General features: G+C 57.0%; 88 protein-coding genes and 2 pseudogenes (2 of these 90 cut by a window edge). 48 read left to right on the forward strand and 42 right to left on the reverse strand.

Going from position 1 to position 115,343, the window contains the following annotated elements; genetic code table 11:
* From ACMGEE_RS13355 to ACMGEE_RS13405, 11 genes are all read right to left on the reverse strand, one after another.
* Positions 1–249 carry the 5' end (the start) of an RNase A-like domain-containing protein gene (locus ACMGEE_RS13355; RefSeq protein WP_253456530.1) on the reverse strand. Its footprint begins 594 nt before the window's first position, so the window shows 249 of its 843 coding nt (coding positions 1–249); it begins with the start codon at positions 247–249; its stop codon lies off the left edge, out of view.
* Between the two features lie 384 nt (positions 250–633).
* Entirely contained in the window at positions 634–894 is a 261-nt protein-coding gene (locus tag ACMGEE_RS13360) for a hypothetical protein (protein ID WP_369895380.1), read from the reverse strand.
* A gap of 551 nt (positions 895–1,445) precedes the next feature.
* The gene (dppF, locus tag ACMGEE_RS13365) at positions 1,446–2,471 is read right to left on the reverse strand and encodes a dipeptide ABC transporter ATP-binding subunit DppF (protein WP_253456536.1); all 1,026 of its coding nucleotides are present in this window, start codon (positions 2,469–2,471) and stop codon (positions 1,446–1,448) included.
* Positions 2,458–3,447, reverse strand: a complete 990-nt coding sequence (gene dppD / locus ACMGEE_RS13370; RefSeq protein WP_125289282.1) for a dipeptide ABC transporter ATP-binding protein — start codon at positions 3,445–3,447, stop codon at positions 2,458–2,460. The genes dppF and dppD overlap by 14 nt, the downstream gene beginning before the upstream one ends.
* Positions 3,448–3,456: 9 nt before the next feature.
* Complete coding sequence (gene dppC, locus ACMGEE_RS13375; RefSeq protein ID WP_253456542.1) at positions 3,457–4,359, reverse strand: dipeptide ABC transporter permease DppC; 903 nt, start codon at positions 4,357–4,359, stop codon at positions 3,457–3,459.
* Positions 4,360–4,369: 10 nt separating this feature from the next.
* Positions 4,370–5,389: a dipeptide ABC transporter permease DppB gene (dppB, locus tag ACMGEE_RS13380; protein WP_253456545.1), complete on the reverse strand. Its 1,020-nt coding sequence runs from the start codon at positions 5,387–5,389 to the stop codon at positions 4,370–4,372.
* Positions 5,390–5,578: 189 nt separating this feature from the next.
* Positions 5,579–7,189, reverse strand: coding sequence for a dipeptide ABC transporter periplasmic-binding protein DppA (gene dppA / locus ACMGEE_RS13385; RefSeq protein WP_301730598.1), 1,611 nt, complete (start codon positions 7,187–7,189; stop codon positions 5,579–5,581).
* Positions 7,190–7,802: 613 nt separating this feature from the next.
* Positions 7,803–8,132, reverse strand: a complete 330-nt coding sequence (locus tag ACMGEE_RS13390; RefSeq protein ID WP_301251515.1) for an SMR family transporter — start codon at positions 8,130–8,132, stop codon at positions 7,803–7,805.
* A gap of 199 nt (positions 8,133–8,331) precedes the next feature.
* Positions 8,332–10,029 carry a kdo(2)-lipid A phosphoethanolamine 7''-transferase gene (gene eptB, locus ACMGEE_RS13395; protein ID WP_301730597.1) on the reverse strand — a complete coding sequence of 566 codons (1,698 nt, stop codon included), beginning with the start codon at positions 10,027–10,029 and terminating at the stop codon, positions 8,332–8,334.
* A 267-nt stretch (positions 10,030–10,296) separates the two neighbouring features.
* Positions 10,297–10,725: an organic hydroperoxide resistance protein gene (locus ACMGEE_RS13400; protein ID WP_125289275.1), complete on the reverse strand. Its 429-nt coding sequence runs from the start codon at positions 10,723–10,725 to the stop codon at positions 10,297–10,299.
* A gap of 101 nt (positions 10,726–10,826) precedes the next feature.
* Entirely contained in the window at positions 10,827–11,285 is a 459-nt protein-coding gene (locus ACMGEE_RS13405) for a MarR family winged helix-turn-helix transcriptional regulator (RefSeq protein WP_301251517.1), read from the reverse strand.
* 66 nt (positions 11,286–11,351) lie between these two features.
* Here ACMGEE_RS13405 and ACMGEE_RS13410 point away from each other — a divergent pair, with 66 nt between their 5' ends.
* The gene (locus ACMGEE_RS13410) at positions 11,352–11,942 is read left to right on the forward strand and encodes an HD domain-containing protein (protein ID WP_253456552.1); all 591 of its coding nucleotides are present in this window, start codon (positions 11,352–11,354) and stop codon (positions 11,940–11,942) included.
* 135 nt (positions 11,943–12,077) lie between these two features.
* On the forward strand, positions 12,078–12,692 hold the full coding sequence (locus tag ACMGEE_RS13415) for a hypothetical protein (protein ID WP_253456554.1): 615 nt from the start codon (positions 12,078–12,080) through the stop codon (positions 12,690–12,692).
* Between the two features lie 60 nt (positions 12,693–12,752).
* Here the strand turns inward: ACMGEE_RS13415 and ACMGEE_RS13420 are convergent, their stop codons facing one another.
* From ACMGEE_RS13420 to ACMGEE_RS13450, 7 genes and pseudogenes are all read right to left on the reverse strand, one after another.
* Positions 12,753–13,286 (reverse strand): RcnB family protein, encoded by a 534-nt coding sequence (locus tag ACMGEE_RS13420; RefSeq protein ID WP_436830193.1) that lies wholly within the window; start codon positions 13,284–13,286, stop codon positions 12,753–12,755.
* Between the two features lie 135 nt (positions 13,287–13,421).
* Positions 13,422–14,588 (reverse strand): beta-barrel domain-containing protein, encoded by a 1,167-nt coding sequence (locus ACMGEE_RS13425; RefSeq protein ID WP_436830194.1) that lies wholly within the window; start codon positions 14,586–14,588, stop codon positions 13,422–13,424.
* A complete protein-coding gene (locus ACMGEE_RS13430) occupies positions 14,585–16,759 on the reverse strand; it encodes a type I secretion system permease/ATPase (RefSeq protein WP_436830195.1) in 2,175 nt (724 codons plus the stop codon). The genes ACMGEE_RS13425 and ACMGEE_RS13430 overlap by 4 nt, the downstream gene beginning before the upstream one ends.
* On the reverse strand, positions 16,737–18,179 hold the full coding sequence (locus tag ACMGEE_RS13435) for a TolC family outer membrane protein (protein WP_436830196.1): 1,443 nt from the start codon (positions 18,177–18,179) through the stop codon (positions 16,737–16,739). The genes ACMGEE_RS13430 and ACMGEE_RS13435 overlap by 23 nt, the downstream gene beginning before the upstream one ends.
* A gap of 59 nt (positions 18,180–18,238) precedes the next feature.
* Positions 18,239–25,636 carry a BapA/Bap/LapF family large adhesin gene (locus ACMGEE_RS13440; protein ID WP_436830197.1) on the reverse strand — a complete coding sequence of 2,466 codons (7,398 nt, stop codon included), beginning with the start codon at positions 25,634–25,636 and terminating at the stop codon, positions 18,239–18,241.
* Between the two features lie 206 nt (positions 25,637–25,842).
* Positions 25,843–26,250, reverse strand: coding sequence for a winged helix-turn-helix domain-containing protein (locus ACMGEE_RS13445; RefSeq protein WP_436830198.1), 408 nt, complete (start codon positions 26,248–26,250; stop codon positions 25,843–25,845).
* A 554-nt stretch (positions 26,251–26,804) separates the two neighbouring features.
* Positions 26,805–26,966, reverse strand: a pseudogene (locus ACMGEE_RS13450) (LysR family transcriptional regulator); the annotation flags it as partial.
* 165 nt (positions 26,967–27,131) lie between these two features.
* Between ACMGEE_RS13450 and ACMGEE_RS13455 the strand changes: the two are divergent.
* The 3 genes and pseudogenes from ACMGEE_RS13455 (at position 27,132) to ACMGEE_RS13465 (ending at position 30,087) form a co-directional block, all read left to right on the forward strand.
* Positions 27,132–28,334 (forward strand): multidrug effflux MFS transporter, encoded by a 1,203-nt coding sequence (locus tag ACMGEE_RS13455; RefSeq protein ID WP_301730593.1) that lies wholly within the window; start codon positions 27,132–27,134, stop codon positions 28,332–28,334.
* 160 nt (positions 28,335–28,494) lie between these two features.
* Positions 28,495–29,050: pseudogene (locus ACMGEE_RS13460) on the forward strand (aldo/keto reductase).
* 47 nt (positions 29,051–29,097) lie between these two features.
* Complete coding sequence (locus tag ACMGEE_RS13465; protein ID WP_253456583.1) at positions 29,098–30,087, forward strand: aldo/keto reductase; 990 nt, start codon at positions 29,098–29,100, stop codon at positions 30,085–30,087.
* A gap of 102 nt (positions 30,088–30,189) precedes the next feature.
* Here ACMGEE_RS13465 and ACMGEE_RS13470 read toward each other — a convergent pair whose 3' ends face one another.
* Together ACMGEE_RS13470 and ACMGEE_RS13475 are read right to left on the reverse strand one after the other, a co-directional pair.
* Complete coding sequence (locus ACMGEE_RS13470; RefSeq protein WP_436830199.1) at positions 30,190–30,477, reverse strand: type II toxin-antitoxin system RelE family toxin; 288 nt, start codon at positions 30,475–30,477, stop codon at positions 30,190–30,192.
* Between the two features lie 5 nt (positions 30,478–30,482).
* Entirely contained in the window at positions 30,483–30,725 is a 243-nt protein-coding gene (locus ACMGEE_RS13475) for a type II toxin-antitoxin system Phd/YefM family antitoxin (protein WP_253456587.1), read from the reverse strand.
* 241 nt (positions 30,726–30,966) lie between these two features.
* On the opposite strand from ACMGEE_RS13475, the gene ACMGEE_RS13480 reads away from it, so the two are divergent.
* Both ACMGEE_RS13480 and ACMGEE_RS13485 read left to right on the forward strand, forming a co-directional pair.
* The gene (locus tag ACMGEE_RS13480) at positions 30,967–31,509 is read left to right on the forward strand and encodes an isochorismatase family protein (protein ID WP_253456588.1); all 543 of its coding nucleotides are present in this window, start codon (positions 30,967–30,969) and stop codon (positions 31,507–31,509) included.
* A gap of 26 nt (positions 31,510–31,535) precedes the next feature.
* Positions 31,536–32,456 (forward strand): GlxA family transcriptional regulator, encoded by a 921-nt coding sequence (locus tag ACMGEE_RS13485; protein ID WP_436830200.1) that lies wholly within the window; start codon positions 31,536–31,538, stop codon positions 32,454–32,456.
* Positions 32,457–32,496: 40 nt separating this feature from the next.
* Here the strand turns inward: ACMGEE_RS13485 and malM are convergent, their stop codons facing one another.
* From malM to malK, 3 genes are read right to left on the reverse strand one after another with little or no spacing between them, the layout of a single operon-like run.
* A complete protein-coding gene (gene malM, locus ACMGEE_RS13490; RefSeq protein ID WP_253456592.1) occupies positions 32,497–33,378 on the reverse strand; it encodes a maltose operon protein MalM in 882 nt (293 codons plus the stop codon).
* A 19-nt stretch (positions 33,379–33,397) separates the two neighbouring features.
* On the reverse strand, positions 33,398–34,693 hold the full coding sequence (locus tag ACMGEE_RS13495) for a maltoporin (RefSeq protein WP_199746425.1): 1,296 nt from the start codon (positions 34,691–34,693) through the stop codon (positions 33,398–33,400).
* A gap of 23 nt (positions 34,694–34,716) precedes the next feature.
* Positions 34,717–35,826 (reverse strand): maltose/maltodextrin ABC transporter ATP-binding protein MalK, encoded by a 1,110-nt coding sequence (malK, locus tag ACMGEE_RS13500; protein ID WP_253456594.1) that lies wholly within the window; start codon positions 35,824–35,826, stop codon positions 34,717–34,719.
* 365 nt (positions 35,827–36,191) lie between these two features.
* Between malK and malE the strand changes: the two genes are divergently transcribed.
* The 3 genes from malE to malG are packed head-to-tail and all read left to right on the forward strand — an operon-like array spanning position 36,192 to position 39,888.
* A complete protein-coding gene (gene malE, locus ACMGEE_RS13505) occupies positions 36,192–37,388 on the forward strand; it encodes a maltose/maltodextrin ABC transporter substrate-binding protein MalE (RefSeq protein ID WP_253456596.1) in 1,197 nt (398 codons plus the stop codon).
* Positions 37,389–37,443: 55 nt separating this feature from the next.
* A complete protein-coding gene (gene malF / locus ACMGEE_RS13510; RefSeq protein ID WP_253456598.1) occupies positions 37,444–38,988 on the forward strand; it encodes a maltose ABC transporter permease MalF in 1,545 nt (514 codons plus the stop codon).
* Between the two features lie 9 nt (positions 38,989–38,997).
* Positions 38,998–39,888: a maltose ABC transporter permease MalG gene (gene malG, locus ACMGEE_RS13515; protein WP_253456600.1), complete on the forward strand. Its 891-nt coding sequence runs from the start codon at positions 38,998–39,000 to the stop codon at positions 39,886–39,888.
* Between the two features lie 294 nt (positions 39,889–40,182).
* Here the strand turns inward: malG and ACMGEE_RS13520 are convergent, their stop codons facing one another.
* The 3 genes from ACMGEE_RS13520 to malP all read right to left on the reverse strand — a co-directional run bounded on the left by ACMGEE_RS13520 (position 40,183) and on the right by malP (position 45,487).
* Complete coding sequence (locus ACMGEE_RS13520; RefSeq protein WP_436830201.1) at positions 40,183–40,563, reverse strand: PBECR2 nuclease fold domain-containing protein; 381 nt, start codon at positions 40,561–40,563, stop codon at positions 40,183–40,185.
* Positions 40,564–41,011: 448 nt separating this feature from the next.
* Positions 41,012–43,087, reverse strand: a complete 2,076-nt coding sequence (gene malQ, locus ACMGEE_RS13525) for a 4-alpha-glucanotransferase (RefSeq protein WP_436830202.1) — start codon at positions 43,085–43,087, stop codon at positions 41,012–41,014.
* Positions 43,088–43,096: 9 nt separating this feature from the next.
* A complete protein-coding gene (gene malP / locus ACMGEE_RS13530; RefSeq protein ID WP_436830203.1) occupies positions 43,097–45,487 on the reverse strand; it encodes a maltodextrin phosphorylase in 2,391 nt (796 codons plus the stop codon).
* Between the two features lie 298 nt (positions 45,488–45,785).
* On the opposite strand from malP, the gene malT reads away from it, so the two are divergent.
* Positions 45,786–48,539 carry an HTH-type transcriptional regulator MalT gene (gene malT / locus ACMGEE_RS13535; RefSeq protein ID WP_253456610.1) on the forward strand — a complete coding sequence of 918 codons (2,754 nt, stop codon included), beginning with the start codon at positions 45,786–45,788 and terminating at the stop codon, positions 48,537–48,539.
* Here malT and ACMGEE_RS13540 read toward each other — a convergent pair.
* The 3 genes from ACMGEE_RS13540 to ACMGEE_RS13550 all read right to left on the reverse strand — a co-directional run bounded on the left by ACMGEE_RS13540 (position 48,536) and on the right by ACMGEE_RS13550 (position 53,506).
* Positions 48,536–49,531 (reverse strand): acyltransferase, encoded by a 996-nt coding sequence (locus tag ACMGEE_RS13540; protein ID WP_436830204.1) that lies wholly within the window; start codon positions 49,529–49,531, stop codon positions 48,536–48,538. The genes malT and ACMGEE_RS13540 overlap by 4 nt on opposite strands.
* A gap of 283 nt (positions 49,532–49,814) precedes the next feature.
* Positions 49,815–50,369: a CaiF/GrlA family transcriptional regulator gene (locus tag ACMGEE_RS13545; protein ID WP_436830205.1), complete on the reverse strand. Its 555-nt coding sequence runs from the start codon at positions 50,367–50,369 to the stop codon at positions 49,815–49,817.
* Positions 50,333–53,506: an autotransporter outer membrane beta-barrel domain-containing protein gene (locus ACMGEE_RS13550; protein WP_436830206.1), complete on the reverse strand. Its 3,174-nt coding sequence runs from the start codon at positions 53,504–53,506 to the stop codon at positions 50,333–50,335. The genes ACMGEE_RS13545 and ACMGEE_RS13550 overlap by 37 nt, the downstream gene beginning before the upstream one ends.
* A gap of 969 nt (positions 53,507–54,475) precedes the next feature.
* On the opposite strand from ACMGEE_RS13550, the gene glyQ reads away from it, so the two are divergent.
* Together glyQ and glyS are read left to right on the forward strand one after the other, a co-directional pair.
* Positions 54,476–55,384: a glycine--tRNA ligase subunit alpha gene (gene glyQ, locus ACMGEE_RS13555; RefSeq protein WP_253456618.1), complete on the forward strand. Its 909-nt coding sequence runs from the start codon at positions 54,476–54,478 to the stop codon at positions 55,382–55,384.
* Positions 55,385–55,393: 9 nt separating this feature from the next.
* Positions 55,394–57,463, forward strand: coding sequence for a glycine--tRNA ligase subunit beta (gene glyS / locus ACMGEE_RS13560; RefSeq protein WP_301730589.1), 2,070 nt, complete (start codon positions 55,394–55,396; stop codon positions 57,461–57,463).
* Positions 57,464–57,533: 70 nt separating this feature from the next.
* Here glyS and ACMGEE_RS13565 read toward each other — a convergent pair whose 3' ends face one another.
* A complete protein-coding gene (locus ACMGEE_RS13565; protein WP_301251537.1) occupies positions 57,534–58,580 on the reverse strand; it encodes an NAD(P)-dependent alcohol dehydrogenase in 1,047 nt (348 codons plus the stop codon).
* Between the two features lie 130 nt (positions 58,581–58,710).
* Between ACMGEE_RS13565 and ACMGEE_RS13570 the strand changes: the two genes are divergently transcribed.
* A complete protein-coding gene (locus tag ACMGEE_RS13570; protein ID WP_253456628.1) occupies positions 58,711–60,186 on the forward strand; it encodes a glucosyltransferase domain-containing protein in 1,476 nt (491 codons plus the stop codon).
* Positions 60,187–60,261: 75 nt separating this feature from the next.
* Here ACMGEE_RS13570 and ACMGEE_RS13575 read toward each other — a convergent pair whose 3' ends face one another.
* Complete coding sequence (locus ACMGEE_RS13575) at positions 60,262–60,555, reverse strand: HTH-type transcriptional regulator (RefSeq protein WP_125289253.1); 294 nt, start codon at positions 60,553–60,555, stop codon at positions 60,262–60,264.
* Between the two features lie 131 nt (positions 60,556–60,686).
* Between ACMGEE_RS13575 and ACMGEE_RS13580 the strand changes: the two genes are divergently transcribed.
* The 9 genes from ACMGEE_RS13580 (at position 60,687) to ACMGEE_RS13620 (ending at position 69,916) form a co-directional block, all read left to right on the forward strand.
* Positions 60,687–60,923, forward strand: coding sequence for a hypothetical protein (locus tag ACMGEE_RS13580; RefSeq protein ID WP_253456631.1), 237 nt, complete (start codon positions 60,687–60,689; stop codon positions 60,921–60,923).
* A gap of 567 nt (positions 60,924–61,490) precedes the next feature.
* The gene (locus ACMGEE_RS13585) at positions 61,491–62,207 is read left to right on the forward strand and encodes a FadR/GntR family transcriptional regulator (RefSeq protein WP_253456634.1); all 717 of its coding nucleotides are present in this window, start codon (positions 61,491–61,493) and stop codon (positions 62,205–62,207) included.
* On the forward strand, positions 62,204–63,202 hold the full coding sequence (locus tag ACMGEE_RS13590) for an ABC transporter ATP-binding protein (RefSeq protein ID WP_253456636.1): 999 nt from the start codon (positions 62,204–62,206) through the stop codon (positions 63,200–63,202). Before ACMGEE_RS13585 ends, ACMGEE_RS13590 begins: the two co-directional genes overlap by 4 nt.
* A complete protein-coding gene (locus ACMGEE_RS13595; RefSeq protein WP_253456639.1) occupies positions 63,199–64,290 on the forward strand; it encodes an ABC transporter ATP-binding protein in 1,092 nt (363 codons plus the stop codon). Before ACMGEE_RS13590 ends, ACMGEE_RS13595 begins: the two co-directional genes overlap by 4 nt.
* Positions 64,287–65,801 (forward strand): ABC transporter substrate-binding protein, encoded by a 1,515-nt coding sequence (locus tag ACMGEE_RS13600; RefSeq protein WP_436830207.1) that lies wholly within the window; start codon positions 64,287–64,289, stop codon positions 65,799–65,801. The genes ACMGEE_RS13595 and ACMGEE_RS13600 overlap by 4 nt, the downstream gene beginning before the upstream one ends.
* A gap of 15 nt (positions 65,802–65,816) precedes the next feature.
* The gene (locus ACMGEE_RS13605) at positions 65,817–66,758 is read left to right on the forward strand and encodes an ABC transporter permease (RefSeq protein WP_301730585.1); all 942 of its coding nucleotides are present in this window, start codon (positions 65,817–65,819) and stop codon (positions 66,756–66,758) included.
* Positions 66,759–66,760: 2 nt separating this feature from the next.
* Complete coding sequence (locus ACMGEE_RS13610; RefSeq protein ID WP_370734869.1) at positions 66,761–67,636, forward strand: ABC transporter permease; 876 nt, start codon at positions 66,761–66,763, stop codon at positions 67,634–67,636.
* Between the two features lie 15 nt (positions 67,637–67,651).
* Positions 67,652–69,253 carry a gamma-glutamyltransferase family protein gene (locus ACMGEE_RS13615; RefSeq protein WP_436830208.1) on the forward strand — a complete coding sequence of 534 codons (1,602 nt, stop codon included), beginning with the start codon at positions 67,652–67,654 and terminating at the stop codon, positions 69,251–69,253.
* A 369-nt stretch (positions 69,254–69,622) separates the two neighbouring features.
* Positions 69,623–69,916 (forward strand): hypothetical protein, encoded by a 294-nt coding sequence (locus tag ACMGEE_RS13620; RefSeq protein ID WP_253456654.1) that lies wholly within the window; start codon positions 69,623–69,625, stop codon positions 69,914–69,916.
* A 3-nt stretch (positions 69,917–69,919) separates the two neighbouring features.
* Here ACMGEE_RS13620 and ACMGEE_RS13625 read toward each other — a convergent pair whose 3' ends face one another.
* Complete coding sequence (locus ACMGEE_RS13625) at positions 69,920–70,708, reverse strand: DUF4225 domain-containing protein (protein ID WP_436830209.1); 789 nt, start codon at positions 70,706–70,708, stop codon at positions 69,920–69,922.
* A 648-nt stretch (positions 70,709–71,356) separates the two neighbouring features.
* On the opposite strand from ACMGEE_RS13625, the gene ACMGEE_RS13630 reads away from it, so the two are divergent.
* The 5 genes from ACMGEE_RS13630 to ACMGEE_RS13650 all read left to right on the forward strand — a co-directional run bounded on the left by ACMGEE_RS13630 (position 71,357) and on the right by ACMGEE_RS13650 (position 76,848).
* Entirely contained in the window at positions 71,357–72,067 is a 711-nt protein-coding gene (locus ACMGEE_RS13630) for a DUF3053 domain-containing protein (RefSeq protein WP_253456659.1), read from the forward strand.
* A 575-nt stretch (positions 72,068–72,642) separates the two neighbouring features.
* Positions 72,643–74,574, forward strand: a complete 1,932-nt coding sequence (locus ACMGEE_RS13635) for a PTS mannitol transporter subunit IICBA (protein WP_253456662.1) — start codon at positions 72,643–72,645, stop codon at positions 74,572–74,574.
* Positions 74,575–74,661: 87 nt separating this feature from the next.
* Complete coding sequence (gene mtlD / locus ACMGEE_RS13640) at positions 74,662–75,810, forward strand: mannitol-1-phosphate 5-dehydrogenase (RefSeq protein WP_301251543.1); 1,149 nt, start codon at positions 74,662–74,664, stop codon at positions 75,808–75,810.
* A 65-nt stretch (positions 75,811–75,875) separates the two neighbouring features.
* Entirely contained in the window at positions 75,876–76,415 is a 540-nt protein-coding gene (locus ACMGEE_RS13645; RefSeq protein WP_253456667.1) for an MltR family transcriptional regulator, read from the forward strand.
* A gap of 70 nt (positions 76,416–76,485) precedes the next feature.
* Complete coding sequence (locus ACMGEE_RS13650; protein WP_253456670.1) at positions 76,486–76,848, forward strand: YibL family ribosome-associated protein; 363 nt, start codon at positions 76,486–76,488, stop codon at positions 76,846–76,848.
* 32 nt (positions 76,849–76,880) lie between these two features.
* On the opposite strand, the gene ACMGEE_RS13655 is transcribed toward ACMGEE_RS13650, so the two are convergent.
* From ACMGEE_RS13655 to sodA, 5 genes are all read right to left on the reverse strand, one after another.
* Positions 76,881–79,265, reverse strand: a complete 2,385-nt coding sequence (locus ACMGEE_RS13655) for an autotransporter outer membrane beta-barrel domain-containing protein (protein ID WP_436830210.1) — start codon at positions 79,263–79,265, stop codon at positions 76,881–76,883.
* 438 nt (positions 79,266–79,703) lie between these two features.
* Positions 79,704–80,765, reverse strand: coding sequence for a sugar ABC transporter substrate-binding protein (locus tag ACMGEE_RS13660; RefSeq protein WP_436830211.1), 1,062 nt, complete (start codon positions 80,763–80,765; stop codon positions 79,704–79,706).
* Between the two features lie 8 nt (positions 80,766–80,773).
* Positions 80,774–81,778: an ABC transporter permease gene (locus ACMGEE_RS13665; RefSeq protein ID WP_436830212.1), complete on the reverse strand. Its 1,005-nt coding sequence runs from the start codon at positions 81,776–81,778 to the stop codon at positions 80,774–80,776.
* Positions 81,775–83,280 (reverse strand): sugar ABC transporter ATP-binding protein, encoded by a 1,506-nt coding sequence (locus ACMGEE_RS13670; RefSeq protein WP_369895342.1) that lies wholly within the window; start codon positions 83,278–83,280, stop codon positions 81,775–81,777. The genes ACMGEE_RS13665 and ACMGEE_RS13670 overlap by 4 nt, the downstream gene beginning before the upstream one ends.
* Positions 83,281–84,783: 1,503 nt before the next feature.
* Entirely contained in the window at positions 84,784–85,401 is a 618-nt protein-coding gene (sodA, locus tag ACMGEE_RS13675) for a superoxide dismutase [Mn] (protein ID WP_253456685.1), read from the reverse strand.
* A 304-nt stretch (positions 85,402–85,705) separates the two neighbouring features.
* On the opposite strand from sodA, the gene ACMGEE_RS13680 reads away from it, so the two are divergent.
* The gene (locus ACMGEE_RS13680; RefSeq protein ID WP_436830213.1) at positions 85,706–86,242 is read left to right on the forward strand and encodes a YjaZ family protein; all 537 of its coding nucleotides are present in this window, start codon (positions 85,706–85,708) and stop codon (positions 86,240–86,242) included.
* Positions 86,243–86,652: 410 nt separating this feature from the next.
* Here the strand turns inward: ACMGEE_RS13680 and ACMGEE_RS13685 are convergent, their stop codons facing one another.
* A complete protein-coding gene (locus ACMGEE_RS13685) occupies positions 86,653–87,678 on the reverse strand; it encodes a LacI family DNA-binding transcriptional regulator (protein WP_369895341.1) in 1,026 nt (341 codons plus the stop codon).
* A 313-nt stretch (positions 87,679–87,991) separates the two neighbouring features.
* Between ACMGEE_RS13685 and ACMGEE_RS13690 the strand changes: the two genes are divergently transcribed.
* From ACMGEE_RS13690 to alsE, 4 genes are read left to right on the forward strand one after another with little or no spacing between them, the layout of a single operon-like run.
* Complete coding sequence (locus ACMGEE_RS13690; RefSeq protein WP_301730577.1) at positions 87,992–88,453, forward strand: PTS sugar transporter subunit IIA; 462 nt, start codon at positions 87,992–87,994, stop codon at positions 88,451–88,453.
* Positions 88,450–88,716: a PTS sugar transporter subunit IIB gene (locus ACMGEE_RS13695; RefSeq protein WP_253456698.1), complete on the forward strand. Its 267-nt coding sequence runs from the start codon at positions 88,450–88,452 to the stop codon at positions 88,714–88,716. Before ACMGEE_RS13690 ends, ACMGEE_RS13695 begins: the two co-directional genes overlap by 4 nt.
* Positions 88,717–88,748: 32 nt before the next feature.
* Positions 88,749–90,011 (forward strand): PTS ascorbate transporter subunit IIC, encoded by a 1,263-nt coding sequence (gene ulaA, locus ACMGEE_RS13700; protein ID WP_253456701.1) that lies wholly within the window; start codon positions 88,749–88,751, stop codon positions 90,009–90,011.
* 23 nt (positions 90,012–90,034) lie between these two features.
* Positions 90,035–90,715 (forward strand): D-allulose 6-phosphate 3-epimerase, encoded by a 681-nt coding sequence (gene alsE, locus ACMGEE_RS13705; RefSeq protein ID WP_253456703.1) that lies wholly within the window; start codon positions 90,035–90,037, stop codon positions 90,713–90,715.
* Positions 90,716–90,821: 106 nt separating this feature from the next.
* Here the strand turns inward: alsE and ACMGEE_RS13710 are convergent, their stop codons facing one another.
* Positions 90,822–92,162: an aspartate aminotransferase family protein gene (locus ACMGEE_RS13710; protein ID WP_436830214.1), complete on the reverse strand. Its 1,341-nt coding sequence runs from the start codon at positions 92,160–92,162 to the stop codon at positions 90,822–90,824.
* Between the two features lie 160 nt (positions 92,163–92,322).
* Here ACMGEE_RS13710 and ACMGEE_RS13715 point away from each other — a divergent pair, with 160 nt between their 5' ends.
* Together ACMGEE_RS13715 and ACMGEE_RS13720 are read left to right on the forward strand one after the other, a co-directional pair.
* On the forward strand, positions 92,323–93,099 hold the full coding sequence (locus tag ACMGEE_RS13715; RefSeq protein WP_436830215.1) for a DeoR/GlpR family DNA-binding transcription regulator: 777 nt from the start codon (positions 92,323–92,325) through the stop codon (positions 93,097–93,099).
* A gap of 58 nt (positions 93,100–93,157) precedes the next feature.
* Positions 93,158–93,820 (forward strand): hypothetical protein, encoded by a 663-nt coding sequence (locus ACMGEE_RS13720; protein ID WP_436830216.1) that lies wholly within the window; start codon positions 93,158–93,160, stop codon positions 93,818–93,820.
* Position 93,821: 1 nt separating this feature from the next.
* On the opposite strand, the gene fdhD is transcribed toward ACMGEE_RS13720, so the two are convergent.
* Positions 93,822–94,637 carry a formate dehydrogenase accessory sulfurtransferase FdhD gene (gene fdhD, locus ACMGEE_RS13725; RefSeq protein WP_301730573.1) on the reverse strand — a complete coding sequence of 272 codons (816 nt, stop codon included), beginning with the start codon at positions 94,635–94,637 and terminating at the stop codon, positions 93,822–93,824.
* Positions 94,638–95,192: 555 nt separating this feature from the next.
* Here fdhD and fdhE point away from each other — a divergent pair.
* The 5 genes from fdhE (at position 95,193) to torA (ending at position 102,416) form a co-directional block, all read left to right on the forward strand.
* Positions 95,193–96,119, forward strand: coding sequence for a formate dehydrogenase accessory protein FdhE (fdhE, locus tag ACMGEE_RS13730; RefSeq protein ID WP_253456717.1), 927 nt, complete (start codon positions 95,193–95,195; stop codon positions 96,117–96,119).
* A 42-nt stretch (positions 96,120–96,161) separates the two neighbouring features.
* Positions 96,162–96,770: a glutathione S-transferase gene (locus ACMGEE_RS13735; protein WP_301251558.1), complete on the forward strand. Its 609-nt coding sequence runs from the start codon at positions 96,162–96,164 to the stop codon at positions 96,768–96,770.
* 70 nt (positions 96,771–96,840) lie between these two features.
* A complete protein-coding gene (gene selB / locus ACMGEE_RS13740; RefSeq protein WP_301730572.1) occupies positions 96,841–98,679 on the forward strand; it encodes a selenocysteine-specific translation elongation factor in 1,839 nt (612 codons plus the stop codon).
* A 106-nt stretch (positions 98,680–98,785) separates the two neighbouring features.
* Positions 98,786–99,931, forward strand: coding sequence for a NapC/NirT family cytochrome c (locus tag ACMGEE_RS13745; RefSeq protein WP_436830217.1), 1,146 nt, complete (start codon positions 98,786–98,788; stop codon positions 99,929–99,931).
* Positions 99,921–102,416 (forward strand): trimethylamine-N-oxide reductase TorA, encoded by a 2,496-nt coding sequence (gene torA, locus ACMGEE_RS13750; protein WP_436830218.1) that lies wholly within the window; start codon positions 99,921–99,923, stop codon positions 102,414–102,416. The genes ACMGEE_RS13745 and torA overlap by 11 nt, the downstream gene beginning before the upstream one ends.
* Here torA and ACMGEE_RS13755 read toward each other — a convergent pair.
* A complete protein-coding gene (locus ACMGEE_RS13755; protein ID WP_369895334.1) occupies positions 102,400–104,385 on the reverse strand; it encodes an autotransporter outer membrane beta-barrel domain-containing protein in 1,986 nt (661 codons plus the stop codon). The two genes, torA and ACMGEE_RS13755, sit on opposite strands and share 17 nt — an antisense overlap.
* A 154-nt stretch (positions 104,386–104,539) precedes the next feature.
* Between ACMGEE_RS13755 and ACMGEE_RS13760 the strand changes: the two genes are divergently transcribed.
* The 8 genes from ACMGEE_RS13760 (at position 104,540) to ACMGEE_RS13795 (ending at position 114,689) form a co-directional block, all read left to right on the forward strand.
* The gene (locus tag ACMGEE_RS13760) at positions 104,540–105,103 is read left to right on the forward strand and encodes a DNA-3-methyladenine glycosylase I (RefSeq protein WP_370734856.1); all 564 of its coding nucleotides are present in this window, start codon (positions 104,540–104,542) and stop codon (positions 105,101–105,103) included.
* A gap of 110 nt (positions 105,104–105,213) precedes the next feature.
* Positions 105,214–105,876 carry an OmpA family lipoprotein gene (locus ACMGEE_RS13765; RefSeq protein ID WP_253456740.1) on the forward strand — a complete coding sequence of 221 codons (663 nt, stop codon included), beginning with the start codon at positions 105,214–105,216 and terminating at the stop codon, positions 105,874–105,876.
* 171 nt (positions 105,877–106,047) lie between these two features.
* Complete coding sequence (locus ACMGEE_RS13770; RefSeq protein WP_253456743.1) at positions 106,048–107,070, forward strand: LacI family DNA-binding transcriptional regulator; 1,023 nt, start codon at positions 106,048–106,050, stop codon at positions 107,068–107,070.
* A 189-nt stretch (positions 107,071–107,259) separates the two neighbouring features.
* Positions 107,260–107,988: a sugar phosphate isomerase/epimerase family protein gene (locus ACMGEE_RS13775; protein ID WP_301251566.1), complete on the forward strand. Its 729-nt coding sequence runs from the start codon at positions 107,260–107,262 to the stop codon at positions 107,986–107,988.
* A gap of 3 nt (positions 107,989–107,991) precedes the next feature.
* Positions 107,992–108,945 (forward strand): sugar kinase, encoded by a 954-nt coding sequence (locus ACMGEE_RS13780; protein ID WP_301251568.1) that lies wholly within the window; start codon positions 107,992–107,994, stop codon positions 108,943–108,945.
* A 103-nt stretch (positions 108,946–109,048) separates the two neighbouring features.
* The gene (locus ACMGEE_RS13785) at positions 109,049–110,332 is read left to right on the forward strand and encodes an MFS transporter (protein WP_253456753.1); all 1,284 of its coding nucleotides are present in this window, start codon (positions 109,049–109,051) and stop codon (positions 110,330–110,332) included.
* A gap of 47 nt (positions 110,333–110,379) precedes the next feature.
* On the forward strand, positions 110,380–111,354 hold the full coding sequence (ghrB, locus tag ACMGEE_RS13790; RefSeq protein ID WP_301251571.1) for a glyoxylate/hydroxypyruvate reductase GhrB: 975 nt from the start codon (positions 110,380–110,382) through the stop codon (positions 111,352–111,354).
* Positions 111,355–111,947: 593 nt separating this feature from the next.
* Positions 111,948–114,689 carry an inverse autotransporter beta domain-containing protein gene (locus ACMGEE_RS13795; protein ID WP_436830219.1) on the forward strand — a complete coding sequence of 914 codons (2,742 nt, stop codon included), beginning with the start codon at positions 111,948–111,950 and terminating at the stop codon, positions 114,687–114,689.
* 139 nt (positions 114,690–114,828) lie between these two features.
* Here the strand turns inward: ACMGEE_RS13795 and kduD are convergent, their stop codons facing one another.
* Positions 114,829–115,343: the 3' portion of a 2-dehydro-3-deoxy-D-gluconate 5-dehydrogenase KduD gene (kduD, locus tag ACMGEE_RS13800; protein ID WP_436830220.1), read on the reverse strand. The gene runs 247 nt beyond the window's last position; only the last 515 of its 762 coding nucleotides appear in the window; the start codon falls outside the window, past its right edge; the stop codon is at positions 114,829–114,831.

Below are 115,343 nucleotides of genomic sequence, written 5' to 3' on the forward strand. Positions count from 1 at the left end.
GATCTGGTAGGCTGATGAACTAATACCATCGAGGCTATGTGCGCCAACAATGATGCAGCCTGCTTTAGTTAAACCGGTTGGCTCTGGCACCAAACAGAGGGCTGTCGCGCTCGCCAGTTCAAGAATACTTCCGAGAAAGCCCACTCCGCCCCAGATGCGGTTACTGATTGAGTCACCCGTTGCCGTTTCATCTTCCATTACTGCGGCAAGCTGAACCGGCGTCATCGCAATACTGAAACCGTTTTCCATAACGTTTCCTTGTCCGATAATTTGCAGAGCAAATAGTAAGGCTCTGAGCAACAGTGAGAAAGCTAATCCCGCCACTGATTTTATCTTTTAAGAAAAAAGCCCGCTTTTGCATAACCCTGATATATTATTTCTTCTGGTAAATCCGCTGTTGATAAATTATAAATATCGACATATCACCAGACGTTTTCCAATATTTTAGTCCAATCCTATGCTGATGTAAGAAACGTTCTAATTGTAGCTTATTCACTAACAGAAGCTATTTACCGTAAAGCTATGGCCGCAGCTCAACAGCGGCCTGTAGACACCTTGTCAGATACAATGACATTAAAAATCCACGGGAGAATATTAAATACCCATTAAATCGGACGTAACATCCGTCATTATTTAACAAGCTGGAGGAAATATAGGCATTTTTTGCACCTTTAGCATTGACGAGGTGTATTTCACCGTTAAATTCATGACACCATTTTCGTGGTAAATACCGTAGTAATCTTTGAGCGAGAGACTATTACCATTTTTCGCGTCTTTTCGAGAAAACTGACGTGCCAGAGCCTCGAAAACGGGAGAGATGTTAAGCACTTCGACCGTTTTTTTATCCCGTTCAATACCTTTAACGCCTTCTTTAGTTATAGCAGATAAGAGCATCTCTTCAGCATAATGACCACGTGCGGCACATTTGCTGCCGGGTATACAGGGTAATGATTAGCGGGGCTTTGCTCGTTCCGGCACTGCCGATTTTCCACGTTCCTCGCGGGATTGGCCCCATACCGCGAACCTGCTCCCGATCAGGGTTATTTTTGTTTGTCAGTATGCCGGAATAACCTCTTTCGATTAATTTTCCATCGAGATACAATTCACCGGTAATTTGTTTATAAATTCATTTGGCCATTGTGATTTCCTGATGCTTTTTTCCGGTCTTTCCAACTATCGGCGTGCTTAATTTCTTTGCCTTTATAATTATAACGCAGCCCGACAAGTGCTATATGTCCGTACTTTTCAACTTCAGGATATTTGGTGTCAAAAATATACCTTCTTTCTTTTAATTTATTGAGAAGTAGCCCATAAAAATGAAAGCCAGTGGCAGAAAACGCAGCCGTTTTCTGAGACAACGTCCGGAAGCAGACGGCACCGAAAAGCCGCGCCGCTGTAACATAAAAGGCCGCCAGTTTTACCCTGGCGGCCTTTGGTCGGTAAGCTTAAGGCTGCGCCACCGCCTGCTGGCCGCCCGGCACCGGCTGTCCCTCATCCTGATCGACAGCGAAGCAGGCGATCTGCTGCTCGCCATACTGTTTCAGCTGCGGCTGGATCTGCGGACAGGGCGCAAAGCGACGGCGGCAGCGCGCGTTAAACGCGCAGCCCGGCGGCGGATTCAGCGGGCTTGGCAGCTCGCCGGTCAGCTTGATACGCTCGCGGCGCTCGTCCGGGTTCAGGCGCGGCGTGGCGGAAAGCAGCGCCTGGGTGTACGGATGGCGCGGATTGGCAAAAATCGCCTCTTTGCTGCCCCGCTCCACGCAGCGTCCCAGATACATCACCATCACCTCGTCCGCGATATGTTCGACCACCGACAGATCGTGCGAAATAAAAACGTACGAGAGGCCCAGCTCCTGCTGCAAATCCATCATCAGGTTCAGCACCTGCGCGCGTACCGACACGTCGAGCGCGGAAACCGGCTCGTCGGCGATCAGCACGTCGGGATCGAGCATCAGCCCGCGCGCGATGGCGATACGCTGACGCTGACCGCCGGAAAACATATGCGGATAGCGATCGTAATGCTCCGTTTTCAGCCCCACTTTCGCCATCATCGCCAGCGTTTTTTCGCGGCGCTCTGCCTTGCTCAGGCTGGTGTTAATCAGCAACGGTTCTTCCAGGATCTGACTGACCTTTTTGCGCGGGTTCAGCGAGCCGTAGGGGTTCTGAAACACAATCTGGATCTTTTGCCGGCGCAGCTTTTGCGCCGCCGGGTCATGCTTTAACAGATCCTGGCCCTGATAAAACAGCTGCCCTTCCGTTGGCGTTTCGATCATGGTCAGCAGGCGGCCCAGCGTCGATTTGCCGCAGCCCGACTCGCCTACCACCGCCAGCGTTTTGCCGCGCTCCAGGTTAAACGAGACGCCGTCCAGCGCCTTCACCAGGCGCTCCTGACCAAACAGTCCTTTCTTCACCGGGTAGTGCTTTTTCAGGTCGATCGCCTGCATCAGCAGGGTGGAATCAGATGGCTTCATAGGTTGGTCTCCCGGCATCATCCAGAGGGTAATGACATTTGGACTGGCGTCCCGGAATATCACGGAGTTCAGGTTCTTCAATCCGACAGCGATCGGTGGCGTACGGGCAGCGCGGGTTCAGCAGACAGCCGTTTGGCCGATCGTACTTGCCCGGCACCACGCCCGGCAGCGAGGCCAGCCGCGCCTTGTCGGCCGCAAACTCCGGCAGCGCGCGCAGCAGCGCCTGGGTGTACGGATGGCGCGGCGCCTTAAAGATATCGACCGCCTTACCGGTTTCCACCACCTGGCCCGCATACATCACGATGATGTGCTGGGCCGCTTCGGCTACCAGCGCCAGATCGTGCGTGATCAGGATCAGCGCCATGTTTTCCTGCCGCTGAAGATCCAGCAGCAGCTCGATGATCTGCGCCTGGATAGTCACGTCCAGCGCCGTGGTCGGCTCATCGGCAATCAGCAGCTTTGGCCGACAGGCGATAGCCATGGCGATCATCACGCGCTGGCTCATCCCGCCGGAAAGCTGATGCGGATACACGTCCAGCCGCGAGGCCGGATCGGGAATGCCGACCTGGTTCAGCAGATCGATAGCCCGCTGACGACGCGTGCTTTTGTTGCCGCCCTGATGCACCTTGATCGCTTCCATAATCTGGTAGCCCACGGTGTAGCAGGGGTTCAGGCTGGTCATCGGATCCTGGAAAATCATCGCCACTTCCGATCCCACCAGCTGACGGCGCTCTTTTTCAGAAATGCGCCTCAGATCGCGCTGGTTAAAAAGCAGGTTGTCGGCCATTACTTTGCCGGGGAAATCGATCAGCCCCATAATCGCCAGCGAACTTACCGATTTGCCGGAGCCGGATTCGCCGACGATGCCGACCACCTGGCCCTGCTCAACCTGATAGCTGATGCGGTCTACCGCACGGAACGGCGCTTTTTCGTCGCCGAAATGCACCGACAGTTTGTCTACAGTTAATAACGCCATCGCTGCCTCTTACTGCTTGAGTTTCGGGTCAAGGGCATCGCGTAAGCCATCGCCCATCAGGTTAAACGCCAGCACGGTCAGCAGGATCGCCAACCCCGGGAAGGTCACGACCCACCAGGCGCTCTGCGCATACTGCAACACGTCGGAGAGCATGGTGCCCCACTCCGGCGTCGGCGGTTGCGCCCCCATTCCCAGAAAACCCAGCGCGGCCATATCAAGGATGGCGTTGGAGAAGCCCAGCGAAGCCTGCACGATCAGCGGCGCCAGACAGTTGGGCAGGATATTGACGAACATCTGCCGAATAGCGCCCGCGCCCGCCACGTTGGAAGCGGTGACGTAGTCGCGGCTGACCTCGACCAGCACCGCCGCGCGCGTCAGGCGGATATAGTGCGGCAGCGCCACAAAGGTCAGCGCGATAGAGGCGTTGACGATCGACGGCCCGAAAATCGCCACCAGCACCAGCGCCAGCAGCAGGCTCGGCAGCGCCAGCATGATATCGACCAGCCGCATAATGACGGCGTCGGTGGTGCCGCCGACGTAGCCGGCGATCAGCCCGAAAATCACGCCCAGGATCAGCGACAGCACCACCACCAGGCAGCCGACCAGCAGCGACAGGCGCGCGCCGTACATCAGACGCGACAACACGTCGCGACCGACATCGTCGGTACCAAGGATATAGTGCCAGCTGCCGCCTTCCTGCCAGACCGGCGGATGCAGCAGCGCGTCGCGGAACTGCTCGGCCGGCGCATGCGGCGCGATAAAATTGGCGAAAATAGCGATAAAAAACACGATGACCACGTAAGCCAGACCGACAACGGCGCCTTTGTTACGCTTAAAGTAGTGCCAGAACTCCTGTAAAGGGGTCATCGGCTTGGGTGCGGCGGGCACGCTGCCCGGATCGACTAAAGACATACGAAGCCCCCTATTTCTTGTGGCGAATGCGCGGGTTAACCACGCCGTAAAGCACGTCAACCAGCAGGTTGACCAGAATGATCAGGATGGCCACCATCAGCACGCCGCCCTGCACTACCGGGTAGTCGCGACGCTGGAGGGCATCGATCAGCCAGCGGCCCAGGCCGGGCCAGGAGAAAATCGTTTCGGTCAGGATCGCGCCGGCCAGCATGGTGCCAACCTGGAGACCGATAACCGTGACCACCGGCAGCATCGCGTTACGCAGCGCGTGCACCACGATCACGCGCATCCGCGTCAGCCCTTTAGCGCGCGCGGTGCGGATATAGTCCTCACCCAACACTTCCAGCATGGCCGAGCGCGTCATACGCACAATCACCGCCAGTGGGATAGTACCGAGCACGATAGCGGGCAGGATCATATGCATCACGGCGTCTTTAAAGTCGCCCTCTTCGCCCCAGAACAGGGTATCGATCAGCATAAAACCGGTCAGCGGCTGGCTGTCGTCCAGAAACACCGTGTCGCCGATACGTCCAGCGACGGGCGTCAGGTTGAGCTGCACTGAAACCAGCATGATCAGCATCATGCCCCACCAGAAAATCGGCATGGAGTAGCCGGTCAGCGAGATGCCGACGGCGGTGTGATCGAAAATGGAACCGCGCTTTACCGCAGCCAGCACGCCGACCGGGATACCTACCGCGACGGCAAAAATCATCGCGCAGATGCCCAGCTCCAGCGTCGCCTTAAAGCGCGGCACGAACTCCTGCCAGACAGGAATACGGCTTTTCAGGGAGATGCCCAGATCGCCGTGCAGCACGCCCCAGACGTAGGAGGCATACTGTTGCCACAGCGGCTTATCCAGCCCCATCTGCGCCAGCAGCTGGGCGTGACGTTCGGCGGACATGCCGCGCTCGCCCGCCATAATCAGTACCGGATCGCCTGGGATCATATGGACAAAAGCAAAGGTTAACAGGGTGATACCAATAAACGTCGGGATAACAAGCCCCAGACGTCGGAGTATGAACTGCAGCATAATCCGGATTCTCTTTAAGTTCCCGCAGACCGTAGCCTGGGGGATTATAATTGCTCACATCTTACGGTCGGGCAGCCCGTCCGCGACGCCGTTAACGGCGCCTTGACCAGATTGACTTAAGCCTTGCGACGGGCCGTCGAACACGACCCACAGGGATGGGTAAAGCAGCCGGCGAACCGGCCGCTCTCTTTACTCCTGGATATCGACGTTTTCGAAGTGATGCTTACCTAACGGATCGACCACGTAGCCGGAGACTTTTTTGCTGACCGGCTCAAACACGGTGGAGTGAGCGATAATCAGCGCAGGCGCCTGGTCGTGCATCATGACCTGAGCCTGCTTGTAGTACTCGATACGCTTGTTGTGGTCGGCTTCACCGCGCGCAGGCTGGATCAGATCCTCGAATGGCTTGTAGCACCAGCGAGAGTAGTTAGAGCCATCCTTCGCCGCGGTGCAGCTGAACAGCGTGGCGAAGAAGTTATCCGGGTCGCCATTGTCGCCCGTCCAGCCCATCATCACGGTCTGGTGCTCGCCAGCTTTCGCGCGTTTCAGGTATTCGCCCCACTCGTAGGTGACGATTTTGGCCTTCACGCCAATTTTCGCCCAGTCGGCCTGGATCATCTCTGCCATACGGCGAGCGTTCGGGTTATAAGGACGCTGTACCGGCATCGCCCACAGATCGATAGCGAAGCCGTCCGCCATGCCCGCTTCCTTCAGCAGTGCTTTGGCTTTGGCCGGATCGTAGGCGTCATCCTGCACCGCGTCGTTGTAGCTCCACATGGTCGGCGGGATCAGGTTTTTCGCCGCCTGGCCCGCGCCCTGGTAAACCGCGTCGATAATCGCTTTCTTGTTCACCGCCATGGTCAGCGCCTGGCGAACCTTGACGTTATCCAGCGGCTTTTTCTCGGTGTTATAGGAGAGATAGCCGACGTTCAGGCCCGGCATCTGCATCAGGTTGATATTCTTGTCTTCCTTCATCCGCGCGAGATCGGCCGGATTCGGATAAGGCATGATCTGGCACTCGCCCTTCTGCAACTTGGCGTAGCGCACCGAGGCATCCGGCGTGATGGAGAAGACCAGGCGATCGATTTTCGGTTTGGTGCCCCAGAACTGGTCAAAGGCTTTATAGAGAATGCGGGAATCTTTCTGATATTGCAGCAGCTGGAACGGGCCGGTGCCGACCGGATTCAAATCGACTTTTTCCGGCGTGCCCGCTTGCAGCATCTTGTCGGCATATTCCGCAGAGAGAATAGACGCGAAATCCATCCCCAGATCGGCCATGAACGGCGCTTCCGCACGGGTCAGCACAAAGCGTACCGTGTGGTCGTCCACCTTCTCAATTTTGCTGATGAGCTTCGGCATGTCCATGCCTTCAAAGTATTCGTAGCTGCCGCCGGAAACGCCATGATACTTGTTGTTTTTATCCAGCTGACGCTCGAAGGAGAACACCACGTCGTCGGCATTAAAGTCACGCGTAGGTTTGAAATCTTTAGTGGTTTGCCACTTCACGCCTTTACGCAGGTGGAAAGTATAGGTTTTGCCGTCTTCGCTCACGTCCCACTTTTCCGCCAGGCCGGGCTGTAGCTCGGTGGTGCCGACTTTGAACTCCACCAGGCGGTTATAGATCGGTACGGAGCTGGCATCGTAAGTGGTGCCGGAAGTGAAAAGCTGTGGGTTAAAGCCTTCAGGCGATCCTTCGGAACAATAAACGAGGGTTTTGGCCTGGACGCTGGCGGCCACGGTCAGGGCGACCAGGCTCAAACCGACCTTCAGCATCCTGTTTTTAGCCAGGGAATTACGCATGCTTCTGCTCCAGTTGTGATGTTGTATTAGGCAGTTCGTCAGGCCTGTATTTTTTTATAGTGGCCCGTACGTATCAGAAGGTTTGGGTAGAAGACGCGGCGAGGCTGATGCCATCAGACAAATCCTTATCCTTTCTCTTCTGAGCGATCAATTTGTCAACAGTTGCAGAAAACGTCAATACGGCCGTTGGCTATTTACACAGAGGATGAGAGGCGACAGACAAATATAAAAAATAACCAAAAGCGACCTTTTCCAGCGCATATAATGCGCCGTTAACTTTTAATGCCGCTTAAAATAGCGCCAGAAAATCAGCAGCCAGTGAAACGCGTTGCAAAAAAACCCTTGAAAATAGTCGCCTGTATCCCATTTTTTTAACAATACGCTTTGCTTATACCTGCCATTCCAGGCAAAAATTCTGCAACGGCAGGATAAAAAACGGCCAATAACGCGTTTTTTTGGTCATGTACAGCGCAGCGCGAATTAACGCGGCGGTAGCGGGCGGGAAAGGCTTTTTTACGGATAGTAAGGGCATAAAGCGAGACGGGTATTTTTACACCACAGCACGATCGGCTGCCGGTGTCGGCGGCGCTTCAGGGCCGCCGATAACGGATAATCAGTGCGAAACGGCGCGGGAAAGCGTGTTGATAATAACCACGCCGACGATGATAAATGCCATGCCGATTAGCGCGGGCAGATCCAGCCGCTGGCCGTGCCACAGCCAGGCGACCAGCGAGATCAACACGATACCCACGCCCGACCAAATGGCATAGGCGATGCCGGTCGGCAGATGCTGCAGCGTCAGGGACAGACAGTAAAAAGCGATGCCGTAGCAAAATACGGTACCCAGAGTTGGCCACAGCCGCGTAAAACCTTCCGACGTTTTCAGCAAGGTGGTACCAATCACTTCCGCCACAATGGCGATAAATAAAATGAGATACATCATTATGACCGTTCTCCTGGGTTACCCGTTCAGTTAGAGGAAGAAGCGCACAGCGCTTCCGCGGCTTATCTTGCAAGAATCTGCCCCGGTTTTTTTGATCCCACGCATGACTCTCTGCGCCAACCTTAATACGGCCTTAACGGCAGGCAATAAAAAACCCCCGGCCGCTACGGCTCCGGGGGCTGGGGTGTGACGCGGCGCGTCAGATTTTGTCGCCAGAAGCTTTACGCTTTGTCGGATCCGCACACCAGTCGTTCGTCTCTTTGATGCCGCCATCCGGAGAGGTGTAGCCCAGGCAGCCCAGCACCGAGTCGAACAGCTCAACGTGACGATGCGTCGCGCCCACGCGCTGCTGCGCCTGCAGGCGTTCAAAGCGGCTCTGGTTAGCCGGGTCTGCCAGATACTTATCGGAAGCCCACACGATCATCGGCACGCGGAACTGCTCCGGCGGCGCCATATGACGCGGCGTGCCGTGCAGGTGCATGTTATCGCTGATCGATTCGCCGTGGTCGGCCGCGTAGAAGACAATCGCTTTCTTATCGCGCAGCTGATCGAACACGCTTTCCAGCACCGTATCCGTATAAAGTACCGAGTTATCAAAGGCGTTGATCAGCATCGCTTTGCTGCATTTATCGTCCACGCCCATACATTCAGGCTGATAACGGGCAAACTCGCGCGGATAGCGCTGCGAGTAAAGGTAGTGCGAGCCTTTGGTATGCAGCACCACCAGATGCTTGCCTTCAGGATGGCGATCGAGCGACTTTTTCAACTCCGGCACCAGCAGCATATCGTCCACCGACTTGCCCTGGTTCTGCTTTTCCGAACCAATCTGCTCGCGGAACGCGAAGTTATCCGCATCGGTATTGTTATAGAACCAGACTTCACTTTGCATAGCGAAAAGCTCCGAGCTAAAGCCCAGCGACTTCATCACCGCAAAAACGTTCTGTTCTTTCAGCGTGCGGCCTGGCCCTTCATCGGTGCCGCCTTCACGCACGAACATACAGCGCAGCGAAAGCTTGGTTGCGGTGTCGCAGGATTCCCCCCGGAACGCCACCAGGTTTTTCTCGTGGGAAAGCTTTGGCGTGGTATCGCGGTTATAGCCCAGCAGGCCCATATGATCCCAGCGGGTGGTTTCGCCAATCACGAATACCACATAGGTGTCGTCCAGCCCGGCCGGTGCGTTATAGGTAAACTGCTTTGCCGGATCGAACAGGTCTTTACCGTCCATCGTCTCGTCGTAGCTGGTGTAGGCAAACAGCCCCAGCGCCGACAGCCAGTTGGAAGGCAGATAAGAGTGCGCCACCACGCCGCCATAGCTCGGCAGATCGACATTGGTCAGCTTCTCGTTGATGTTCTGCTGCTTGTCGAAATAGCGGATAGGCAGCCAGACCAGCGCCACGGCCAGCAGCAGCACGCCCAGCGGCTTCAGGCGCTGTCCCGGCGTTTTCAGCTGCTCAATCAGCGTCAGGCGCAGCGAGTTGCGCCAGATCAGCAGCAGCGGCAGCGCGCTGACCAGCACCATCCACAGCACAAAATGGTAGCCAATCACCTCTTTCGACAAATCGGTATCCGTGGTCATCACCGACGCGACGATGCCGTAGCCGATCACCACGTTAAAGAAACTCATGTAGTAGCTGGCGGCTACCGAAATCAGCACCAGCGCGGTAGCGGTCACGCGCCAGAAAATTTTGCCGCCCAGCGACAGCAGCCGCATCAGGAAAAAGGTCAGCAGAACGATGGCGACGACTTCCGCCACGGCGGAAAGCCATTCCGCCACGCTGAAGTGGGCCAGAAAGGGATCGAAACGACGATAAAAAACGGGAATATTCAGAAAGATACCGATGTAAAACGCCAGCAAAAACGAGAGCTTTTGCTGCGTCAGTGTTTTAATGTAATTCATGCAACCTTTATCCCGGCGTAGCTTTAGAGTAAACGCTAATCAGACCATACCGTTTCGCCAGAGTTCGGTTATAGGGTCGATTATCACCCTGAGAAACTTTCCCCGGACGATTCTGAAGGGAAAAAATTCACCTCCACGCGCAAGCGGCGTAGTTAACCACATTATCGGGGATTTATCAGTTCAATCGCGGGAATAAGCAGAGAAACGCGGCGGGTCGCAGGGTTACAGACAGCCGGAGCGCCATAGCGGCTCCGGCCAGCGCCGTTATCAGTTGATGATATTCAGCGTTACGTCGATATTGTCGCGGGTTGCGTTAGAGTAAGGGCAGACGATATGGGCCGCGTCCACCAGCTTTTTCGCTTCCGCCGCGTCCATTCCTTCCAGATGGATATTCAATTTAGCTTCGATACCAAAACCGGTCGGCAGCGGCCCGATGCCCACTTCCCCTTCGATAAAGGCTTCTTTTGGCATAGTGATTTTGTCGCGGTTGGCGACAAACTTCATCGCGCCCAGGAAGCAGGCCGAGTAGCCAGCGGCAAACAGCTGTTCAGGGTTGGTGGCTTCGCCGCCCGCGCCGCCCATTTCTTTCGGTACGCCCAGCTTTACGTCCAGCACGCCGTCTGAAGAGGTAGCACGACCGTCACGACCACCGGTGGCTTTTGCTTTGGCACGGTAAACGACTTTTTCTAAAGACATCAGGCAACTCCTTTCATTGGGTTTTATATGCGCTATTAAATCGCGAGCGACTTAATGAGGCGTCTGTAATCAGTATAGACTTTCCGGAGCGAGACTACGGTCTAGCCGTTGAGGCTGTCGCGCAGGCTTTCCAGTTCGGCTTTCAGCACGCGCATTTTTTCCGCATCACAGGCGGCGGCGCAGCTGACGGCCTGAGGTAAATCGACCGCTTTATGGCGCAGCTCGCGACCCTGTTCGGTCAGCGTTACCACGACCTGGCGCTCGTCTTTGCGCGAGCGCTGACGATCCAACAGACCCGCCGCCTCCAGCCTTTTCAGCAGCGGCGTCAGCGTGGCGGAGTCCAGAAACAGCCGTTCGCCGATTTCGGAAACCGTCACGTCATCGCGCTCCCACAGCACCAGCATCACCAGATATTGCGGATAGGTGATATCGAGCGGTGCCAGCAGCTGGCGGTAAAGCTTGTGCAGCGCCAGGTTGGTGGAATAGAGCGCGAAGCAAAGCTGTTGATCAAGCAACAGTGGCGAGGCTTCCGCTTTTTTGTCATCTTTATCTGTGATCATGGCAAAAAATATAAATAGTGCGCTATATAATTGCAAGCGAATCTTAATGTTCAGGGGAGAAAACCGATGTATTCACTGGAAGAAAAGGCCCGACGCTACGCCAGCAAGGCTCATGCTGACACGGGTCAGCGTCGCAAATATACCGATGAGCCTTATATCGTACATCCGGCTGCGGTAGTGGAGCTGGTGCGCAGCGTAACCGATAACGAAATCATGCTGGCCGCCGCATGGCTGCACGACACGGTCGAGGATACGTCCAACACGCTGGCGGATATCGAGAGCCATTTTGGCGCGGAGGTCGCCTCGCTGGTGGCGATGCTGACCGACAGCAAGCAGCCCGACGCAAAAAATCGCGCAGCGCGTAAAGTGGCCCATTTTCGCCATACGGCACAGGCCTCGGGCGACGCCCAGACCATCAAGCTGGCCGATATCATTGATAACACCCGCTCGATTATTCATTACGATCCGCATTTTGCCCGCGTTTATCTGACAGAAAAACGCGTGCAGATCGCCTTGCTGAAAGACGGAAATGAAGCGCTGTGGCGGCAGGCTTCCACTATTATCGAAAGCGGCATTGAGCAGCTGACGCAGGCGCCCTATTACGTGCCGCTTGCCTGGTTCACCCGCCAGCAGCAAAGATATCAGCTGCCGAATTAATCCTTAACCGGGATTTTCGGCGCTTTTCTGCATTAATTAACTCAAATCGGCGCCGCTGCCGCAGGCCGGCGGCATTAATTGGTAAGCCTGCGTCAACTCAGTGCCTATAATCGCCTCGAAAAAATAAGGGGCGTTATGCAATCTGATTTACTTTTTATCCGCCGCAAGGCGTTGGCTTTTATTGGCTGCGCGCTGTTTCTGGCCGCCATGATGGGAATGGTTTTTATCGATGTTCGCTGGATGAACGATGGCGTACACGAAACCTCATTTACTGAAATCGCTCAGGAACTGATGCTGCTGGCTATCGCGCTGCTCTATTTTCATGGCGCATATCGACAGCCTGCCATCAGGCCGACGCTGATATTAATCGGCGGCTTCTTCACCTGTATGCTGATCCGCGAGCTGGATTTCCTGTTCGACGAGCTGTCACACGGCAGCTGGGTGTGGTTCGCGCTGGCCACTGCCGCCGCGTGCGTCGTTATTGCCGTGCTTCAGCCAAAGCGCGCCGTGAAAGGCCTGGCCGATCTGCTGCGTCATCCTGCCTGGGGCATGTTGTGCGCGGGTTTGCTGACCATTCTGGTGTTTGCTCGCCTGTTCGGTATGCGCGACCTGTGGCAGCACCTGATGCTGGATGGCTATAACCATACGGTGAAAAACATGGCGGAGGAAGGCTGCGAACTGCTGGGCTATAGCCTGTGCCTGCTGGCTTCGCTGGGGTATCTGTATGGCGATCGGGCAAAGGCGGAATAAAAAACGCCGCCTTGCCAATACTCGTAAAGCCCGACGTTTAACGCCGGGCTTTTTTATAGCTTATTGCTTGTAAAAAATGTCGCCGGATTCCACTTTCAGGATGCGGCCATCTTCTTTAGAAATCTGCACGTAGTTGCCGCCCATATAGGTCCAGCTGGTGCCCTGCTCAGGCGCAGGCAGGTTGCGGGTTTTCCAGTCCACAATTTCATATTTTTTAGTGCGGTAGCGGTCAGGCACCACGCTGCCGATAGTGAAACGCTGGAAATCGGCAAAAAAGTACTGAATTTCATAAGGATGGGCCGGATCGCGCTGCGGCGCGGCCGTTTCGCCTGAAGGCGTCTGCGCCTGAGAAGGCGTTTGTGCTTCCGGCGCGATCGGCGCGGCGGATGGGGCATCCGTAGCTGGCGCATCCGTAGCTGGGGCATCCGTGGCTGGCGCATCCGTGGCTGGCGTATTCGCAGCTGGGGCATCCGCAGCTGGCGCGGCGGCGGCAGGATCCTGCTGCGTCTGAACATCTTCTGCAAAAGCCGTAGACACTAACGGCGTGGCAGCCAGTAAAAAAGCAGAAAAGAGAATGGACGTCGACTTACTCATGAGTTTCTCCGCTGAAAATGAAATTATCAGGTGGCACCGGTCAGCGAGGAAGCGCCACTTCGTCACGCGCACATTATCGTTTCTTTTCAGGCAAGGGAAGCAGGAAAAAGCGTGGTCTGCCCTTTTCGCCCAGCGTTATCTTTCGCGCAGCGCCTCTTTCGCCCGGTTCAGCGGTTTCAACAGGTAAGCCATAATGGTTTTGCTGCCGGTATGGATTTCCGCCATCGCGATCATCCCCGGATGCACCGGGAATTTTTTCCCTTTTTTATTAAGCAGATAATCTTTTTCGGTACGCACATAGACGCGATAGTAGTAGTTGTCCCGATGCACCTCGTCCTGGAGGGTATCCGGCGATATGGAAGCCACTTTCCCCTCAAGGCCGCCATAGATATTAAAATCATAGGCGGTCAGCTTGACCACGGCGCGCTGGCCCGGCGTGATAAAAGCCACGTCGCGCGGCGAAATCTGCGCTTCAATCAGCAGCTGTTCATCCAGCGGCACCAGCTCCATCAGGTTGCCGCGCTGCGGGATCACGCCGCCCACCGTGTTGACCTCGATCGCTTTGACGATACCCCTGACCGGCGCGACTATCGTCGTGCGCTTCAGCGCATCGGCGCGTCCGATGATGACCGATCGCTGCGAAGCGGCCTCGGCATTGGCTTTCGCCAGGTCCTCCCGCGCGTGCACGATGTACTGATTTTGCGCGTCGTTCAGCTTGCTTTGCAGATCGTTAGCCTGTCTTTTCAGCCGCAGCACTTCCACGTCGCTGGCCGCGCCCTGCGCCACCAGCGAAGCGGTCAGCTTAAGCTCGCGGTTGATCAACGTCAGCGCTTCACGCAGGCCGCTCAGCGTTTTGTCCAGGTTCTCCCTGCGCGAGCGATACAGCGCCGTCTCGGCCGCCACCAGATCGCCGTCCTCCAGCACCTCGGGCGGAAAATGCAGCTCGCTGCCCGCCGTTTCCGCCTGTAAACGGGCCGCCGTCGCCAGCGCCGCCCGCATTCTTGCCGTGCTCTCCTGTAGCCCGGAATCCAGCTGCGTGGGATCCAGCAATGCCAGCACCTGGCCCGCCTCCACCACGTCGCCTTCACGCACTTTCAGCGTTTGCAGAATGCCGCCTTCCAGCGACTGCACGATCTGCGCGTGGCTGCTGGGGATGACTTTGCCGACGCCGACCGTGACCTCATCCAGTTCAAACAGGCTGGCCCAGAGAAAAAACAGCAGCAGCATCGTCAGCAGCGACCAGACGATCAGCGCGCTGCCGCGCGCGGCCGTTTTTTTGCGGCCTCTGAAGCGTCCGCTCATGATGACGCCTCCGTTTTGCGGCGCGGCGCGGCCGGTTTAACCAGCAGCTGCTCCTTCGTCCCGTCACGCACGATTTTGCCGTTATCCAACAGTAAAATACGATCCACCAGCTGCATCACTGCCGGTCGGTGCGTGGCGATAATCAGCGTTTTCTCGCCCGACCAGGCCTTAAGCTTTTCGATCAGGCGGCTTTCGGCGGCGTCGTCCAGCCAGGCCGTCGGCTCATCCAGCAGCAGCACGGCGGGCTGGCGCAACAGTGCGCGGGCCAGCAGCAGCAGCTGGCGCTGCCCGCCGGACAAGCCTTTGCCGCCCTCGTGAAGCAGATAGTCCAGGCCTTCCGGCAGCTGGCGGATAAAGGTCATAGCGCCAGCGATAGCCAGCGCTTCCTGCATCTCCTCCTCCGTAGCCAGCGGCATTCCCAGGCGCAAATTCTGGCGGATGGTGCCGAAAAACAGCGACGAGGACTGGCTGACCAGGCTGACGTCGCGCCGGACATCCAGCGGATCGAGCGTGTCGAGCCGGACGCCATCCAGCAGCAGCGCGCCCTGCGTGGGCCGCAGCAGCCCCGCCAGCATTTGCAGCAGCGTGGATTTGCCAGATCCGTTGCGGCCCAGCAGCGCGATTTTCTCGCCGGGCTTGATGGTCAGCTTATCGAGCGCCAGCGCCGCCTGGGCGGCTTCAGGGCTATAACGATAGATAATACCGTCCAGGCTGTAGTCGCCGTACAGTTTTGCGCGATGCACCTGCGCCCCGCGCTCGGGCTGGTCTACCTCGCTGTTTAGCAGGCTTGCCAGCCCTTCTCTGGCGACTTTCGCCTGCTGCCAGCGGCTAAAAATCATCGCCAGCTGGCCCAGCGGCGCCATCATGCGCGAGGCCAGCATCGAGCAGCCAATCAGCACGCCGGTGGAGATATCGCCGTCCATCGCCAGCAACGCCCCCACCAGCACCACGCTGACATAGGCCAGCGTCTGTACCTCGCTGGTCCAGCTGGCCAGCAGCCCGCTGATAAAACGCTGCCTGACCGTCGCCTTGCCGATCGTTTCGTTCAGGTGGTTCCACTGGTTCTGAAAGTAAGGCTCGCCGCGCAGCAGCTTGATATCGTCCGCGCCCTGCACCGACTCCACCAACATGGCGTTACGCAGGGCCGACTCGCGCATGGTGGCTCTGGAAAGCTTCGCCAGCGGCCGCTGCGCCAGCAGTCCCGGCAGCACAATCAGCGGGATCGCCACCAGCGGCACCAGCACCAGCCAGCCGCCCAGCAGCCAGAGCACGATCAGAAAGAGGATCAGAAACGGCAGATCGGCCACGGCGGAGATAGTGGTGGAGGCGATCAGCTCGCGCAGCTGCTCCAGCTCGCGGATCTGCGCGATAAAAGATCCGGTTGATTTTGGCCGCGCGTCGCTACGGATGCGCAAGGCGTGGCCGAAGACCTTGTCGGAAATACGCAAATCGGCGCGCTTGCCCGCCCAGTCGGAAATATAAGTGCGGGCCATGCGCAGGATAAAGATAAAAGTCAGCGCAATCATAACGCCGCCAAACAGTACCCACAGTGACGGCACGGACTGCGAAGGAATAATGCGGTCGTACACCTGCATGGTAAACAGCATCGCCGCCAGGCCCAGCACGTTGATCATCAGCGAGGCGAACATGATGTTGATCCAGCTCGGCCACTCCCGCAGCAGCGTCTGCCACAGCCAGCTGGCGCGGTAAGGCTGAATATAGTCGTCGACTCTGGCGTCGGGCACGGCGGTTTCAGGGCGGGCAAGCAGCACGCGCTGCGCATAGCGGCCCAGCTCGTCCACGCTGAGCACGCTTTGCAGCTGTTTTTCGCCGGTCAGCATCACGCTCGCCTGGCCTTGGGCGCTCAGCGACGTAACCACGCCGACGCCGCGCGCGCCGAAATCCACCACCAGCGGCAGCCGCCAGGCGTCCAGCCAGTCGGGATGGAAGTCGTCAAACAGCACCAGCAGGCCGAGCTGGCGCGCCATGTTTTCAATCAGCTTGTCCTGCGGCAGCTGTCGCAGCTGCCACTCCGCCTCGCCTTTTACCCGCTCTGGCGAAGCCTCAAGGCGATAATGCCTGGCGATCAGCAGCAGGGCTTCCAGCCACGGCAGGTAGCGGCTTTTTTCAGCATGGCCGGTGGCGTCGTTATCTGAGAAAGGGTTGTTCATAAGGCTCATTTTTCACTGTTTGCCGCTGCGCCTGGACGGCCGGCATATTGATGCTGAAGGCGTCTCTGGCCATACCGGCCAGCGCAAGATAAGTTACTTCGGCGGCCCAAAGGTCGCGGCGGGCGTTGATAAGATCCAGCTCCGCGCGGCTGATTTCCTGTTCGGCGTTGAGCAAATCAAGCACGTTCCTGTTGCCCAGCGCCAGATATTGCTCGCGGTAAAGCGACCGCGTCTCGGTAATGGTGCGCAGCCGCCGGGCGAGGATGCTGATGTTGTTTTGCAGACCAGCCATGCTCTGAAACGCGCTGCGTTGTCGGTCGGTCAGCTCCAGCTTCTGGCTGCTGATGGTTTCTCTGGCCGCGGCCAGCGCGCGCGCGCTGGCGTTTTCCTGCGCCGCCAGCGCGCCGCCCTGATAGAGGGTGCTGTTCAGGGAGAGATAGACGTTTTGATACTGGCTACGGCTCTGATAGCGGGCGATATCGCCGATATATTTGTTGCTGCTGGCTTCCAGCGACAGCGTGGGATAACGCTGCGCTTTGCTGCTGCGCAGGTCGGCGCTGGCGATGGCGGCGTCGGCCTGTGCGATAAGGATGGTGGGGTTTCTGTTCAGATCGAGCGTGGTGCCCAGTTTGCGGATCAGCGGTTGTAGATCCAGCGGCGTGGCGAGCGGCCTGTCCGCGATCGGCTGGCCCAGCAGCGCCTGAAGGTGGTACTTCGCCTGGCGAAGTTTGATCTCGCTCTCCTGCTGCTGCGCCTCGGCCGCTTCGACGCGTGCCTGCGCCTGTACGGGATCGACGCGCGTGCTGGCGCCCGCCGTCGCGCGCAGCTGCGTAAGCCGTAAAATATCCTGCAGCGCCCTGACCTGTTTGCGTGCGTTATCAAGCTGCTGCGTATAGCGACAGACCTCGTTCAGCGCCAGCGCCGTTTGCTCAATCACGCTATCGACCTGCGCCAGCAAAGCGGCCTGCTGTCGCAGATAACCGGCCGTTGCCCGATCCACCGCGCCGCCGGTTTTGCCAAAGTCATAAAGCATTTGCGACAGCCCCAGCGTGGCGATTTGCCCGCTGCCTTCGTCCTGCTGTCGGCCCGAGGTAACCCCCGCTTTAATCGCGGGAAGGTAGCCCGCGCTGGCGTTATCGATGCTAAAGCCCGCCGACTCCAGCGAGGCGATGCTGCTGCTGATGGCCGGATGGTGCTGCACCGCCAGCAGGATCGCGGCGTGCCAGTCGACGGGCAGCGTTTTGCCGTCGCCCGTCGGCAGCATATCGGTCTGGTCTGCGGCGGCCTCAGGCAGGGTGTCCGGCGCGCCGGAAAAAAGCCCCCAGAATCCATCAGGCGCTTCTTTCGGCGGCGACGGCTGCGCAAGGCTGACACAAGGCAGCGCCAGCAGGCAGCAAAAGGCGGTAAAACGTCTTTCCATAGCTTCATCCTGAAAATCCCTGGCCAGGCCGGGCGGCAGGCGCGTCGCCCGGCGCTTGCTCAGCCAATAACGATATCGTCTTCGATATAGAGCTGCACCAGCGAGCCGTCGGCGGCCGTGCTGGTGTAGTGCTCGTAGCTGATGCCGTCCGCCAGCAGGGCCGTCGATTGCGTCCAGCTGCCGTTTAGCGTCACCGTATCGCCTTCCGCGCCCCTGACGTAGAGCGTGTTATTGTCGTCGGTGATATTGAACAGGCTTTCCGCGCTGACGGTCAGGCTGTCGTTAACGCTGTCGTCCAGCATATCTACGGCTTCGATATTGCTGACTCGGGCGGAGATAGCGCTCAGATCCAGCGAGCCGCTGCCGTGCCAGGCCAGGGTATCACTGCCGTCCGCGCCGTTTATCGAGGTGAAGTCGGTATCGTAAAGCTGGAATATATCGCTGCCGCCGGAGCCGCTAAAGGTGAGCGCGCCGCCCGCGCTGCCGTCCACCGTCACCCCTAAGCTGACGCTCAGCGACGCGCTGCTGCCGTCCGATAAGGTGTAGGTGAAGGTATCGGTATGGCCGCTTTGCGCGGCCGCCTCATCCGGTACGTAGCGGTAGTGGCCCGCGCCGTCGATAGCCAGCGTACCCCAGTAGCCTTGCAGACTCGCGGCCTCGCCGTCGACCACGGCGGTTTCGCCATTCTGACTGACGGAGACGAGCGTCAGATCCTGCATTTCTTCGGCGCTCAACGAGCCTTCAATCCCGGCGGTCACTTCGTTAAAGGTTATGCCTTCCTGTACGTAAAGCTTAATAGCCGTGCCATCGAGCGTGGCGCTGGTGTAAAGCGTATAAACGATGTTATTCAGCGTTTCCACGCCGCTGACCAGCCACTCGCCCGCCAGAGAAAGCGAATCCTCGCTGCCGCCGCGTACGTAAAGCGCGTTGCCGTCGCCGGTGACGCTGGCGATATCATCAACGTTCAGCGTCAGCACCGCCGCCGCACCGTTATCCTGAAGATCGATCGCCTCGATATTGCTGACCTTATCGGCAAGATCGCTCAGCCGCAGCTCGCCCTCGCCGCGCCAGACCAGCGTATCGTGACCGGCCTTGCCGTCCAGCACGGTCAGCTGCGTATCGTAAATCGCAAAGCTGTCGTCGCCGACCGTGCCCGCGAAGGTCAGCGCGCCGCCGCCCAGGCCATCCACCGCCACGCCCGGCGTCACCGTCAGCGTTTGCGTGGTGCCGTCGCTCAGCAGATACGTAAAGGCATCTTCGCTGCTGGCAAGCGGGATCGTCGAGCCGCTGGTCAGCGTATAGGTGTAGCTGCCGTCGCTGTGAATGGTCAGCGAGCCATATTCGCCAACGATCGTCGTACCCGCCGCCGCTACCAGCGTGTAGCTGGCCGCGCCGGTGACGATGCCTGCCGCAATAGATTTCACTATCAGGCCGTTATCGCTGGTAAAGACGGATCCGGCGCTGCTGGCATCGGCGGTAACCTGATAGTCGGTGGTGCTGACGATATTGACCGCCACCTCGATCGCCAGTTCGTCATAAACCGTGAGCAACAGCAGGCTGGTGTGGCCGCTCTGCGTGGTGTCGATGGTCAGACGATAAGTGCCGACCGGCTGGTCAGAAAGCGTCACGTTCAGCGCGCTGCTGCTGGTCAGCGCCTGTGAGCCGCCGGTGACGGTTTCCCAGGCGAAGGTCTGCCCGTTGTAGCGCTGCAATGACCACGTGGCCGACACGCTGTTATCGGCATCGATCGAGGCGCCGGAGACGCTGAAGCCGATCGCCTGTTGGTCGCTACTGCTGGCGATGACGAAGCTGTCGCTGATAAAACTGTTGCTTTCCTCCTCCACGGTAACCGTCTGCGCCACGCTGTCGCTAAGCAGTGTCACCTGGCCGGTGACGTCGGCGGCATTGTTTTCCGCTGCGGTTTCCGTGGCGCTGAAGGCTATTTCGCTGTCGACCAGCAGGGTAACGCTTTGCCCGTCGGCCGCGGTGCTGACGTAGCGGTCGTAGCTGGCGTTGTTAAGCACCTCGCTGCCGATCCACTGCCAGCTGCCGCCCAGCGTCAGCGTATCGCCAGCCTCGCCTTTCACATAAAGCGTGTTGTCGTCATCGGTAATATCCGCCACGTTTTGCGCGGAAATCAGCAAATTGCCCGCGTCGGCGGCCAGCTCGATCTCTTCAATATTGCTGACTTTGTCCGCGATCTCACTGACCGTCAGCGTGCTGGCGCGCCAGACCAGCGTATCCAGCCCGGCGCCGCCATCGATACTGGCGAAGTCGCTGCCGTCAACGTTAAAAAGATCGTTGCCGTCCGTGCCCGTAATCGCTTCTGCGGCGACCACGTCATATTCACTGCCTGACGAGCTGTCCTGGTAGCTCGCCGCCGAAAGCGCAACCGACTGCTGCACGTTGAGATCGACAGCGACGCCCGCCCCGGTCGTGCCTGTGTAATGCGTGTACAAAACGCTGTTTATCACCGTGGTGCCGCTGTTGATCCAGCTTCCCACCAGCGTAACGGTGTCGCCCGCTGCGCCGGTAACGGTGAGCGTATTCGCGTCGTTGGTGATATCGACCACGTCCTGAGCAGTAACCACCACGCTGCCGCTGCTTTCTGCCGCGAGCGCCAGGGTTTCGATATTGCTGACTCTGGCGGCGACATCGCTCAGCACCAGTTCGGCCTTGCCGTACCAGGCCAGGGTATCGCTGCCGTCCGCGCCGTCCATCTGCGCAAAATCCGTATCGTAAACCGCGAAAACGTCATTCGCCTCCGTGCCCTGGAATACCAGCGCGCCGCCATTGCTGCCGTCAACTTCCACGCCCAGGTTGACGGTGAGCGTGGCCGTAACCACCTTGCCGTTCACCCCTTGCAGCGCGTAGGTAAAGATATCCTGAGAGCCTGACGGCAGCGTGGTGGCATCCGGCGTATAGAGATAGGTGCCGTCGCTATAGAGCAGCAGCGTGCCATATTCGCCGACCAGGGTGATGCCGCTTTCGGTTACGGCAACGTAGCTGCTGTCGACGTCGGTATCGGCACTGCCGTCGCCCGCTTTGGCGTAAAGCCGGGTATAAATGGAGCTGAGCTTGTCGATGGCGCCGTCGATGCCCTCGTCGGTCAGCAGGTTGCCTGAAGCGGCCTGGCTGGCGGTGATCTCATAGTCCGTGGTGCTGGTTACGGAGACAGCCATATCCAGTATCACGTCGTTGTCCGCGCCCGTGGTGACGATGGCGAGGCGCCAGGTACCGGCCTCCTCAACCAGCGTCGATATATCCAGCGTCAGCAGCACCTCGCCGTTGTGATCGCCCGCCGGCACCACAAGATTATCGGTCGTTACCGTTGTCCAGCTGCCGTCGCTGCCCAGCTGCTGAAGTTCATAAGCGATGTTTTTCTCGGTGGCAAAATCGTTGCCGAACAGCCCCTGCCCGGTTTTCAGCGTCAGCGTGCCGGACACCCGATCGTCGGCGGAGACCAGCGTAAAGGCGCTGGTATAGTTCACCGTGCCGCCCGTTGTCAGCACCACATCCGTATCGCTGGCTTCGGTGGTGCGCCAGCTTACGGCTACGCTGGCGTCGGCAGCATTGGCGGAAGCAATATCCGTGACGGCGTCGGCGCTGGGATCGGTAGCATCCCAGCTGAGCGTCAGCGCATCGTTGGTGCTGCCGATCTGGATATAGAGCTGCGCTGAAGAGGTCTTGCCGGTGGCGGAGTCGGTCAGGGTATAGGTAAAGACTTCGACCTTGCCGATACTGTTCATCGAGACGGCAGGGATATATTCATAGCTGCCGTCGCCGCCGATCATCAGCATGCCGTACTGGCCGACCAGCGTAGTTTTGGTGATGGCGCCCAGCGTCACTTTAGTCACGTTGCCATCGCTATTGGTAACGCTGACGGAAGAAACCAGGGTCGAGGCGCCGTGCGGGATCGTGTCTGGGCCGTAGATCCCGTCCGCATCGCTCATTACGTTGCCTGCCGCCGTGGTGTAATCGGTGGTGGTGGCCTCTTCGGCCAGGGTATAAACCGTCTCCCGCGCTTCGAGATCGAAGCTGGCGCCAATGTTAATGCCCGCCGTGGTATAAACCAGCTGATAGGTTCCGGCGGTCAGACCGGACAGCGTCAGCGTGGCAGTATTGGCTCCTGAGCCAAACAGGCCGAACAGATTGCTGCTGCCTCCCTGCGAAACATCTACCCATTCGCCGGTGGCAGAGTGGTACTTTTGCAGGATCAGCGTGGAGTTGCTGGCAACGTTCAGGAAGGCGGACGAGGTAGCCGTTACGTTAAGATCGATAAAGGTGCCGTCCGCCACCACGATCGCATCGCTGACAATGGTGTTATTAATCGCAATCAGGCCGCTGTCGCTGATTAAGGTGCCCAGATCGTCCTCTACGCTGACCGGATAGGTAAAGCCGACCGCGGCCTCCGCGCTGATATTGTCCATTGCCGTCAGGATAACGGCCTGCACATCCAGGTTGAGCGTGGCGGACGGCGCGCTGCTGTTGCCCGCCCCATCCGTCACCGTAAACGTCAGCTCGTGGCTGCCATCGTATAATCCGTCTTCATCGGTAAACTGCCAGCTGCCGTCTTCGGCTACGGTGGCCTCTCCCACTTTTTCACCTTTGTCGTAAAGCGTGACGGTTGCGCCCGGCTCCGCGCTGCCGCTGAAGGTGGCTTTGCTGTCGGTCAGCGTCTCTGTGCGGTCTACGACGATACCGGCTTCATCCGTAATCACGATGGAGGCGGGATCGATGCCTTCCGGCGCGATGGTGTCGACGGTGTAGTCAATCGCCGCTGATGCGCCGCTGGTATTGCCCGCCTCGTCGATTACCTCAAAGGAAATATCGTGATCGCCTTCCGCCAGCGGTTGGTCCGGCGTGAACGACCAGCTGCCGTCTTCGCTTACCGTGGTTTCACCGAGCGCCGTATCGCCGTCGCTGACCACCACGGTCGCACCCGGTTCGGCGCTGCCGCTGAAGGTTGGCGTGGTGGCGGATGTGGCGCTGGCCGGATCGATGGCTGTACCGTCGGGATTGGTGATGATGACGGCCGGTGTTTCAATACCTTCCGGCGCGGTGGTATCGACGGTGTAGTCAATCGGCGCTGACGCGCCGCTGGTATTGCCCGCCCCGTCCACCACTTCAAATGAGAAGCTGTGATCGCCCTCCGCCAGCGGCTGGTCCGGCGTGAGTGACCAGCTGCCATCTTCGTTTACCGTGGTTTCACCGAGCGCCGTATCGCCGTCGCTGACCACCACGGTCGCACCCGGTTCGGCGCTGCCGCTGAAGGTTGGCGTGGTGGCGGATGTGGCGCTGGCCGGATCGATGGCTGTACCGTCGGGATTGGTGATGATGACGGCCGGTGTTTCAATACCTTCCGGCGCGGTGGTATCGACGGTGTAGTCAATCGGCGCTGACGCGCCGCTGGTATTGCCCGCCCCGTCCACCACTTCAAATGAGAAGCTGTGATCGCCCTCCGCCAGCGGCTGGTCCGGCGTGAGTGACCAGCTGCCATCTTCGTTTACCGTGGTTTCGCCGAGCGCCACATCACCGTCGCTGACCACCACGGTCGCACCCGGCTCCGCGCCGTCGCCGCTGAAGGTCGGCGTGGTGGCGGATGTGGCGCCGGGCGGAACGATGGCGTTGCCGTCGGGATCGGTGATAACAACGGCCGAGGCGTCCGGCACGTCCGGCGCGGTGGTATCAACGGTGTAATCAATGGAGTCTGAAGGGCCGCTGCTGTTGCCTGCTTCATCCACCACTGCAAAGGAGATATCGTGATCGCCCTCCGCCAGCGGCTCGTCCGGCGTGTACGACCAGCTGCCGTCTTCCTCCACAACCGTCTCGCCAATGATCTCGTCGCCATCGCTGACCACCACGGTCGCACCCGGCTCCGCGCCGTCGCCGCTGAAGGTCGGCGTGGTGGCGGATGTGGCGCCAGACGGATCGATGGCGGCGCCGTCGGGATCGGTGATAACAACGGCCGAGGCGTCCGGCACGTCCGGCGCGGTGGTATCAACGGTGTAATCAATGGAGTCTGAAGGGCCGCTGCCGTTGCCCGCCTCGTCGATTATTTCGAAGGAGATATCGTGGTCGCCCTCCTCCAGCGGCTCGTCCGGCGTGTACGACCAGCTGCCGTCTTCGTTTACCGTGGTTTCGCCAATGACCTCGTCGCCATCGCTGACCACCACTGTGCTGCCCGGCTCCGCGCCGTCGCCGCTGAAGGTCGGCGTAGGATCAGAGGACGCGCTGCCCGGATCGATGGCGTTGCCCGCTTCATCCGTAATCACTACGCCGGCAGTATCCACCCCTTCCGGCGCAGTGACATCAATCACCAAATCAACACTGTTGCTACTGCTGACGCCGTTTATATCGGGGCCAATAACCGTGATAGTGTGGGCGCCTTCCGGTAACGCTTCCGGCGTAAACGTCCAGCTGCCGTTTGCCTCGACTACCGCTTCGCCCAGCAACGCGTCACCGTTAGCGATCGTCACCGTGCCGCCCGGCTGATAATTGCTGCCGCTGAACGTCGGCGTGCTGTCGCGGGTCGCCTCGCCGCTGTTGATAATGTTGCCGCTGTCATCAGCAATCACTACGACAGGCACTATGCCTTCAGGCGCGGGGATATCCTCGTCCAGAATATTTTCTGGATCGATTACGCCATCTTCGCCACCGTTTTCGGTTTCGGTATTGCTCTGAGCGTCCACCACTACGTCCACGCTGTCGCTGACGCCGTTGCCGTTTATATCTGTGCCATCCACAACGATAGTGTGACCGCCATCCGCCAGCGCCTCGTTCGGCGTAAAGCTCCAGCGCCCGTTTTCATCCACGGTGGTTTCGCCAATGACGGCTCCTCCATCGCTGATTACTACGGTGGATCCCGGCGCCATGCCTTCTCCGCTTAACGTAAGCGTGCTGTCGCTGATGGTATCGCCGCTGTTGAGGATATTGCCGCTGGCGTCGGTTAAAACTATGGATGGGCTGACCGTGGACGCGGCGTTATCGTCGGATGAAGAGCCGCCGCCGCTGGAATGATTCGAGACGCCGATGCCGATCAGCAGCGCGGCTGCGCCAATCCCCCCTCCCGCAGCCAGCATGACGCTATTGTCCCCCACGGTCAGAAGTTCAGCGGAAGTATCGGTGAGCTCATACACGGCAGAAGCCGGATCATAGTCAAAGGCATACACGACGCCGTCCGGATCGGAGGCGGTCACGGCTGGCGGCACGTCAGGTGCGTAATTATCCAGCAATACCTCATAATTTTCGCCGGTGGCTTCGTCTGCCCATGTCAGCCTGAGGCCGCTATTGCTTTTGGTGGCTTTGATTTGCGCGGGAAGGTTACCATCATTACTGTGCACTTCAAAGGTAGAGGCGTTTGCAGGCGGCGTCAGAGAAAGAGGCTGTTGTGGAATTAAGTCGTGTCTGGCAATAACTTTACCGCTGACATCTTTGATGATTAATTGTAGGTTCATTTTTTCACCGATAATATATTTAAAATATATGAATAGCTTTCAGAAAATCACTACCCCGGTTTGAAAAAACAAATCATTACGGCCTGTTCAGAAACGGGCATCTTTTTATTGAAAGGATAAGCGCCAAAAAAATAGCTTAAAAAATTAAAGCAGAGTCAATAATATTCTGTCGTATTTACTCATTTTTTTATTATCACGACCGTGCATTAAACAGCGTCGGCTGCGCTTGTTTTTTTCTGGAAATAATAAGGCCTGATCATATCGCCTTTAAGGTAAACCCCTTTTCCGCCCGTCATCTGGCAAAAGGTAATAAAATCATGAGGTACATGCAGCGAAAGCAGACGAAACTGCAACAGCTGCATCACCTGCCACAGCCGTTGATTAGAAGATTGCAGTCCATGACGATCCCAAACGTGATAGAGAATATCTTTGAACAGTACGGCATTGTCGTTGGCGTTCTGTAACAGGAAAAGAAGCAGACGCAGCATGGTCTCCCGCAGCCGATATTCTTTGATAGCGCTGTGGTTTCTCTTATCGAAATTGGAAATTCTACGATGGCTCAGATCAAACTGGACGTATTGTCCAATGTAATAGCCTGCAATAATTTTCCCCAACGGTGCCTCCGATATAAGACGCTTACGGAAATCTTATTGCATTAATATTACATGTTTAAATTAATAATTTAAGCGCTTTGTTAAGAATGATAAAGATAAACAGATACATCTATACAATAAAATAAAAGCAGCATAAAAGCCTAATCAGTTTGTTCACAAGCCGTTAATAATAACATCTGTATAACAACATCCCAGAATTCTCCCTGTCGTGACGCCGTTTTTTACTTAACGGATTATTTTAACTTCCTGACAAATTCAGAATTTAATTCTGATAAAAACAATCAGGAACGAACCTGAGTTATTTTTATATAAATTAAATCAAAGGGTTACCTATAAAATTGGGTTTATCCTGGTGCGTAAAGATTTTGCTGTCTGTAGGTCAATAAACAACAATAAGGAGGATAAATACTGCTGTAAATCCTTGCTGACCGTCACGATTGTCCGGGCGTCAGCCTGTTGTCCAGCCAGTGTGTCGGGCGCGGAACCGGTATGACAGGTTCCCTCCCCCTACATCCATTTAAAATCGTATTAATTATTAATAACTTATATTCTTTTTAAAGCGGGTATTGCTTTGCAAAGACTTCGGCGAACCAGTCTATAAATACCCGGACTTTAGGTGAAAGGTAACGCCGATCGGGGTACAGAATGGATACGGGTTTAGTGACGGTGGCGTAATCGGTCAGGACTTCCGTCAATCTGCCGGCCTGGATATGCGGCTCTCATGGCGGCTTTCTCCTCCTTTATCAGACAAACCGGTAGCGCTTTTTTTCTTAGCAGATAAACATTAATGAGCACCGCTCATATTGTCGTTTTTCGATAAGCCATTATCAGTCGCGGTTATTTCAGTAAGATAGGAAGACCTTTCCTTCAGATAATCATTTATGACTCCTTCTCAGGCTGGCGCGCTGATGGCGACTCGCAAAACCTCCGGCTTTCTTTTTGTCGCTATTCTTAGCGCATTAATGGCCTTTACCTCGTTATCCACCGATATCTATCTGCCCGCCATGCCCATAATGGCAAAAGAATTACAGGGCAATGTGGAATTAACCATTACCGGTTTTTTGATTGGCTTTTGCCTGGCCCAGCTGATTTGGGGGCCGTTGAGCGACCATTTTGGCCGTCGGCTACCGCTGTTTATCGGCATGGCGCTGTTTATTATCGGCTCGGCGGGCTGCGCGCTTTCCACGACCCTGACGCAGATTGTTTTCTGGCGCGTATTTCAGGCTTTGGGTGCCTGTACCGGCCCGATGCTGGCGCGCGCGATGATCCGCGATCTGTACAGCCGTACCCGCGCAGCACAGATGCTCTCTACGCTGATGGTTATTATGGCGATTGCGCCGATTATCGGCCCGCTGCTGGGCGGACAAATGATTAAGGTCGCCTCCTGGCATGCTATTTTCTGGCTGCTGGCCGTGATTGGCGTGCTAATGCTGATACTGTTAGCCTGGCTGCCGGAAACGCTGCCCGCAGAGAAACGCGTCAGGGCGTCTTTAACCAGCGCCTTTCATAACTATGCTCTGCTGCTGAAAAACAGCCAGTTTATGCGCTATACGCTCTGCGTAACCTTCTATTACGTGGCCGCCTACGCGTTTATTACCGGCTCGCCTTTTGTCTACATTACTTATTTCGGCATCGACCCGCAGTATTACGGCTGGCTGTTTGCGCTGAATATTGTTGGCGTGATGAGCGTCAGCCTGGTTAACCGGCGCCTGGTGCATCGCTATCCGCTTGAAACCCTGCTGAAATTCGCCGTGGTCGTTGCGGCCGTCGCCACCCTGGTGCTGGCGCTGGCTGCAAAACTGGCTATCGGCGGTGCCGTACTGATTGCGCTGCCGATTTTTATTTTTTTCGCCATGAACGGCATTGTCGCCGCCACGTCGACGGCCGCCGCGCTGGATAGCGTGCCGCATATGGCCGGTTCCGCCTCGGCATTGGTTGGTTCGCTACAGTACGGCAGCGGCATCGTCTCTTCCCTATTGCTGGCAGGGTTCAGTGACGGCACGCCCTGGACCATGGCCTGGATTATCGCGCTCTTTACGGTCGCCAGCGCGATGATAGCGCTGACCACGCGGCCGGGGAATTAGCCGGTCAGCTGCCGACAGAGATAGGTCAGCACTCGCTACAAGCCTGCCGCCGCTGGCTTCAGTTATGAGCATGGCTAATAAGCTCTTGCGCATTATCCCCTCTAATCGAATAAATCTTTCTGCCGTATGCTTTTTGGACTCGTAAACAAAAGGCAACGTCATGCAAACAGTCACGCTAAACAACGGTATTGCCATGCCCCTGCTGGGCTTTGGCGTTTTTCAGATGACGGATGCGGCAGAATGCGAACGCGCGGTTATCGATGCTCTGGCAACCGGCTACCGCTTAATAGACACCGCCGCGTCTTATCAGAATGAAACCCAGGTCGGTAACGCGCTGAAGCAGAGCGGCATTGCGCGCGACGAGCTGTTTATCACCACTAAATTATGGTTACAGGACGCCAGCTACGAGGGGGCAAAAGCGCAGTTCGAGCGCTCGCTGAACCGCCTACAGCTGGACTATGTCGATCTCTACCTGATCCACCAGCCCTATGGCGACGTACACGGCGCGTGGCGCGCGATGCAAGAGCGGCATCGTGTCGCTGGCGAAATCCGTCCGTAAAGAACGGATGGCAGAAAACATCAATATTCTCGACTTTACGCTGACCGACGCGGAAATGATGCAAATCGCCGCGCTGGATACGGCCACCAGCGCCTTCTTCTCGCATCGCGATCCGGCCATGGTGGAGTGGCTCACTAAACGCAAACTCGACGTCTGATGCCGTTCGCTAATCAGGCTCTCTGTTCAATCGCAAGGGGTTCAACAATGCAAAAACGTATTCTTGGTCAATCCGGGCTGGAAGTGTCGGCGCTGGGACTGGGCTGTATGGGGTTAAGCTTCGGTTATGGCCCGGCAACCGGGACGAAACAGGCCGTGGAATTAATCCGCGCCGCCGTCGAGCGCGGCGTAACTTTTTTTGATACGGCCGAAGTCTACGGGCCTTATTTAAATGAAGAAGTGGTGGGAGAAGCGCTGAAGCCTTTCCGCGATCGCGTGGTCATTGCCACTAAGTTCGGTTTTACCTTTGGTGAAGACAATAAGCAGCAGATCTTAAACAGCCGCCCGGAGCATATTCGCGAGGCGGTTGAAGGATCGCTGCGCCGCCTGAAAACCGACGTGATCGATCTGCTTTATCAGCACCGCGTCGATCCTGAGGTGCCGATTGAAGATGTGGCGGGAACGGTGAAGGATCTGATTGCCGAAGGCAAAGTAAAACACTTTGGCCTGTCTGAAGCGGGCGCAAAAACCGTTCGTCGTGCACATGCGATCCAGCCGGTAGCCGCGCTGCAAAGTGAATATTCGATGTGGTGGCGCGAGCCGGAGCAGGAAATTCTACCGGTGCTGGAAGAGCTGGGCATCGGCTTTGTGCCCTTCAGCCCGTTAGGCAAAGGGTTCCTTACGGGCGCGATCAAAGCGGGCACCGCTTTCGGCGAAGATGACTTCCGCAGCAAGGTGCCGCGTTTTGCCGCCGAGGCGCTGGAAGCCAATGAAAAGCTGGTTACTTTACTGGCGCAGCTGGCCGCAGAGAAAAATGCCACTTCCGCGCAAATTGCTCTGGCCTGGCTCCTGGCGCAAAAACCGTGGATAGCACCGATTCCCGGCACCACTAAGCTACATCGTCTGGAGGAAAACCTGGCCTCGGTCGCGATCCAGCTCGATCAAAGCGATCTGCATAAAATCAATCAGGCGCTGGAGACGATAAAAATCGTCGGCGAACGTTATCCGGCTGCGCTACAGGCGCGCGTCGGGCGCTAACGGTCAAGGCTTGCGGGGCACCGTAAGCCTTTTCTTTTCGGCGATTTTCCTGCCCTGCGGGCTTCCCGCCGTTAAGGAGCAGGCTAAGCCATTCTCCGTTGATTAACGCAATCTTTCGCTCGCCAGTTTATAGGCCTGGCTGCGTTCTCGTTTACCTACTGCTACCACGGCAATAATGAGTACATTATCCAGCACCTGGTAAACAAGGCGAAAACCGGAGGCCCTGAGTTGAATTTTATAGCAGTCTGGCATTCCGGATAATTTTGCTGAAGGTATGTGTGGGTTTTCGCGCAGCTTTTTGAGCTTGTTTTTAAATTGCTCACGCACGCTGCTGTCCAGCCCATTCCATTCCTTCAGCGCCTCTTCCCTGATTTTTACCGTATAGCTCATGGCGGTCAGTCCAAATCCAGATCGAGTAAAGGTTGGCTTTCCCTTGCCTTAACCAGGGCGGCCAGTTCCCGATCGTCAATAATTTCAAGCATTTGTTCGTAAAGCTGCGCCGGAATACAATAGAACGCCGGCTGATTACGGTTAAGAATGGCTACCGGAAGGCCGGCACCGGCTTCTACCGTAGCCATAGGGTTCTTTTTCAGTTCGCTGACGCTTGCGCTTGTATCACTGAGAATAATGCTAGCCATATTACCTTCCTGAAAGACCTGTTAAGCAGTCTTATTGTAGAGCGGCTCAAGACCTGTTAACAAGTCTTTTTATCATCATGTTGCGCTGGCAGGAGGCAGTCTCAGGCAAACTTTTTTCGTTTTGCGTTGAGCCGACATACTGTTGTCCTTCCCACACGCGATCCTGTCCGTTTATGGTCTTCTGCGCGGCGTCATTCCTCGTCATTATTGACGTCTCAGCCCTACTCAACGGAGTCCCAAAATGACCGCTACCGTACTGTTAGTGATTGACGCGCAGGAATCTTTCTATCATCGTGGCTACCGCGAAACGTCAGAAACGCCCGCTTTTGAGCAAAAGCTCAGCGAGCTGATTGCCGGCTGCCAGGCCAGGGAAATCCCGGTGGTGGATGTGTTCCACGTCGAGGCGGACGGCCCGTTTTCGCTGGCGTCCGGCCTGGTGAAGCGCCTGCCTTTTTTGCAGCATCACGCCGTCGCTACCGTGCAGAAAACAGTGCATAACGCGCTGACCGATTCCGGGCTGGCAGACTGGCTGCGTCAACATCAGGTTAAACATTTAATTATCAGCGGCCTGCGTACCGAGCAGTGCTGCGAAACCACTGCCCGCGTCGCATCCGATTTGGGCTATAAAGTTACCTTCGTTACCGAGGCGACCCTGACTTTCCCGATTACGCATCAGGGCATTACGCTCAGCATCGCGGATCTGCGGCACCGCACCGAAAGCGTGCTGATCAACCGTTTTGCCGCTGTCGCTACCGTGGAAGAATGTTTGCTGGCGCTGGCGTAACGCGTCAGCTGCACTGGAGAAAAAGTATGGCGGTCCCGGTCTGGTTTTTAACGCTGCCCGGCGTGATGACGCTGGATATCACCGGCCCGGCGGAGACGCTGCAGCTGGCCGGCGATGCCTTTAGCCTGCGCTATATCGGCCCGCAGGAGAGCGTGCCGACCTCGACCGGCATGACCATAGGCCAGCTGGCACCGCTGCCGGAAAACCTGCCTGACGGCAGCCTACTGGTGGTGCCGGGCGTGGCGGATTCCAGCGTCGCTTTCGATACGCCGCAGGCTATTGCCGCGCAGCACTGGCTGATGCGCCTGCAACCAGCCATTTATGCCAGGCAAATTACGCTGGTTTGTATCTGTTCCGGCGCCATTCTGGCGGCGCGCAGCGGCCTGTTGCGCGGCATACATTGCACGACCCATCACGAAGTCATCCATCGGCTGAAAAGCGCTGAACCTACCGCTATCATCAAAGAAAACCGCATTTTTGTGGAAGATCGCGGCATTTGCACCAGCGCAGGTATTACCGCCGGCATCGATCTGGCGCTGCATCTTATCCATCGCCTGTGCGGCCCGCAGACGGCGCTGGCGGTGGCGCGGGAAATGGTGATTTGGTTCCGCCGTTCGGGCGACGATCCGCAGCTTTCACCCTGGCTGCGCTATCGCAACCATCTCAATCCGGCCATTCATCGTACGCAGGATTTGCTGATTGCCCGGCCGGAGCGGGACTGGTCGCTGGAGGAGCTCGCCGGACGCGTGCACGTCAGCGCCCGTCATCTGACGCGCCTGTTCAGGCAGCATTTAGGGATTAGCGTGCGGGATTACCATGAACAGCTGAGGCTGGCGCTGGCCCGGCAGCGATTGCAGCAGGGCGAAGGCGCGGAAAAAGCGGCGCTGGCGGCAGGGTTTTCTTCTTCACGGCAGCTCAGGCGGGCGCTTCAGCGCTGGCAGGAATAAAAAAGAGCGTCGGCGATAATCCTGTGCCGACGCGCTGTTTTTAATGCTTCACGCTGTCGATAAAGGTCTGGCGGGCCGTAGTGGAACCCAGCCGTTCGGCCTCGTTCAACAGTTTTAACGCCTTATCCACGTCTCCGGCCTTCACGGCCTTTTTAATCGCCTCGTTAAAGTAGCGATCCGACTCGGCCAGCATCGGTTCCGCCGGTTTCGCTGCCGGAGCAGGCTCCGCCCGTGCAGAATGACCGATAACCGCCGGCGCGGCAGGCGCAGGCTCGGAAGATGGGAACAGCTGGCCGATCATAACGTTACCGGCTTTCTGCTCGGCGGTGACCTTCAGGCTGATCTTGCCCGTTGGCGTGTGCGTGGCGATGGGATCGGGGATATCCGGCACCGCATTGCCCACGCCCGCCGCATAGGCTTTGGCAGGATTGACCATTTGCGTGGTCGACTGAAGGTTTTGTTGCGTGGTGTAAACCAGCAGGTAAATCTGCTTCTGGCCCAGCGCCGGGGTCAGCTTCAGCGTGCCCTCCAGCCTGTCGCTGGAGACCAGGCCCGGCTTTTGATAAGGAAAATAGCTGGCAGGATAAAACGCTGCTGGCCGCATCTGTTCGTCAAGCACCAGCACGTTTGGCGCATATACCGTTTTGCCCGTCACCAGGCTGGTCAAAACGATCTCCAGCGAGCCGCGATCGGCAGGCAGTGAGAAGGCCGCAGCGGCGCCCTGAATTTCGCCCTGATTAATCTTCGTTGCGGTGCTGCCGAGCGTCACATCCTGCGTGACGGGCGGCACCAGCGGCGTCCAGGCGAGGCTACGCAAGGTTTGGGCAGAAATTTTCGGGGCGGCGGAGGCATCCTGCTGAGCCGCCTGCGCGCCAGCGATCAGGCTGAGCGACAGACAAAGAGAGAGCAGCGTCTTTTTCATCAGAGTTTCCTTGTTTGCATTACCACCAGACTTCCATCTGCGCACCGAAAGTCACTTCGTCGTCGTTGCCACGGCTGAAGGTGCGCGCGGTGGTGTCGTTCATCGCCAGGCCGTTATCGACGCCGCTGTCGGTGTCGTAGCCCCATTTTTCATCCCAGTTGGCGTAGGTGGCAAAGACGCGGATGGCCGGACGTGACCAGATGCTGTCGCCAGCCTGCCACTGCTGCGCCAGCGTTACTTTGTACTGGCCGTTGCGGTCGCCGGTACGCTGGGATTTCACGTTGTCATAGCCCGCTTCCAGCAGCGTGCTCATGATCGGCGTCCATTTATACATTGGCCGCACGCCCACGGTATACCAGGTCGTGCCGTTATTGTTATCGCGATCGGTATCCTGATACATCGCTACGTACATCAGACCCCATTTGTCGTTGAAATCCAGCGCGCCGTGGTCGAGCACGCGCACCATGCTGCCGTTATTGTTGATGGCGGCGCCGGTCGAATGGCCGTTAGCCGTGCCGGTACTTTCCGCCGTCATGGCGTCGGCGGCGTATTGCAGCACCAGCTTGTTGTAGCCGTTATAGATGCTCTGCGTATGTTCCGCCGTCAGCAGCCAGCCGTCTTTGGTGGCGTCATCGGCCAGCGAATAGCCGTCGCGCGCGTTGGCGCGGCCGTAATCCACGCCCAGCTCTAACACGCCGCCGGGGTTGGTTTGCAGCCCGGCCAGGCGCACGTCGAAGACGTCATTCGAGGTAGGCAGCTCGTCGCGTTGATCGGCGATATAGCCAAAGGAGCCGCCGCTTTCGGTGTTGCGCGTGGCGGCAAAAGAGAGCTTGCCGAAGCCGACGTCGATATCTTCCAGACCGGCACCCGGCCCGGAGATATCCCAGTAGTAGAAGTCGATCATATGCACGTCGTGGCGCTGGTAGAAGCGCTTACCGGCCCACATCGTGGCGCCAGGCAGCCATTCAATCAGGTTTTTGCCCTTAACGTTGGCTTCGCGGAAGGCCGGATCGGTCGATTCCCAGTCGTTCTGCTGCGATACGGAATAGGCGACGTTAGTATCAAAATAGAAACTTTTATCCCCTTCTTTCCACACTTCCTGACCCAGTTTCAGCTCCGCATAAGTTTCGCATTCGTTGCCGAGGCGATATTTGCTTTCCGCGCCGGTGGCCTTAAAACACTGCTGCTCGCCGCCGCTGCCGGACCAGCCAATGCCGGAACGGGCATAGCCGGTAAAATCTACCGCCATCGCCTGGGTGGAAAGCGCGCCGGCCACGGCCAGCGCCAGAGAGGAATTACGTATTGTTATCATCATCTTCTCCTGTAGGGGACTGTTGCTTAAACGCCAGGCTCGGGATGTAACCGACGGCAGGCCGTCCCGTCTTCACGGAACAGATGACAGCGGTGCGGCGGCAAACCAATGGCGAAAGTGGTACCTTCTTCTACCAGCACTACGTCATTCTGGCGGGAGACCAGGTTCTGACGGATGGCCGGGATCTGAATATGGATCTGCGTTTCATTGCCCAGCTGCTCGACGACCTGCACTTCGCCCGTGAGCTTTACCTCTGCGTTCTCACCCGGCAGAAGATGCTCGGGCCGGATGCCAAGCGACAGGTTGCTGCCCGGCACGACGCCGTTGCCTTCGACTTCCAGCCAGACCGCCTGCCCGTTGGGCAGTTCGACCTGCACGCGTTCCGGCTCGGCGGCAAGGATTTTTACCGGCAGAAAGTTCATCCTGGGCGAGCCGATAAAACCGGCGACGAAACGGTTGGCGGGATAGTGATAGAGCGCCAGCGGACGGCCGACCTGCACAATGCGTCCGGCGTTCAGCACCACGATTTTGTCGGCCAGCGTCATCGCTTCAACCTGATCGTGAGTGACGTAAATCATCGTGCGCTTCAGCCGCTTGTGCAGGCGGGAGATTTCAATGCGCATCTGCACGCGCAGCGCGGCGTCCAGATTGGAAAGCGGTTCATCCAGCAGGAACACCGTGGGTTCCGCCACCAGCGTGCGGCCAATCGCGACGCGCTGCCGCTGCCCGCCGGAGAGCGCTTTGGGACGACGATCCAGCAACGGCGCGAGCTGGAGGATTTCCGACACCTGATTAACCCGCCGCTCGGTTTCCTCTTTTTTCGTTCGTGCCAGCTTCAGGCCAAACGACATATTTTCGGCCACCGTCAGATGCGGATAGAGGGCGTAGGACTGAAACACCATGCCGATGCCGCGCTCGGCGGGCGGCACCTCGTTCATCCGCTTCCCACCGATTTTTAGCTCGCCGGACGTAATTTCCTCCAGCCCGGCAATCATACGCAGCAGAGTCGATTTCCCGCAGCCGGATGGCCCGACGAACACCACAAACTCGCCCTGTTCAATCTCCAGATTGATATCGCTGGAAATTGCGGTTTCGCCAAAGACTTTATATACGCCGCTAAGGGAAACGTTCGCCATCCTCTCTTCCTCTTCATCCGTCAGTAAACCGATTACGCCGCAGCATGACGCGCCGCCTGCCAGGAGTAATCAGCCGTCGCGCGGTTTTTGCTGGCGGAGAGGCCAGGAGGATAAAAAGCGAAGACCCACGCTCAGCGCCGGTGGCGAAAGGGGAAATACGTGATCTGCATTGCAAAAAACAACCTCTGATGGGCGGCATAAGGCCTCATTAACGACAGCCGTGCAGGCGGAGTCACAGTTTGGGCGGTGGGGGCGTAGAGCGGGGGAGGATGAAGCCGCTACCGCTTGATTGCACACTGACCGGTACGCTCTTCGCTGTCTGCAACGTGAAGAAACCTGGGGCTTACCGCTATAAGGACTCGATCATGCTCAGTATCAAGAACATTGTTAAGCACACCGCCGCCCTGTCAGCGCTGGCTACGCTGGCGCTCTCTTCCGCCGCCTTCGCCAAAATCGAAGAGGGAAAGCTGGTGATCTGGATCAACGGCGACAAGGGCTACAACGGCCTGGCGGAAGTGGGGAAAAAGTTTGAACAGGATACGGGCATCAAGGTGACGGTTGAGCATCCTGACAAGCTGGAAGAGAAGTATCCGCAGGTGGCCGCGACGGGCGACGGCCCCGACATTATTTTTTGGGCGCACGACCGTTTCGGCGGCTACGCGCAGTCCGGTCTGGTGGCGGAAGTCAGCCCGGACCAGGCTTTTAAGGATAAGCTGTTTCCGTTTACCTGGGATGCCGTGACCTTTAACGGCAAGCAGATCGGCTACCCTATCGCGGTAGAGTCGCTATCGCTGATTTATAACAAAGATTTGGTGAAGGAAGCGCCCAAAACCTGGGAAGAGATCCCGGCGCTGGATAAGACCCTGCGCGCCAAAGGCAAAAGCGCCATTATGTGGAACCTTCAGGAACCCTATTTCACCTGGCCGGTTATCGCGGCCGACGGCGGCTACGCCTATAAATATGTCGACGGCAAATACGACATCAAAAACACCGGCGTGAACAATACCGGCTCGCAGGCCGGCCTGCAGTTCATCGTCGATTTAGTCAAAAACAAGCATATCAGCCCGGATACCGACTATTCGATTGCCGAAGCGGCCTTTAACAAGGGCCAGACGGCGCTGACCATCGACGGCCCCTGGGCCTGGGCCAACCTGGATAAAAGCAAAATCAACTACGGCGTCGCCCCGCTACCGACCTTCCACGGCAAGCCTTCCCGACCGTTTGTCGGCGTGCTGACCGCCGGCATCAACGCCGCCAGCCCGAACAAAGAGCTGGCGAAAGAGTTTCTGGAAAACTACCTGATCACCGATGACGGCCTGGCGATGGTCAACAAAGATAAGCCGCTGGGCGCCGTCGCGCTGAAATCCTACCAGGCGAAGCTGGAGCAGGATCCGCGTATCGCCGCCACCATGGCTAACGCGAAAAACGGCGAAATCATGCCGAACATCCCGCAAATGAGCGGCTTCTGGTACGCCGAACGCAGCGCGATTATTAACGCCGTCAACGGCCGTCAGACCGTGCCGCAGGCGCTGAAAGACGTTGAAACCCGCATCACCCGATAGCCACTGCTGAACAAGGGGCGGCCGCTGGCGGCCCCGCGTCGAAAAGGATAGCTCCATGTCTCTGGCTCACATTCGCCGCTCTGACAGAAGATCGCCGCTAAGCCGCGTGCCCGGCTGGTTTACCCTTATCTTCTTTGCCCTGCTGGCAGGCTATTTGATCGTGCTGATGTACGCACGGGGAGAATACCTTTTTGCCATGCTGACGCTGGTGCTTTCCGGCCTGGGGCTGTTTATCTACGGCAACCGCCGCGCTTACAGCTGGCGTTATATTTATCCCGGCCTGGCCGGAATGGCGCTGTTCGTGCTGTTCCCACTGGCATGCACCATTACCATCGCTTTTACCAACTACAGCAGCCTGCATCAGCTTACCTTTGAGCGCGCGCAGGGCGTGCTGCTGCAACAGCAGTTCCGCGCCGATAAAGCCTGGGATTTCGCTCTCTGGCCGGTGGACGACAAATGGCGGCTGACGCTGACCTCGCCCGATAACGGCGACGTGCTGGTTTCTGCGCCCTTTGCCTTTACGCCTTCCGCGCCGCAAACGCTGACGATGACCCCGCAGGCCGCACCGACTGGCAACAAAGCCGGGCTGCGGGTCATTACGCAAAATCGTCAGGCGCTGGGCCAGCTGGCCGCCAGACTGCCCGACGGCACGCTGCTGCGGATGAGTTCGCTACGGCAGTTTTCCGGCACCCGGCCGCTTTATCAGCTGGGAGAGGACGGCAAACAGCTGACCAATATCCAGAACGGGAAAGTTTACTCTCCTGATATGAGCACGGGCTTTTACCAGTCGGCGGATGCGGACGTCCTCAGTCCGGGCTTTACCGTCGGCATCGGCTGGAAAAACTTCCTGCGCGTGTTTCAGGATGCCGGTATCCAGAAGCCCTTTCTGTCGATCTTTCTCTGGACGGTGCTGTTCTCGCTGCTGACGGTGCTGCTGACCACGGCGGTCGGCATGGTGCTGGCGTGCGTGGTGCAGTGGGATCAGCTGAAAGGCAAGGCGGTTTATCGCATGCTGCTGATCCTGCCTTACGCGGTACCCGCTTTTATTTCTATTTTGATTTTCAAAGGGTTATTCAATCAAAGCTTTGGCGAAATCAACCTGCTGCTGGGCAATCTGTTCGGCATCAAGCCCGCGTGGTTCAGCGATCCCCTGACCGCCAAAACCATGCTGATTATCGTTAATACCTGGCTCGGCTATCCCTATATGATGATTTTGTGCATGGGGCTGCTGAAAGCCATTCCTGACGATCTTTACGAGGCCTCGGCAATGGATGGCGCTTCGCCGATCCAGAACTTTTTCCTGATTACGCTGCCCCTGCTGATCAAGCCGCTGACGCCACTGATGATCGCCAGCTTTGCCTTTAATTTTAATAACTTTGTGCTGGTTCAGCTGCTGACCAACGGCGGCCCCGACCGGATTGGCACCACCACGCCGGCCGGGCACACCGATTTGCTGGTCAGCTACACCTGGCGTATCGCCTTTGAGGGCGGCGGCGGACAGGATTTTGGCCTGGCCGCCGCTATCGCCACGCTGATTTTCCTGCTGGTGGGCGTGCTGGCGGTGATCAACCTGAAAGCCTCCCGCATGAAATTTGATTAAGGAAGCATTATGGCGATGGTAAAACCGAAGTCGCAGCGCCTCAGGCTGCTGGCGACGCACCTTTTCCTGCTGGGCTTTATCGCCCTGATCCTGTTCCCGCTGCTGATGGTGTTCGCCATTTCGCTGCGGCCCGGCAATTTTGCGACCGGCAGCCTGATCCCCGACACCATTTCGTGGGACCACTGGAAGCTGGCGCTGGGGATAGCGGTCACCAACGAGAACGGCACGGTGACGCCGCCGCCGTTTCCGGTGATGCTGTGGCTGTGGAACTCTGTGAAAATCGCCCTGATTACCGCCGTCGGCATCGTGGCGCTCTCCACAACCTGCGCCTACGCCTTTGCCCGCATGAAGTTTCGCGGCAAAAGCCCGCTGCTGAAAGGGATGCTGATTTTCCAGATGTTTCCGGCCGTGCTGTCGCTGGTGGCGCTCTACGCCCTGTTCGATCGTCTGGGCCTCTATATTCCTTTTCTGGGGCTGAATACGCACGGCGGGGTGATCTTCGCCTATATGGGCGGCATCGCGCTGCATGTCTGGACGATCAAAGGCTATTTCGAGTCTATCGATAACTCTCTGGAAGAGGCGGCGGCGCTGGATGGCGCCACGCCGTGGCAGGCGTTCCGGCTGGTGCTGCTGCCGCTTTCGGTGCCGATCCTGGCGGTGGTGTTTATCCTGTCGTTTATTGCCGCTATTACCGAGGTGCCGGTGGCTTCCCTGCTGCTGCGTGACGTCAACAGCTATACGCTGGCGGTGGGAATGCAGCAATATCTGAACCCGCAAAACTATCTGTGGGGCGATTTTGCGGCGGCGGCCATTCTTTCCGCTATCCCTATCACCGCCGTGTTCCTGATTGCTCAGCGCTGGCTGGTGGGCGGCCTGACCGCTGGCGGGGTGAAAGGATAGATTGTTGCCAGCCCTGTTATCCGGCAGCTGGCATTTTCCTGCTGAATAACAGGGCAATGAACAAGATGAAAGGCAGTGACATCGTGTAAGCTGGAATGATTGACGGGTACGTCGCGTTGGCGTAATCTGAAATTTGAGCGAGAAGCCAACTGCATCAGGGTGCAATAGTTGGTGGAAGAACCCCATAGGATCCCTGAATTCTCTGCAAGGGTGAAACCTCACACCTCCCGCCTGAAGGTGTAAAATAACCAGGCTACAGATCTCTAAAGCCGCCATGAGTCAATGGCGGCTTTTTTAATGCCGTTTATACAGCAAGATTCCCTGCCGATGTTTGTTCAGGCTTTTTGCGTCGGTGTGCATAAAATTCCAAAGCACTTTCCCGTCCCACGGCGCTACGACCACAAGCATTTGCTGTTTTTGTCTGTATGTGCCAATAAAAAGGTATCTTACCTGCTCATCGTCATACAGGGTTTCCCAGATTTCATAAGGGTTTTCGAGGGTATCAAGGGCAAGCAGGGTATAACGTTCGCGAGCATCAAGTCGCTTTTCAACGATATGCTTAAGGTTGCTTCTGAGAATATGGAGCGTGCCGATTAGGGTATCTTTGGGTACGAAAAGCCTGTCCGGCTCCATAAAGCCCATATAAAACTCCAGTAAAGCAAGTGCGTCCTCCATGCTCTCTCCGGCTTCGATCTCAGGCGCAGGATCCAACCTGAATTTACTGTCGAGCCCCCTTAAGTCAGGAAGCCCTAACTCCCTGAAGGTGATTAGTCCTTTTTTCGCCCGAGCCACACTATTCTGTCCTTGTTTCTGTCCCTGTTGCCCGAGATTACCATATTCCTGAGCATCCGGTTTTATTGACATTCCCCGCATAAAATAAAAAAATGAATAAAGATAAAATCATATAAATCAATTAAATAACTGGTATACGTTAGTGAAACTTGTCCGGAACGGCGCAGGTGAGACAAAAAAACCCGGACTGGTAAGCCGGGTTTTTCCGCGCCTGAGCAATCGATTAATGCCGTGGGACGGGGCTGCCTGCGTCTGTTTACTGTCCGTTTGACGATATAAACAATATTGCCCGCGTGTTTTACACTCCTGAAAATTGTGCGCTGTTGCAGCTTTAATCCACCGACACCTTACGCCGCCGCCGATCGACATCCCTGATTAACGCATTCACCTCCGGGTCGGCAAACATCGCCTCCAGCGTATGGCTGAGCTTGCGCCGCCAGTTGGGATATTCGCTGCTGGTGCCGGGAATATTGACCGGCGTCGCCATATCCAGCCAGTCTTCCGGCTGCAGACCCAGCAGCGCGCTGGCGCTGTCGGCCACATAGCGTTGCAGGCCCCGGCGGATGGCCGGCGTCAGCGTGGCGCCCGCGCTGGCGCTTCCCTGCGGAAGACAGCCATAATGCTCCAGGCTGGCGAGCAGGCTCTGGCGCGCCCTTTGCCGATCGGCGCAAAGCCCCTGTAGCACCATTTTATCCGGGTAGAGGCCCAGCTTTTCGCCCAGCGTCAGATCGTCGCTTTGCCAGTAGCCGCGCAGCGTCGGTAAATCGTGCGTCGTCAGGGTAGCCATCGCCTGGAGCGGCCAGGACTGCGGCGCGCGAAAGCCGTTCTGCGCATCCCGCTCAAACCACAGCACCTTGTAGGAATAAACGCCTCTTTCCCGCAGCTTAGTGACGATTTCTACCGGCACCGTTCCCAAATCCTCGCCGATCACCATGCAGCGATGCCGCTGGCTTTCCAGCGCCAGCACCGCCAGCAAATCGTCAACCGGATAGTGGACATAGGCGCCTTTATCCGCCGTTTCGCCTGCCGGGATCCACCACAGGCGCAGCAGCGCCATGACATGATCGATCCGCAAAGCGCCGCAGTGGATCATGTTCGATCGCAGCAGGTCGATAAAAGGCTGGTAGGCACGGTCGATCATCGTGCGGGGATCCATCGGTCGTAAATCCCAGTTCTGTCCTTTTGGCCCCAGAATATCCGGCGGCGCGCCTACGGAAGCCTTCAGGCAGTAGAGATCGCCATCGCTCCAGGTTTCCGCGCCGTCGGCCACCACGCCGACTGCCAGATCGCGATATAACCCCGTCGGCATTTTCCGGCTGGTTTGATAGCACCGCGCCAGCTGCGTTTCGGCCAGCCATTGCAGCCAGAGGTAAAACGCCACCTCCTGCGCATGCTGTTGGCAAAAGGCTCTGACCTCTGGCCCCCGCGCGTTGCGGTACGCTTCCGGCCAGCGATCCCAGCCCCGCGCCTCGCCGCTTTCCGCCTGAAAGTGTTGATATAACGCATCAAAGGCGGCCTGAAACCAGAGGCTTTCTCCGCCCTGTTCGGTAAAGCGGGTAAAGGCCTGCCGTTCAGCTTCCTGCGGGTCACGGCCGAGAAAATGCTGCCAGGCCAGCCGCAGTCCCGCCAGCTTCAGCGCCATAACCTGCGCGTAATCCACCCACTCCGCAGCCCGCGCCGCCTGTAACGCCTGCTGCGTAGCCGCAGAATGCCACCAGCGCTGTGCGGCTTCGCTCAGGCGAAAGTCAGCCACCGCGCTGACGTCGATATAGATAACGTTCAGCCAGCGGCGGGACGAAGGGCTGTAAGGGCTGGCCGCTTCCGGGTTGCCGGGAAAAAGCGCGTGGATAGGGTTCAGACCCACAAAGGCACCGCCCCGCGCAGCAATGTTATCGATCATCACGGCCAGGTCGCCAAAATCGCCGATGCCCCAGTTGCGCTCAGAACGCAAGGTGTAAAGCTGCACGCAGGCGCCCCACAGCTTTTTACCGGCCAGCAGCGCCTCCGGCTCGTGGCAGCGCCTGGGCGCCACGATGATCCGGCATTCCCAGCGCTGGCCGGGACGGCTCAGCGTCAGCAGGTGATAGCCCGTGGCAAGGTTTTCCGGCAGGGCCAGCGTCATGCTGCCGTGGACTCTGCCCGTCAGGCTCGCGCCCTCTTCCGGGCAAAAGTGCCAGTGGTATTCGCCTTCGCCCTCTACGGAAAGCGCAAAGCGTTCGCCGCTGGTAAAAACCTTTACCGTTGGCACCGGTCTTAGCGGCAGCTGCCGTCCCGCGCGCCAGCCCATCGCCTGCAGCAGCTCGCGCCGGGTTGCTGCCGAGATGGTCTGGGTTTTCCCGTGGGCGTTAATAAAACCGGAAGCGATACCCGCCTCCGTCGCCGCCTGCTCCAGCATCTTCTTTTCCATCTGCGCTCCTTAGCGTTTCGCCTGCCAAATGCGCTGCTGATAGTCACGGATGGCGCGATCCGAACTGAACATGCCGACTCTGGCGGTGTTCAGGATGGTGCTGCGCGTCCACTGCTGCGTGTCGCGGTACAGCGCTTCAACCTGCCGCTGTGCGGCGCAGTATTCCGCGAAATCCGCCAGCACTAAATAAGGATCGCCGCCTGCAAGCAGGCTATCCAGCATTGGCCTGAACGCCTCTTTGTCACCGTCGCTGAAGAAGCCGTTTTCCAGTTCGGTCAGCAGCTTATTAAGATGCTTATCCTTTTTACGCACGCTCAGCGGGTTATAGCCTTTGCGCAGCAGCGCTTTTACCTCATCGACGGTATGACCGAAAATAAAGATATGCTCGCTGCCGACCTGTTCAGCAATTTCCACATTGGCACCATCAAGCGTGCCGACGGTGATAGCGCCGTTCAGCGCCAGCTTCATATTGCCGGTGCCGGAGGCCTCTTTGCCGGCGGTGGAGATTTGCTCTGACACATCGGCCGCCGGGATCATCAGCTCCGCCACCGACACTTTATAGTCAGGAATAAACACGACTTTCAGGCGATCGCCGACCAGCGGATCGTTGTTGATTTTTTCCGCTACCTTGTTGATGGCGTAGATAATATTTTTGGCCAGATAGTAGCCCGGCGCGGCCTTGGCACCGAACAGGAACACGCGCGGCACCATGTCCAGCTGCGGATTATCACGCAGCTGGCGGTAAAGCGAGAGGATATGCAGCAAATTCAGGTGCTGGCGCTTGTACTCGTGCAGGCGCTTGATCTGCACATCGAAGATCGCCGCCGGGTTGAGCGTAATCCCCATCGTATGCTGCACCCAGGCCGCCAGCCTGTGTTTGTTTTCCTGCTTGATTTGCCGATAGCGCTGGTGGAAGTTTTGGTCGTCGGCAAAAGCCTCCAGCCCTTTTAACGCATCCAGATCCGTCACCCATTCGGCGTTCAGCTTGCTGTCGATCAGCGCGGAGAGCGCAGGATTACACTGCCTGAGCCAGCGACGCGGCGTGATGCCGTTGGTGACGTTATGAAATTTCTCCGGCCACAGCTGGTGATAATGCGGAAACAGATCTTTGACCACCAGCTCGGAATGCAGCGCGGCGACGCCGTTGACCGCAAAGCCGCTGACCACGCAAAGATTCGCCATCCGCACCTGGCGGTTATGGTGGATAGCCACCCGGTCCCAGACGTCGGCATCGTCCGGCCAGCGCTGCTGCACCAGCACTTTAAAGCGCGCATTGATCTGCTTAATCAGCGAAAAATGACGCGGCAGCAGGCTGCGCACCAGCCTTTCATCCCAGCATTCCAGCGCTTCCGGCATCAGCGTGTGGTTGGTATAGGCAAAGGTACGGCTGACGATGGACCAGGCCGCATCCCAGTCGAGCTGGTGCTCATCCAGCAAAATGCGCAGCAGCTCCGGGATGGCGATGGTCGGATGGGTATCGTTCAGCTGGATCACCTCGTACTGCGGCAGATCTGCGATTTTTCGACCCGCCGCGTGATGACGACGCAGGATATCCGCTACCGAACAGGCGCACTGAAAATATTGCTGCATCAGGCGCAGCCGCTTGCCCGCCTGGTGATTATCGTTCGGGTAGAGGACTTTCGTCAGCTTTTCCGCCTCTACGCCCTGCCGCTCCGCCTCCAGATATTTGCCGTCGTTAAACAGGCCCAGATCGAAAGGCTGCATCGCGACGGCCTGCCACAGGCGCAGCGGCTGGGTAATGCCGTTTTGATAGCCGACCACCGACAGATCGCTCGCCTCGCCCATCAACGAAAAAGCGGGCTGCCACTGCTCCCGGCCCTGCGCGTCTTTGCTGAGCTTGCCGCCGAAGCCGACGCTCACGGCAAGCGAGCCGTTGCGCCGAAACCAGGGGTAGGTTTCGCGGTGCCAGCTGTCCGGCGCTTCCTGCTGTGCGCCGTCGTAAAAGGACTGCCGAAACAGCCCGTACTGATAATTAAGACCATAACCCACCGCAGGCTGGCCCACGGTTGCCATCGAGTCCAGAAAGCAGGCCGCCAGGCGCCCCAGTCCGCCGTTGCCCAGCGCCGGATCGACTTCCTGCTCCAGCACGTCGGTCAGGTTAACGCCCTGTTTTTTCAGCACTTCGCTGACATCATCCAGCCAGCCAAGATTGATCAGATTATTGGCGGTCAGGCGGCCGATCAAAAATTCCATCGAAATATAGTTAACGTGCCGCTGCTGCCCTGACGGCGGCGTTGGCGGGCTGGCGAGCAGCTGTTCGGCCAGTGCGGCGCTGACCGCCTGCCACCACTGGTGCTGCGTCATCGCCTGCGGCTGATACGGCGCGCACTGGCGCGTCAGCGCCGCCATAAACGTGGTTTTACTGAATGTTGCCTGCATGACCTGTCCTCATAATCCCTGAATTTCCCTCATGCTGCCGATTTGCAGCGTGCGGATCATCCTCCCAACGGCGATAAGAAAGGGAGGAGCAGCAGGGCGTAGGGGAAGGCGCGACTAAGGCGAATAGCACAGCGAAAAGCGTGATTAAAAAAATGTGACGAAGTACGACTAAATGCAACATAAAAGCTTATCCTGCTTGCAATCAACGGATTGGAGGCGGACTTTAGAAAAAATGATTAATTACGGGCTTTGAAATAATTAGCCGCCCCGCTGACGCTTCCTATAAGAATCCAAAATTATGCTTATCCCTTCAAAACTGAGCCGCCCGATGCGGCTGCAAGATACGGTGGTACGCGAACGTTTACTGGCCCGGCTGGCGGTCGTCCCGGACTATCGTCTGACGCTGGTTACCAGCCCGGCCGGCTACGGCAAAACAACGCTGATGGCGCACTGGGCGGCAGGAAAAAACGCGCTGGGCTGGTATTCGCTGGATGAAAGCGACAATAAGCCGGAACGTTTTGCCAGTTATTTGATTGCGGCGGTGCAGCAGGCCACCGGCGGCCACTGCGTGAAGAGCGAAGCCTTAAGTCAAAAGCACCAGTACGCCAGCCTGAACGCGCTGTTCGCCCAGCTGTTCGTCGAGCTTGCCGACTGGCAGCAGCCGGTGATGCTGGTAATCGATGACTATCATCTGATTACCAATGCGGATATTCATGAAGGGATGCGCTTTTTTCTGCGCCATCAGCCCGATAATTTCTCACTGGTGATCCTGTCGCGCACCTTGCCGCCGCTGGGCATCGCCAATTTACGCGTGCGCGGCCAGCTGCTGGAGCTTATCGTCTCCGAACTGGCCTTTACCCACAGCGAAACCCAGCAGTTTTTTGACTGCCGCCTGAAAGAGCCCATTGAACAGGCGGACAGCAATCGCTTTTGCGACAACGTTGCCGGTTGGGCCACGGCGCTACAGCTGATTGCGCTGTCGGCCAGCCAGTCCTCTACGCCGGCTTTACAGTCTACCCAGCATTCCGCGCGCAAGCTGACCGGCCTGAACGCCAGCCATTTATCGCAATATCTGGTCGAGGAAGTGCTGGATCGGGTCGATACGCCCACCCGCGATTTTCTGCTGCGCTGCTCTTTGTTGCGCTCGATGAACGACGCGCTGATCGTCCGTCTGACCGGCAGCGATAACGGGCAGCAGCGGCTGGAAAATCTGGAAAGCCAGGGTCTGTTTCTTCACCGCATGGACGGCACCGGCGAGTGGTTTAACTTCCATCCGCTGTTCGCCTCTTTTTTGCGGCAGCGCTGCCAGTGGGAGCTGGCCGCAGAGCTGCCGGAAATCCATCGCGCCGCTGCACAAGGCTGGCTGGCGCAGGGTTTTCCGGCCGAAGCTATCCATCACGCGCTGAGCGCGGAAGATACCGGGCTGCTGCGCGATATCCTGCTACAGCACGCGTGGGCGCTGTTTAACCAAAGCGAGCTGGCCCTGCTGGAAGAGTGCCTGAACGCCCTGCGCTATGACCAGCTGATCGTCAATCCTAAGCTGGTGCTGCTCCAGGCCTGGCTGATCCAAAGCCAGCACCGCTATGTTGAAGTCGACGCGCTGCTTTCCCGCGCGGAAAGCGAGATGCAGCGCAGGAATATCTCCATGACGCAGGAGCTTGCCGCTGAATTTAACGCCCTGCGCGCTCAGGTGGCGATCAACGATGGTCGTGAGGAAGAAGCCGCCCGGCTGGCGACGGAAGCGCTGCGCTTTTTGCCGCATAACAGCTATTACAGCCGCATAGTGGCGACCTCGGTCACCGGCGAAATCCAGCACTGCAAAGGCGATCTGGCGCGCGCGCTGCCGCTGATGCAGCAGACCGAACAGATAGCCAGACGCTTTCAGGTGTACCATTACGCGCTTTGGGCCTTGCTCCAGCAAAGTGAAATTTTAATTGCGCAGGGATTTTTACAGGCCGCCTTCGAGATGCAGGATCGCGCCTTTGAGCTGGTGCATGAACAGCACCTTGAACAGCTGCCGATGCACGAATTCCTGCTGCGCCTGCGCTCTCAGGTGCTGTGGTCATGGTCAAGGCTGGACGACGCCGAACAGGCTGCTCGCCAGGGGCTGGAAGTATTAAGCAATTTCCAGCCGCAGCAGCAGCTTCAGTGTCTGGCGATGCTGGCGAAATGCGCGCTGGCTCGTGGTCAGCTTGATAACGCGCAGCACTATTTGCAGCGCTGCGAGAACCTGATCAAAACCGGCCAGTATCATAGCGACTGGGTGACCAATACCGATAAAAGCCGGGTGATTTACTGGCAGCTGACCGGCAATAAAACCGCCGCGCAGCGCTGGCTCCAGCAGGCCGGTAAACCGGGCGGCGCGGATAATCATTTTCAGCAGGGCCAGTGGCGCTCGATTGCGCGCGTACAGATCCTGCTGGAGCAGTTCAGCGAGGCGGAGGTGGTGCTGGACGAGCTGAACAGCAACGCGCGCCAGCTGCGCCTCACCAGCGATTTAAACCGTAACCTACTGTTAAGCAACCTCTTATACTGGCGAACGGGCAGGAAAAGCGACGCGCAGCGCGTGCTGATCGAAGCGCTGAGCCTGGCAAACCGCACCGGTTTTATCAGCCATTTCGTGATTGAAGGCGAAATGATGGCGCAGCAGCTCCGGCAGCTGCTGCAGCTGAACCTGCTGCCGGAGCTGGAACAACGCAGGGCGCAGCAGATCCTGCGTGAACTTAATCAGCACCATCGGCATAAGTTTGCCCATTTTGACGAAAGCTTTGTCAGTAAACTGCTGAGCCATCCGCAGGTGCCGGAGCTGATCCGCACCAGCCCGTTAACCCAGCGGGAATGGCAGGTGCTGGGGCTGATCTATTCGGGCTACAGCAACGAGCAGATCGCGGGAGAGCTGGACGTCGCGGCGACGACTATCAAAACTCATATCCGCAATCTTTATCAGAAGATGGGCATTGCGCACCGTCAGGATGCGGTACAGCACGCCCGACAGCTGCTGGAAGTGATGGGCTACGGCACCCCGGATACGGCGGTGACCTGTCAGCCTTAACTGACAAAATGCCGCTTATCCAGTTTTCTCAGCGCCAGCGCCAGCAGCAAACTGCCCAGCAGCGTCAGCGTAAACACCAGCGGGATATCCAGCAGCGGCCGATCGGTATGATCAAGATGATGCGTCCGCATAAAGTGGATAAACAGCGCGTGGAAACCATAAATTGGCAGGGAATTACGGGAAATAACGCCTAAGATCGGTAAAATTCGCGCGTTCAGCACGTTTTTAAACAGCACCAGCAGGCTGACCGCCGCGATAAAGACCGCCGGGCCGCAGTAGAGATACCAGGTATCGGCAAAGGCGCCGTTAATCGCCATCTGCTTTTTAGTGCCCAGCGCGATAACCGCCACGCAGGCGATAAAAACCGTGCCGGCCAGCCAGCTGACGGCGCGTCCGCCGGTATTCATCGTGCCGATAGCGCGGCCAAACAGCGCGTAGAGCACGTAGTAGAAGCTGTCGCCGTTGATATAAAGATTAAGCGGCAGCCAGTGAAAATGCCCGACCGACTGATCCACCGTGTTGGGATTCGCCAGCACCGCCAGCACCAGCGTCACCGCCGCCAGATAGCCCGCCCGCACGTTTTTGACCTGAATAAGGGGCGAAAGCAGGTAGATAGCGATAATCGCGAAGAAAAACCACAGGTGATAGAACACCGGCTTCTGCAAAATCAGCCGGATGGAAATCCCCTGGCTGATAGGCGTCAGCCACGTGATATAGGCCAGCGCCACCGCGCTGTAAAACGCCAGGCAGAGCACGATGCGCAGAAAATGACGGCCCTGCGCGCTGCGCTCGCCAAAGAACAGAAAGCCGGAAATCATAAAAAAGAGCGGCACGCAGACTCTGGAAGCGGAGTTCAGCAGATTGGAGAGATCCCACGTATGTTCGCCTACTTTTGGCGCGTTGGTCACGTACCAGGTGGTGGTGTGGATCATAATCACCATCAGGCAGGCCACCGCCCGCAGGTTATCTATCCAGGCTATCTTGTCCTTCATGTTTTCCTCTGCTGGCACCAATGCGTATCAGAGGGTAGCCGGATGGCGATTGTTCAACAACTTTCGCGGCGAGAATTTGTAACGGCCCGACAGGATGTTGGAAAACACAGGGTTTCGGCAACAGCGTAAAGCATTAAGTGGTTAGAGATAGCTCGCCCCACTTAACCCTGTTGCTTTCCCTGATGAATAAGGGTGCTTCTGTGTAGTTACATATCAACAACAAACTGGCGATCTGCTTTCATCGTCAACTTACCCATAACGGAACGCAGGCACACAGTAAAAATTATTTAACGTCTGACGCCTGTCGGGACAGGATGTAGCGCCAATTTTCCTGCCGTTCCGCATAAAGAGATGTTTTAAATTTACTTTGACGGACGGCGGCTGTCTTGGGGTCGATATCCTCCAGGCGAACATGCTGAACTTTCAGCTGCTGCCGGTATCTGCCCGTGGGCGCCTTTTTGACCTTACGGGTCAGGCAATTAATCCGCTCGGCATGGCGCTGTATATAGGAAATAAGAAAGGAAGCCCGGCGTTCGGTAATGGAAAAAGCCGCTGAAATTTGCTGACGATCCAGCCAGTCATCCTGTTGCAAACACCATAAGGCGACCAGCATATATAAAGGCTGTTCAGCATGATCTTTCAGAGACAGCGGCACATTAGCGCCGTCGTGATTGCTTTGTTTTACCGCTTTTCGCAGCAAAGGTTGTTTTCCTACACGGTGTAAATTCACATCTTTCTCCTTCAACGATGTAAAAAACCCTGCTTCCAAATTGACAGAAGCAGGGTGGGTGATAACCCTTTTTACCAGCTGTAGTTCACGCCCAGCGTAGCCTGCCATGGCCGTTCGATATCACCGCCTTTGGTGTAATCAAGACCGGCATAGCCGCTGATGCTGTTATCAAATTTCAGTTCCGCGCCTGCACCTACCTGAAGGGCGGTACCGTCAATACTGTTGTTCAGCGTCACGTTATTGATGCGGGCTTTATTGTCGTCAGCAAATTCATGAATGCCGGCCAGGTGGAAGTAAGGCTTCACATAGCCTGCGCTGAATTTGAAGTCGTAGCCCAGGTTGACGCCAAGCTCCCCTTGTACGGAGTTGTAGTCGCTGTTGTTGACCACCATGCCGTTGCTCAGAGTATATTTCGCCCCTTCGAAAGTCCGGCCAGCGAGCTTCGCATAAGGATCTGCCGAGAAGTCGCCATACTGCCAGGCGTAGCCAAGCGTTACGCCCAGACCGTAGCCGTTACTGGAAAACTCCGCCTCGCCTCTGCCGCCGCCCAGCATACGAACGTCGGCGCTGTTGCTGAAGTGATCGAACTGCGCCTGAGTATCGACAAACACACCGTTATCGTAACGGCGCGACAGATAGAATTGCGCACCGTAGCTGTCGATATCGCCGCTGCTGTTCTTCACGTCCATGCTGGAGCGCGAGGAGCTGAAGGCCGCGCCAGTCAGCCAGCTCCCGCCTTTATCCGCGTCAAAGGCGCTGTCCACGCCCAGCATGAGGCCGTTGGTTTTCACTTTATAGGAAGCGTCGCCCGCTACCTTGTTTTTATGCGTGCCGCCAAACCACGAGAGCCAGACGCCGTCCGCATCCGCATGGCGTGCAGCATTCAGGTGGCTGGCCAGCGCATCGGCTTTCTGCACGGCTACGTTGGCCTGAGCGGCAGGCAGGCTTACCGCCGTTGCGGCTGAGTTAGAGAGCTTGCCGTTACGCTTGAAGTAGACGTTGCGCTCGCCCTGCACGGCATCGTTATACTCGTTAACCGCGATATATTGATAAACGCCCAGCTCTGTTTCGCCGTGGAACCAGGCATCGCTGTTAGCGTCTTTGTAATTGACAAAGCTGTGCGGATCGACGGCGGATCCAGAGGCCAGATAGCCGTTTTTGCTATAGGGCTCAATGCCCGAACTGGCGATATTCAGCTGATAATGCCCCGCAGCGCTGCCCTTCACCTGCAATGAACCCCAGACATAGCTGCCGCCGAGATCCAGCAGCGGCTCTACCACGCCTTTGCCGATAGCGATGGTCGAGGCCAGATAATTGCCATTAGCGTCTTTATCCTGAGTCAGGTTGTTATGCACCACTACACGGGCCGTGCTGAGGTTTTCATAGCGATTTTTGCTGCTCAGCGTCGCCGTCGTTTCGTTCAGATTGACCAGGTTCAGCGTAGAAGCGGACAGATTGAAGTCGTGCAGATTGCTGACTTTAACCTCCTCACCGACACCGTTTTTGTTGGTTGCCGCATTCCAGACCGATCCGTTGCTCAGGCTCAAATCAGGCTGCCAGGTCAGCACCCGCGCGCCGCTGGTATGGCCGTATTCCGTCGGATTATTCAGCGTGGTGGTGCCGCTAACGCTGCCGTTCAGCGTGCTGGCGTTCAGATTAACCGCCACCGGCGTCCATTCCTTGTTGAGGTTGGCCAGCACGCTCTGCTGAATAGTGCTGACGGCATTGTTATAAATAGCCTGGGCGGTAGTGTGTACGGTTGGCGCAATATTGACCTGCGCATTGCTGTCCGTTACGTCGACCAGCTGGATTTCATAGCCGGTAACGCCAGCAGCCGTGATATCGCCGTTGATTTCGCTGCTTGTTACGTTCAGCTCGTTGCCGTTATAGGCGCGCTGCAGACTGGTGCTTGCGGCAGTGCCTGTCGCCACGTAGTTGCCGTTAGCATCGCGTTTCACGGTGACGGTGATGACCGGCTTGTAGCCGTCATGGCTAATCCTGATATCGCCGTTCAGAACAGAGCCGCCAGCAATATTGGCGCGGTTGGCATGTCCGGACAGCGTCAGCGATTTGCCCGCGCCGTTTACGCCCCCGGTGAGTTTGGTGCCATCAACGGCGATAAGCAGGCCAGAGCCGCTAACGTTTAGCGCTGTAGAGCGGCTATCGGCGAGATCGCTATAGTCGTTTTGATTTTTATAAGCGTGATTGTCCTGATGAACGGCCGCCAGGTTTTGCGCGACGATTTGCACATTGTTCAGGATGATATTGGCTTCCTGCGGCACGGCATTGGTCGCAATGCCAGCGTTGATCGGGTTGCCCGCACTGTCCGTCTGCCAGTTTACGCCGGTCTGGCTGATATCCAGGCCCACGGCGTGAGGACGCTCGCTGTAATTCTGTTCGTTGGTGCTGCCTGCCACTGACGGATCGGTAGCATAGGCATCTTCTGCAAGGGTATTGTCAATCAGGCTGTCTTTTATGCTCAGCACGTCACGCGCATGGCCATTCCAGCCGGTTTCATATAAATCGCCGGTTACGGTAACCGCAGCGGCAACGTCATTGCTGAGGCTTTTTACTTTGGAATAAATTGTAGCTTCCGTCAGGCCATAGCTGCCGCCTGCCACGTCAGCCGGACGCAGATAAACGTCTGAATTGCGATCCAGCTCGATTGTATTACTGACGGTCAGCGGAATACGGTTGCCTGCAGTATCCAGGACATAGTTACCGTCGGCGTCTTGTTGATATTGAATATTTCCGCTGGTGTCACGCTGATAAAGAGTAACCGACTGCGTTTTGGTATAACGACTTTCCGCCGTTCCCATCAGCAGGCCTTGTATAATATTCGTCGGGCGCGAATGGCCATCGGCCGCTAAAAAGCTGACCTGACGCTCTCCGTGCAGCGAGCGTTCATAATCTTCGTCAACAAAGTGATTCGAATCGAAAGCTAACGTGGCCGCATCCTTGTCCAGATAGCCTGTATAACCCGTACTATTCACCAGCGAGTTAAACCCTGCCGTTTTCGTATTGATGCTCTGCCATGAAGCGCCGCTGGTGGCATCGCCAGACCTCGCCAAATCAGAACCACCAATAAATACCGAGCCGCCGCCGCTATAATAGCCGTTGTTTTTACTCAGCGAGCTCACATCAGGTACGGAAACAGATGATACGCTGGCCGCCATCGCTGTTGCGCTAAGGCCGAACAGGACAGATAAGGCCACAGCGCTGAGTCTGAAGCTGATTTTTTCCATCAATGCAATTCCTTTTCACATAAAAAGACGCAAAAGGTTTATTAAATTAAACCCTGCTTTATCGGTAGTAATTAAGCGATCGATAGTAATTACGCGGTAACCGTGTTGTCTGAATTAATTAAAACCGATCGAGTCTCCTCAAACCAAAATGGCGTGCTGAGAAGAAATTTTAAAAAATAGAGGTTTTATATTTCTTCAGCTAAACTTCAGCCGAATTAAATAACATGGATGAGTTTGAAAATTGCAGGTGAAAGCTGTAAAATGAGTATTTTTACTCGTCTCGATAAAATTATTTTATATATCAAATAACAGCTATCTCCCTAACAATAAACAACTTAATTTAACGTCATGCAGAAGAGGACGTAAAGCCGTTCAGAATGCGCCTGGTGTGAAGAAAACAGAGCTATTTTCTCTTAAGCCTTTTTCTCTTGCACAGATAAACACAGGGAAAGGAAAATTTTTTGTAAAATAAATTAATATTATTTTACCGTGATCGTCCGCCATAAAGAATTAATGCCCAGGCAGGCTATTCTGCCTTTTTAAAAAACAATAAGAAAAATCAACAATAAAAAATAAGATATAATTCAGCCTCGCTCCTGAAATCTTTATCTACTAATATGTTTTATAGCGATTGTTTTTCCCCTGGTGACTGTACTCGATAAGAAATCCTGTTTAACGTCATAGAAAATATCCTGAAACAGCAAGTTGTTTTCAAAAACATTGCTCACCGTTTCTCTGAACGGCTCTGAAGGCGAAATTAAGCCCCTCATAAAAAGAGGCCATGCCGCCGCCTGGTCTTATGGGCCAGCGGCGGTCCTGACAAAATGCCATGGTCAGCCTCGCCGTCGCGGCCGTTGCACTACGCCGAAAATAGCGGATAGCCGCCATAGCCAACATCGGGCTGACTAACCGACGGTCAAAGGGTATACTGACGCCCACTTTTAAAACCGTCTCGCGTGCGAAAACAACATGCAAAAGTTTGATACCAAGACATTTCAGGGTCTGATCCTGACCTTACAGGATTACTGGGCACGTCAGGGCTGCACCATCGTGCAGCCGCTGGATATGGAAGTCGGCGCGGGCACCTCTCACCCGATGACCTGTCTGCGCGCGCTGGGGCCGGAGCCGATTGCCGCGGCCTACGTGCAGCCTTCCCGCCGTCCTACCGACGGCCGCTACGGCGAAAACCCGAACCGCTTACAGCACTATTATCAGTTCCAGGTGATCATCAAGCCGTCACCGGACAATATTCAGGAACTCTACCTCGGCTCGCTGAAAGAGCTGGGTATGGATCCGACTGTCCACGATATCCGCTTCGTGGAAGATAACTGGGAAAACCCAACGCTGGGCGCGTGGGGCCTGGGCTGGGAAGTCTGGCTGAACGGCATGGAAGTGACGCAGTTTACCTACTTCCAGCAGGTCGGCGGCCTGGAGTGCAAGCCGGTGACCGGCGAAATCACCTATGGCCTGGAGCGTCTGGCGATGTATATCCAGGGCGTGGACAGCGTTTACGATCTGGTCTGGAGCGACGGCCCGCTGGGGAAAACCACCTACGGCGACGTGTTCCATCAGAACGAGGTGGAGCAGTCTACCTATAACTTTGAGTATGCCGACGTCGACTTCCTCTTTACCTGCTTCGAGCAGTACGAAAAAGAAGCGAAAAGCCTGCTGGAGCTGGAAAAACCGCTGCCGCTGCCAGCCTACGAACGCATCCTGAAGGCGGGTCATACCTTTAACCTGCTGGACGCGCGTAAAGCTATCTCCGTGACCGAGCGCCAGCGCTATATTCTGCGCATCCGCACCCTGACCAAAGCCGTGGCTGAAGCTTACTATGCGTCTCGCGAGGCGCTGGGCTTCCCGATGTGCAATAAAAAATAAGAGGCAGCCATGACTGAAAAAACATTTCTGGTGGAGATCGGCACCGAAGAGCTGCCGCCGAAGGCGCTGCGCAATCTTGCCGAAGCCTTTGCCGCGAATTTTACCGCCGAACTGGATGCCGCCGGCCTGACGCACGGCGAAGTAAACTGGTATGCCGCGCCTCGTCGTCTGGCGCTGAAGGTCGCAGACTTAAGCGCTGCGCAGCCCGATCGCGAAGTGGAAAAGCGCGGCCCGGCCATCGCCGCGGCTTTTGATGCCAACGGCGTCGCCACCAAAGCGGCGGAAGGCTGGGCGCGCGGCTGCGGTATCACCGTCGATCAGGCCGAGCGTCTGAGCACCGACAAAGGCGAATGGCTGCTGTATCGCGCCCATATGAAAGGCGAAAGCGCGCAGTCGCTGCTGCCTGCGATGGTTGCCACCTCGCTGGCGAAGCTGCCTGTTCCTAAACTGATGCGCTGGGGCGATTCCGACGTGCAGTTTGTGCGTCCGGTACACACCGTGACGCTGCTGCTGGGCGAAGAGAGCATTCCGGCCACCATTCTGGGTATCGACTCCGCCCGCACTATTCGCGGCCACCGCTTTATGGGCGAACCGGAATTCACTCTCGATAATGCCGATCAATACCCGCAGATCCTGCTGGAGCGCGGCAAGGTGCAGGCCGACTTCGAGGCGCGTAAAGCGCAGATCAAAGCCGATGCCGAAGCGGCGGCGAAAGAGATTGGCGGCCATGCCGATCTGAGCGACAGCCTGCTGGAAGAGGTCGCCTCGCTGGTAGAGTGGCCGGTAGTGCTGACGGCAAAATTCGAAGAGAAGTTCCTCGCGGTGCCGGCCGAAGCGCTGGTTTACACCATGAAAGGCGACCAGAAGTATTTCCCGGTTTACGACGATGCGGGCAAGCTGCTGCCGCACTTTATCTTTGTGACCAACATCGAGTCGAAAGATCCGTCGCAGATTATCGCCGGTAATGAAAAAGTGGTGCGTCCTCGTCTGGCCGATGCGGAATTCTTCTTTAATACCGATCGCAAACAGCGTCTGGAAGACAATCTGCCGCGTCTGGAAACCGTTCTGTTCCAGAAAGAGCTGGGCACGCTGCGCGATAAAACCGACCGCATTCAGGCGCTGGCTGGCTGGATTGCCGCACAGACTGGCGCTGACGTCAATCATGCGACCCGCGCCGGTCTGCTGTCCAAATGCGACCTGATGACCAATATGGTGTTCGAGTTCACCGACACGCAGGGCGTGATGGGCATGCACTACGCCCGTCATGATGGCGAAGCGGAAGACGTTGCCGTGGCGCTGAACGAGCAGTATCAGCCGCGCTTTGCCGGTGATGAACTGCCGTCCAACCCGGTCGCCTGCGCGCTGGCGATTGCCGACAAGATGGACACGCTGGCGGGTATTTTCGGCATCGGCCAGCATCCAAAAGGCGATAAAGATCCGTTCGCGCTGCGTCGTGCCGCGCTGGGCGTGCTGCGTATTATCGTCGAGAAGAATCTGCCGCTGGATCTGCAAACGCTGACCGAAGAAGCGGTGCGCCTGTATGGCAGCAAGCTGAGCAACGCGAAAGTGGTCGATGACGTGATCGACTTTATGCTGGGTCGCTTCCGCACCTGGTATCAGGAAGAAGGCCACAGCATCGACACCATCCAGGCCGTGCTGGCTCGTCGCCCTACTCGTCCGGCGGATTTCAACGCGCGTATGAAAGCCGTGTCCCACTTCCGCACCCTGGAAGAGGCGGCTGCGCTGGCGGCGGCTAACAAGCGTGTCTCCAACATTCTGGCGAAATCCAGCGAAACGCTGAACGACAGCGTGCAGGCCTCGCTGCTGAAAGAGAACGAAGAGATCCAGCTGGCGACCTACGTGTCTGCCTTAAGCAGCAAGCTGGCGCCTTACTTCGCGGAAGGCCGCTATCAGGATGCGCTGATCGAGCTGGCGCAGCTGCGCGCCGCCGTGGATAACTTCTTTGAGAAAGTCATGGTGAACGCGGAAGATCGTGAAGTGCGCATCAACCGTTTAACCCTGCTGACCAAACTCCGCCAGCTGTTCCTGGAAGTTGCGGATATTTCTCTGCTGCAGTAAATCCTCCTCCCACCTGAGGGAAGGGGTTTAAAGCTGACGGTAACAAACCCGCCATAACGGCGGGTTTTTTTTAGCCTTTCGCTTTCATATCAATCACAAAGCGGTACTTCACGTCGCCTTTCAGCATCCGCTCAAACGCCATTTCTACGTCTTCCAGACGGATAACTTCCACGTCTGACACAATGTTGTGCTCGCCGCAGAAATCCAGCATCTGCTGCGTTTCCGCAATGCTGCCGATAGAGGTGCCGGAAATGCTCAGACGCTTAAAGACGACCGGCGTCACGTTTGGCGACTTGTGCGGCGCATCCGGGATGCCGACCAGCACCAGATGACCGTTGGTTTTCAGCGCGTTGAGATAAGGATCGAGATCGTGCGGTGCGGCCACGCAGTCCAGAATAAAGTCGAGGCTGTTGGCCTGCGCCGCCATCTGCTCTGCATCTTTAGACACCACCACGCTGCTGGCACCCAGGCGCAGCGCATCTTCGCCTTTGGCCGGCGAAGTGGTAAACAGCACCACTTCCGCGCCCAGCGCGCTGGCCAGCTTGACGGCCATATGCCCTAAACCGCCCAGGCCAATAACGCCCACGCGCTGGCCGGGCTGAATATTCCAGTGTTTAAGCGGCGACCAGGTGGTTACGCCCGCGCACAGCAGCGGCGCGACCGCGCTCAGCGTCAGGTTTTCCGGCACGTTAACCACGAACTTGCTGTCTACGACGATGCTGTCGGAATAGCCGCCGAAGGTTTTACCACCGATCGTTTTCTCTTCGCCGTTATAGGTAGCGGTAAAGCCCGCTTCGCAATATTGCTCTTCGCCCTGACTGCACTGCGAGCAGTGGCCGCAGGAGTCGACCATCACGCCGACACCGACCAGGTCGCCCGCTTTGAAGGTGCTAACGTCGCTGCCGGTAGCAATCACGCGGCCTACAATTTCATGGCCGGGCACCAGCGGAAACGTGCTGACGCCCCATTCGTTGCGCGCCATATGCAGATCGGAGTGGCAAACGCCGCAGTAGTGGATATCAATATGCACATCGCCGGCTTGCAGTTCGCGGCGTTGAAATTCGAATGGTTCAAGAGAAGTAGTGGCAGATTTTGCTGCCAGGCCTTTAACCTGCATGTGGCTGTCCCCTGTTGGGCAAAGCCGCGTAGAGTAGAGAAATGCGCGGGCCGGGGCAAGCCGGAATTGTAAATGAGAGTGGAAAGGCTTTAGTTAATTAATATACAATCAACGCTTTAGGTACAATGGTATGAAACCCGCTTTTCGTTACCTTTTGTGTTGCACTGCACTCTTCGCTTTTCCGCTGCTTATCGCTAACAACTATTATATTGACGATATTGGCCGCTCGACCCTGGGCTATACCAACTGGGGGGCAGATGGACGTCCTCTTGCTGATATAGTGATGAAGCTGCTTTTTCTCAGCTCGCATATGACCGATATATTTCCCCTGCCTTTGCTGCTGAGCATTTTTATGCTGGCATTCAGTCTGCATCAAGTCACGAAAAAAGCGCTTACAGGCTGGCAGTTACCGGGCCTTGTATTAATCCCGCTGACTTTTTTTGCCAACCCCTATCTGGCAGAAGTCTTTTCCTACCGATTTGATGTTCTTACGCTTACGGCAGCCATCAGTCTCAGCCTGCTTTACTTTTGCCTTCCTTCACACAATCGCTGGCTAAGGTTTGTGACAGGCACGATGATGTTGATTGCTATTTATTGTCTGTACCAGACGGCGATCAATATTGCGGTTCTGCTGGTAATGGCAGGGCTTTATCAGCAAATGGCCAGACAGGATACGGCGAAGGCAATCCTCACCACGCTCTTGCATCGCGTCGTTGAAGTGCTGCTTGCCACGGTAATCTATCTGAAGCTTATTCTGACGGTCACTTTCTCCGGAAAAAACGAGGCCAATCACCCGGCGCTGGCGGTTGGCAACCTGTGGAAAACATGGACAGAGAATAGTGAAGCCTACAGCCAGTTTATTGCCGATACGCTGGTTAAAAATCATGGCGGAATGCACTACCTGCTTGGCATAACGATCGCTATGTGGCTATCGGCTCTGGCGTTAAGCCTGCTTTTTTTACGCCGTCAGCGCGACGTCATGGCCGCTGCCGTTGCCGTTATCGCATTGATTACGCCTTTTATTGCCCTGTTAATGATCCCTGGCAGCCTGCTGCTGTTGCAAAATCCATTGCTCTCCGCTCGCTCGTTGATCGCTGTCAGTGGCTTCATGCTTCTTGCCGCTTTAGTCATTAATTATGCCCTGACGCCCCGCCTACAACAGGCTAACTGGCTGCTGCTGATCCCTGTTGTATACGGCATGACGGCTTATTACGCTTACGGCAACGCGCTGCGCCAGCAGGATAAATTTAATCAGAGCCTGGTTCAGGAAATAAAATGGGATATGCGGGAGCTACCGTCTGAAAGTTTTTATTTGTTCTTTAACGGACAGGCGCCGCGATCGCCTGTTTATACTAACTCATTGAAAAACTATCCGATGCTTTCAGTAATGGTTCCTGATTATTTCGCTAACTGGTACTGGCCTTTCCCTTATATGAAAAATAATGGGTTTTCAGCGCTGTGGCCTGCGCCAGACAGTGGCGTCACGACGGATACCGCCCAATACCTTTGTCACGGAAAACCTGTTGCGCAGAATCAGGATTATATGATGTACAGAAAAGATAAGGTGATATTGATTGATTTCACTCATGCCAGCTGCGGCAGCTAAGACAAAATCTTAAAACACAAAACCCGCCAGCGGGCGGGTTTTTCAATTACTGGCACAGCAAAAGACCGTTTTTTACTATCCCAGCAGCTCACGGCTGAGACAAGGATTTGATTGGATCAACAGCATTAATTTTTGAGCACTGCGCGAAGGTTTACTGCGCTTCGCTTCCCAGCTCTTAACCGAGGAAACACTAACGCCCATTGCCAGGGCAAACTCATCAACTTCCATGCCGGTAATTTCCCGTATGCGTTTTGGTTCGGGCATTAACACTTCACCCTTTAATGCGGGAGCGGCCTGGATAACTTCACGCGTAAGCACAATGTGCTCAAGGCTGGACAACAACTCACCCATTGGGTCTTTAACTTCCATAGAGCACTCCTCATAAAAATCACGAATGTGAACAACCAGAGGGAGGATCTGAGGCCCAGATCCCGAATGCTGGCGAACAACAGCCTGAGGAGCTCATCGAGACAGCGCAGGTTAACGCCAGGATTTTTAGTATGGGCGCAAACTCAAACTTTTGCGCTCAAATTTTTGACTATTTTTTAAACCTGAACGCCAAAAATCTTTACATCCCGACAGACGGCTTCAGGCTACGCCATACGGGGCCTGAGGTGGTAACGATTACAGGAAACTGGACAGAGAGTAAGCAGAACGGTAGTTATCAGAAAATTCCTAACACATGGATAACTTTGCTGCTGACAGAAAAAATAAAGCGGCGCGTCAGGGCAGATTAAGCGTAGCCGTCAGCGTGGCGGTTTTGCTCTTTGCCGCTGGCGTAGAACAGAGCGTTTCTGCGCCACATTCGGCCCGGTTAAGCGTTTGATTATTCACAATCTGGCAGAGTGACTATTCCGCGCCGCTAAAAATTCTATTAATAACAATCCGACAGATGGATTATTCGGCGGCGCTAAAAAACCTGTTAATAACAATCTGGCCGATTAATTATTAAAAATGCCATTACTAACAATCCGGCAGATTGATTATTTGGCGCCTCTCCTTTACTGCTACGGAAAAAGCTATCTGGTCAATTTGCTATGCCCCGCCATTAATCTGCACGCCGGTGGCGCTTTATGTCTGCCCACATCTGCACCAAAAAGCGGCATCTTACTGCCTGCCGTTTCCCACCCGGCTGAACAGGTAAAATTTATAATATTTAAATTCAAACGCTTACGTAAATAACCGCGCCGCTCTGCCGTACCAATTCAATATTGGTTCGCTTTTTGCCTCTGTTATCTCCGTGGCTGGCCGTTCGATTACCGCTGCCGTCGCACTATTTCAGGGGCTGAAGAAGCGAACCAATCATGACTGATACAACAAATTCCACCAGTTCCCATTCCGCGCTGGAAAAGCTGCGCCAGCTGATCCAGCAGCAGGAAGCCCAACCGGCTAACCCGCTGCCTACTGAACGGGAGCTGGCCGAACGGTTTTGCGTGGGCCGTCGTGAGATCCGCCGGGCGCTGGACGTGCTGGAAGAAGAAGGCCGCATCTGGCGCAAGCAGGGTAAAGGCACGTTTGTCGGCCCGGCCGCGCCGGTTCAGCCGCTGGCGCTGCACGATTTGCCGCAGCGCTCAAATCTGCTGGAAGTGATGGAGGCCCGTATTCAGCTGGAGCCGGGGCTGGCTCGTCTGGCCGCCCTGCGGGCCAGCGGCGAGCAGGTTGCGCTGATGCAGCGGCTGATGGAGAGGATGCAGAGCATCGCCCCGGACGACAGCGATCGGCACGAACTGTGGGACAGCGCGTTTCACCGGGCTATCGCCGAAGCTGCAGGCAACCGTCTGATGCTGGGGTTGTTCGACGCGGTCGACGCGGTTCGCCGGGATCCGGGCTGGCAGCACCTGCGCGTGCTGGCGCGAACGACGGATCGGCTGCACAGCTACGACGACCATCACCAGCGGCTGGTGCAACATATCGCGGAGCGGCAGCCGCAGGAGGCCGCCGCGGCCATGCGTGAACATTTACTGGCGCTGCAACAGGCGCTCATCGAAGCGCTCAGCGGTGATAAAGAGGAGCTGCCATGAAGGCCACAACGCCGGTGCTGGCTCTGCGCCAGCTCAACGTTCGTTTTAAAGGCAGTCCCGTCAGCGTGCTGGACGATATTTCGCTTCAGGTCGAAGCTGGCGAAACGCTGGCGCTGGTCGGCGAATCCGGCTGCGGTAAAAGCATCACCTCGCTGGCGCTGATGGGCCTGCTGCCCGACAGCGCGGAGATCGTTCAGGGCGAAATCACTTTTCTCAATCGGCCGCTACAAACCCTGAACGCACGCGACTATGCCGATCTGCGCGGCAACGAGCTGGCGATGATTTTTCAGGAGCCGATGACCTCGCTCAATCCCGCTTTCACGCTGGGCGATCAGCTGAGCGAAGCCGTGATGCGTCATCATGCGGTAAACCGCCGTGAAGCGATGGCCGTAGCGCTGGCAATATTAGAAAAGGTGCAGATCCCGGCGGCGGAAATGCGGCTGAAAGCCTATCCACACCAGCTTTCCGGCGGGATGCGCCAGCGCGTGATGATCGCGATGGCGCTCATCAACCGGCCAAAGCTGTTGATTGCCGACGAGCCTACCACCGCGCTGGACGTTACCATCCAGGCGCAGATCCTGGCGCTGCTTAACAGCTTGCAGAAGGAAACCGGCACGGCGGTGCTGATGATTACGCATGACCTGGGCGTGGTTGCCGAAGTGGCGCAGCGCGTGGCGGTGATGTATGCCGGACAGGTGGTCGAAACCGGCGACGTCGCGGAAATTTTCCGCGATCCGCAGCATCCCTACACGATTGGCCTGATGGGTTCCATTCCCGGCGCCGCTACCCGCACCACTACGCTGGCCACCATTCCTGGCGCCGTGCCGCTGCCGGAACAGATGCCCCAGGGCTGCCGCTTCGCCACCCGCTGTCCGTTTGCCGAAAAACGCTGCCACCAGCATAAACCCGCCCTGCAAGCTATCGGCGTCCGCCATCAGGTCGCCTGTTTTCGCGCCCCGCTGGAAGAGCACGTGACGTCTGGAGAATGCGCATGACCTTACCCATCCTTGAATGTAGCGATTTAACAAAAACCTTTCCTGGCCCGACGCGGCTATTTAAGCGCAACCCTCACGTCACGGCTGTCGATCGCATTTCGTTGCAGGTGATGCCGGGCGAAACGCTGGCTATTGTCGGGGAATCAGGCAGTGGCAAATCGACGCTGGGTCGGCTGCTGCTGCGGCTGCTCGCCCCTTCTCAGGGGCAGGTTTTTTATCAGGGCGAAGAGATCACCAAAGCCAGCGGCGCACGTCTGAATCAGCTGCGTCGTGAACTACAGATTATTTTTCAGGACCCCTTCGCCTCGCTTAACCCGCGCATGACCGTGGAGCATATCGTCGGCGAACCCTTATGGCTGCACGAGTCGCTATCCGGCAGCCAACGGCAGGAAAAAGTCGCCGAACTGCTGCAAACAGTTGGCCTTCCCGCCGTCTGGGCACGGCGCTATCCGCATGAGTTTTCCGGCGGCCAGCGCCAGCGTATCGGTATTGCCCGCGCGCTGGCTTCCGGCCCGAAGCTGCTGCTGGGCGATGAGCCGGTTTCGGCGCTGGACGTGTCGGTACAGGCGCAGGTAGTGAATCTGCTGGAAAGCCTGAAGCAACAGTTTGGCCTGACCATGATCGTGGTGGCGCACGGTCTCGGCGTGATCCGCCATATGAGCGATCGCGTCGCGGTGATGTATCTGGGGCAGATTGTAGAGCTGGCGACGGTAGAGGAAATTTTCGATGCGCCGCTGCATCCCTATACCCAAGCGCTGATCGCTTCGGCTCCCCGATTGCAGCCGGGTGCCGCTCGCCAAATTCCCGTTTTGCAGGGCGACTTGCCCAATCCCGCCGCGCCGCCAAAGGGCTGTCGTTTTCATACGCGCTGCCCTTACGTCAGCGACGAATGCCGCGTGCTGGAACCCATTCAGCAGGTCATTGCCGGTGGCCGCCAGGTGGCCTGCCACCGCTGGCAGGAGATCAATCGTGACCGCAGCGTGATTACCGTTACGCCGCCTTCAGACGCTTTTCTGCGCCGTCGCGCGCTATTCGATCGGGCGGTAAAACACCGCGCTTTAACCTCTTTGGGAGAGATAACGCCATGAATCTACGCCATACTTCACTCGCCGCCCTTAGTGGCCTGCTGCTGCTGGGCAGTTTACCGGCGCAGGCGGAAAGCACGCTGCGGATCGGCCTGGGCGCCGATCCGGATATGCTCGACCCGCACCTTGCCCGCACCTACTATGGCCGCTTTGTCTTTGCCGCGCTCTGCGATCGTCTGGTGGATATTGATGAAAAGCTACAGGTGGTACCGGGCCTCGCGACCGACTGGAAATGGAGCGAGGACGGCAAAACGTTAACCATGAACCTGCGCCAGGGCGTGACTTTTCAGGACGGCGAAAAGTTTGATGCTGCTGCGGTAAAATTCAATCTCGATCGTGCCATGACGCTGCCCGGCTCGCTGCGTAAAAGCGAGCTTTCTTCCGTTGAGTCGGTGGAGGTGGCTTCGCCTTCTCAGGTTATTCTGCATCTGAAAAATGCCGACGCGGCGCTGCTCAGCCAGCTGACCGATCGCGCTGGCACAATGCTGGCGCCGAAAGCCGCCGTAAAGCCTGATTTTGCCATGCATCCGGTCTGTTCCGGCCCTTATCAGTTTGCCAGCCGGGTGCAGCAGGATCGCATCGTCCTGAAACGCTTTGACCACTACTGGAATAAGTCGGCCTATCATTTTGATAAGGTGGTTTTTTTGCCCATTCCCGATGCCTCGGTGCGCCTGGCTAATCTGCGTTCCGGCGATCTCGATCTGACCGAAGGCATTGCCGCCAGCGATGTCAAAACCGTTACCGCCGACAGCCGCCTGAGCCTGGTCAAAGTCACCGGACTGGGCTATCAGGGCATCACGTTTAATATCGCTAATGGCAAAACCGCGCCGGACAGCCCGTTTGCAAAAGATGCCCGCGTGCGTGAGGCTTTTTCGCTGGCTATCGATCGCGACGCGCTGAATCAGGTGGCGTTTGAAGGCCAGTACACGCCGGCTAATCAGGCTTTCTCACCCGTCAGCCCTTACCACGTTAAGCTGCCCGTTCCCGCGCGCGACGTGGAAAAAGCCAAAGCGCTGCTTGCCGCCGCCGGCGTGAAAACGCCGCTCAACGTAACGCTGCTGGTCACCAACAATCCCACCTCGCAGCAGGTAGGCCAGGTGATCCAGGTGATGGTCAGCGAGGCGGGCTTTAACGTGAACCTGCAAATGAGCGAGTTTGCTACCTTGCTGGATCGCCAGCAGCGCGGCGACTTTCAGCTCAGCCTTTCCGGCTGGTCAGGCCGTCCCGATCCTGACGGCAGCATCTTCGCGTTTATCAACAGCAAAGGCACCCTGGACGATGGCCGCTACGGCAATCCACAGGTGGATAGCTGGCTGACCGAAGCCCGCCAGACCAACGATATAGCCGCCCGTCAGGCGTTGTATAACAAGGTGGTGCAGCAGCTACAAAGCGATATGCCGATCGCTTACCTCTATTTTGAACCGCGTATTTTTGGCATGACCAAAAAACTCCAGGGCTTTAAGGCCTGGCCGGACGGGCTGGTGCGCCTGGCTGGCGTAACGATGACGCCGTAAGGCGCAGGAGCGACCATGCTGGAACTGATCTGTAAACGCGTGCTGCTGGCGATCCCGACGCTGTTTCTGGTGAGCATAATGGTCTTTTCGCTGCAAAAGCTGCTGCCGGGCGATCCGATCCTCGCGATGGCGGGCGAAGAGCGTGACCCGGCGGTAATTGCGCAGCTAAGAGAGCATTATCACCTGAACGATCCACTGCCTTCGCAGTACTTTTACTGGCTGGGCAACGCGCTGAAGGGCGATCTCGGCACTTCTATTCGTACTCAGGAACCGGTGACCGCGCTGATTAGCAGCAAGCTGCCGGTGACGCTGGAACTGTCGCTGCTGGCGATGCTAGTGGCGCTGCTGGTTGGCATCAGCATGGGCATCGTCGCGGCGGTGCGGAAAAACAGCTGGGTCGATCACGCCACCAATTTCGTGGCGCTTTCCGGTATCTCCGTGCCGCATTTCTGGCTGGGCATTCTGCTGATCCTGCTCTTTTCCGTGCATCTTCAGTGGCTGCCCGCTTCCGGCTACGTCAGCCTGAGCGAGAGCGTGTCGCAAAATGTGAAAACGCTGCTGCTGCCCGCGCTGGTGCTGGGAACGGGCCTGGCCGCGACGCTGATGCGCCATACGCGCGCTTCGATGATTGCCGTGCTGAAGGCGGATTATATCCGCACCGCCAGAGCCAAAGGGCTGCTGCCGAAAAAGGTGATCCTGAAGCACGCTTTCCGCAACGCGCTGGTGCCGGTGATCACGCTGACCACCCTGTTGTTTGGCGAACTGCTGGGCGGCGCGGTGCTGACCGAACAGGTTTTTACCCTGCCCGGCTTCGGCAAGATGATCGTCGATGCGGTGTTTAACCGCGATTATGCCGTGGTGCAGGGCGTGGTGCTGGTGGTGGCTATTGGCTTTCTGCTGCTGAACCTGCTGGCCGATGTGCTTTACGTGCTGATTAACCCGAAAATGCGAGGCTGACCATGAGTGAAGTTCTGACGGCTGGCGGCGCGGCGACCCTGCGCAAGCCCACTAATCGGGTGCTGAAAAAATTTCTCGGCAATAAAAGCGCGATGATCGGCGCGGTGATTGTGGCGCTGTTTGTGGCGATGGCGCTTCTCGCGCCCTGGCTGGCCCCTTTCGATCCGATCAAAGCCGATTTCCTGGCCGTGCGCAAAGCGCCTTCCGCTATGCACTGGCTCGGCACCGATGAACTGGGGCGCGATATTCTGTCGCGGATGATTTGGGGAGCGCGCACTTCGCTGCTGGCAGGCTGTATTTCCGTGGCGATCGCCATTCTGATTGGCGTCCCGCTGGGGCTGATTGCCGGTTACCGACAGGGCCTGTGGGACGGCGTGATTTCACGCTTTATCGAAGCGCTACTGGCCTGTCCTTTTTTGATCCTGGCGATTGCGCTGGGCGCTTTTCTTGGCCCCAGCCTGGGTAATGCGATGATCGCTATCGGCCTGTCGGCCATGCCCATCTTCGCCCGCCTGACGCGTGGCCAGGTGATTGCTATCCGTAACGAAGAGTATATCGACGGCGCGCGCGCTATCGGCCTGCCCGATCGCTGGATCGTGCTGCGCTATGTGCTGCCCAACGTGCTGTCGCCGATCCTGGTGCAGGCCACGCTGGCCGTCGCTTCCGCCATTATTACCGAGGCGAGCCTGTCGTTTCTGGGCCTGGGCCAGCAGCCGCCCAATCCTTCCTGGGGCGCGATGCTCAACACCGCCAAAGGCTTTCTTGAACAGGCACCGTGGATGTCGATTTTTCCCGGCCTTGCCATTTTTCTGATTGTGCAGGGTTTTAATCTGCTGGGCGACGGACTGCGCGACGCGCTCGATCCGCGCAACGATTAACTTTAAGGAACCGCTATGAGTGGAATCAGTGATTTTAACGTGGGCTATCCGTCTTATCGCGTGCCGATGATGGGCCGCAACGCCGTCGCCGCCTCGCAGCCGCTGGCGGCACAGGCCGGGATCAAAATGCTCCAGCTGGGCGGTAATGCGGTGGACGCGGCGATTGCGACAGCTATCGCCCTGACCGTAGTGGAGCCGACCGGCAACGGCATTGGCAGCGATGCCTTCGCTATCGTCTGGGACGGCAACCAACTTCATGCGCTGAATGCTTCAGGCCGCGCACCCGCCGCCTGGTCACGCGAAACCTTCGCCCATTTGCAGGCGATGCCGGAGATTGGCTGGGATTCGGTAACCGTGCCGGGCGCGGTGTCCGCCTGGGTTGAGCTGGCGGAGCGTTTCGGTACGCTGCCGTTAACCACGCTGGCCCAGCCGGCCATCGACTATGCGCGTAACGGCTTTCCGGTGTCGCCGCTGATAGGGCACCTGTGGGAACGCGGCTACCAGAAGCTGCGCGATCAGCCAGGCTTTAGCGCCTGCTTTGCGCCCGAAGGCCGTCCGCCGCGCGTCGGCGAGCTGTTCCGCAATCCTCGCCAGGCGGAAACCCTGGAGAAAATCGCCGCCACCAACGGCGAAGCTTTCTACCGCGGCGAGCTGGCGGAAAAAATCGCCGCTTTCGCCAAAGAGCACGGCGCGGCGCTGACGCTGGAAGATTTGCACAACCACCGCGCCGACTGGGTGACGATGCTTTCCCGCCCTTTTGCCGGCGGTTCGGTGCAGGAGCTGCCGCCGAACGGTCAGGGCATCGCCACGCTGATGGCGTTGGGCATTCTGGAACAGTGGGATATTGAGCGTTACGAGCCGGATTCGGCGCAGTGGCTGCATCTCTCTATTGAAGCGATGAAGCTGGCGCTGGTGGATCTGGAACGTTATATCGCCGACGAAGAGCATATGGAGTTTCCTGCTGAACTGCTGCTGAGCGACGACTATCTGCGGGAACGCGCCGCGCTGATCGATCCCCATCAGGCCGGCGATTTTACCTTTGGCGCGCCGAAGCAGAGCGGAACGGTTTACCTTTCTACCGCCGATGCTAACGGCATGATGGTGTCGTTTATTCAGTCAAATTATATGGGCTTCGGCTCTGGCGTCGTGGTGCCCGATACCGGCATCAGCCTGCAAAATCGCGGCGCAGGCTTTGTGCTGGAGGAAACGCATCCCAACGTGGTGGCGGCCGGCAAGCGCGCTTTCCATACCATTATCCCCGCTTTCGCACTCGACGGCGACGGCCAGCCGCTGATGTCGTTTGGCGTAATGGGCGGCCCGATGCAGGCGCAGGGGCATTTACAAATGGCGCTGCGCATTATGCTGCATAAGCAGAATCCTCAGGCGGCCATTGACGCGCCGCGCTGGCGCGTGGTGGCGGGCCGGGAAGTGATTGTCGAACCGGCGTTAGATCGCAACGTCATTGCCGCCTTACGAGCGATGGGCCATCACATCGTGGTGGAAGATCCGCTGCAGACCTACAGCTTCGGCGGCGCGCAGGCGATAGTTCGCGATCCGCAGGGATTCTGGATAGCCGCCACCGAAAGCCGCAAGGACGGCCAGGCACTGGTATTTTGAGGCTTATGCTCTGCCTTTGAGCAGCCACAGTTTCGGATTGCCCGTACTGCAACGGGCATGGCCGGCAGATGGGCAAACGGCGGATCGGCGTACAGGCGGGCTATATCAGTGCCAGAAATGATCCAGTCATCCTGGTGCCGGAACTGGCCGCCCTTTTTCGAAAAGCTGGTAGCTAAATGCGAAACAGCAAAGGCCATGTAGATCACCTTTTCAGAAAGTGGCCCGTTCATAATTCTGCTTTTCTCTTAAAATCTTTCGGGCGGCTATAATATGCCTCCCGAAGGTTTTCCAGCCCACAAAATACTATATTGCATAATAGATTCGGGTTAAAATTGCTCATAATGGATTTGCAAATAAAGGAAAGGTGCGATGGATAATGTGGATTTAAGCAAACTTAGCGAAAAGGAAAGGATTTACGTTGAACGTATGTCAGAAGGTGAGGGCTGGACAATACATGAAACCTTAAGGCGCCTGCTCAGAGTTTTTAAAGTTGTCTTACTCATGGTCTTTATTATTACAGCTATTGGTGTTGTTGAGTTTATCAGGTCTGATAATGGTAGCTTTTACTCTTACCTTTTTGTTTACTTTATTGTCCTTGTGGTTTTTTATTTTATGGCCCCCGTAAAATTGGGAGCCAAGATAATTTATTATAAGTTAATATAATTCTTAGCGTTGGTCGTAAATGCTTTTAAGAGTAATGCTATCTCCCAGCGCCTCCAAAGCTAATGAAGGCGCTCCAACAACTTTTACATTTCTGATAAAATCTGATGGCAGATAACGGTAAAGTCGCCAGGAATCTGGTTTAAGAATCATTCTTGCTAAACCATATCCTGAAAGAGATATGTCAGCCACACTATATGCTACACGGCCTGTAGTCGCGCTGAAACCGAGGAATTTGGCAGTTTTCACATAACCACTACGCAAGAATCCTTGTGTATCATTCTGATTAATTTTTATATTTTGAAAACTTTCGTATACATTATTTGCTCCATGCAAAACTATAGTTGCTCCTGCAATAACACCTATTACATTACCGGTGAGTATAGAAGTCACCACTATACCTGCTCCGGCCACTATTTGTCCGGTCCCTATAATCACACCCACACCGTTAATAAAATACCCCCATGTTCCGAGAGTATTGGTCAGCTCTGCTGACACCACAACCCTGGCCTTTTTAATATTAAGAGAAAGGCTCTGCTCACTAATAAACGCTTTTTCCTGATGCAGATTATCCAGGAAGAACTTGCATTCTCGTTCACTACTGGCTCTGTTAATCGATTTCAGCTGTTCTTCTATAAAACTGCCCATTTCACGATTAAAATTTTTGCGCAATATCAGGCTTTTGATATGCCGTATTCCAGCCTGTCTGGCCATGTCTCTGAGCGCATCCGCCTTACCCATTGCCTGTATGCGGTAAACTTTTTTAAAGCGATTCTTATCCAGATAGTTATCCATAACGATTCCTTGTTATCAGTGCCAAAAATGTATACCACAGCGGTAATGTCAGGCACAAAGCTACGGCGCTTAACCAGAAGCTGAAAATTTGCTTCTGCATAAAACGGGTCTATTCCCGCTGGCAGGTAGGATTTCTGTGCCTATGCCGTTTACAAATTAGCGATTACAGGAAAGATCAACAAACCGGTATAGGAGGAATAACGCTGGCTGGGAGCGTTATATTTGGCATATGAAAGGCTATACAGGATCACAGGATTATTTTTTCGGGGCCCAGAAACGCCCGGCAGCTCGAGCAGAGAAAAGAGAGATACACAGGCTATGGATTTATTCGGATGCCGTAATCCAGGCCCAACATTGCTGGCGCGAACCCCACAAAATTTGTGAAAAAGGCAGCCCGTCCTCTTCATGAAGTCAGGCAAAATCAGGCTGGCCTTCCCGCATGTAAGAAGACATAAGCGACAAGGCTACACAACCTGTGGAAAAGCGACCGCACAGGCAGAAATCTGAGTGCTTTCCAACCGAAAATTAAATTTTCTTCACGTATAAGCAACCGATTTCCGTATCCTCGTCAGTCGAGTTGAACTATTCTTCAGAGGCGACACAGGTCGCCTTTTGCTTGTAGCATTTCTATTACAGGAGTTACTTCCGATGACGACAGGAACCATTCGCGGCTGGACGCGTCTGCTGGCGCCTTTTATGGCGCTGATGCTGGTGTTTCAGCTAACGGGTTGTGGCGATAAAGAAGCGGATCAGCGCAAAGCCTTTATCGATTTTCTGCAAAATACGGCGATGCGCAGCGGCGAACATCTGCCCGCCCTTAGTGAAGATCAGAAACAGCGTGTCGGTAATTACGCCAGCGACTACGCTATTGTTTATGGCTTCTCCCAGCAGGTTAACCGCGCGGTGGATAACGGTCTGAAGCCGGTAGTGGATGAATTGTCTGCTATCCGTGCGCCGCAGGACTACCTGACCCGTCGCGATTCTCTGCGTCAGGCCAGCGGTTCGCTGGAGGTGCTGGCACAACAGATCCAGACGGCGAAAACGCAGGCCGACAGCAGCAAAGCCGGACTGAAACAGCCAGCGGAGCTGAAAACGGTGTATGACAACCTTTATAACAAGGTCGTCACGCAGCCAGCCGATACGCTGCTGCCGCTGCTGCCTGCATTACAGAAGCTAAGCCAGGACGCGGTGCAGACGGGCGATTTCCTGCAGCAGCAGGGTTCGCAGGTGACCTTTAACGGTCAGACCATACAGTTCCCGACCCAGCAACAGGCGACCCAGTACAACACGCTGATGAGCAATATTTCTGCCAATGCGCATGCGCTTGGTCAGGCGCAAATCGCGCTGCAGGGCCAGTAACATTTTGCTGCGGGCCGCTCGCTTTAAACGGCCCGCCTCTTCTTCCGCTCAACAGCCCTTATCAGTCACAGACAATTTTCGCTCAACAGCCCTTTTCAGCCACAGACCATTTCGGCTCATCAGCCCTTCACAGCCACAGACCATTTCCGCTCAACAGCCCTTCTCAGCCACAGACCATTTCGGCTCAACAGCCCGTATCAGCCACAGACCATTTCGGCTCATCAAATCTTTTCAGCCACAGACAATATTAGCGGTTGCCCAGCCGCTGTAAATAAATTGTGAACCACATCACGTATCAGGCATAAAGTCCCGAAAACAAAGTGTGATATCAATCACATAACACTCCCAGGCAAGCCCATTTAATAAACAGCATCAGCCTGTTTTTTGTCCTTTATGTGATCGGCTTCACGTAAAAACCCCCTGTTCACCGCGCTATGTGGTGATAGAGATCACACTTTACCCGGTGGCTACGCAGCGCTGCGGACGCGTGCTAGAGTCCGCCTGCACAGGGCAACGTTTTAAACAAAAATCAGCGCGCTCTCTTGTCGGCGCGTACCAATAAGGGGTGTGCTTGTATGTCCTCATCAGATATCAAGATTAAAGTGCAGAACTTTGGTCGCTTTCTGAGCAATATGGTAATGCCAAACATCGGCGCCTTTATCGCCTGGGGTATTATCACGGCGCTGTTTATTCCAACCGGCTGGCTGCCAAACGAAACCATGGCCAAGCTGGTTGGCCCAATGATCACTTACCTGCTGCCGCTGCTGATTGGCTACACGGGCGGACGCCTGGTCGGCGGCGATCGCGGCGGCGTAGTAGGTGCCATCACCACCATGGGCGTGATCGTCGGCGCGGATATGCCGATGTTCCTCGGCTCCATGATTGCCGGGCCGCTGGGCGGCTGGGCGATCAAGAAGTTCGACCGCATCGTTGACGGCAAAATCAAAAGCGGCTTCGAGATGCTGGTCAACAACTTCTCTGCCGGTATTATCGGGATGCTGCTGGCGATCCTGGCCTTCCTGGCTATCGGCCCGCTGGTGCAAGGCCTGTCGCATATTCTCGCCGCTGGCGTGAATCTGATGGTGCAGAATAACCTGCTGCCGCTGACTTCCATCTTTGTTGAACCAGCGAAAATCCTGTTCCTGAACAATGCTATCAACCACGGCATCTTCTCGCCGCTGGGCATTCAGCAGGCCAGCGAAGCCGGCAAATCTATCTTCTTCCTGATTGAAGCTAACCCAGGCCCCGGCATGGGCGTGCTGATGGCCTATATGTTCTTCGGTCGCGGCAATGCTAAACAGTCCGCTGGCGGCGCGGCTATCATCCACTTCCTGGGCGGTATCCACGAAATCTACTTCCCTTATGTGCTGATGAACCCGCGCCTGATTATCGCCGTAATCCTGGGCGGCATGACCGGCGTCTTTACGCTGACGCTGCTGAACGGCGGCCTGGTTTCTCCGGCCTCTCCGGGTTCTATCCTGGCGGTGCTGGCGATGACGCCAAAAGGCGCGTACTTTGCGAACATTGCTGCGATCGTAGCGGCTTTTGCCGTCTCTTTCGTGGTTTCCGCTATCCTGCTGAAAACCAGCAAGGTGAAGGAAGAGGATGATATTGAAGCGGCAGCGCGTCGCGTCACTGAAATGAAGGCGCAGTCCAAAGGCCAGACCGTGTCCACCGCCACGGCCACCGATGCCATGAACGGCGACCTGAGCCACGTGCGTAAAATCATTGTTGCCTGCGATGCCGGTATGGGCTCCAGCGCCATGGGCGCAGGCGTGCTGCGTAAAAAGGTTAACGATGCCGGACTGAGCAATATTTCCGTGACCAATACCGCTATCAACAACCTGCCGGGCGATGTGGATCTGGTGATTACCCACCGCGATCTGACCGAGCGCGCGATACGCCAGGCGCCGCACGCGCAGCATATCTCGCTGACCAACTTCCTGGACAGCGGCCTGTATACCGACCTGACTTCGCGTCTGGTGCAGGCAAACCGCAGCGAGGGCCACCGTGAAAAAGTGACCGCCGCGCTGAGCGACAGCTACGACGACGGCGAGCAGCATCTTTTCAAATTGGGCGCAGGCAACATCTTCCTCGGCAATCACGCTACCGATAAAGAGCAGGCGATCCGCTTTGCGGGCGAGCAGCTGGTGAAGGGCGGCTACGTGGAGCCGGAATATGTCGATGCGATGCTGGATCGCGAGAAGCTTACGCCAACCTATCTGGGCGAATCCATCGCCGTGCCGCACGGCACCATCGAAGCGAAAGATCGCGTGCTGAAAACGGGCATCGTGTTCTGCCAGTATCCGCAGGGCGTGCGCTTCGGCGAGGATGAAGAGGATATCGCTAAGCTGGTTATCGGCATCGCGGCCCGTAATAATGAGCATATTCAGGTGATTACCAGCCTGACCAACGCGCTGGATGACGACAGCGTCATCGCCCGCCTGGCGACGACCAATGACGTGCAGGAAGTGCTGGATCTGCTGTCAGGCAAGCCGTCAGCGTAAGCGCACCGGATATTACCCCAGGGCCGGGCATGCCCGGCTCTTTTTCGGGTCGGGCCTGTCCGGCCTTTCATTAATATGGGAAAAATTATGAAAGCTCTTCATTTTGGCGCCGGTAATATCGGTCGTGGTTTTATCGGCAAGCTGCTGGCGGACGCGGGCGTACAGCTCACTTTTGCCGACGTTAACCAGGTGGTGCTGGATGCGCTGAACGCCCGTCACGAATACCCGGTGCACGTGGTAGGCGAGCAGGCGCAGGTAGAAATCGTTAAGGGCGTCAACGCGGTCAACAGCGCCAGCGACGAGATTATTCCACTGATTGCGGAAGTGGATCTGCTGACCACGGCGGTCGGCCCGCAAATTCTGGAACGCATCGCGGGCGGCATCGCCAAAGGGCTGGTGCAGCGTCATGAAAGCGGCAACGCGCGCCCGCTGAATATTATCGCCTGTGAAAATATGGTGCGCGGCACCAGCCAGCTGAAAGACCACGTGCTGAAAGCGCTGCCGGAACAGCATCACGCCTGGGTGGAAGCGAACGTCGGCTTTGTCGACTCGGCCGTGGATCGTATCGTCCCGCCGTCCGCCGCCGGCACCACCGATCCGCTGGAAGTCACGGTAGAAACCTTCAGCGAATGGATCGTCGATAAAACCCAGTTTAAAGGCGAACCGCCTGCCATTGCAGGCATGGAGCTGACCGATAACCTGATGGCATTTGTCGAGCGTAAGCTTTTCACGCTGAATACCGGCCATGCGATTACCGCCTATCTGGGCCAGCTGGCAGGCCACGCAACCATTCGCGATGCCATTCTGGACAAGAAGGTGCGCGCCATCGTTCAGGGCGCGATGGAAGAGAGCGGCGCGGTACTGATTAAGCGCTACGGCTTTGAAGCGGCGAAACATGCCGCCTATATCCAGAAAATTTTAGGCCGTTTCGAGAACCCTTATTTGCAGGATGATGTGGAGCGAGTGGGACGTCAGCCGCTGCGCAAGCTGAGCGCGGGCGATCGCCTGATCAAGCCGACGCTGGGCACGCTGGAGTATCAGCTGCCGCACGACAATCTGGTGAAAGGGATCGCCGCCGCCCTGCACTACCGCAGCGATCAGGATCCGCAGGCGCAGGAGCTGGCCGAGCTGATTAACCGTCAGGGCGTGCAGGCCACGCTGGCGCAGGTTTCCGGCCTGGAGGCCGAAAGCGAAGTGGTGAAGGCGGCGGTCGCGGCCTGGAACGAGATGGCGTAACGGCAGGCCGGGCCAGTAGGCGGCCCGGCTTTTCCCGCCACGTTGAGTACGGTTTTACGGATAAAATGATGCAGGCTCTGATGGAAAAACCCCAGGCTTTTGAAAATCGGGTGCTGGAACGCCTGAACGCCGGCCGCACGGTCAAAAGCTTTTTCGCGGCGGCCGTCGAGCTGCTGGGCGAAGCGATCGATCTGTTGGTGGTACAGGTGTTCCGCAAGGATGACTATGCCGTAAAGTACGCGGTAGAGCCGCTGCTGTTGGGCAACGGCCCGCTGGGCGAGCTGTCGGTTCGGCTGAAGCTGGTGTATGGTCTGGGCGTGATCGGCCGACATGAGTACGAAGATGCCGAGCTGCTGCTGGCGCTGCGTGAGGCGCTGAACGACGACGGCACCGACTACCGCTTTACCGACGACGAGCTGCTTGGCCCGGTTGGCGAGCTGCACTGCGTTGACGCGCTGCCGCCCCGCCCCGATTTCAGCAGCGCCGATGCCGAACTGCGCGCCATGCTGCAACAGCGCTACCAGCAGATGGTACGATCGACGCTGGTGCTGTCGCTGACGGCGCTGATTTCCCCTATCGGCACCCGTCAGGCTTTCAAAAAGTAACCCGCGCTTCCTGCTCTTCCCTGCGCTTTCGTGTATCCTTGCCCCATGATCCCCTCTACGGTTAATGATAATGAAAGAACAAATCCAGGCAGAAATTAAAATGCTCAGCGACAAGCTGGATGCCCTGACGCGTAAGGAGCCGCTGCTGCTGGAATCCGGCGATGCGGAAAAACTCGGCGAGCTGCTGAAAGAAAAAGAGAAGCTGGTTATCGAGCTGGAACGCCTGCGCGGCGCACGCGAAGAGAAGCTGAGCAAAGAGGCGCAGAAGCTGAAACAGCTGCCTTTTAACCGTGCCATCACCAAAAAAGAGCAGGCCAATATGGGCGCGCTGAAGAAAAGCGTACGCGGCCTGATCGTGGTGCACCCGATGACCGCGCTGGGCCGCGAAATGGGACTGACCGAGGTAACCGGCTTCGCGAAAGCCGCTTTTTAATCCTCAGGCGGGCGCCAGCCGCGCCCGCTTTCTTAAAACCGCCAGTTAACGCCAGCCGTCGCGCTCCACGGCGATTCAATATGACGTCCCTGCATATAACCTGCGCTAACGTGCAGCGAAAGCGTTGATGACAGCGCCGCTCTGACCCCTGCCTGATAAACGCCCCGGCTGCCGCTCAACTCGTTTTTGAAAGACTCGCCGTTTATCCTGACGCGATTTTTAGTCACCGTTTCCCTTTCCAGGCCGATGCTGGCCCAGGGATGCAGCAGCGTTTCCCTGACCTGTATCGCATACTCCGTGCTGACGCCGACAGCGCCCGTCAGCGATCGCTGCGGCCCGATGCGCGCCTTCATGCCGTTATTCAACGACAGCGTGCTGCTGTTGCTCGTAAAACCGGTTACGCCGATCCACGGCGTGACTTTCGCCGTCCCGACCAGAAAGTGTTTGCCCGCCCTGATGCCGGTGCCGATGCCCGTGGTATTAAAGCTGCCGTTGGCCGCGCCGCCGCTGGTCATGCGCGCGCGCACCTCATGCGTAAAGCGGTTGAGCTTGAGAACGCCATCCAGCCAGTAACCGGTATCATGCTGCCAGCTGCCGTAAAACCCGCCGGACCAGCTGTCGATATCCGCCTTGCCAATCCCTTTGCCGCGAAAACGCATATCGCTGTGACCATAGCTGAAGAATACACCCTGCCACGCCGCGCTTTCCGCTCCCTGCTGCGCCCGATCGATGCCGATAGTCAACGAGTTGAGGCTGAGCCGATAATCCGCGCCCGCCTCGTTGCTGACGTTCAGTCGACCGTTGCGCACCGTGCCCCAGACGTTATGGTCATGTTCAGGCGAGTCGCTATTGGCAAGGCGCTCGCTGAGCGTTTCCAGCTCCTGACGGAATATCAGCGGATCGACGGTCGCTACCGACAGCACCGCCGCTGCGGCAGGCGTAATGACATAGTCAGCGGGCGGCGACGGCTCTACGGCCGCCTCCTCTCCGGACGTCCCGTCCTGCTCGTCTGGCGTCACATCCGGCTGGTTATCAGGTAAAACGTCTGCCTGATTATCCGGCGCGTCTTCATCCTCTGTCGGCGCGTCCGTTTGCGCGTCGTCAGCCGGGGAAGGTTTTTCCGCCTCCTCATCCGAATCTGGATCTGGATCGTCTTCGTCCTCCGCTTTATGCGGCGTCAGTGACCAGCCGCCCTGGCCGTCAGCAACCAGATAATATTGATAAGTGCCCAGATCCACGACCTCACCGCTGTTCGCCAGCGCAAACGTCGCGTCGCCATCGCCAATCTGGATAACCTGAAGGCTGTCGCTATGGGTTGGGCTGACGCCGTTGTCGATCACATAAAGCGCGAAATCACCGGTCGCGCGGCCCGTCACCGTCAAAAAATCGCCCTGCAAGGCGGAAATTTTCGTATCCATCAGAAACGTGCCGCTGCCGGACAGCGTTTTCAGGGTTAGCGTGGAATAGCCTTTGGGATCGTAAATAACCGTGCCGCCTGCCAGGGCGACATCGCCCAAGGCAAAATAATACTCGCCGCTAAAGGAAGCGTTGCTGGAAAGGTAGACCGAGCCGGACACGTGATAGCTCGCCTTATCCGTATCGGCGCCGGTAACGATAATAAGGCGCCCTGCGTCATTTACCGTAATATTCCCCTGTAATGAGGACAAAACTTCAGGATTGATATTATTAGGCGTAACAATCAGCGAGCCATTTATGGTGGCATTATTAATAGTCCCGGAGTTCAGATTTCCATATCCATTGCTGTTTATGGTTAAATTTTCCGAGTAGGCCTGCCGGGTACCGCCCAGAAAGTACGTCCCGCCATTGATAACGGTATCAATATCGCTGCCTTCAACATTGACGAAATAGCCGCTGTTTAGCGTTGTATTTAGCGTTTTCCCGGTCTCCATCCAGAAACGTCCGGCATTAACAGTGGTGTTTTTCATTACCGAACTGGAACCATCCATATAAATATGGTCCAGCTTACCGGCATTAATCGTCCAGCCCTCCGTCTGCACATAATTATTAATAACAACAAGCGCAGCGCTTTCAATCAGCGCGTTATTCGACAGGGCGTAGCTGTTCGCCTGGCCTGCCAGCAAAAAGGCGCTGCCCGATTTTACCGTCGTCGCGCTATCCTTGCCGCCGTTGTTTTGTAACTTCCCACCGTTGTTCACCACGGTACTGTCAGCGACGCCGCCAGCGTTGATTATCTGCACGCCTCCGGCATCGATAGTGGTATGCATAGTGGTCCCGTATACCTGCTGCGTGCTTTCCCCATCGGCACTGCCGATGATTTCGCCCTCCACCAGCACGCCAGCGGCGACGTTTTCCGTAAACGCCACGGATACCTCAGGAAGCAGCAAAAGGATGAACGAAGCCGCGACACCTGATAATATCGATTTTGTCGTTTTCATGATTGCTCATTTTCCATCAGAAAATAAAATGAATGAAACGACGCGCGGTATGTGTTGACGCACATACCGCTTCCCGCCCGCTTGCTACCGGCCAGAATGTTTCATTCGATTGTTTTAACGCTACAAATTAAGCGTAAATACTATTCATAAACCCCCACTCTTATCCTTATATAAAAGAAAGATAATTTCCTGATATGCGCGATATAATCACCCTGAAACAAAACAAATTAAAGACATCCGCCTATCACAGAGGAAACTTTATTTTAACAGAGTATCTTTATACCAAAACAGGGCGGAAAGAAAAGCGCGCTTTTACGGCGTTTATTTTCGGAGAAAAAAGATAAGATAAGAAAAAGAAAGGAGATTAACGTCATTACCAGGAAAACTCCTGGCAATTTTTATCGTAAAAAAACCCGCACGGGCGGGCTTTTATCGTCTTTATTTTTTCGTCTGCTGTGCCGCCAGCGTGGTAAACCACGGTGCGACGAAATCGGTTGATTCGCCCCAGCCAGGAATAAGCTTATTCAGCGTGGCGACATTCACCGCCTGTCCGGCCAGCTGCTCCTGCGTGATAGCCGATGCCTTGAACTGATAAGTCGCGGGCGTTGCTTCGCCTGCCAGCTTGTTCGCTATCAGCCGCATATTGACCGCGCCAATCAGTTTGCTGTCCACCGCGACCGTCTGCTTCCAGGGGCTGTTTTTCTCTCGCATCAGCTGGAGATCCTGGTTAGAGGCATCGATGCTGTAGAGTTTGATCTCGGTCCGGCCGTTTTCCTGGAGCGCTTTATAAGCGCCCTGGGCAAAAGCGTCCCAGGCTCCCCAAATCGCGTCAATTTTCCCTTTAGGGTATTTAGCCAGGATCGCGCCCACCTTGTTCGCGGTATCGCCCTGCACGTCAGAAGAGACCGCGCCGATAGATTCCAGCTGATGGATGCCCGGATTGGCCTTCAGCACTTTTTCATAGACCACCTGACGGCGCTCCATGGCCGGAAAGCCCGCGACCCACAGCTTGACGATATTGGCTTTACCGCCGCTGTCTTTCACCAGGCGATCGAGCGAAAGCTGCGCCAGCGACGCGTCATCCTGCGCGGTCACGGTTACGCCCACTATCGGCTGATTAACCGGCGTGTCGAACACCGACACTTTAATGCCCGCATCGGCAATACGCTTTACCAGCGCCGTTGCGTAGGGATCTTTGCCGTGCGACAGAATGATGCCGTCATACTTCTGGCTGATGGCCTGCTCCACAAAATCCTGAAAGCGGGCGTCGTCGCCGTTGCTCAGAAAGGCGCTGACCTTAAAGCCCAGCTGGCGGCCCTGCTGGATAGCGCCCGCGACAAACTGGGTGGTGTTGTCGTCAGATCCCAGATTGCGGATCACCGCCACACGAACGGGGCCGTCATGGCTGGCGATAGCGGCAGGCACCGCAACCGTATCGGCAAAGGCGGTAGTGCTGGTCAGCAGGCTGACGGCCAGCAGTGAAAGCGTTAATTTTTTCATCGTTATCCCTACGCCTGGCGGCGCTGAATGTAAGTGATTGCCAGCGCAGCGGCCAGCACCAGACCTTTGATAATATCCATGGCGTAATAAGGCACGGAAAGCATGACCAGACCGTTTTGCAGCACGCCGAGGATCACCGCGCCCAGCAGCGTGCCCAGCGCATTCGGCTTGCCGGAGCCGGCCAGCGACAGGCCGATCCACGCCGCCGCAACGGCATCCATCAGATAGCCGCCGCCGGCATTCACCTGCGACGAACCAATGCGCGAAGCCAGCAGAATGCCGCCCAGTCCCGCCAGCAGCGAGGCGAGCACGTAAGCCAGTACGCGATAGCGATTCGTGCGAATGCCGGAAAGCCGCGCCGCTTCCGGGTTGCCGCCGATGGCATACATGCGGCGGCCATGCTTTGTCAGCGACAGGCCAAGCTGCACCACCACGGTAACCACCAGCATAATGATAACGATGGTTGGCACCTGGCCCAGTAGCGCAAAGTCCGGCGGCACGATCCCTTCGGCCATCTCGCCGCTTGGCATCACCATATTCTCCGTGACAGAGCCGCCGAAGCTCCAGGTCATCGCCACGCCCTGCACGATAAACAGGCTTGCCAGCGTGGCCAGCATATCGGGAATTTTCAGCACTACGATCAGAAAGGCGTTAAACAGCCCGACCAGCGTGCAGAGCAGCAGCGTCAGCGTTATCGCGGCTGTCGGGCCAAAGCCGTACCAGACAAACAGCGAGATCACCAGCGAGTTTGCCAACGATGCAGTAGATCCCACGGAGAGATCGAAGCCGCCGATGGTCAACGAGATCGAGACGCCTACGGCAATCACCGTCACAATGGCGATGGCGCGCAGAATATTGATGATATTGGCTGGCTCCAGAAAGCTGTCCGAAGCCAGGCCGAAGGCGGCGATCAGCGCCACCACCGTTAACAACATTCCCCATTTATAAAGGAATTCAAACAGCTGGTGACGCAGCCCAGGCGTCGCCTTCAGGGAAAGTTCTTTGCTGCTCACGCAGGGGTTCCTCCGGTGGAATAAAGTAAAAGCGTTTCTTCATCGGCCTGACGCGCATCCATCTCCGCCACGATTTTACCGTCCCACAGCACGCAGATGCGGTCGCATAGCCCTACCAGTTCGGCAAACTCGCCCGAGGCGTAAATAACCCCTTTTCCCTGGCGGGCCAGCGCGTCGATTAGCGTGAAGAGATCGGTTTTGGCCTTGATATCAACGCCCTTGGTTGGCTCATCAAAAATCAGGACGTCAGCGTCGTTGCGCAGCCATTTGCCGATGGCCACTTTCTGCTGATTACCGCCGGAAAGACGGCGCAGGGATTGTTCCGGGCCGAGAGTGCGCACGCCCAGCTGTTGAATAATCTCTTCGGCCCAGCGCCAGGCCTGCCGGTGACCGAAAAGCCCCCAGCGGGAAAAGCTGGTGTCCGCGCTGATGCTAAGGTTCATTGCCACCGACTCGTCGATAAAAATGCCCTCTTTGCGGCGCTCCTCCGGGATCAGCGCCATGCCGTTCGCTACCGCAGCGGAAGGCGAAGTGGGCCGCCACGGTTTGCCATGCAGCTCGCCCCGGCCGATGCGGCTTTTGCTGGCGCCGAACAGCGCTTTGCACAGCTCCGTTTTTCCCGCGCCCGCCAGGCCGGCGATACCCAGGATCTCTCCCTTGCGCAGCGTTAAAGAGATATTGTGCAGCAGCGCGTCGTCGTGCAGCGCCTCGACATGCAGCAGCGTTGCGCCGTTGCTGGCCGGACGACGCGGCGGATAGATATCCGCCAGCTGGTGACCCAGCATCTTTTCCACGATTTGTTCGCCGCTCAGCGCGCTCATCGGCACGGTTTCAATCAGGCGCCCGTCGCGCAGCACCGTAAGCCGATCGCAAATCGCGCGCAGTTCGTGGATACGGTGGGAGATAAACACTACGCCGATACCGCTTTTTTGCAGGCGGCGAACCACCGCAAACAGGCGTTCGCTTTCATGCCGATCCAGCGGCGCAGTGGGTTCATCCAGGATCAAAAAGCGGCAGTGATGGGAGAGCGCACGGGCCAGCAGGATTTGCTGTTTCTCCGCCAGCGTGCAGCGATCGACGCGGCGATTGACGTCAATATCCACCTCCAGCTGTGCCAGCAGCGCGCGAGCCTGGCGACGGATAGCACGCCAGCGATAAATTTGTCCGCCTTCGGCCAGGCGATCCAGCATGATGTTTTCCGCCACGCTGAGCGTGGAAACCAGCGCCACATCAACTTCCTGCTGCACCAGATGAATGCCCAGCTTCTTTGCATCACGCGGAGAACGAATCGATACCGGCTCGCCATCCAGCAGGATATCGCCGCTGTAATGCTCATGGGCACCCGACAGCACGGCCATCAGCGTTGATTTTCCTGCGCCGTTAGCGCCGGTCAGCGCATGAACACTGTGGCCGTCAAGGCGAAAGTCGACGTCGGTCAGCGCGGCAAAACCGCCAAAAGCGATGGCGATCTGCCGCATTTCAAGATGGTTCACTGCGGTCATAGCGAGCGCTCTCTGAAGGGTAAGCTGCCTTATTTTTTAATGGATTATCACGACAGGCAACGAACGAAAGGAGATAAGCTAACACGAAATGTTATTAGCCATCCAGACGCCCAGCCATTTAAGCGGTTAAAACCAGCGGCATCCCGTTACGCAGCATGAACAGAGGTAATCAGAAGATTAAGCAGGGTTTCGCTCGGTCAGGACGGCGAGGAAAAGTACAGAAAAGAAAAAGGTGAAAACAAAAGACCGCCAGCAACCAACAGGATCGGGGAAACAGACGCAGGTCACCCCATCAGCCGTCGCTGGCGTACATTCGCCAGTCATTGCGGCAACCGCAGTATGGACGCACCGTTAACAGTAAAAGAATTTTAATGATGGTTTTCATATAGCCGCGCGTTCGTTTTTCAGAAAACGGCGAGTAATTTCGGGCAAATAGCAGCCAGGCTATATCCACTGGTTACTTAACAAGGCGTATTAATTCCGCCTTGAATATGGCCGCAGTTATCCAGGATTATTTACATAACTTTGGATAACCGCGGCCTCTCTATAGCTTCAGGACTTGTGGTGTCTTAAGTTATCAGGGGCGAGATCCGGAATCGCCAGGATAAACGCAACCATATCCGGGGACATAAATACCATCAGTACCACACTGACCAGCTTTATATTGCGTTTGAGATGAAGACACCGTGGCATATGACAAGGTTGATACCCCAAAAGACAGACATGCACCGAGTAACAATAATTTTACTAATTTCATATTTCCTCCAGAGTTTAAAGTACCTAAAATCAATAAAATTATTAGCATAATAAGTATGAACAGTGTCTAAACACTTGCCTGATACCACAATGAGGCGAAGGGCTTTATGCTCGGTTGATAAAATCCAGATCACCTTTATTCTTCTTTAATAACAGCGCCTTACTTATATTATTATTTTATATCTGTCAAAAGGGCACCGAACAATGTTCTTATAAAGTGGCGGACTTACTGTAAAAAATGAAAAATCGAGATGGTGCAGGAAGCTATTGTTTGTAGCAGTTGAATGTACGCTCCGTATAGGCTAATTTCTGTGTTAACAGATTAAATTCCTTAACAACCATTTATTTTAACAGGCGTTAATCTTACGTACCATCTGGTAAATGCATAGCTTTTATGCCGATAAAAATTATGATATTGCAACGCATCAGCCATTTTCATACAGCCGTCCCTTTTTTAACGAGATAAGGGACGAATGCCAGTTACAAAAGCTTAATTTTTAATATCGTCTTAACAACAGCAGATTAAAACCTCCTTAAAAAAAGTTCCTGTCACAAAAAAAGGACTATTAATAATGGCGCTTCAGGATCAAATTAACGCCGCTCTTAATAAAAAATTAGAAAGCAGTCAGGCAAGAAAGGCTGGCGGGGGATTTTTACGGCAAAAAAATACCCCGCTAACTTAGCGCCAGCAGGGTATTTATCAGACGCTTAGCCTACAAACGCCTGTCGTTTTCGTCCGGAACGGGCTTATTTAGCCGCAGCGAAATTCTCTGCCGCCACGTCCCAGTTAACCACTTCCCAAAACGCTTTGATGTAGTCAGGACGTTTGTTCTGATATTTCAGGTAGTAAGCGTGTTCCCACACGTCCAGGCCCACGATTGGGGTACCGGAAGCGCCAGCGATCGCTTCGCCCATCAGCGGGTTGTCCTGGTTAGCGGTAGAGACTACAGCCAGCTTGCCGTCTTTCTTAACCAGCCACGCCCAGCCGGAGCCGAAACGGGTAGCGGCCGCTTTTTCAAACGCTTCTTTGAAGGCATCAACGCTGCCGAAATCTTTTTCGATAGCCGCTTTCAGCTCGCCGCCCAGCGTGGTGCCGGTTTTCAGACCTTTCCAGAAAAAGCTGTGGTTAGCGTGGCCGCCCGCGTTGTTACGCAGTACGGTTTTCTTATCGGCAGGCACCTGATCCAGTTTGGTGATCAGCTCTTCTACCGGCAGGTCAGCGAACTCGGTGCCTTCCAGCGCGGCGTTCGCGTTGTTCACGTAAGTCTGGTGATGTTTAGTATGATGGATCTCCATCGTCTGCTTGTCGAAATGCGGTTCCAGTGCGTCGTATGCGTAAGGCAGGGATGGCAGTGAATAACTCATGTTCATCATCTCCATTGGTTTTTTTGGCAGCACGTCCCGATGGAGTGCCGCGTAAGCAGTCGGATCATTATAGTTAAATTAATGATCTGGAAAAGGGTTATCAATGCCCCGGTCTTTATAAGGTTATTATAGACAGCACGCCGGTGAAGGGCGTCAGAACCTTATTGATGACCTACAGAGCAAAATGGTCTAAGCCGTTTACGCCTGACAAAACAGAGCCGACTGCTGCGGCTATCGTCTGTGGCATTGATAAGACAGGATAACTTTCCACATAACTTTTTTCAGGACAGGGAGTTTTGCAAAAGTGAAGATCGGTGAGGTATCAAAATGGCATCCCTTCGTTGATTCTGAAGGAACAGTGTGGGATCTCTCTTTTCTCGACGCACATGAGGCTATCTTTACGCATAAGTGTGAGGAGAAGAAAGATCGGGACTATAAGTTCATTGTCTCTTACTCCTCGCACTGCTTTTGCAAAGATTATCCTGAACAAACAGAACTGGAGAAGCAAAGGCTTATGTACCCTTCTCCACGGGAATCGCGCCCCTTTTGCAAAAGACGATATTTATTAGCTCAACGCTATCTGAAAAATATTATCCTCACCCTTGATAAACAAAGAATTATTCATGCCGGATACGGCAGTTATGCGGTACTCGAAGTACTGGACGAAGAGAGCAGAAGTATTTACTACCATGTTCCGTTCAAAGTCTTCCGTGAAAACAAAAAATTCAGGTTGCACATTACCAGCGCTTACCCAGTCATGGAAAAGCCCGGGGGTAAAAAGGTTGGTTTTTACGTCATTGCTTACAATCTTGCACACAACAAACCTTTACCCCACCCCTGAAATAACAAAACCCACCTTAAGGTGGGTTTCGCCAGAATTTCTTCTGGTGTTCAGAATCGCCTTTACCGGACCTGGCCTGACCCTGTTAAAAATGGTTCGGAACCATCCTTATTGGGGTAGCGGGATGTCTGGGCTAACCAGTCTGCTGCATCCTTTGCAGTACCAAAGTACTACGCATAAAGATTAACCAGATTTGATGCGTTGGTCAAATTTGGTTAAGAGAAAACAGGCACGCCGCAGGCGCCGCAATACTCTTTGGGATAAGCGTTGTCGCTTTCCAGTTTGCGTTACTGATGTCAGGCGGATTGCTGCTGGCGCTGTTAATCTTCAGCCTCGCCCACGGCATTTTTACCTGATTTTGAGCAGGAAAAATGTTCGTTTCGCTTTTCCACCGCACCCCAAGCCGGGCTTTATATTTTCTCCGTGCTGGCACGAAACTGTAGCGTTACCGGCAGCTCGTTCCAGACCGGCGGATCTTCTCCCTGTAGCGCAGCCAGCAGGCGTTTACCGGCCAGCTTGCCCATTTCGCCGTAGGGCAGCGTCACCGTGGTTAGCGGCGGCGAGCAGACGGCGGAAAGCTGTCCGCCGCCGATACTGGCTATCGCCAGCTGACTGGGCACCGCAATCCCCGCCGCGTGGCAGGCCATCATCGCACCACAGGCTACCTCTTCCGCCGTGCAGATCAGCACGTCGATTTCGGGCCAGGTAAGCTGAATATCCGCCAGCAGCGCGTGGCCAGCGGCAAAGCCGGGCGGCAAAGGCGAAGTTACGACGCGATGCGGCGACAAATTATGCGCCAGCATCCCGCTGTGCCAGCCGTTCAGCAGCTGGCTGAACAGCGTGTTGCTGGTTTGCGTGCAGAGCAGACCGGGATGACGAAACCCCTTCTCCACCAGCGCCTGTACCAGCAGCCGTACCGCTTTGGCATAGTCGACGCCCACGCTGATGCCCGCCGAATCATGATGCACGCCGCCTATGTCGATAACCGGCAGGCCGGAGTTGCTCAGCAGCCGATGCGCCGCCTCCACGTTATCAAAGTTAAAATGCACCATCGCCGCAGGATTGTAAGAGAGCAACATTTCTATCAGCTCGTTCTCGCCCGCCGCAGAATGGTTGGCCTCTGCCAGCATGACGTTGTATCCCTCAGGCCGCAGTATCGCCTGTAACGCTTCCGACACCGCCGCGCAGCCTGGCGTAACGAAAGAAGGCACCACCATCGTGATTAGCTTTGAGGAAGCCGACGCCAGATTGCGCGCCTGCACGTTAGGTACGTAGCCCAGTTCGGCTATCGCCGCCTCAATCCTTTCACGAATATCGGAAGAGACTTTTTCCGGCATCCGCAGCGCGCGTGATGCGGTCATCGTACTGACGCCAACCAGACGGGCGACATCGGCCAGCGTACTTTTCCCGGTACTGCGCCGCCGTTTTTCTGCCATGCATTCTCCTGCAGCCAGCTGTTTCAACTGGACGCAGCTTAAAACCAAAAGCCCGGTCGCGCCACGTTAAAAGCGATCCTTCACCTTGTTATGCGAGGCGGCGCAGAAAGGTTGCAGGCGGCGCTCATCCTTGTTTCCCTCCGGGCCAGGCGGCATAAAGCGCCGTTGATTATGCTTCGTGTGCAGCAGAAATGTTAGCGATAACACATATTTTAACATTGCTGATGTTAGCGCTAACTTTTGCGACAACAATCACGGAAAAGCGTACAGAAAACCGCCTAAAGTGCAGGCAGACCCTTACCGGAGAGCGAACATGCTGTCGAACTGGCTTCAACCTGAAAATATTCAGCTGACCGAAAGCGTCGGCCACTGGCAGGAAGCAATCCGCCAGGTTGCCGCGCCGCTGCTGGCGCAGCAGGCTATTACGCCGGACTACCTAAAGGCGATTTTCCGCTCTCATGCTCAGCTTGGCCCTTACTACGTGCTGGCGCCCGGCCTCGCCATGCCTCATGCGCGCCCCGAAGAAGGTGCGCTGAAAAACGGGCTTTCTCTGCTGCGTATTAATCAGGGAGTCAGCTTCGACAGTGCTGAAAACGATCCCGTATACGTGGTGATCCTGCTGAGCGCCGTCTCCGGCGAAGAGCACATCAGAATGATCGGCGAACTGGCCGGTTTGTTCAGCGACGACTTCCGTCTACAGCAGCTGCTGTCGGCGACCACGCTGTCGGCCCTTGCGGCCGCCGTTAGCGATCCCTCTCTGGAGAAAACCTCATGAAAAAAGTGCTGATTGTGTGTGGCAATGGTTTGGGCAGCAGCTTTATTGTCGAAATGAACGTGAAAAAAATCCTGGCGGAACTGGGAAAGACGGCGGAGGTCAGCCATACGGATTTAACGACCGCGCGCTCGGAACCGGCAGATTTAATTTTAAGCGCCCAGGATATCGCCGATCGGCTTGCCGATCACGAGGCGCAGGTATTTGGCCTGAGCAACCTGCTCGATAACGCCAGAATTAAAGAGATCCTGGCCGAGCACTTATAAAAACGCGGCAACTCAAACGCACGGAGTCGTTTATGCTTCAGTTTATTATTAATGACGTTCTCGGAACGCCAGCGATTTTGGTCGGCCTTTTTTCCCTGATCGGCTTATTGCTGCAAAAGAAAGCTTTTTCAGAAGTCATTTCCGGCACGCTGAAAACCATCATGGGATTTTTAATTCTGATTGCCGGCGCTAACCTGATTGCGACAACGCTGACGATATTCAGCCAGCTGTTTGAGCACTCTTTTAATATTCAGGGCGTGGTGCCCAACACCGATGCAATGGCCGCGCTGGCGCAGAAAAGCTACGGCACGGCTACGGCGATGATTATGGTGTTTGGGATGCTGATTAATATTCTGCTGGCACGCATTACGCCGCTGAAATATATCTTTTTAACCGGCCACCATACGCTTTATATGTCTGCGATGCTGGCGGTGATCCTGTCGGTCGGCGGCTTCAGCGGTTTCTGGCTGGTGGCAACCGGCTCGCTGATTTTGGGCGCGATGATGGTGATCAGTCCGGCTATCCTGCAGCCCTTTACCCGCAAGATTACGCGTTCCGATGATTTGGCGCTGGGTCACTTTGGCTCGACCGGCTACCTGCTGGCGGCGCTGGTCGGCAAGGTGGTGGGCAAAGGCAGTCCTTCCACAGAAGAGCTGAAGGTGCCGAAAACGCTGAATTTCCTGCGCGACTCATCGGTGGCGATTTCGCTTACCATGATGATCCTGTTTGTGGCGCTGGTGCTGGTGGCCGGCAAAACCTTTACCGAAAGCCAGGTCAGCGGCGGTCAGAACTTCCTGGTTTTTGCCGTTATCCAGTCCATTACTTTTGCCGCAGGCGTTTATATCATCCTGGCGGGCGTGCGGATGGTCATAGCGGAAATCGTGCCGGCTTTTAAAGGCATCGCCGACAAACTGGTGAAGGACGCTAAACCGGCGCTGGACTGTCCGACGGTGTTCCCCTTCGCGCCCAATGCGGTAATTATCGGTTTTCTGTGCAGTTTTGCCGCCGGTTTGATCAGCATGTTCCTCTGCCCGCTGTTCGGCCTGAGCGTGATCGTACCGGGCCTGGTGCCGCATTTCTTCTGCGGCGCAACGGCCGGCGTCTATGGCAACATTACCGGCGGCCGCCGTGGCGCGATGATTGGCGCTTTCGTGCAGGGCCTGCTGATCTCTTTCCTGCCGGCCATCCTGCTGCCGCTGATGGGCGAGCTTGGCTTCGCTTCCACCACCTTTGGCGATGCGGATTTCGGCGTAATCGGCATTATCCTCGGCAAGCTTATCGCTCTGTTCCATTAAGGCCGCATAACAGGACAACTTCCATGAACGCGAAATTTTCACCTTCTTTAATGTGTATGGATTTAACCCGGTTCCGTGAGCAAATAGAGGCAATGAATGATAAAGCCGCTTTTTATCATGTCGATATTATGGACGGCAGTTACGTAAAAAATATTACGCTGTCGCCGTTCTTTATCGAGAACCTGCGCAAAATAACCGATGTGCCGATTGATGTGCATCTGATGGTTAATCATCCGGAAGATATTATTCCAATGTGCCTGGAGGCGGGCGCGGACATTATCAGTTTTCATCCCGAAACGGCGAATAACAAAATATTCCGCCTGCTGATGCAGATTAAAGAAGCAGGTAAACGCTGCGGCGTGGTGCTTAATCCGGCCACGCCCGCGGCAGCCATTATGGAATATGCGCATCTGCTGGATAAAGTTACGGTAATGTCAGTGGATCCGGGCTTTGCCGGGCAGCAATTTATTCCGCAAACGCTGGATAAAATTCGTCAGCTGATCCGGCTGCGCGAACAGCATGGCTGGCGCTACCTCACGGAAATCGACGGCTCCTGCAATGCGGCCACCTTCGGGCAGATTGCAGCTTCCGGCGTCGAGGTGTTTATCGTCGGCACCTCCGGACTGTTCAGCCTGGCGGACGATATGAACGACGCCTGGGCGCGGATGGAAGCTAACTTTTCTCAGCAGATCGCCGCTGCCTGAGCAAGCTTTCCGGCTGCCTGAAGGAGCTTGACTGCCGCCTGAGTGAGCTGTTCAGTCCATGACTAAGCTTTCTGGCCAGCAGACGGCGCGCGGGCCGCCGCTGTGGTTAGCGCAGCACGGCCCGCAGGGAGTTATCCAGCGCGCCAACCAGCCAGTCGATATCGCTTTCCTGAAAAGCCAAAGGCGGACGCAGCTTCAACACGTTGCCGTAAGGCCCGGCCACCGAGGTCAGCACGCGGTTTTCACGCAGCTTTTCGGTGACATCCAGCGCCAGCTGTTTGTCCGGCGTTTTGCTGCTCTTGTCTTTGACCAGCTCAAAGCCGATAAACAGCCCCGCGCCGCGCACGTCGCCTACGCATTCGTACTTCTCTTTCAGCGTCAGCAACTCTTTCAGCAGTTTTTCGCCCACGACGCGGCTGTGTTCCTGCAGCTGTTCTTCTTTAATCACCTGTAACACCGCCTGCGCCGCCGCCATCGCCACCGGATTGCCGCCAAACGTATTGAAATAGGGAATATCGTCGCTGAAAGCGGCCAATACGTCGCTTTTCGCCAGCAGTCCGGATACCGGAATGCCGTTGCCCATCGGCTTGCCGGTGGTAACGATATCCGGCACGACGCCGTGCCGCGCAAAGCCCCAGAATGCCTCACCGGTACGGGCAAAGCCGGGCTGCACTTCGTCGGCGATAAAGATGCCGCCGTTGTTGTGCACCACGTCAATCGCCTTTTGCAAAAAGCCTTTCGGGCCGGGCAGCACGCCATCGGAGGAGAAAATCGAGTCGGCAAGGAAGCCGGCGAATTTAATACCGTGCGCGGCCATATCGTCGATCTGCCGCTGGATTTCGTTGGCGAACCAGTCGCCCAAATCCGGCGCGGTGACGCGATAGCGATCGGGCGGCGAAACCAGGCGGGTGGTGGCGGCCAGCGGCTGGCCGGAGCCTAAAGCAGGCGAAACGCCGGAGGTCAGATCGCTGGTGCCGTGATAGGCCTCCTGGCTGACGATAATGCCCGTGCCGCCGCTGAAGGCCCGCGCCACGCGGATAGCCAGGTCGTTCGCCTCCGAACCGGTGCACATATACATCGCCCGATCGATTTCGCCGGGCAGCGTCGACAGCAGCGCTTCCGAATAGTCGAGAATGCGCTCATGCAGATAGCGAGTATGGGTATTAAGCTGCTGCATTTGCTGATATACCGCATCAATGACCGCAGGATGGCAGTGGCCGATGCTCGCCACGTTGTTATAGGCATCCAGATATTTTTCTCCGGCGGCATCCCATAGATATTGCCCTTCGCCCCGCACCAGATGCACCGGCTTGCGGTAAAACAGCCGGTAGGATTCGCCCAGCACCCGGCTGCGTTTATCGGTAAGTTTCCGCACGTCGGCGTCCAGACCGGCAGCGTGCTCTGCGCGAAAACTGTTGGTATCCATGATGGTCGAACGTGTAGCCATGATAACTCCCGTTGCGAAAGGATGAAGGCGTGCAGCCGTCTTTTTATAATGACTCTTTTTTGTCTTAATGCAACAAAATACACATATGCAATAAAATACACATGCACGGCGATCGTTTGTCGGTTAGGCTGGTGCCCTTGTCCGGTTAAGGAACGCAATCATGCTTCAGGAATCGCGTCTGCATCGCATTCGCGCGCTGCTGGCTACGCTGGGTCATGTCAGCACCGAGCGCATTATCAAAGAGTTAGGCGTTTCACGCGAAACCGCCAGAAGAGACATTATCGAGCTGGAGGCGCTGGGCGCGGCCCGTCGCGTACACGGCGGGCTGATGTCGCTGACGGCGGAGCCGGAACCGCCGCTGACGGTGCGCAGCGAAGTCCGCGCCAGAGAAAAACGCGCTATTGCGCGTGCCGCCGCGCGGCTGTTAACGCCGGGCCAGACGCTGTTTATCGACGCTGGCAGCACCACCACCATGCTGGCGGAAGAGCTACGCACCATGTCCGGCCTGACCATCATCACCAACAGCCTGCAGGCGGCGCTAAAACTTTCCGCTGCCGAAGAGGGCGAGCAGCTGAACAACAGCATTATTCTGCTGGGTGGTGCGATGCTGGCCGGTGCGCAGGAAACGCGCGGCGAGCTGACGGTGGCGGAAATTTATCGCTACCGCGCCGACGTGGCGATGCTGTCGCCGACCGGCATCGACAGCAAAAACGGTGCCAGCAGCTTTCATCCTTACGAAGCGGCCATCGCGCGCGCAATGGTGCGTCAGGCGGCGCGATCGATCCTGCTGGCCGATCACAGCAAGCTGGGCGTGAGCAGCCGGATGCAGTATGCCCGGCCTGAACAGATCGCGGTGCTGGTCACCGACAGCGGCGCGGCGGGCGTTCAGGCTTTCGCCTCGCTGGAAACGGCACTGCCGCAGGTGGTGATGGCGTAACGCTTTAAACAGACCTGCTATCTTTTAAAAAAAGTAGTGTGCAAAAAAGGGAAAATTGATGACTCAGCAGAAAATGACCTGGTGGGAGAAAACTGTCGAATACACTTTTATCCTCCAATTTCAGCGCCATTTAAAATTTCTTTCCCCATTAGAGGATTTCTATGAAAAAGGCGGCGATACAATATTTAACGATAGCAATCGATGGATTTTGATCGAATTTAAAAAAGATGCGAGCAGCGTAAATTCAGAAAAAAGCAAGTTTGGTGCCGACGCTAAAACCGCTGCCGTACGCTATAAAGAGGCGCTAAAAGCGCTTAATGAGCACGACAATCACCATGTCATTATCTACGGACGTATTGGTAAAAATTCAGAAAACTCCTCCGCTATGAAAAATGGTGCACCGTTGGAACTGGTATGTCACACCTATTTTTCTGGCAAAGTCAGGACAAATTATCCGGAAATGGTTAATCACGGCAAAAATTATCAGGATTTTTTCAATTATCTTGAGCAGTTTACTGCCTTTAAGTATGACAAGAAATCAGGCAGCAGCGGCCGGGGTCTGACCGCTGCTGTTTATGAACAGGTAGCCTGTATTGATGCCGATGGCAACGTAGCCGCCATGATGAGCAAGGATGACTTCACCAAAGGATATAACCTGACGCCTTCTTACCAACCAAAGCCGCCAGAGCCGGGGTCAAATACTTCTTCTTACACACCCTGACTCAACCAGCTATTAACCGCTGCGGATGGGTATAAACCGTGGCGCGGCCCGGCTTGCTGAAGCCGACCAGCGTCAGATTGCTGCGCTGCGCCACCTCAACCGCCAGTTTGGTCGCGGCGGAAACCGCAAAGAGAATTTCCACGCCGCACATGGCGGATTTCTGCACCATCTCGTAGCTGGCGCGGCTGGAAACCAGCACCGCGCCCTGCTGCCAGCTGGCCTGCTGACTGCGCAGGCCGAGCAGCTTATCCAGCGCCACGTGGCGACCTACGTCTTCACAGCCGCCCGCCAGATTGCCGTCTGGCGCTATCCAGGCCGCCGCGTGCGTGCAGCCGGTCAGCTGCCCGACGGGCTGGTAGCTTTTCAGCTGCGACAGCGCGCCGTCCAGCCGATCCAGCGAAAAGGTTTGGCTGAAAGGCAGCGGCTGCACGGGCTTGCCGATTTCCGCCAGCTGCTCCACGCCGCAGACGCCGCAGCCCGTGCGGCCCGCCATTGCCCGGCGCTGCGCTTTCAGCCCCATAAAACGGCGGCTGGACAGCTCTATCTGCACCTCAAGCCCGCCGCAGGAAGGCTGAATATCAATGCCGTAAATATCGCCGGGCGAGCTGATAATCCCTTCGGAGAGGGAAAAACCGATGGCGAATGCCTCGAGATCTTTCGGCGTTGCCATCATCACCACATGCGAAATGCCGTTATACACCAGCGCCACCGGCACCTCATCGGCCAGCCAGTCCTCCTGTGCCGTCTCCAGCGTACCGCGCTGCCAGACCTCAATCTGACTGACGCCGGCCATGCTCTGTTCACCCGCCTTGCTCATTTCACTCACCTGTCTTTCCCGTCACTCAAGCCGCGCCGCTAATTTTTTCGCCTGTAATTTTGAACCCGCAAGAGAACGACCGCAAAACAATAATCCGCGCAACGGTGTTTTCCGGCGGCAAAAAGCACAAAAAGAAACGGATAACCAATCGCTGCCAGGGCCTCGGGTTGCAACCGGCCTGGTGGACAGCGACGGTCGCAGACCGGAACACGGACATGCCGTAGAGGCTTTTTTGCTGCGTGCAGCAAACCGTCGTGGTTAAAAAACATCCCTTAAATTACGCTTAACAAGGAAGTTGACGAGAGCGGACGCTATAATTTTAGCCATAAGCGCATTTTTCAGGCCGCCGCAGGCGCGCAATACGCGATGCGGCGGCCCTGCTTTACCGGTAAGTTGAGCGTGACAGGAGATTGACCACCGCGCGCCATGCGGGTTTACGCCGCTTTAGAGGCGAAACAGACTATTTGAAGACCGGGTGCCCGACTACCGGGCAAAAAGTGCGGCTAATGCGCGTTCCGCCGACGATATTAGCGCGCCAGATAACAGGAATTCCTGATGACTATTCGCATAATCCCGCAGGATCCGCTGGAGAAAAGCGAAACAAAAATGGCGGAGACGATCCCGCCGTTACTTTTCCCCAGGCTGAAAAATTTGTATGCCCGCCGCGCCGCGAGACTGCGTCAGCTGGCAGAGAAAAATCCGTTGGGCGACTATTTGCGCTTTGCGGCCGTTATCGCCAGCGCGCAGGAGATAGTGCTTTACGATCATCCGCTGCGGCTGGATTTGCAGGCGCGCCTGGCGGAAGCCGCACGCATCGGCAAACCGCCGCTGGATATCAACACGCTGCCCCGCGATCCGCACTGGCAGCGTCTGCTCCATTCGCTGATCGCTGAAATGAAGCCGGAAATGTCCGGTCAGGCGCTGGCGGTACTGGAGAATCTGGAAAAAGCCTCTGCGCCGGAGCTGGAAGCCATGGCTAACGCGCTGTTCGCCAATGACTTTTCACAAATAGCCAGCGACAAATCGCCTTTTGTCTGGGCGGCGCTCTCGCTGTACTGGGCGCAGATGGCGGCGCTGATCCCCGGCCGCGCGCGCGCCGAATATGGCGAACAGCGGCAGTTTTGTCCGGTGTGCGGCAGCGTGCCGGTTTCCGGCGTAGTGCATATGGACCAGCAGGAGGACGGCCTGCGCTATCTGCACTGCAATCTGTGCGAAAGCGAATGGCACGTGGCGCGCGCGCGATGCAGCAACTGTGAGCAAACGCAGGACCTGCACGCCTGGTCGCTGGAAGGCAATCTCGCGTCCATTAAGGCCGAAAGCTGCGGCGACTGCGGCACCTATATGAAACTGCTCTATCAGGCAAAAGATCCGGCCGTAGAAGCGGTTGCCGACGATCTCGCCTCGCTGGTGCTGGATGCGCGAATGGAACAGGAGGGCTTTTCACGCAGCAGCCTGAATCCATTCCTGTTTCCGGGAGAATAACATGATAAACAGGCCATTCGGTTTTGAAGGGGAATTCGCGTAATGAAATTAATCGGCAGCTATACCAGTCCTTTTGTACGGAAAATTTCGGTCATTCTGTTGGAAAAAGGCATCACCTTTGAATTTATCAACGAATCGCCCTGGACCGACGAGAGCCACGTTCCGCACTACAATCCGCTGGGTAAAGTCCCGGCGCTGGTGGCTGGGGAAGATACCTGGTACGACTCGCCTATCATCGCCGCTTACCTGGAGCAGCTGGATATCGCCCCGGCGCTGATGCCGCATGATCGGCTGGCGGCGCTGAAGGTACAGCAGCTGGAAGCGCTGGCGGATGGGATCGGCGATGCGGCGGTGATCCTGCTGCGCGAACAGATGAGGCCGCCGGAGCTACAGATGGAGAGCCAGCTGCTGCGCCAGCGCGAAAAAATCGCGCGCGGTCTCGACGCGCTGGAACAAGAGGCGGCCAAAGGCACCACGATCAACGGCGAGGCCATCAACGTGGCGGATATAGCCGTCGCCTGCCTGATAGGCTTCCTGAATTTTCGCCGCGTGATCCCTAACTGGTGCGTGGAACGGCCTGCGCTGGTCAAACTGGCGGAAAAAATGTTCCAGCGGGAAAGCTTCGCCCGCACGGTGCCGCCATCGGCCTGATGGTGAACCCGTTTACCGCCGCCCGGATAACGGCGCCTCCGCCGCGGCGCCTTAGCGCCGGGGCAAGCTGATGGTCATCGTCAGCGCAGGTCATGCCGCACACGGTAAAACTACGCTGCTGCAGGCGCTGACCGGCGCGGCGCTCGATCGGCTGCCGGGTGAAAAGCCTCAGGACAGCACGGTCGATCTCAACTACGCCTGGTGGCCGAGGCCGGATGGACGGATCTTCAGTTTTATCGACGTGCCGGGCCATCAAAAGCACCTCGCTAATATGCTCAGCGGCGTCACCGGCCCGGATCACGCGCTGCTCGCCGTGGCGGCCGATGACGGCATCATGCCGCAAACCCGCGAACATCTGGCGATCCTGCAACTGAGCGGGCAGCCGCCGCTGACCATCGCAATTACCAAAGCCGACCTGGCCAACGCCGCACGCATCAGCGACACCGAGCGGGAAATCCGTACGCTGGCCGCGCTGATGGGCTGGCCGGACGTCACGCTGTTTGTCACCAGCGCGCTGAACGCCACCGGCATCAGCGCCCTTGCCGACCATATCAGCCAGCTGCCGCCGCGCGCGATCGCGCCCTGTAAACGCTTTCGCCTGGCTATCGATCGCGCCTTCAGCGTGCCGGGTACGGGCACTGTGGTCACGGGCACCGCGCTGGGCGGCGAGGTTCGCGTCGGTGACAGGCTCTGGCTGACCGGCATGAATAAAAGCGTCCGCGTGCAGGGTCTGCGGGCGCAAAACCAGCCTGCCAGCGTCGCCTGCGGCGGCCAGCGGCTGGCACTTAACCTTGTTGGCGGCGTCGAAAAAAGCGAGCTGTCCCGCGGCGACTGGCTGCTGCAAGAGCCGCCCGCCGTGCTTTCCAGCCGGGTGGTGGTGGCGCTCCAGCCGCTTCAGCCGTTAAAACAGGCGCAGCGGCTGCATATTCATCATGCCGCCAGCCATATCACCGGCAGCGTGACGCCGATGCAGGATAACCTGGCCGAGCTGACGCTGGATAAACCGCTGTGGCTGGCGGATAACGATCGGCTGATCCTGCGCGATATCACGGCCCGGCAAACGCTGGCGGGCGCTCGCGTGGTGCTGTTGATGCAGAAAAAAGGCTGTACGCCACAGCCCGACGCGACGCGCTGGCTACAGCAGCTGGCCAATGCGCAGGACGATGAGGCAACGCTGCGGCTTTTGCTTCAGGCCCGCCCCTGGCGCAAAACGCAGCTGGCCTGGGCACGCCAGCTGACCGCCGAAGGCTTTTCCGCTGCGCTCAGCGCCATTGCGCCGGTTGAAGCGGGCGACTATCTGCTGCTGGCAGAGGTTACCGCAGGATGGCGGCGGCAGGTGCTGGATACGCTGGCGGGCTACCATCGCAAGCACGAAGACAGGCCGGGGCTGGGGCGAAGCCGCCTCAGAAGGATGGCGCTGCCCGGCCTGCCGGAAGCAATCGGGCTGGCGGTTATCGACTTATTGCTGGCCGACGGCGCGCTGGCGTTTCGCTATGGCTGGCTGCGTCTGCCTGCTTTCTCCGTCAGCTTTACGCCAGAAGAGCAGGCACTGTGGCAGCAGGCCAAACCGCTGCTGGCGCAGGATAGCGGGTGGGTACGCGATATGGCAGCCTGCCTGAACGCCGACGAGGCGCTGATGCGTCTGACGCTGCAAAAAGCCGCCAGCAGCGGCGAAATTGCGGCGATTGTTCACGATCGCTACTACTCCCGCGCGCTGATTGAACGGTTTGCCGACACCATTCGCCAGCGGCATCAGCAGGGGCTTGCCACCCGCGCGGCGGACTTTCGCCGCCTTTTCGCTATGGGCCGCAAGCTGGCGGTGCAGATCCTGGAATTTTTCGACCACAGCGGCTTTACCCATCGTCAGGGCAGCGATCATCTGCTGCGCGACGACAGCATGTTCCCCTAATCCTCCTTTTTCCCTAACGCTTCCCTTATTGATGCGACACAAATTTAGCCCGCTGATTTTGTGGGATAAATAAGCCTGTTTTTTAAACAAAGGGATTTGAGCTTATATGAAAATTTTCAGTAAGCGCCGCTGGCCGTTTATCGCGCTGATTGCTATCGCCACGCTGCTGGTCGTCGCCGGCAGCGCGGTAGTGCTGCACAAAACCAGCGACACTGCTTTTTGCGTTTCCTGCCACAGCATGTCGAGGCCGCTGGCGGAATATCAGGGCAGCATTCACTTCCAGAACCATGCCGGCATCCGCGCGGAATGCGCCGACTGCCACGTTCCCAACGAGCCGCTGGCCTGGATGACGACCAAGCTGGGCGCGAGCAAGGATCTGCTGGGCGAACTGACCGGCAAGCTGGACAGCGAAGAGCAGTACAATGCCCACAAGCTGGCGATGGCGGAGTCGGTATGGCAAAAGATGAAGGCCAGCGATTCTGCGACCTGCCGCAGCTGCCACAGTTTTGCCGCGATGGATATGCTGGGCCAGCGGCCGGAAGCCAGGAAAGCGCACCCTGTCGCGCTGAAAAGCGGCGAAACCTGCATCGACTGCCATCGTGGCGTGGCGCATATCCTGCCCGATATGCGCGCCAGCAACGCTTCCGGCGCCGCTCAGCTAACCGCGCTGGCCGCCGCAGCCAAAACCGATAACCGTCCTCTCTATCCCATCAGCACGCAGCCTTTCACCCTGGCATCCCATGACGGGCCTGCCGCAGGCACGCTGTTTCCGGCGGCGGAGCTGCTGCCGTACCGGCATAAAAATGGCCGTACTGAAGCACAGCTGAAAGGCTGGCAGCAGGATGGCTCGACCGGCGCGATCTACGCGGCCAAAGGCAAACGCATTATCAGCGCCATCGTCGCGCCGGAAGCCGCGCCGCAGATAAAAATCCTCGCCACGGAGGAAGACAGCCAGACGGAAACAAGCTGGCACCGCGTTTCGCTCGATATAGCGGTCGCCAGCGACGCGCTGATCGCCGATCGGGACAAGCTCTGGCAGCAGGCCGCCAGCCTGATGACCGCCAACTGCACGGGCTGCCACGGACTCACCGCGCCCGACCACTACACGGCGAACCAGTGGACGGGGGTGATAAAAGGCATGGCCTCGCGCACTTCGCTGGATACGGAGCAGCTGCGCCTGCTGACGCGCTACGCACAGCAGTACGCCAGCGACATGAAGTCGACCGCACAGGGAGAACCCCATGAAAAATAATCGTTTCGGCCTCAGCCGCCGCCAGTTTCTCGCCGCAGGCGGCACGCTGCTGGCCGCCGGCTCGCTGGATCTGCTATACGCCCGCTCCGCGCTGGCTCAGGCCATCAGCCAGGCAATGCCGCTGTTTACTGCGCTCAGGCCCGCCAGAAAAGGCATCCTGACCGCCGCCCACTGGGGCGCTTTTGAAGCGCTGGTAGAGAACGGAAAAATGGTCGGCGTACAGCCCGTGGAGGACGATCCCGCGCCCAACGAGCTGATCACCATGGCGCCTTATCAGGTTCACGCGGCCAACCGCATCACCGCGCCGATGGTGCGGCAAAGCTGGCTGGAGCACGGGCCGGGCAGCAATACGGCGCTGCGCGGCCGCGATAAGTGGGTCAGCGTCAGCTGGGAAAAGGCCACCGAGCTGGTCGCCAACGACATCCGCAGGCTACAGCGCGAGCACGGCCCGTCCGCTATTTACGCCGGATCCTACGGCTGGAAAAGCACCGGGATGCTGCACAACTCCCGCGCGCTGCTGCACCGCCTGATGAACCTGGCGGGCGGCTTTCTGGGCTACAGCGGCGATTACTCTACCGGCGCGGCGCAGGTGATTATGTCGCACGTGGTCGGTTCAATGGAGGTTTACGAGCAGCAAACCAGCTGGCCGGTGGTGGTGGAAAGCAGCGAGCTGGTGGTGCTGTGGGGCTGCAATCCGCTGGTAACGCTGAAAAACAGCTGGAACGTGCCGGATCACGTCGGGCTGGAAGGATTTGCGGCGCTGGCCGCCAAAGGCACGCCGGTTATCTGCATCGATCCCGTATTTAGCGACAGCGCCAAAGCGCTGAATGCGGAATGGATCGCGCCGAAAGCCTATACCGACGCCGCGATGATTTTGGGCCTGGCGCATACGCTGCTGGCAGAAAAGCGCCATGACGAAGCTTTTCTTGCCCGCTATACCACGGGTTTTGAAAAGTTTCGCGCCTACCTGCTGGGCGAAAGCGACGGCCTTGTCAAAAGCGCGGAATGGGCCAGCGAGATCTGCGGCATCGCGCCGGCGCAGCTGCGCCAGCTGGCAAGAAGGATGGCAGGTCAGCGCACCATGCTCATGGCCGGCTGGGGCATTCAGCGCCAGCACCGCGGCGAGCAGCCGCACTGGCTGCTGGTAACGCTGGCCGCCATGCTCGGGCAAATCGGCCTGCCGGGCGGCGGTTTCGGCTTCAGCTACCACTACTCTTCCGGCGGCAGCCCAACGGCGCGAGGCGGGATCCTGTCGGGCATCAGCGCGGGCGTCGCGCCTGCCGGTTCGCCGCCGCCGATCCCGGTAGCGCGCATTGCCGACTGCCTTGCCAATCCCGGCAAAACTATCGCTTTTAATGGCAAAGAGGTGACTTATCCCGACGTCAAAATGGTCTACGTCGCGGGGGGCAATCCTTTCCACCACCATCAGGACACCAACAATTTGCTGCTGGCCTGGCAACGCCCGGAAACCATTGTGGTGCAGGATCCTTACTGGACGGCCACCGCCAGACACGCCGATATCGTGCTGCCCTGCACCACCAGCTATGAGCGCAACGATATGGATATGGGCGGCGACTATTCGCAGCGCTATCTGTTCCCGATGCGCCAGTGCGTGCCGCCGCAGCACCAGGCGCGCAGCGATTTCGCCATTTTTCAGGCCATTGCGACCAGGCTCGGCGTCGAACAGGCTTTTACCGAAGGCCGCGATGAAATGCTGTGGCTGAAAAAGCTGTATGACGATATGAAGCAGCAGGCCAGAAACGCCGGCGTCCCGCTGCCGCCGTTCGATCTGTTCTGGCAGTCCAATAACTACATTCGCTTTCCGGTACCGGAAGAGAATAAAAAGTGGGTGCGCTTTGCTGACTATCGCGCCGATCCGCTGTTGAATCCGCTCGGCACGCCCAGCGGGAAAATTGAAATCTTCTCTAAAACTATCGCGGCGATGCACTACGACGACTGCGCGGGCCTGCCGGGCTGGCAGCCGCCGCAGGAGTGGCACGGCAGTGCGCAGGCGCTGCGCTATCCCCTGTCGCTGAATACCGCGCATCCTGCCCATCGTCTGCATTCCCAGCTGGACAACACGCCGCTGCGGCAAAAATATGCCGTCAGCGATCGCGAAGCGATACTGATCCATCCGCAGGATGCCGTCACCCGAGGGATCCAGTCCGGCGATCTGGTCAGGGCATTTAACGATCGGGGTCAGATCCTGGTCGGCGCGCTGGTAACGGAAGCGATCCGTCCCGGCGTAGTGCGCATCAGCGAAGGCGCCTGGTACGATCCCGCCGAGCCTGCCGAGCCGAAAACGCTGTGCAGGAACGGCAACGTAAACTGCCTGACCTTCGATATCGGCACCTCACGGCTGGCGCAGGGCAACTGCGGGCAGATGGCGCAGCTGGAGGTGGAGAAATTTACGGGCGCGCCGCCGCCCAATACCGCTCATGCCGTGCCGGAAAGCGCACGCCAGCCGATCAGAAACGCGCGCTGACGCCCAGGTTATAGATAAACTGCTCGCCGGTGCTGAGGCCGCCGGTTTGCGACACCGAGGCGAAGGCCGCCGCGCTGTCGCCCAGCGGCAAGTTTGCGCCGACGGTCACGTCCGCCCAGTTGCTGTCCTGGCGGGCGGTATCGCGCGTGAAGCGGGTCTGCGTTGACTTCAGCCCGCCGCCGGCGCGCCAGACGTTATCGCCAAACTGGTGGTTATAGCTGACCGCCGCCCAGGGATTGATCCCGCCCAGCGTGGCATCCAGCCGCCAGCCCAGCGCGCCAATCTGCGAATGGTAGTTCTGATCGGCGAAGCGCATGGCGGTGCTGCTCTCGCCCCGCTCGCTGTAGCCCTCTACCGAACTGTAATCCAGCGCGTACTGTGCCGTCGGGCCGGTGGTAAGCGAAGCGCCCAACGGAAAATCCCAGCCGGTGGTAATACGCGCGCCGAGCTGTTTACCGTCGGTATCGCCCTTTTCCGTCCGCGTCGCCGGGCCGATGGCAAAATGCCGCTGGATATCGTCATAGCGGGCAAAAGCGTAGTACACATCCGTATTTATCCAGCCGTTGTCCAGAAAAGCGAGCTCGCTCCAGGCCGAAAATAGCCAGCCGCGCAGCTTGTAATCGAAGCGAGATGAAGGATGCTGCGTGTCGTCCGAGCCGGAAACCAGCGCGCCCACCAGCAGCGAATCGGTCAGCTTATAGTCCACGCCCAGCGTCAGGTTATGGGTGGTGGCGTTGCCGTCGCCCGCCGCCAGATTGGCGGCATAGTCGTAATGTTGACCGGCGTAGCCGCCGAACACGTTAAGCGATCCCTGCGGATTGTCGCTGTGGCGCTGCTGCTGCAAGCGACTGTCGAGCGTGGCGCGCGCATCGCGAGAGAGCGCCAGCATCGCCTGATCCAGCGCCACCACCTGCGCGGGCGCGTTCAGCACGGCCTCAATATAATCGGCGATCAGCTGGTGCGTAGCGGGGCCGGGATGCAGACGATCGGCAAACAGCAAAGCCTGCTCGTCGGAAAAACCGGGCGTAGCCGAAGTGCAGACCGCCGCTGAAACGCCGGGCGGGCAGGCCATGCCGGCCGTATTGCTTAAGCCATAGCGCGCCGGGTCACTGAGGATCTCGCTGAAAAGACCGTTGATATCCACGCGCACAATGTTGCCGCCCAGCTGCGCCAGCCGATCGTCTTCCAGCTGGTTATAGCGGTTGGTTAGCGCGCTGCCCTGCTCGCTAAGGCTTTGCCAGGCGGCAAACAGCCGATCGGCGATAGCCTGCCGCACGGCGGTCACGCTGCTGGCCTCACCGGCGGCGGCGTACAGCGCCTGGTAAATCGCCTGATTGCGGCTGTTCAGATCCGGCGTCGTCTGGCCGTTCAGGGAAGCGAAGGCCGCAGCCAGCGCCGTACCGGCAACGGGCGCCAGGCCGGTCTGGATGACCGCCTCCAGCAGCACCGGCGCCGCACCGATATTGGGCACGGTCGGCACGATAACCGTTCCGGCTCCGGCAGCCAGCAGCTGCTGTACCTGGCCTGCGGCGGCAAAAGCACTGTTGCTGACCAGCCCTGCCGCCTGCTGCGGATTCAGCGCGGCCGCCGCCAGATCGTTGCCGCCGATCCAGTGAATATAGAGGCCGTCGGCATCCGCCTGGCCGCCCCTGGCCGCCAGATAAGCGGCGAGCTGGTTAGACGTATTGTTGTCGGCATTCAGCAGCGGCAGCGCCACCGCTTCGCCCGCGGCATAGTTGCTGCCGCCGTTATTGGAAGGCTGGAGCGACTGGTCGATTTTTGCGGCCAGAATTTCGTCATAGAGCGGATGTCGGCTGCTGTCCCAGGTATAGCGGCCGTTATTACCGCCATCGCTCAGGCTGTCGCCAAAGACGGTGTAGCTATCCCAGGCCAGCGCCGGAAAAGTCGAGACGGCATAAAAGAGCCACGCGCTTCCGGCAGCGCGCAGGCGCGAATATTTTTTTAGCATGGCGTGACTCCAGAAAGAGCCTGAAAGCGGCGGCATGACGCCGGTTATTTTGTTGCTATCATCGTCAACCTGTCAGATAACTATTGCCTTTCCGGGCATTGCGTCAAGCCTTTTACGTGTATTTTTTAACCGATTCAGATAAGGAACTTTACTTATGCAGCGTTGCGGTTGGGTGACTCAGGATCCGATCTATCTGGCCTATCATGATACGGAATGGGGCGTGCCGATTACCGACGCGCAGGCGCTATTTGAAATGCTGTGCCTGGAAGGTCAGATGGCCGGCCTTTCCTGGCTGACCGTCTTAAAAAAGCGGGAAAACTACCGGCGGGCGTTCTGCGGTTTCGATCCTGAGCAGGTGGCGTTGATGACGGAAAGCGACCTCGATCGGCTGATGCTGGACAGCGGGCTGATCCGCCATCGCGGCAAGCTTTCCGCTATTGTCGCCAACGCGCGCGCGCTGCTGGCGATGGCGGCGCAGGGCGAGACCTTTGCTGAGTTTATCTGGCAGTTTGTCGATCGCCAGCCGCAAATCCACCGCTACAGCGACTATCGCGCTGCGCCAACCTTCAGCACCGTTTCCGATGCCCTTTCTAAAGCGCTAAAAAAGCGCGGCTTTAAATTTGTCGGCACCACTACCTGTTATTCGTTTATGCAGGCCTGCGGGCTGATTAGCGACCACACGACCAGCTGTTTCTGTCATCCGGATAACCTCAGGTAGCGTCTCTTTACAAATTTAGGAAGACAACACGGTTTTTTTTCGGCGCGGGGTCGGCATAATCGCTTCTTTTCAGGCTATTTTCGCCAGTCGCTGTTCAGGAAACGCTATCCATGAAAAAACGTTTTGTTACTCTTGCTCTGGTTTTGAGCGGTACCATCGCCCTGTCGGGCTGCACCACGAATCCTTACACCGGCGAACGCCAGGCGGGTAAAGCCGGTATCGGCGCGGGCCTGGGCGCCGCGCTGGGCGCAGGCGTCGGCGTGCTCTCCTCTTCCAAAAAAGATCGCGGCAAAGGCGCGCTGATTGGCGCAGCGGCAGGCGCGGCGCTGGGCGGCGGCGCGGGCTACTATATGGACGTGCAGGAAACCAAGCTGCGTGAAAAAATGCGCGGCACCGGCGTCAGCGTGACGCGTGAAGGCAATAATATCGTGCTGAACATGCCGAACAGCGTCACCTTCGACAGCAGCAGCAGCTCGCTGAAGCCTGCAGGTGCCAACACGCTGACCGGCGTGGCAATGGTGCTGAAAGAGTATCCAAAAACCGCCGTTAACATCGTCGGCTATACCGACAGCACCGGCAGCCGCCAGCTGAACATGAACCTGTCGCAGCAGCGCGCCGACAGCGTAGCCAGCTCGCTGATCACCCAGGGCGTGGCGACCAATCGCATTCGCACCGGCGGCATGGGGCCGGACAACCCGGTCGCGACCAACAGCACGGCCGCAGGTAAAGCGCAGAACCGTCGCGTGGAAATCACCCTCAGCCCGCTGCAGTAATCCCGCCAGCCGGACAATCTTTGTCCGGCTGTTTCCCTGCCCAACCGCCTGACTGTGGGCGAGACCGCCCTTATGCTTTATGATGGCCGGATCCGCTTTCCGCCATTACCCGCTATTTTAAGATTTAAGCCCGTGATGGCTGCTTTCATTTTTACTCGTTCAAGGATCGCTATGAACCGCAAGGCCGCACGCGCGACAATCAGCGACGTTGCCAGAAAAGCCCATACGGGCAAAACCAGCGTTTCTCGCTATCTCAACGGCGAGCAGCACCTTCTGTCCGCCGATTTAAAGCAGCGGATTGAAACCGCCATTGCCGAACTTAACTATCGACCCAGCCAGATGGCGCGTGGCCTGAAGCGTGGGCGCACCCGCTTAATCGGCCTGATTATCGCGGATATTACCAATCCTTACTCCGTTGATGTGATGTGCGGCATTGAGGCGGCCTGCCGCGCGCAGGGCTTTACGCTGCTGATGTGCAACACCAATAACGAGGTGGACCAGGAGCAGCACTATCTGAATCTGCTCAGCAGCTATCAGGTGGAAGGGATCGTGGTTAACGCCGTGGGGATGCGCGAGGAAGCGCTGAGCCATCTCCAGCAGTCGCTGCTGCCGATGGTGCTGATTGACCGTAAGATCCCTGATTTCGCCTGCGACGTGGTAGGGCTGAATAACCACGAGGCCGCCGCGCAGGTCACAACGCATCTGCTTGAAGAAGCCTTTGACGCCATTCTGTTTGTTACCGAGCCATTGGGCACCGTCAATACCCGCCACGAGCGCCTCAAGGCGTTCCGGGAAACGATGGCGCAGCATCCGCAGCGCGAGGCCGAACAGGCTGAGGTCGCCTTAAACGACAGCGCGCGACTGGATGGCATCCTGCAAGATTTTTATCAGCGCCATCGCCACCAGCGCTGCGCCGTATTGGCCGTTAATGGCGCGCTGACGCTGCAAATCGCGCGCAGCTTCAAACGCCTGGATCTGCGCTGGGGCGAAGATTTAGGGCTGCTGGGCTTTGACGAGCTGGTCTGGTCGGAACTGGCGGGCGGCGGCATCACTACGCTGAAACAGCCTACTTGGCAGATTGGCTATGCGGCGCTGGAGCAGGTTATCCGCCGTATTGAAGGTGACGAAGCGCCGCCGTGCGAGCAGCTCTACTCCGGCGAGTTGATTATCCGCAGTTCCACGAAGTTCGCCTGATTTCCCTTCTTTTCACCGTATTAACGCAGCGGTCGGCTTGACCCGCTTCGTTCTGACGCTTTTCCAGTAAATTTCCAAATAATTGTCCACATCGTGAGCGCGATCATAAAACCGCGCTCCGCCCCTTTCGGTTGGAACCGGTTCCAGTTAACGTTTTTGTAACGTCAGGGCCACCGCCCGGAGGAAAAGATGAAACCTGAAATTATTGTAGTGACCGCCGCCTATGGCCGCGATCGGATCGGCGAACTCGGCGGTCAGCAGGCCGTGGTGCCGATTGTCGCCGCCGCCGGCGCAGACGGCATTGAGATCCGCCGCGAGCTGTGCAGCGAAGCGGAAATCCAGCAGCTGCCCGCGTTGGGCAAGGCAATCAGTGATGCCGGGCTGACGGCGTTCTACTCGGTCCCGGAAGCGCTTTATACTGAAGAGGGTGCGCTGAATCCTCGGCTGGCAAGCCACCTCAACGAGGCGCAGCAGTTAAACGCCCGCCTGATAAAATATTCATTAGGCCATTATCAGCCCGGTTCGGACGACTCGCCGCTGCGCGACGGGCTGCCGTTAACGCTGGTGGTGGAAAACGATCAGACCGACTGCGGCACGCTTGCCGCCCTCAACGGCTATTTTTCTGACAACGCGCCTGTTGGGATGACGTTTGATATGGGCAACTGGCTATGGGTGGGCGACGACCCCATCCGGGCAGCGGGAAAGCTGGCGTCTTTCGTCAGCTACGTGCACGTCAAAGCCGCTGCGCCGACCGCTGACGGCTGGCGCGCCATCGCGCTGGACGAGGCTGATAATCTGTGGCGGGAAACGCTGGCGCTGCTGCCCTCCGACGTGCCGCGCGGTATTGAGTTCCCGCTGGAAGGCGACGACCTGGTGGCCGTCACCCGTCACTATGTAGATTTGCTGCGAGAGGTATAAATCATGACCCTTCATGAAAACGGCACGCTGGATGCGGTGACCATCGGCGAAGCGATGGCGATGTTTATCGCCAGCGACACCGGCGATCTGGCGGCGGCGGAGCATTTTACCAAACGTATCGCCGGGGCCGAGCTGAACGTCGCTATCGGCCTGGCTCGCCTGGGCCTGAAGGTAGGCTGGGTCAGCCGCGTCGGCGATGATTCCTTTGGCCGCTTTACGCGCCAGCAGCTGGAAAAAGAGGGCGTCGACAGCCGTCAGGTGACCACCGATGCTCGCTATCCTACTGGTTTCCAGCTGAAATCCCGCGTGGAAGACGGCTCCGATCCGCTGGTGGAATATTTCCGTAAAGGCTCTGCGGCCAGCCATCTGTCGGTTGAGGATTTCAACCGCGACTATTTTGGCGCAGCGCGCCACCTGCATCTGAGCGGCGTGGCGGCGGCCATCTCCGACAGTTCGCTGGCGCTGTCAAAGCATGCGGCGCAGGAGATGAAGCGGATGGGCAAAACCATCTCCTTCGATCCGAACCTGCGTCCCGTGCTGTGGTCAAGCGAGCGCGAAATGGCTACCCAGCTCAACGCGCTGGCGGGCTTTGCCGACTGGGTTTTGCCAGGCATCAGCGAAGGCAAAATCCTGACCGGCTACGACCAGCCGGAAGCGATCGCCGATTTTTATCTGGCGATGGGCGTCAAAGCGGTCATCATTAAAACGGGCTGCGAAGGCGCCTGGTATAAAACCGCCGAGGGCGAAAAAGGCCAGGTCGACGCGATCAGAACCGCTAACGTGGTGGATACGGTTGGCGCGGGCGACGGCTTTGCCGTTGGCGTCATCAGCGCGCTGCTGGAAGGGAAAACCCTGCCGCAGGCGATTAAGCGCGGCAACCGCATCGGCTCGCTGGCTATCCAGGTCAGCGGCGACAGCGAAGGCTTGCCCACGCGCGAAACGCTCGGCGATTTTTAAACAGCGGGCGACACGAACCGGACCAGGCTTCTAACCGAACCATAATGAGCCGCACCTACCCTACAACGCAGAGTGCGGCCACCTCCAACAGAGGAAGCAGACGATGAATAAGCAGACAATCGCGCCTAAACGCTGGTGGTACATCATGCCCATCGTGTTTATCACCTACAGCCTGGCGTATCTCGACAGGGCCAATTTCAGCTTTGCCTCGGCCGCCGGCATCAATGAAGATCTGGGCATCACGCACGGCATGTCGTCGCTGCTGGGCGCCCTGTTCTTTCTTGGCTATTTCTTTTTCCAGATCCCCGGCGCGGTATACGCCGAACGCCGCAGCGTAAAAAAACTGGTTTTCGTCTGCCTGGTGCTGTGGGGCATTTGCGCCTCGCTGACCGGCATGGTCAGTAATATCCCGATGCTGGCGGCCATTCGCTTTGTGCTGGGCGTGGTGGAAGCGGCCGTGATGCCGGCCATGCTGATCTATATCAGCAACTGGTTTACCAAATCGGAGCGCTCCCGCGCCAATACCTTCCTGATCCTGGGCAACCCGGTGACGGTGCTGTGGATGTCCGTGGTTTCCGGCTATCTGATCAACGCCTTCGGCTGGCGCGAAATGTTTATTTTTGAGGGCATTCCGGCGGTGATCTGGGCCGTGGCCTGGTGGTTTATGGTGCAGGATAAGCCCGCTCAGGCGAAATGGCTGAGCGAAGAGGAAAAAGCGGCGCTGGCGGCACAGCTGCAAAAAGAGCAGGAAAACATTAAGGCGGTGCGCAATTACAGCGAGGCGTTCCGCTCGCGCAATGTCATTATCCTTTGCGTTCAGTACTTTACCTGGAGCATCGGCGTCTATGGCTTTGTGCTGTGGCTGCCTTCTATCCTGCGCAACGGGATGCAGATGGGCATGGTAGAAGCGGGCTGGCTCTCTGCGGTGCCTTACCTGGCCGCCACCGTGGCGATGATCCTGGCTTCCTGGGCTTCCGACAAGCTGCAAAACCGTAAACTCTTTGTCTGGCCGCTGCTGTTAATTGGCGCGCTGGCGTTTTTAGGTTCATATCTTGTAGGGGCGAATAATTTCTGGCTGTCGTTCAGCCTGCTGGTGGTGGCCGGTGCCGCGATGTACGCGCCTTATGGCCCGTTCTTCGCCATTATCCCGGAAATGCTGCCGCGTAACGTGGCGGGCGGCGCAATGGCGCTGATTAACGCGATGGGCGCGCTAGGCTCTTTCCTGGGCTCCTGGGTCGTGGGTTATTTGAACGGCGCGACGGGCAGCCCTTCCGCTTCGTATATCTTTATGGGGGTATCGCTGCTTATCTCGGTCTGGCTGACGCTGATCGTAAAGCCAGCAGCCAATAAGCAACCCCCGATGCCGCATGGCGCTAAACACGCTTAACGGTGCGGGCCGCCTGGCCCGTGCCTTAAAGAAACAGGGAGACAAGCATGAAACCATCCGTGGTGCTGTATAAGAAGCTGCCGCAGGATCTGCGTTCGCAGCTCGACGAGCATTTTAACGTTACCGAAATCAACGGCCTGACCCCGGAAACCCTTAGCCAACACGCGGAGGCCTTTCAGCAGGCCGAAGGTATTTTAGGCTCCGGCGGCAAAGTGGACGCTGAGTTCCTGAAAAAAGCGCCGAAGCTGCGCGTCGCCTCTTCCGTTTCCGTGGGCGTGGACAACTTTGATATTCCCGCGCTGAGCGAACGCGGGGTGCTGTTGATGCACACCCCGACCGTACTGACGGAAACCGTCGCCGATACCATGATGGCGCTGGTGCTGACCAGCGCGCGTCGCGTGGTGGAATCCGCCGAGCGCGTGAAAAAAGGTGAGTGGCAGGGCAGCATCGGCGCGGACTGGTTCGGCATTGACGTGCACCATAAAAAAATGGGCATCCTGGGCATGGGTCGTATCGGACTGGCGCTGGCGCAGCGCGCGCACCTGGGCTTCAGCATGCCGATCCTTTACAACGCTCGTAAGCACCACGAAGAGGCGGAGCAGCGTTTCGACGCGCAATACTGCGATCTGGATACGCTGCTGAAAGAGTCCGATTTCCTGTGCATCAGCCTGCCGCTGACTGAACAAACGCATCACCTGATCGGCCGCGAGGAGCTGGCGAAAATGAAGCCTTCCGCCGTGCTGATCAATGCCGGACGCGGCCCGGTTATCGATGAAGAAGCGCTGATCGCCGCGCTGCAAGAGGGCACTATCCACGCCGCCGGTCTGGACGTGTTTGAGAAAGAGCCGCTGCCAAAGGATTCGCCTTTGCTGACGCTGCCTAACGTGGTGGCGCTGCCGCATATTGGCTCTGCGACGCATGAAACCCGTTACGGCATGGCAAAAGACGCGGTGGAAAATCTGATTGCCGCCCTGAACGGTAAAGTGGACAAGAACTGCGTTAATCCTGAAGTAGCAAAATAATTTTCTGTGCCGATGCGCTTTGCGTGTCGGCACGTTTTTCAGCGCCCTGCCGACCTCTTTATCCCGCAAAAATTCCCTTCTTAGCCTAAACAGGCGCTAAACAAATAGCCTGTTCGTTCCTGAACGCCTCAGTGCCCTGTTGTTATTTAGTTGATCCACTCAGGTAACCATAAGCTAAATCATTATTTAATTAAGATGATATAAAATGAGATCCTGCGGCTTTTTAATTAAAAAAAAGCGGTCATATTGTTAATTAAATGCTCAACATAAAGAAAGCAACAGAAATGTAAAGATCCCTTTTTGTTACCTGGCCTTTCTTCCCCCTTAGGGGCGGGCATTGTGCCAACTTAATATTGTGATATAACTACGCTCATTCGGAAACTCGCTTATCGGCATAAATTATGCCGAGGGTATTATTTTGCCCGTAATAAGCACCACATTAACAAGGGGAGAATCTTCAACGACTTAAAGATGTTTAATTATCCGTAGCGCCAGCAATCACGAGTGACAGGTTTATTATTCATGGGCTCCCCTGAATTAATACAGCACGCTCACGCTGGCTGAAATTCTCTTTTATTTAATATAAAGAAACCATGAAAAATAAACCTGACCTTAATAAAGAAAATAAGTCGCCGTGGCGGCACCGTTTAACCTGGCTGACCGTAGCGATTCAGGGCGCTTTCCCGATTGCCTGTGCGTTTACGCCCGCGCTGGCCGTTGCCCGCCAGCATTTTTTGACGCAGTCGGCGGATGCCGTCGCTATCCGAACGCAGGTTTATACCCTGGGCCAGGCGGAAACGGCAGCGGGCGTGGCGCAAAAATACAATATGAGCGTGGAAGCGCTGCGCAAGCTGAACCAGCTGCGCACTTTCGCTCACGGCTTTGATCGGCTACAGCCGGGCGACGAGCTGGACGTGCCGCTTTCTCCTTTGCCAAAAGTGCACTGGCACAACGCCGACAACGGCCTGGAGATGAAAGCCGCCGGTCTTGCTACGCAGGCGGGTTCCTCGCTCGACAGCCGCAACGGCAACGGCGCCGCCTCTGCCGCCGCCAGCATGGCCGCAGGCGAAGCGGGCGCGCAGGCGCAGCAGTGGCTGGGCCGTTTCGGTACCGCGCGCGTGCAGCTGGACGCGGATAAAAACTTCTCGCTGAAAAACTCGCAGTTCGACCTGCTGCTGCCTTTAAGCGATCGTAGCGACCGCTTGATCTTCACTCAGGGAAGCTTCCACCGCACCGACGATCGCAACCAGGCGAATCTTGGTCTCGGGATGCGTCATTTCGGCCATGACTTTATGACCGGCGCTAATGCCTTCTTTGATTACGATCTTTCCCGTCAACATGCCCGTTCCGGCATGGGCGTCGAGTACTGGCGCAACTTTATCAAAGTGGCGGCAAACGGCTATGTGCGGTTGACCAGCTGGAAAGACTCTGAAGATTTTTCCGGCTACGAAGAGCGTCCGGCCAACGGCTGGGATATCCGTACGGAAGCCTTCCTGCCTGCCCTGCCTCAGCTGGGCGCGAAGTTTAACTACGAACAATATTACGGTAACGACGTGGCGCTGTTTGATAAGGATAACCGCCAGAAAAATCCGCACGCCATTACCGCAGGCGTCACCTTTACGCCCTTCCCGCTGCTGTCGCTGGAAGCGGAACAGCGCCAGGGCAAAGCCGGAGAACACGATACGCGGCTGGGCCTGACGCTCAATTATCAGCTCGGGATGCCGTGGCGCAAACAGCTGGACAGCGATGCGGTAGCGGCGATGCGTAGCCTGGCCGGCAACCGCTACGATCTGGTGAACCGTAATAACAACATTGTGCTTGAGTACCGCAAACAAGAGACGATCAGGCTGAGCACCGCGAAGCTCATCAGCGGCACGGCCGGCGAGCAAAAAACGCTGAACGTTTCGGTCAACAGCAAATACGGCCTGGATCGCATCAACTGGTCCGCGTCGTCGCTGCTGGCTAACGGCGGGAAAATTATCGCTAACGGCCCTACCGATTTCAGCGTGGTGCTGCCGGCCTATCATGCTGACGCCACCGGTACCAACAGCTACACCCTCAGCGGCGTGGCGATCGATAAAAAAGGTAACGCCTCAAAGCGTACGGAAACGCAAATTACCGTCACCGAAGCCGCTATTAACGTTAACAGCAGTTCACTGCTGCCGGTCAGCAGCACGCTGGTATCAGACGGCCACGCTCAGCAGACGCTGACCCTGACGGTAAAAGACAGCCTGGGCAATCCGGTTGATATCAATGAAAAAGAGATTAGCGTGACCAAAAGCGCGCAGGCCGCCGACGATACCAAAGTGTCTGCCTTTACTCGCCAGAGCGCAGGCCGTTATACCGCCGTGGTGACGGCGGGCACGCATCCGGAAACGCTGACCATTACGCCTGTTGCCCGCAATATGACTTTTCCTGGTGCAACGGTAACTATCGCGGCGGATAACGCAAGCGCACGGCTGGCAAGCCTGACCGTGGTCAGCAACGATGCGGTAGCCGACGGTAAAGCAGCCGACCGGGTTACAGCGCTGGTAACGGATGCGCAGGGCAATCCGCTGGCCGGACAAACCGTAACCTTCAGCGCCGACAATAGCGCCGTCATCCCGCAAAGCGCGGTAACTGACGCACGCGGCGAAGCGTCCGTTCCCGTTAGCGATACCAAAACCGGTCAGAGTAAGGTTGTCGCGCAGATGGGCTCCGCCCGTAAAGAAGCCGAAGTGAATTTTGTGGCAGGCAAGGCGGCATCGGTTTACATGCATCGGGTCACGGGCCGCGCCGTTGCGGATGGTACAGATACCAGCGTGGTTGAGATCTTTGTAAAAGATAGCAACGGCAATCCCGTCACCAACAGAAAAGTCGCCATTACGGCCACTGACGACCGCGTCAACATTCCTTCTGAAGTTACTTTAGATAAATATGGCGCGGCGCGTTTCCCGACCTCCAGCAATCACGATGGCGGCTGGAAAGTAGAAGGAACTATTGATGGCCTCAAAGGCTCGGTGATTGTCTATTTTTACGCGGGCTATCCAACCGTCAATAACTCTTCTTTCACCGTAAGCGCCACGAGCGTGCCGGCTGACGGCGTCAGCGCCATCACGCTTACCCTCGTCGCCCGGGATATGCGCAATAACGCGGTGAAAACGCTGCCGAACTTAATTAACTTTGATACCAGCGGCCTGCCTGGCTGCCATATCAGCGCGGTTAAGGTCAGTGGTAACGTCTATACCGCTCAGCTGACCTCAACTAAAGCGATGAGCGGAAAGATTGCGGTTAATTTGATGCTTCGCCGTGGCGTGATGCCGATTAACGTAACTTTTACGCCTCCGGCCCGGTAATGTTGCCAGGGTAAGATCGGAAAGGCCCCATTTTGAGCGCGTACGCCAAAAACGGGGCCTTTCAACTGACCGGCTGGCGCGGGTAGCGCCGCAGACCAATAAAACCGTCCCTGACAGCTACCCGGGGCGGTTTTCACTTTTAACGAGCCAGCCAGCCGCCGTCTACGGCAATGGTGTAGCCGTTAATATAGTCGGCAGCCGGAGAGGCCAGGAATACCGCTGGCCCCATCAGATCGGCCGGCAGTCCCCAACGGCCTGCCGGGATACGCTCCAGAATATCGGCGTTGCGCTTTTCATCGGCACGCAGCTGTGCGGTATTGTTGGTCGCCATATAGCCCGGCGCGATGGCATTAACGTTAATACCGTGCTTCGCCCATTCATTGGCCAGCAGACGCGTCACGCCCATCACGGCGCTTTTTGATGCCGTATAAGAAGGCACGCGAATGCCGCCCTGGAAAGAGAGCATGGAGGCAATATTGATGATTTTCCCGCCCTTGCCCTGTTTGATAAACTGACGCGCTACCGCCTGCGACATAAAGAACACGGATTTAATATTCAGGTTCATCACGTCGTCCCAGTCTTTTTCTGAGAAGTCGATCGCATCTTCACGACGGATGATACCGGCGTTGTTGACCAGGATATCGATTTTGCCGT

Origin of the sequence: Erwinia artemisiae (assembly GCF_051400835.1) — a bacterium.
In the GTDB taxonomy this organism is placed as follows: domain Bacteria; phylum Pseudomonadota; class Gammaproteobacteria; order Enterobacterales; family Enterobacteriaceae; genus Erwinia; species Erwinia aeris.

Coding starts and splice junctions, on each gene's coding strand:
- malG (WP_253456600.1), top strand. CDS start 38,998: ATGGCGATGGTAAAACCGAAGTCGCAGCGCCTCAGGCTGCTGGCGACG.
- ACMGEE_RS13635 (WP_253456662.1), top strand. CDS start 72,643: ATGTCCTCATCAGATATCAAGATTAAAGTGCAGAACTTTGGTCGCTTT.
- dppC (WP_253456542.1), bottom strand. CDS start 4,359: ATGTCTTTAGTCGATCCGGGCAGCGTGCCCGCCGCACCCAAGCCGATG.
- ACMGEE_RS13575 (WP_125289253.1), bottom strand. CDS start 60,555: ATGGAAGTTAAAGACCCAATGGGTGAGTTGTTGTCCAGCCTTGAGCAC.
- ACMGEE_RS13420 (WP_436830193.1), bottom strand. CDS start 13,286: ATGAGTAAGTCGACGTCCATTCTCTTTTCTGCTTTTTTACTGGCTGCC.
- ACMGEE_RS13580 (WP_253456631.1), top strand. CDS start 60,687: ATGGGCGCAAACTCAAACTTTTGCGCTCAAATTTTTGACTATTTTTTA.
- ACMGEE_RS13410 (WP_253456552.1), top strand. CDS start 11,352: ATGTATTCACTGGAAGAAAAGGCCCGACGCTACGCCAGCAAGGCTCAT.
- fdhE (WP_253456717.1), top strand. CDS start 95,193: ATGACTATTCGCATAATCCCGCAGGATCCGCTGGAGAAAAGCGAAACA.
- malE (WP_253456596.1), top strand. CDS start 36,192: ATGCTCAGTATCAAGAACATTGTTAAGCACACCGCCGCCCTGTCAGCG.
- ACMGEE_RS13475 (WP_253456587.1), bottom strand. CDS start 30,725: ATGGCTAGCATTATTCTCAGTGATACAAGCGCAAGCGTCAGCGAACTG.
- sodA (WP_253456685.1), bottom strand. CDS start 85,401: ATGAGTTATTCACTGCCATCCCTGCCTTACGCATACGACGCACTGGAA.
- alsE (WP_253456703.1), top strand. CDS start 90,035: ATGAACGCGAAATTTTCACCTTCTTTAATGTGTATGGATTTAACCCGG.
- ACMGEE_RS13775 (WP_301251566.1), top strand. CDS start 107,260: ATGAAACCTGAAATTATTGTAGTGACCGCCGCCTATGGCCGCGATCGG.
- glyQ (WP_253456618.1), top strand. CDS start 54,476: ATGCAAAAGTTTGATACCAAGACATTTCAGGGTCTGATCCTGACCTTA.
- ACMGEE_RS13785 (WP_253456753.1), top strand. CDS start 109,049: ATGAATAAGCAGACAATCGCGCCTAAACGCTGGTGGTACATCATGCCC.
- ACMGEE_RS13400 (WP_125289275.1), bottom strand. CDS start 10,725: ATGTCTTTAGAAAAAGTCGTTTACCGTGCCAAAGCAAAAGCCACCGGT.
- ACMGEE_RS13690 (WP_301730577.1), top strand. CDS start 87,992: ATGCTGTCGAACTGGCTTCAACCTGAAAATATTCAGCTGACCGAAAGC.
- ACMGEE_RS13440 (WP_436830197.1), bottom strand. CDS start 25,636: ATGAACCTACAATTAATCATCAAAGATGTCAGCGGTAAAGTTATTGCC.
- dppB (WP_253456545.1), bottom strand. CDS start 5,389: ATGCTGCAGTTCATACTCCGACGTCTGGGGCTTGTTATCCCGACGTTT.
- ACMGEE_RS13585 (WP_253456634.1), top strand. CDS start 61,491: ATGACTGATACAACAAATTCCACCAGTTCCCATTCCGCGCTGGAAAAG.
- ACMGEE_RS13650 (WP_253456670.1), top strand. CDS start 76,486: ATGAAAGAACAAATCCAGGCAGAAATTAAAATGCTCAGCGACAAGCTG.
- ACMGEE_RS13485 (WP_436830200.1), top strand. CDS start 31,536: ATGGCGGTCCCGGTCTGGTTTTTAACGCTGCCCGGCGTGATGACGCTG.
- ACMGEE_RS13595 (WP_253456639.1), top strand. CDS start 63,199: ATGACCTTACCCATCCTTGAATGTAGCGATTTAACAAAAACCTTTCCT.
- ACMGEE_RS13455 (WP_301730593.1), top strand. CDS start 27,132: ATGACTCCTTCTCAGGCTGGCGCGCTGATGGCGACTCGCAAAACCTCC.
- ACMGEE_RS13470 (WP_436830199.1), bottom strand. CDS start 30,477: ATGAGCTATACGGTAAAAATCAGGGAAGAGGCGCTGAAGGAATGGAAT.
- ACMGEE_RS13550 (WP_436830206.1), bottom strand. CDS start 53,506: ATGGAAAAAATCAGCTTCAGACTCAGCGCTGTGGCCTTATCTGTCCTG.
- ACMGEE_RS13745 (WP_436830217.1), top strand. CDS start 98,786: ATGAAAATTTTCAGTAAGCGCCGCTGGCCGTTTATCGCGCTGATTGCT.
- ACMGEE_RS13600 (WP_436830207.1), top strand. CDS start 64,287: ATGAATCTACGCCATACTTCACTCGCCGCCCTTAGTGGCCTGCTGCTG.
- ACMGEE_RS13720 (WP_436830216.1), top strand. CDS start 93,158: ATGACTCAGCAGAAAATGACCTGGTGGGAGAAAACTGTCGAATACACT.
- malQ (WP_436830202.1), bottom strand. CDS start 43,087: ATGGAAAAGAAGATGCTGGAGCAGGCGGCGACGGAGGCGGGTATCGCT.
- torA (WP_436830218.1), top strand. CDS start 99,921: ATGAAAAATAATCGTTTCGGCCTCAGCCGCCGCCAGTTTCTCGCCGCA.
- ACMGEE_RS13360 (WP_369895380.1), bottom strand. CDS start 894: ATGCTCTTATCTGCTATAACTAAAGAAGGCGTTAAAGGTATTGAACGG.
- malK (WP_253456594.1), bottom strand. CDS start 35,826: ATGGCGAACGTTTCCCTTAGCGGCGTATATAAAGTCTTTGGCGAAACC.
- ACMGEE_RS13415 (WP_253456554.1), top strand. CDS start 12,078: ATGCAATCTGATTTACTTTTTATCCGCCGCAAGGCGTTGGCTTTTATT.
- ACMGEE_RS13615 (WP_436830208.1), top strand. CDS start 67,652: ATGAGTGGAATCAGTGATTTTAACGTGGGCTATCCGTCTTATCGCGTG.
- ACMGEE_RS13480 (WP_253456588.1), top strand. CDS start 30,967: ATGACCGCTACCGTACTGTTAGTGATTGACGCGCAGGAATCTTTCTAT.
- ACMGEE_RS13520 (WP_436830201.1), bottom strand. CDS start 40,563: ATGGAGGACGCACTTGCTTTACTGGAGTTTTATATGGGCTTTATGGAG.
- malF (WP_253456598.1), top strand. CDS start 37,444: ATGTCTCTGGCTCACATTCGCCGCTCTGACAGAAGATCGCCGCTAAGC.
- ACMGEE_RS13715 (WP_436830215.1), top strand. CDS start 92,323: ATGCTTCAGGAATCGCGTCTGCATCGCATTCGCGCGCTGCTGGCTACG.
- malT (WP_253456610.1), top strand. CDS start 45,786: ATGCTTATCCCTTCAAAACTGAGCCGCCCGATGCGGCTGCAAGATACG.
- ACMGEE_RS13695 (WP_253456698.1), top strand. CDS start 88,450: ATGAAAAAAGTGCTGATTGTGTGTGGCAATGGTTTGGGCAGCAGCTTT.
- fdhD (WP_301730573.1), bottom strand. CDS start 94,637: ATGAGCAAGGCGGGTGAACAGAGCATGGCCGGCGTCAGTCAGATTGAG.
- glyS (WP_301730589.1), top strand. CDS start 55,394: ATGACTGAAAAAACATTTCTGGTGGAGATCGGCACCGAAGAGCTGCCG.
- ACMGEE_RS13570 (WP_253456628.1), top strand. CDS start 58,711: ATGAAACCCGCTTTTCGTTACCTTTTGTGTTGCACTGCACTCTTCGCT.
- ACMGEE_RS13780 (WP_301251568.1), top strand. CDS start 107,992: ATGACCCTTCATGAAAACGGCACGCTGGATGCGGTGACCATCGGCGAA.
- ACMGEE_RS13655 (WP_436830210.1), bottom strand. CDS start 79,265: ATGAAAACGACAAAATCGATATTATCAGGTGTCGCGGCTTCGTTCATC.
- ACMGEE_RS13430 (WP_436830195.1), bottom strand. CDS start 16,759: ATGAACAACCCTTTCTCAGATAACGACGCCACCGGCCATGCTGAAAAA.
- ghrB (WP_301251571.1), top strand. CDS start 110,380: ATGAAACCATCCGTGGTGCTGTATAAGAAGCTGCCGCAGGATCTGCGT.
- dppA (WP_301730598.1), bottom strand. CDS start 7,189: ATGCGTAATTCCCTGGCTAAAAACAGGATGCTGAAGGTCGGTTTGAGC.
- ACMGEE_RS13625 (WP_436830209.1), bottom strand. CDS start 70,708: ATGGATAACTATCTGGATAAGAATCGCTTTAAAAAAGTTTACCGCATA.
- ACMGEE_RS13630 (WP_253456659.1), top strand. CDS start 71,357: ATGACGACAGGAACCATTCGCGGCTGGACGCGTCTGCTGGCGCCTTTT.
- ACMGEE_RS13545 (WP_436830205.1), bottom strand. CDS start 50,369: ATGGCAGGCTACGCTGGGCGTGAACTACAGCTGGTAAAAAGGGTTATC.
- selB (WP_301730572.1), top strand. CDS start 96,841: ATGGTCATCGTCAGCGCAGGTCATGCCGCACACGGTAAAACTACGCTG.
- ACMGEE_RS13670 (WP_369895342.1), bottom strand. CDS start 83,280: ATGACCGCAGTGAACCATCTTGAAATGCGGCAGATCGCCATCGCTTTT.
- ACMGEE_RS13590 (WP_253456636.1), top strand. CDS start 62,204: ATGAAGGCCACAACGCCGGTGCTGGCTCTGCGCCAGCTCAACGTTCGT.
- malM (WP_253456592.1), bottom strand. CDS start 33,378: ATGAAAAAGACGCTGCTCTCTCTTTGTCTGTCGCTCAGCCTGATCGCT.
- ACMGEE_RS13645 (WP_253456667.1), top strand. CDS start 75,876: ATGATGCAGGCTCTGATGGAAAAACCCCAGGCTTTTGAAAATCGGGTG.
- ACMGEE_RS13760 (WP_370734856.1), top strand. CDS start 104,540: ATGCAGCGTTGCGGTTGGGTGACTCAGGATCCGATCTATCTGGCCTAT.
- dppF (WP_253456536.1), bottom strand. CDS start 2,471: ATGAAGCCATCTGATTCCACCCTGCTGATGCAGGCGATCGACCTGAAA.
- ACMGEE_RS13765 (WP_253456740.1), top strand. CDS start 105,214: ATGAAAAAACGTTTTGTTACTCTTGCTCTGGTTTTGAGCGGTACCATC.
- ACMGEE_RS13495 (WP_199746425.1), bottom strand. CDS start 34,693: ATGATGATAACAATACGTAATTCCTCTCTGGCGCTGGCCGTGGCCGGC.
- ACMGEE_RS13795 (WP_436830219.1), top strand. CDS start 111,948: ATGAAAAATAAACCTGACCTTAATAAAGAAAATAAGTCGCCGTGGCGG.
- dppD (WP_125289282.1), bottom strand. CDS start 3,447: ATGGCGTTATTAACTGTAGACAAACTGTCGGTGCATTTCGGCGACGAA.
- ulaA (WP_253456701.1), top strand. CDS start 88,749: ATGCTTCAGTTTATTATTAATGACGTTCTCGGAACGCCAGCGATTTTG.
- ACMGEE_RS13540 (WP_436830204.1), bottom strand. CDS start 49,531: ATGAAGGACAAGATAGCCTGGATAGATAACCTGCGGGCGGTGGCCTGC.
- ACMGEE_RS13610 (WP_370734869.1), top strand. CDS start 66,761: ATGAGTGAAGTTCTGACGGCTGGCGGCGCGGCGACCCTGCGCAAGCCC.
- ACMGEE_RS13755 (WP_369895334.1), bottom strand. CDS start 104,385: ATGCTAAAAAAATATTCGCGCCTGCGCGCTGCCGGAAGCGCGTGGCTC.
- ACMGEE_RS13620 (WP_253456654.1), top strand. CDS start 69,623: ATGGATAATGTGGATTTAAGCAAACTTAGCGAAAAGGAAAGGATTTAC.
- ACMGEE_RS13685 (WP_369895341.1), bottom strand. CDS start 87,678: ATGGCAGAAAAACGGCGGCGCAGTACCGGGAAAAGTACGCTGGCCGAT.
- ACMGEE_RS13425 (WP_436830194.1), bottom strand. CDS start 14,588: ATGAGCGGACGCTTCAGAGGCCGCAAAAAAACGGCCGCGCGCGGCAGC.
- ACMGEE_RS13465 (WP_253456583.1), top strand. CDS start 29,098: ATGCAAAAACGTATTCTTGGTCAATCCGGGCTGGAAGTGTCGGCGCTG.
- ACMGEE_RS13435 (WP_436830196.1), bottom strand. CDS start 18,179: ATGGAAAGACGTTTTACCGCCTTTTGCTGCCTGCTGGCGCTGCCTTGT.
- ACMGEE_RS13605 (WP_301730585.1), top strand. CDS start 65,817: ATGCTGGAACTGATCTGTAAACGCGTGCTGCTGGCGATCCCGACGCTG.
- mtlD (WP_301251543.1), top strand. CDS start 74,662: ATGAAAGCTCTTCATTTTGGCGCCGGTAATATCGGTCGTGGTTTTATC.
- ACMGEE_RS13405 (WP_301251517.1), bottom strand. CDS start 11,285: ATGATCACAGATAAAGATGACAAAAAAGCGGAAGCCTCGCCACTGTTG.
- ACMGEE_RS13390 (WP_301251515.1), bottom strand. CDS start 8,132: ATGATGTATCTCATTTTATTTATCGCCATTGTGGCGGAAGTGATTGGT.
- ACMGEE_RS13710 (WP_436830214.1), bottom strand. CDS start 92,162: ATGGCTACACGTTCGACCATCATGGATACCAACAGTTTTCGCGCAGAG.
- ACMGEE_RS13565 (WP_301251537.1), bottom strand. CDS start 58,580: ATGCAGGTTAAAGGCCTGGCAGCAAAATCTGCCACTACTTCTCTTGAA.
- malP (WP_436830203.1), bottom strand. CDS start 45,487: ATGCAGGCAACATTCAGTAAAACCACGTTTATGGCGGCGCTGACGCGC.
- eptB (WP_301730597.1), bottom strand. CDS start 10,029: ATGAATTACATTAAAACACTGACGCAGCAAAAGCTCTCGTTTTTGCTG.
- ACMGEE_RS13660 (WP_436830211.1), bottom strand. CDS start 80,765: ATGAAAAAATTAACGCTTTCACTGCTGGCCGTCAGCCTGCTGACCAGC.
- ACMGEE_RS13770 (WP_253456743.1), top strand. CDS start 106,048: ATGAACCGCAAGGCCGCACGCGCGACAATCAGCGACGTTGCCAGAAAA.
- ACMGEE_RS13735 (WP_301251558.1), top strand. CDS start 96,162: ATGAAATTAATCGGCAGCTATACCAGTCCTTTTGTACGGAAAATTTCG.